This window comes from Arthrobacter sp. Soil782, from assembly GCF_001428435.1.
GTDB lineage: Bacteria > Actinomycetota > Actinomycetes > Actinomycetales > Micrococcaceae > Arthrobacter_D > Arthrobacter_D parietis.
The window spans coordinates 401,864-515,387 of record NZ_LMSO01000009.1; the positions used below are offsets into that span (position 1 = coordinate 401,864).

General features: G+C 63.3%; 113 protein-coding genes, 1 tRNA gene and 2 pseudogenes (1 of these 116 only partly in view). 54 read left to right on the forward strand and 62 right to left on the reverse strand.

Annotation, left to right across the window (positions count from 1 at the left end):
• The first annotated feature begins 28 nt into the window (after positions 1-28).
• Positions 29-104: transfer RNA gene (locus ASH00_RS12475), tRNA-Leu, on the forward strand.
• Positions 105-121: 17 nt separating this feature from the next.
• Here ASH00_RS12475 and ASH00_RS16475 read toward each other — a convergent pair.
• From ASH00_RS16475 to ASH00_RS12565, 19 genes are all read right to left on the reverse strand, one after another.
• Positions 122-445: a CHY zinc finger protein gene (locus ASH00_RS16475; RefSeq protein ID WP_327019695.1), complete on the reverse strand. Its 324-nt coding sequence runs from the start codon at positions 443-445 to the stop codon at positions 122-124.
• 73 nt (positions 446-518) lie between these two features.
• Positions 519-1,955, reverse strand: a complete 1,437-nt coding sequence (locus ASH00_RS12480) for an NAD(P)/FAD-dependent oxidoreductase (RefSeq protein WP_056548889.1) — start codon at positions 1,953-1,955, stop codon at positions 519-521.
• A 34-nt stretch (positions 1,956-1,989) separates the two neighbouring features.
• Complete coding sequence (locus ASH00_RS12485; RefSeq protein WP_082566106.1) at positions 1,990-3,468, reverse strand: S8 family serine peptidase; 1,479 nt, start codon at positions 3,466-3,468, stop codon at positions 1,990-1,992.
• Entirely contained in the window at positions 3,465-4,418 is a 954-nt protein-coding gene (locus ASH00_RS12490) for a Ppx/GppA phosphatase family protein (protein ID WP_056548890.1), read from the reverse strand. The genes ASH00_RS12485 and ASH00_RS12490 overlap by 4 nt, the downstream gene beginning before the upstream one ends.
• 1 nt (position 4,419) lies before the next feature.
• Entirely contained in the window at positions 4,420-5,070 is a 651-nt protein-coding gene (locus ASH00_RS12495) for a DUF501 domain-containing protein (protein ID WP_056548892.1), read from the reverse strand.
• Between the two features lie 107 nt (positions 5,071-5,177).
• Positions 5,178-5,882, reverse strand: coding sequence for an FtsB family cell division protein (locus tag ASH00_RS17050; protein WP_235563288.1), 705 nt, complete (start codon positions 5,880-5,882; stop codon positions 5,178-5,180).
• Between the two features lie 101 nt (positions 5,883-5,983).
• Positions 5,984-7,264, reverse strand: a complete 1,281-nt coding sequence (gene eno, locus ASH00_RS12505) for a phosphopyruvate hydratase (protein WP_056548894.1) — start codon at positions 7,262-7,264, stop codon at positions 5,984-5,986.
• Positions 7,265-7,409: 145 nt separating this feature from the next.
• The gene (locus ASH00_RS12510) at positions 7,410-8,117 is read right to left on the reverse strand and encodes a MazG nucleotide pyrophosphohydrolase domain-containing protein (protein WP_056548896.1); all 708 of its coding nucleotides are present in this window, start codon (positions 8,115-8,117) and stop codon (positions 7,410-7,412) included.
• On the reverse strand, positions 8,114-9,256 hold the full coding sequence (locus tag ASH00_RS12515) for an adenosine deaminase (protein ID WP_056548898.1): 1,143 nt from the start codon (positions 9,254-9,256) through the stop codon (positions 8,114-8,116). The genes ASH00_RS12510 and ASH00_RS12515 overlap by 4 nt, the downstream gene beginning before the upstream one ends.
• Complete coding sequence (locus tag ASH00_RS12520; RefSeq protein ID WP_082566107.1) at positions 9,253-9,972, reverse strand: DedA family protein; 720 nt, start codon at positions 9,970-9,972, stop codon at positions 9,253-9,255. The genes ASH00_RS12515 and ASH00_RS12520 overlap by 4 nt, the downstream gene beginning before the upstream one ends.
• 280 nt (positions 9,973-10,252) lie before the next feature.
• Positions 10,253-11,539, reverse strand: a complete 1,287-nt coding sequence (locus tag ASH00_RS12525; protein WP_056548900.1) for a thymidine phosphorylase — start codon at positions 11,537-11,539, stop codon at positions 10,253-10,255.
• Positions 11,536-12,003, reverse strand: coding sequence for a cytidine deaminase (locus ASH00_RS12530; RefSeq protein ID WP_056549303.1), 468 nt, complete (start codon positions 12,001-12,003; stop codon positions 11,536-11,538). The genes ASH00_RS12525 and ASH00_RS12530 overlap by 4 nt, the downstream gene beginning before the upstream one ends.
• A gap of 13 nt (positions 12,004-12,016) precedes the next feature.
• Positions 12,017-13,300 carry an ABC transporter permease gene (locus ASH00_RS12535; RefSeq protein ID WP_056548901.1) on the reverse strand — a complete coding sequence of 428 codons (1,284 nt, stop codon included), beginning with the start codon at positions 13,298-13,300 and terminating at the stop codon, positions 12,017-12,019.
• Positions 13,297-14,598, reverse strand: a complete 1,302-nt coding sequence (locus tag ASH00_RS12540; protein ID WP_056548903.1) for an ABC transporter permease — start codon at positions 14,596-14,598, stop codon at positions 13,297-13,299. The genes ASH00_RS12535 and ASH00_RS12540 overlap by 4 nt, the downstream gene beginning before the upstream one ends.
• On the reverse strand, positions 14,595-16,145 hold the full coding sequence (locus tag ASH00_RS12545; RefSeq protein ID WP_056548905.1) for an ABC transporter ATP-binding protein: 1,551 nt from the start codon (positions 16,143-16,145) through the stop codon (positions 14,595-14,597). Before ASH00_RS12545 ends, ASH00_RS12540 begins: the two co-directional genes overlap by 4 nt.
• Positions 16,146-16,320: 175 nt before the next feature.
• Positions 16,321-17,394, reverse strand: coding sequence for a BMP family ABC transporter substrate-binding protein (locus ASH00_RS12550; RefSeq protein WP_157359137.1), 1,074 nt, complete (start codon positions 17,392-17,394; stop codon positions 16,321-16,323).
• 270 nt (positions 17,395-17,664) lie between these two features.
• The gene (locus tag ASH00_RS12555; RefSeq protein ID WP_235563289.1) at positions 17,665-18,687 is read right to left on the reverse strand and encodes an LLM class flavin-dependent oxidoreductase; all 1,023 of its coding nucleotides are present in this window, start codon (positions 18,685-18,687) and stop codon (positions 17,665-17,667) included.
• Between the two features lie 87 nt (positions 18,688-18,774).
• The gene (locus ASH00_RS12560; RefSeq protein WP_157359138.1) at positions 18,775-19,920 is read right to left on the reverse strand and encodes an amidohydrolase; all 1,146 of its coding nucleotides are present in this window, start codon (positions 19,918-19,920) and stop codon (positions 18,775-18,777) included.
• A 154-nt stretch (positions 19,921-20,074) separates the two neighbouring features.
• Complete coding sequence (locus ASH00_RS12565; protein WP_056548912.1) at positions 20,075-21,196, reverse strand: mannose-1-phosphate guanylyltransferase; 1,122 nt, start codon at positions 21,194-21,196, stop codon at positions 20,075-20,077.
• A gap of 215 nt (positions 21,197-21,411) precedes the next feature.
• On the opposite strand from ASH00_RS12565, the gene sdhC reads away from it, so the two are divergent.
• The 4 genes from sdhC to ASH00_RS12585 all read left to right on the forward strand — a co-directional run bounded on the left by sdhC (position 21,412) and on the right by ASH00_RS12585 (position 24,902).
• The gene (gene sdhC, locus ASH00_RS12570; RefSeq protein WP_056548914.1) at positions 21,412-21,792 is read left to right on the forward strand and encodes a succinate dehydrogenase, cytochrome b556 subunit; all 381 of its coding nucleotides are present in this window, start codon (positions 21,412-21,414) and stop codon (positions 21,790-21,792) included.
• Between the two features lie 3 nt (positions 21,793-21,795).
• A complete protein-coding gene (locus ASH00_RS12575) occupies positions 21,796-22,263 on the forward strand; it encodes a succinate dehydrogenase hydrophobic membrane anchor subunit (RefSeq protein ID WP_056548916.1) in 468 nt (155 codons plus the stop codon).
• Positions 22,264-22,335: 72 nt separating this feature from the next.
• Positions 22,336-24,114, forward strand: coding sequence for a succinate dehydrogenase flavoprotein subunit (sdhA, locus tag ASH00_RS12580; protein WP_056548918.1), 1,779 nt, complete (start codon positions 22,336-22,338; stop codon positions 24,112-24,114).
• Positions 24,114-24,902: a succinate dehydrogenase iron-sulfur subunit gene (locus ASH00_RS12585; protein ID WP_056548921.1), complete on the forward strand. Its 789-nt coding sequence runs from the start codon at positions 24,114-24,116 to the stop codon at positions 24,900-24,902. Before sdhA ends, ASH00_RS12585 begins: the two co-directional genes overlap by 1 nt.
• Positions 24,903-25,012: 110 nt before the next feature.
• Here the strand turns inward: ASH00_RS12585 and ASH00_RS12590 are convergent, their stop codons facing one another.
• Genes ASH00_RS12590 through ASH00_RS12610 form a run of 5 tightly spaced genes read right to left on the reverse strand, consistent with a single transcriptional unit; the run spans position 25,013 to position 29,110 of the window.
• On the reverse strand, positions 25,013-26,068 hold the full coding sequence (locus tag ASH00_RS12590) for a YihY/virulence factor BrkB family protein (RefSeq protein ID WP_056548923.1): 1,056 nt from the start codon (positions 26,066-26,068) through the stop codon (positions 25,013-25,015).
• A 22-nt stretch (positions 26,069-26,090) separates the two neighbouring features.
• Positions 26,091-26,696: a 2'-5' RNA ligase family protein gene (locus ASH00_RS12595; RefSeq protein WP_082566108.1), complete on the reverse strand. Its 606-nt coding sequence runs from the start codon at positions 26,694-26,696 to the stop codon at positions 26,091-26,093.
• Positions 26,697-26,700: 4 nt separating this feature from the next.
• On the reverse strand, positions 26,701-27,744 hold the full coding sequence (gene trpS / locus ASH00_RS12600) for a tryptophan--tRNA ligase (protein ID WP_200954804.1): 1,044 nt from the start codon (positions 27,742-27,744) through the stop codon (positions 26,701-26,703).
• 1 nt (position 27,745) lies between these two features.
• Positions 27,746-28,597, reverse strand: coding sequence for an exodeoxyribonuclease III (locus ASH00_RS12605; RefSeq protein WP_235563291.1), 852 nt, complete (start codon positions 28,595-28,597; stop codon positions 27,746-27,748).
• Between the two features lie 21 nt (positions 28,598-28,618).
• Positions 28,619-29,110, reverse strand: a complete 492-nt coding sequence (locus ASH00_RS12610) for a hypothetical protein (RefSeq protein ID WP_056548927.1) — start codon at positions 29,108-29,110, stop codon at positions 28,619-28,621.
• A gap of 190 nt (positions 29,111-29,300) precedes the next feature.
• Between ASH00_RS12610 and ASH00_RS12615 the strand changes: the two genes are divergently transcribed.
• Together ASH00_RS12615 and ASH00_RS12620 are read left to right on the forward strand one after the other, a co-directional pair.
• On the forward strand, positions 29,301-30,074 hold the full coding sequence (locus ASH00_RS12615) for a CHRD domain-containing protein (RefSeq protein WP_056548929.1): 774 nt from the start codon (positions 29,301-29,303) through the stop codon (positions 30,072-30,074).
• A 17-nt stretch (positions 30,075-30,091) separates the two neighbouring features.
• Positions 30,092-30,772 (forward strand): class F sortase, encoded by a 681-nt coding sequence (locus ASH00_RS12620; protein WP_056548931.1) that lies wholly within the window; start codon positions 30,092-30,094, stop codon positions 30,770-30,772.
• A 56-nt stretch (positions 30,773-30,828) separates the two neighbouring features.
• On the opposite strand, the gene ASH00_RS12625 is transcribed toward ASH00_RS12620, so the two are convergent.
• The 7 genes from ASH00_RS12625 to glyA all read right to left on the reverse strand — a co-directional run bounded on the left by ASH00_RS12625 (position 30,829) and on the right by glyA (position 36,307).
• Positions 30,829-31,188, reverse strand: a complete 360-nt coding sequence (locus ASH00_RS12625) for a VOC family protein (protein WP_056549309.1) — start codon at positions 31,186-31,188, stop codon at positions 30,829-30,831.
• 69 nt (positions 31,189-31,257) lie between these two features.
• The gene (locus tag ASH00_RS12630) at positions 31,258-32,082 is read right to left on the reverse strand and encodes an ABC transporter permease (RefSeq protein ID WP_056549311.1); all 825 of its coding nucleotides are present in this window, start codon (positions 32,080-32,082) and stop codon (positions 31,258-31,260) included.
• A gap of 5 nt (positions 32,083-32,087) precedes the next feature.
• Positions 32,088-32,891: an ABC transporter permease gene (locus ASH00_RS12635; RefSeq protein WP_056549313.1), complete on the reverse strand. Its 804-nt coding sequence runs from the start codon at positions 32,889-32,891 to the stop codon at positions 32,088-32,090.
• Positions 32,892-32,988: 97 nt separating this feature from the next.
• Positions 32,989-33,930, reverse strand: a complete 942-nt coding sequence (locus tag ASH00_RS12640; RefSeq protein WP_056548933.1) for an ABC transporter ATP-binding protein — start codon at positions 33,928-33,930, stop codon at positions 32,989-32,991.
• Between the two features lie 29 nt (positions 33,931-33,959).
• Positions 33,960-34,853: a bifunctional methylenetetrahydrofolate dehydrogenase/methenyltetrahydrofolate cyclohydrolase gene (locus ASH00_RS12645; protein ID WP_056548935.1), complete on the reverse strand. Its 894-nt coding sequence runs from the start codon at positions 34,851-34,853 to the stop codon at positions 33,960-33,962.
• Positions 34,854-35,018: a hypothetical protein gene (locus tag ASH00_RS16725; RefSeq protein ID WP_157359111.1), complete on the reverse strand. Its 165-nt coding sequence runs from the start codon at positions 35,016-35,018 to the stop codon at positions 34,854-34,856.
• Entirely contained in the window at positions 35,012-36,307 is a 1,296-nt protein-coding gene (gene glyA / locus ASH00_RS12650) for a serine hydroxymethyltransferase (RefSeq protein ID WP_056548937.1), read from the reverse strand. Before glyA ends, ASH00_RS16725 begins: the two co-directional genes overlap by 7 nt.
• Before the next feature lie 149 nt (positions 36,308-36,456).
• Here glyA and purU point away from each other — a divergent pair, with 149 nt between their 5' ends.
• The 8 genes and pseudogenes from purU (at position 36,457) to ASH00_RS12685 (ending at position 44,731) form a co-directional block, all read left to right on the forward strand.
• On the forward strand, positions 36,457-37,338 hold the full coding sequence (purU, locus tag ASH00_RS12655; protein WP_056548939.1) for a formyltetrahydrofolate deformylase: 882 nt from the start codon (positions 36,457-36,459) through the stop codon (positions 37,336-37,338).
• Positions 37,339-37,356: 18 nt separating this feature from the next.
• Positions 37,357-37,521: pseudogene (locus ASH00_RS16480) on the forward strand (DUF1737 domain-containing protein); the annotation flags it as partial.
• Positions 37,522-37,592: 71 nt separating this feature from the next.
• Positions 37,593-38,114: a gamma carbonic anhydrase family protein gene (locus ASH00_RS12660; RefSeq protein ID WP_056548941.1), complete on the forward strand. Its 522-nt coding sequence runs from the start codon at positions 37,593-37,595 to the stop codon at positions 38,112-38,114.
• Between the two features lie 32 nt (positions 38,115-38,146).
• Positions 38,147-39,355, forward strand: coding sequence for an ROK family transcriptional regulator (locus ASH00_RS12665; protein WP_056548942.1), 1,209 nt, complete (start codon positions 38,147-38,149; stop codon positions 39,353-39,355).
• Positions 39,356-39,483: 128 nt separating this feature from the next.
• Positions 39,484-41,022 carry a multiple monosaccharide ABC transporter ATP-binding protein gene (gene mmsA, locus ASH00_RS12670; protein ID WP_056548944.1) on the forward strand — a complete coding sequence of 513 codons (1,539 nt, stop codon included), beginning with the start codon at positions 39,484-39,486 and terminating at the stop codon, positions 41,020-41,022.
• A 20-nt stretch (positions 41,023-41,042) separates the two neighbouring features.
• The gene (gene mmsB / locus ASH00_RS12675; protein ID WP_056548945.1) at positions 41,043-42,332 is read left to right on the forward strand and encodes a multiple monosaccharide ABC transporter permease; all 1,290 of its coding nucleotides are present in this window, start codon (positions 41,043-41,045) and stop codon (positions 42,330-42,332) included.
• Between the two features lie 72 nt (positions 42,333-42,404).
• Entirely contained in the window at positions 42,405-43,511 is a 1,107-nt protein-coding gene (locus tag ASH00_RS12680) for a substrate-binding domain-containing protein (protein ID WP_056548946.1), read from the forward strand.
• Between the two features lie 143 nt (positions 43,512-43,654).
• The gene (locus ASH00_RS12685) at positions 43,655-44,731 is read left to right on the forward strand and encodes a Gfo/Idh/MocA family protein (protein ID WP_056548947.1); all 1,077 of its coding nucleotides are present in this window, start codon (positions 43,655-43,657) and stop codon (positions 44,729-44,731) included.
• Positions 44,732-44,812: 81 nt separating this feature from the next.
• On the opposite strand, the gene ASH00_RS12690 is transcribed toward ASH00_RS12685, so the two are convergent.
• The 3 genes from ASH00_RS12690 to purH all read right to left on the reverse strand — a co-directional run bounded on the left by ASH00_RS12690 (position 44,813) and on the right by purH (position 49,940).
• The gene (locus ASH00_RS12690; RefSeq protein WP_056548948.1) at positions 44,813-45,805 is read right to left on the reverse strand and encodes a bile acid:sodium symporter family protein; all 993 of its coding nucleotides are present in this window, start codon (positions 45,803-45,805) and stop codon (positions 44,813-44,815) included.
• 227 nt (positions 45,806-46,032) lie between these two features.
• Positions 46,033-48,252, reverse strand: coding sequence for an NADP-dependent isocitrate dehydrogenase (locus ASH00_RS12695; RefSeq protein WP_056548954.1), 2,220 nt, complete (start codon positions 48,250-48,252; stop codon positions 46,033-46,035).
• Positions 48,253-48,323: 71 nt separating this feature from the next.
• Positions 48,324-49,940: a bifunctional phosphoribosylaminoimidazolecarboxamide formyltransferase/IMP cyclohydrolase gene (gene purH, locus ASH00_RS12700; protein ID WP_200954805.1), complete on the reverse strand. Its 1,617-nt coding sequence runs from the start codon at positions 49,938-49,940 to the stop codon at positions 48,324-48,326.
• 311 nt (positions 49,941-50,251) lie between these two features.
• Between purH and ASH00_RS12705 the strand changes: the two genes are divergently transcribed.
• The 13 genes from ASH00_RS12705 to ASH00_RS12765 all read left to right on the forward strand — a co-directional run bounded on the left by ASH00_RS12705 (position 50,252) and on the right by ASH00_RS12765 (position 65,740).
• The gene (locus tag ASH00_RS12705) at positions 50,252-51,349 is read left to right on the forward strand and encodes a hypothetical protein (protein WP_056548959.1); all 1,098 of its coding nucleotides are present in this window, start codon (positions 50,252-50,254) and stop codon (positions 51,347-51,349) included.
• Positions 51,350-51,423: 74 nt separating this feature from the next.
• A complete protein-coding gene (locus ASH00_RS12710) occupies positions 51,424-52,173 on the forward strand; it encodes a YsnF/AvaK domain-containing protein (protein ID WP_056548961.1) in 750 nt (249 codons plus the stop codon).
• 412 nt (positions 52,174-52,585) lie between these two features.
• A complete protein-coding gene (locus ASH00_RS12715; RefSeq protein WP_157359112.1) occupies positions 52,586-53,608 on the forward strand; it encodes a hypothetical protein in 1,023 nt (340 codons plus the stop codon).
• A 324-nt stretch (positions 53,609-53,932) separates the two neighbouring features.
• The gene (locus tag ASH00_RS12720) at positions 53,933-54,460 is read left to right on the forward strand and encodes a hypothetical protein (RefSeq protein WP_056548965.1); all 528 of its coding nucleotides are present in this window, start codon (positions 53,933-53,935) and stop codon (positions 54,458-54,460) included.
• A 365-nt stretch (positions 54,461-54,825) separates the two neighbouring features.
• On the forward strand, positions 54,826-55,272 hold the full coding sequence (locus ASH00_RS12725) for a hypothetical protein (protein ID WP_157359113.1): 447 nt from the start codon (positions 54,826-54,828) through the stop codon (positions 55,270-55,272).
• 62 nt (positions 55,273-55,334) lie between these two features.
• Positions 55,335-55,886: a hypothetical protein gene (locus ASH00_RS16730; protein ID WP_235563292.1), complete on the forward strand. Its 552-nt coding sequence runs from the start codon at positions 55,335-55,337 to the stop codon at positions 55,884-55,886.
• A 2-nt stretch (positions 55,887-55,888) separates the two neighbouring features.
• Positions 55,889-57,415: a cardiolipin synthase gene (gene cls, locus ASH00_RS12735; RefSeq protein WP_157359115.1), complete on the forward strand. Its 1,527-nt coding sequence runs from the start codon at positions 55,889-55,891 to the stop codon at positions 57,413-57,415.
• 23 nt (positions 57,416-57,438) lie between these two features.
• On the forward strand, positions 57,439-58,041 hold the full coding sequence (locus ASH00_RS16820) for a hypothetical protein (RefSeq protein WP_056548971.1): 603 nt from the start codon (positions 57,439-57,441) through the stop codon (positions 58,039-58,041).
• Positions 57,996-59,114 (forward strand): AI-2E family transporter, encoded by a 1,119-nt coding sequence (locus ASH00_RS12745; RefSeq protein WP_162252856.1) that lies wholly within the window; start codon positions 57,996-57,998, stop codon positions 59,112-59,114. Before ASH00_RS16820 ends, ASH00_RS12745 begins: the two co-directional genes overlap by 46 nt.
• Entirely contained in the window at positions 59,099-60,502 is a 1,404-nt protein-coding gene (locus ASH00_RS12750; RefSeq protein ID WP_056548975.1) for a phosphatase PAP2 family protein, read from the forward strand. Before ASH00_RS12745 ends, ASH00_RS12750 begins: the two co-directional genes overlap by 16 nt.
• A gap of 20 nt (positions 60,503-60,522) precedes the next feature.
• Entirely contained in the window at positions 60,523-61,533 is a 1,011-nt protein-coding gene (locus ASH00_RS12755; RefSeq protein WP_162252857.1) for an alpha/beta fold hydrolase, read from the forward strand.
• A 71-nt stretch (positions 61,534-61,604) separates the two neighbouring features.
• A complete protein-coding gene (locus tag ASH00_RS12760; RefSeq protein WP_056548978.1) occupies positions 61,605-62,954 on the forward strand; it encodes an MFS transporter in 1,350 nt (449 codons plus the stop codon).
• Between the two features lie 62 nt (positions 62,955-63,016).
• On the forward strand, positions 63,017-65,740 hold the full coding sequence (locus ASH00_RS12765; RefSeq protein ID WP_056548979.1) for an alpha-amylase family glycosyl hydrolase: 2,724 nt from the start codon (positions 63,017-63,019) through the stop codon (positions 65,738-65,740).
• Between the two features lie 124 nt (positions 65,741-65,864).
• On the opposite strand, the gene purN is transcribed toward ASH00_RS12765, so the two are convergent.
• On the reverse strand, positions 65,865-66,431 hold the full coding sequence (purN, locus tag ASH00_RS12770) for a phosphoribosylglycinamide formyltransferase (RefSeq protein WP_056548981.1): 567 nt from the start codon (positions 66,429-66,431) through the stop codon (positions 65,865-65,867).
• Between the two features lie 63 nt (positions 66,432-66,494).
• Between purN and ASH00_RS12775 the strand changes: the two genes are divergently transcribed.
• Positions 66,495-66,938 carry a hypothetical protein gene (locus ASH00_RS12775; protein ID WP_056548983.1) on the forward strand — a complete coding sequence of 148 codons (444 nt, stop codon included), beginning with the start codon at positions 66,495-66,497 and terminating at the stop codon, positions 66,936-66,938.
• 2 nt (positions 66,939-66,940) lie between these two features.
• On the opposite strand, the gene ASH00_RS12780 is transcribed toward ASH00_RS12775, so the two are convergent.
• The gene (locus tag ASH00_RS12780) at positions 66,941-68,197 is read right to left on the reverse strand and encodes a cell division protein PerM (protein ID WP_056548985.1); all 1,257 of its coding nucleotides are present in this window, start codon (positions 68,195-68,197) and stop codon (positions 66,941-66,943) included.
• 92 nt (positions 68,198-68,289) lie between these two features.
• Positions 68,290-69,042 carry a sulfite exporter TauE/SafE family protein gene (locus ASH00_RS12785; protein WP_056548987.1) on the reverse strand — a complete coding sequence of 251 codons (753 nt, stop codon included), beginning with the start codon at positions 69,040-69,042 and terminating at the stop codon, positions 68,290-68,292.
• A 51-nt stretch (positions 69,043-69,093) separates the two neighbouring features.
• Here ASH00_RS12785 and ASH00_RS12790 point away from each other — a divergent pair, with 51 nt between their 5' ends.
• The 5 genes and pseudogenes from ASH00_RS12790 (at position 69,094) to ASH00_RS12810 (ending at position 73,665) form a co-directional block, all read left to right on the forward strand.
• Entirely contained in the window at positions 69,094-69,738 is a 645-nt protein-coding gene (locus ASH00_RS12790) for a DUF1684 domain-containing protein (protein WP_056548988.1), read from the forward strand.
• Between the two features lie 105 nt (positions 69,739-69,843).
• Positions 69,844-71,010, forward strand: a complete 1,167-nt coding sequence (locus ASH00_RS12795; protein WP_056548990.1) for a glycosyltransferase family 4 protein — start codon at positions 69,844-69,846, stop codon at positions 71,008-71,010.
• Between the two features lie 111 nt (positions 71,011-71,121).
• The gene (locus tag ASH00_RS12800) at positions 71,122-71,370 is read left to right on the forward strand and encodes a hypothetical protein (RefSeq protein WP_056548992.1); all 249 of its coding nucleotides are present in this window, start codon (positions 71,122-71,124) and stop codon (positions 71,368-71,370) included.
• A gap of 12 nt (positions 71,371-71,382) precedes the next feature.
• A pseudogene (locus ASH00_RS12805) lies at positions 71,383-72,687 on the forward strand (alpha/beta hydrolase domain-containing protein); the annotation flags it as partial.
• 123 nt (positions 72,688-72,810) lie between these two features.
• On the forward strand, positions 72,811-73,665 hold the full coding sequence (locus tag ASH00_RS12810) for an MSMEG_6728 family protein (RefSeq protein WP_082566146.1): 855 nt from the start codon (positions 72,811-72,813) through the stop codon (positions 73,663-73,665).
• A 54-nt stretch (positions 73,666-73,719) separates the two neighbouring features.
• Here ASH00_RS12810 and ASH00_RS12815 read toward each other — a convergent pair whose 3' ends face one another.
• Entirely contained in the window at positions 73,720-74,430 is a 711-nt protein-coding gene (locus tag ASH00_RS12815) for a PIG-L deacetylase family protein (RefSeq protein WP_235563293.1), read from the reverse strand.
• Positions 74,427-74,957 (reverse strand): ferritin, encoded by a 531-nt coding sequence (locus ASH00_RS12820; protein WP_056548999.1) that lies wholly within the window; start codon positions 74,955-74,957, stop codon positions 74,427-74,429. The genes ASH00_RS12815 and ASH00_RS12820 overlap by 4 nt, the downstream gene beginning before the upstream one ends.
• Before the next feature lie 107 nt (positions 74,958-75,064).
• Here ASH00_RS12820 and ASH00_RS12825 point away from each other — a divergent pair, with 107 nt between their 5' ends.
• Positions 75,065-76,705 (forward strand): stealth conserved region 3 domain-containing protein, encoded by a 1,641-nt coding sequence (locus ASH00_RS12825; protein WP_056549000.1) that lies wholly within the window; start codon positions 75,065-75,067, stop codon positions 76,703-76,705.
• A gap of 27 nt (positions 76,706-76,732) precedes the next feature.
• Here the strand turns inward: ASH00_RS12825 and ASH00_RS12830 are convergent, their stop codons facing one another.
• Positions 76,733-77,644 (reverse strand): phosphodiesterase, encoded by a 912-nt coding sequence (locus tag ASH00_RS12830; RefSeq protein ID WP_056549002.1) that lies wholly within the window; start codon positions 77,642-77,644, stop codon positions 76,733-76,735.
• Positions 77,645-77,860: 216 nt separating this feature from the next.
• On the opposite strand from ASH00_RS12830, the gene ASH00_RS12835 reads away from it, so the two are divergent.
• Positions 77,861-78,607 carry a M50 family metallopeptidase gene (locus ASH00_RS12835; RefSeq protein WP_056549004.1) on the forward strand — a complete coding sequence of 249 codons (747 nt, stop codon included), beginning with the start codon at positions 77,861-77,863 and terminating at the stop codon, positions 78,605-78,607.
• On the opposite strand, the gene ASH00_RS12840 is transcribed toward ASH00_RS12835, so the two are convergent.
• Genes ASH00_RS12840 through ASH00_RS12855 form a run of 4 tightly spaced genes read right to left on the reverse strand, consistent with a single transcriptional unit; the run spans position 78,604 to position 82,310 of the window.
• The gene (locus ASH00_RS12840) at positions 78,604-79,629 is read right to left on the reverse strand and encodes a glycine betaine ABC transporter substrate-binding protein (protein WP_056549006.1); all 1,026 of its coding nucleotides are present in this window, start codon (positions 79,627-79,629) and stop codon (positions 78,604-78,606) included. The two genes, ASH00_RS12835 and ASH00_RS12840, sit on opposite strands and share 4 nt — an antisense overlap.
• Positions 79,630-80,391: an ABC transporter permease gene (locus tag ASH00_RS12845; protein ID WP_157359140.1), complete on the reverse strand. Its 762-nt coding sequence runs from the start codon at positions 80,389-80,391 to the stop codon at positions 79,630-79,632. It abuts the gene before it with no gap.
• Positions 80,392-80,425: 34 nt separating this feature from the next.
• Complete coding sequence (locus ASH00_RS12850; RefSeq protein ID WP_056549009.1) at positions 80,426-81,733, reverse strand: ATP-binding cassette domain-containing protein; 1,308 nt, start codon at positions 81,731-81,733, stop codon at positions 80,426-80,428.
• The gene (locus ASH00_RS12855) at positions 81,726-82,310 is read right to left on the reverse strand and encodes an ABC transporter permease (RefSeq protein ID WP_428831039.1); all 585 of its coding nucleotides are present in this window, start codon (positions 82,308-82,310) and stop codon (positions 81,726-81,728) included. Before ASH00_RS12855 ends, ASH00_RS12850 begins: the two co-directional genes overlap by 8 nt.
• 259 nt (positions 82,311-82,569) lie before the next feature.
• On the opposite strand from ASH00_RS12855, the gene ASH00_RS12860 reads away from it, so the two are divergent.
• Positions 82,570-82,977: a hypothetical protein gene (locus ASH00_RS12860; RefSeq protein ID WP_056549012.1), complete on the forward strand. Its 408-nt coding sequence runs from the start codon at positions 82,570-82,572 to the stop codon at positions 82,975-82,977.
• 51 nt (positions 82,978-83,028) lie between these two features.
• Positions 83,029-84,843: a glutaminase A gene (gene glsA / locus ASH00_RS12865; RefSeq protein WP_056549014.1), complete on the forward strand. Its 1,815-nt coding sequence runs from the start codon at positions 83,029-83,031 to the stop codon at positions 84,841-84,843.
• 117 nt (positions 84,844-84,960) lie between these two features.
• Here the strand turns inward: glsA and ASH00_RS12870 are convergent, their stop codons facing one another.
• Together ASH00_RS12870 and ASH00_RS12875 are read right to left on the reverse strand one after the other, a co-directional pair.
• Positions 84,961-85,509, reverse strand: coding sequence for a GNAT family N-acetyltransferase (locus tag ASH00_RS12870; RefSeq protein WP_056549016.1), 549 nt, complete (start codon positions 85,507-85,509; stop codon positions 84,961-84,963).
• 26 nt (positions 85,510-85,535) lie between these two features.
• Positions 85,536-87,014 carry an MDR family MFS transporter gene (locus ASH00_RS12875; RefSeq protein ID WP_056549322.1) on the reverse strand — a complete coding sequence of 493 codons (1,479 nt, stop codon included), beginning with the start codon at positions 87,012-87,014 and terminating at the stop codon, positions 85,536-85,538.
• A gap of 498 nt (positions 87,015-87,512) precedes the next feature.
• On the opposite strand from ASH00_RS12875, the gene ASH00_RS12880 reads away from it, so the two are divergent.
• From ASH00_RS12880 to ASH00_RS12895, 4 genes are all read left to right on the forward strand, one after another.
• Entirely contained in the window at positions 87,513-87,740 is a 228-nt protein-coding gene (locus ASH00_RS12880) for a hypothetical protein (RefSeq protein ID WP_056549018.1), read from the forward strand.
• A 137-nt stretch (positions 87,741-87,877) separates the two neighbouring features.
• The gene (locus tag ASH00_RS12885) at positions 87,878-88,771 is read left to right on the forward strand and encodes a hypothetical protein (RefSeq protein ID WP_056549020.1); all 894 of its coding nucleotides are present in this window, start codon (positions 87,878-87,880) and stop codon (positions 88,769-88,771) included.
• Between the two features lie 256 nt (positions 88,772-89,027).
• Complete coding sequence (locus ASH00_RS12890; protein ID WP_056549021.1) at positions 89,028-89,528, forward strand: hypothetical protein; 501 nt, start codon at positions 89,028-89,030, stop codon at positions 89,526-89,528.
• A 69-nt stretch (positions 89,529-89,597) separates the two neighbouring features.
• Positions 89,598-90,176: a hypothetical protein gene (locus ASH00_RS12895; RefSeq protein WP_157359117.1), complete on the forward strand. Its 579-nt coding sequence runs from the start codon at positions 89,598-89,600 to the stop codon at positions 90,174-90,176.
• A gap of 1 nt (position 90,177) precedes the next feature.
• Here ASH00_RS12895 and ASH00_RS12900 read toward each other — a convergent pair whose 3' ends face one another.
• Together ASH00_RS12900 and ASH00_RS12905 are read right to left on the reverse strand one after the other, a co-directional pair.
• A complete protein-coding gene (locus tag ASH00_RS12900) occupies positions 90,178-91,281 on the reverse strand; it encodes a S1C family serine protease (RefSeq protein ID WP_056549324.1) in 1,104 nt (367 codons plus the stop codon).
• A gap of 76 nt (positions 91,282-91,357) precedes the next feature.
• Positions 91,358-91,879, reverse strand: coding sequence for a metallophosphoesterase family protein (locus ASH00_RS12905; protein ID WP_056549024.1), 522 nt, complete (start codon positions 91,877-91,879; stop codon positions 91,358-91,360).
• A 55-nt stretch (positions 91,880-91,934) separates the two neighbouring features.
• Between ASH00_RS12905 and ASH00_RS12910 the strand changes: the two genes are divergently transcribed.
• The 7 genes from ASH00_RS12910 to ASH00_RS12940 all read left to right on the forward strand — a co-directional run bounded on the left by ASH00_RS12910 (position 91,935) and on the right by ASH00_RS12940 (position 97,910).
• Complete coding sequence (locus ASH00_RS12910; protein WP_056549025.1) at positions 91,935-92,780, forward strand: NAD-dependent epimerase/dehydratase family protein; 846 nt, start codon at positions 91,935-91,937, stop codon at positions 92,778-92,780.
• 155 nt (positions 92,781-92,935) lie between these two features.
• A complete protein-coding gene (locus tag ASH00_RS12915) occupies positions 92,936-93,724 on the forward strand; it encodes a mechanosensitive ion channel family protein (RefSeq protein WP_235563294.1) in 789 nt (262 codons plus the stop codon).
• A 58-nt stretch (positions 93,725-93,782) separates the two neighbouring features.
• Positions 93,783-93,983 (forward strand): hypothetical protein, encoded by a 201-nt coding sequence (locus ASH00_RS12920; RefSeq protein ID WP_056549029.1) that lies wholly within the window; start codon positions 93,783-93,785, stop codon positions 93,981-93,983.
• Between the two features lie 178 nt (positions 93,984-94,161).
• Entirely contained in the window at positions 94,162-95,439 is a 1,278-nt protein-coding gene (locus tag ASH00_RS12925; RefSeq protein ID WP_056549030.1) for a serine/threonine-protein kinase, read from the forward strand.
• On the forward strand, positions 95,436-95,960 hold the full coding sequence (locus ASH00_RS12930; RefSeq protein ID WP_157359118.1) for a hypothetical protein: 525 nt from the start codon (positions 95,436-95,438) through the stop codon (positions 95,958-95,960). The genes ASH00_RS12925 and ASH00_RS12930 overlap by 4 nt, the downstream gene beginning before the upstream one ends.
• Position 95,961: 1 nt before the next feature.
• Entirely contained in the window at positions 95,962-96,603 is a 642-nt protein-coding gene (locus tag ASH00_RS12935; protein WP_056549033.1) for an MBL fold metallo-hydrolase, read from the forward strand.
• Between the two features lie 50 nt (positions 96,604-96,653).
• The gene (locus ASH00_RS12940) at positions 96,654-97,910 is read left to right on the forward strand and encodes a phospholipase D-like domain-containing protein (RefSeq protein WP_235563295.1); all 1,257 of its coding nucleotides are present in this window, start codon (positions 96,654-96,656) and stop codon (positions 97,908-97,910) included.
• A 6-nt stretch (positions 97,911-97,916) separates the two neighbouring features.
• On the opposite strand, the gene ASH00_RS12945 is transcribed toward ASH00_RS12940, so the two are convergent.
• From ASH00_RS12945 to ASH00_RS12955, 3 genes are all read right to left on the reverse strand, one after another.
• Positions 97,917-98,645: a GntR family transcriptional regulator gene (locus tag ASH00_RS12945; protein ID WP_056549035.1), complete on the reverse strand. Its 729-nt coding sequence runs from the start codon at positions 98,643-98,645 to the stop codon at positions 97,917-97,919.
• Positions 98,629-100,377 (reverse strand): gamma-glutamyltransferase family protein, encoded by a 1,749-nt coding sequence (locus ASH00_RS12950; RefSeq protein ID WP_235563296.1) that lies wholly within the window; start codon positions 100,375-100,377, stop codon positions 98,629-98,631. The genes ASH00_RS12945 and ASH00_RS12950 overlap by 17 nt, the downstream gene beginning before the upstream one ends.
• A 239-nt stretch (positions 100,378-100,616) precedes the next feature.
• Positions 100,617-101,354 carry a GAF and ANTAR domain-containing protein gene (locus tag ASH00_RS12955; RefSeq protein ID WP_056549039.1) on the reverse strand — a complete coding sequence of 246 codons (738 nt, stop codon included), beginning with the start codon at positions 101,352-101,354 and terminating at the stop codon, positions 100,617-100,619.
• A gap of 129 nt (positions 101,355-101,483) precedes the next feature.
• Between ASH00_RS12955 and ASH00_RS12960 the strand changes: the two genes are divergently transcribed.
• Both ASH00_RS12960 and ASH00_RS12965 read left to right on the forward strand, forming a co-directional pair.
• Positions 101,484-101,723, forward strand: coding sequence for a hypothetical protein (locus ASH00_RS12960; protein ID WP_056549040.1), 240 nt, complete (start codon positions 101,484-101,486; stop codon positions 101,721-101,723).
• 3 nt (positions 101,724-101,726) lie between these two features.
• The gene (locus tag ASH00_RS12965) at positions 101,727-102,014 is read left to right on the forward strand and encodes a GNAT family N-acetyltransferase (RefSeq protein ID WP_056549041.1); all 288 of its coding nucleotides are present in this window, start codon (positions 101,727-101,729) and stop codon (positions 102,012-102,014) included.
• A gap of 4 nt (positions 102,015-102,018) precedes the next feature.
• On the opposite strand, the gene ASH00_RS12970 is transcribed toward ASH00_RS12965, so the two are convergent.
• From ASH00_RS12970 to ASH00_RS12990, 5 genes are all read right to left on the reverse strand, one after another.
• The gene (locus ASH00_RS12970; RefSeq protein ID WP_235563297.1) at positions 102,019-102,636 is read right to left on the reverse strand and encodes a J-domain-containing protein; all 618 of its coding nucleotides are present in this window, start codon (positions 102,634-102,636) and stop codon (positions 102,019-102,021) included.
• A gap of 130 nt (positions 102,637-102,766) precedes the next feature.
• Positions 102,767-103,780 carry a GTP pyrophosphokinase gene (locus tag ASH00_RS12975; RefSeq protein ID WP_056549042.1) on the reverse strand — a complete coding sequence of 338 codons (1,014 nt, stop codon included), beginning with the start codon at positions 103,778-103,780 and terminating at the stop codon, positions 102,767-102,769.
• 61 nt (positions 103,781-103,841) lie between these two features.
• Entirely contained in the window at positions 103,842-104,255 is a 414-nt protein-coding gene (locus ASH00_RS12980; RefSeq protein ID WP_157359119.1) for a hypothetical protein, read from the reverse strand.
• A gap of 55 nt (positions 104,256-104,310) precedes the next feature.
• Complete coding sequence (locus ASH00_RS12985; RefSeq protein WP_056549044.1) at positions 104,311-105,081, reverse strand: plasmid pRiA4b ORF-3 family protein; 771 nt, start codon at positions 105,079-105,081, stop codon at positions 104,311-104,313.
• A 194-nt stretch (positions 105,082-105,275) separates the two neighbouring features.
• Entirely contained in the window at positions 105,276-106,718 is a 1,443-nt protein-coding gene (locus ASH00_RS12990; protein ID WP_082566119.1) for an excalibur calcium-binding domain-containing protein, read from the reverse strand.
• A gap of 240 nt (positions 106,719-106,958) precedes the next feature.
• On the opposite strand from ASH00_RS12990, the gene ASH00_RS16895 reads away from it, so the two are divergent.
• From ASH00_RS16895 to ASH00_RS13005, 3 genes are all read left to right on the forward strand, one after another.
• Complete coding sequence (locus tag ASH00_RS16895; protein ID WP_082566120.1) at positions 106,959-107,396, forward strand: excalibur calcium-binding domain-containing protein; 438 nt, start codon at positions 106,959-106,961, stop codon at positions 107,394-107,396.
• A 46-nt stretch (positions 107,397-107,442) separates the two neighbouring features.
• Positions 107,443-108,201, forward strand: a complete 759-nt coding sequence (locus tag ASH00_RS13000; protein WP_056549045.1) for a class F sortase — start codon at positions 107,443-107,445, stop codon at positions 108,199-108,201.
• 80 nt (positions 108,202-108,281) lie between these two features.
• The gene (locus tag ASH00_RS13005) at positions 108,282-108,932 is read left to right on the forward strand and encodes an NADPH-dependent F420 reductase (RefSeq protein WP_056549330.1); all 651 of its coding nucleotides are present in this window, start codon (positions 108,282-108,284) and stop codon (positions 108,930-108,932) included.
• 15 nt (positions 108,933-108,947) lie between these two features.
• On the opposite strand, the gene manD is transcribed toward ASH00_RS13005, so the two are convergent.
• The 6 genes in view from manD to ASH00_RS13035 are tightly spaced (at most 37 nt apart) and all read right to left on the reverse strand, a layout consistent with a single transcriptional unit that may run on beyond the window.
• Complete coding sequence (gene manD / locus ASH00_RS13010) at positions 108,948-110,177, reverse strand: D-mannonate dehydratase ManD (protein WP_056549047.1); 1,230 nt, start codon at positions 110,175-110,177, stop codon at positions 108,948-108,950.
• Positions 110,178-110,214: 37 nt separating this feature from the next.
• The gene (locus ASH00_RS13015) at positions 110,215-111,183 is read right to left on the reverse strand and encodes a sugar kinase (protein ID WP_082566121.1); all 969 of its coding nucleotides are present in this window, start codon (positions 111,181-111,183) and stop codon (positions 110,215-110,217) included.
• A complete protein-coding gene (locus ASH00_RS13020) occupies positions 111,183-111,809 on the reverse strand; it encodes a bifunctional 4-hydroxy-2-oxoglutarate aldolase/2-dehydro-3-deoxy-phosphogluconate aldolase (protein ID WP_056549334.1) in 627 nt (208 codons plus the stop codon). The genes ASH00_RS13015 and ASH00_RS13020 overlap by 1 nt, the downstream gene beginning before the upstream one ends.
• A gap of 32 nt (positions 111,810-111,841) precedes the next feature.
• On the reverse strand, positions 111,842-112,987 hold the full coding sequence (gene dgoD, locus ASH00_RS13025; RefSeq protein WP_056549048.1) for a galactonate dehydratase: 1,146 nt from the start codon (positions 112,985-112,987) through the stop codon (positions 111,842-111,844).
• On the reverse strand, positions 112,977-113,501 hold the full coding sequence (locus tag ASH00_RS13030) for a gluconokinase (protein ID WP_056549050.1): 525 nt from the start codon (positions 113,499-113,501) through the stop codon (positions 112,977-112,979). Before ASH00_RS13030 ends, dgoD begins: the two co-directional genes overlap by 11 nt.
• Positions 113,502-113,504: 3 nt before the next feature.
• Positions 113,505-113,524 carry the final stretch of a carbohydrate ABC transporter permease gene (locus ASH00_RS13035; RefSeq protein WP_056549052.1) on the reverse strand. 880 nt of this gene lie beyond the right edge of the window, so the window shows 20 of its 900 coding nt (coding positions 881-900); the start codon falls outside the window, past its right edge — the gene reads right to left on this strand; the stop codon is at positions 113,505-113,507.

Here is a 113,524-nt window from a genome sequence, read left to right on the forward strand (position 1 = left end):
CCCTGCCGGGACGTCCGTCGGAAGTTACGCCCCAGTAGCCCAATGGCAGAGGCAGGAGACTTAAAATCTTCACAGTGTGGGTTCGAGTCCCACCTGGGGCACCATTGGCGATGCCGCGCAGTCAGCTTCCTTCAGTCCCGAAGTACAGGTGTTTGTGCAGCCGGCAACCAGGGTTGAACGGTGCACTGCACGAGGAACATCCGTCAGCCTCCAGGTAATCCCGAATGGACATGGTGCACCGGCACACACCGCACAAGATTGCATCCGTGCCGTACTCCCCTGGTGGCCAGACCTCGGCGGCGTGGTCTGCCGTCTCCGCATGGCACAGATGGCAGGGGTAAAACTCGCCGCAGCACCTGAACCGGATGGCAACGATGTCCAGGTCCGTCCGGTAATGCACGCAGCGCGTTTGATCATCAACCGCATGCCCCAGCACCTTCCTCACGATCGTGAACTATAGCTGCTTAAACGACGGCGGCGGCACCCGTGAAGGGTGCCGCCGCCGCCTTGAGGAGGTACTAGGCCTTGGCCTTCGTCTTCTCTGTATCCTCGGAGCGGTTCTTGTCCAGCGAGGGAGTCTCCTGCTTCTTCGGCGGAGGAGTGGCAGCCTCACGGAATTGGCGGCGTGGAGTCTGCAGATCCATCAGCTGGGTGGTGTCACGCCCGAAGACGAAACCGAGCACCCAGTTGCCCACTACGCGGGCCTTGCGCTCGAACATGGGCATTGCCATGCCGTGGTAGCCGCGGTGTGCAAGCCAAGCGGGCAGTCCGCGCATGCCGAAGCCCATGATGTTGGCTACGCCCTTGTACTGGCCGAACCCGGCAACCGCACCGAGGTTCTTGTGCCTGTACTCGCGGACGCGGCCCACGCCGTAGCGCTCAGCGTAGATGTTGTCGGCGAGAAGCTTGGCCTGCCGCACAGCGTGCTGCGCGTTAGGGACGCAGAAACCGCCCACGCCGCCGCCGGAGAGATCGGGCACGGCTGAGACGTCGCCGGCCGCCCAGGCGCCGTCCAGCGGGCCGTCGTCGCCGGTGATGCGCAATTCAGCGCTGGCGCGGACGCGGCCGCGCTCGTCAATCGGGAAGTCGGTGTTGCGGACTACGGGGTTGGCCTGCACGCCGGCAGTCCATACGAGGGTGTCTGTCTCGAATTCATCCGCCGGGGATTTGTCCGGCATATTGATGAGCTTCAGCTTGCCGTCCTTGGCGCTGGCCAGCGAGGTGTTCAGCTTGACCTGCACGCCGCGGGCCTGCAGGTGCTGCACAACCCATTTGGCCTGCTCTTCCGTGACCTCGGGCATGATGCGTCCCATGGCCTCCACCAGCACGAAGCGGATGTCAGAACGCTGAAGGCGCTTGTTCTTCTTGACGGCAGCGCGCGCGAGGTCTTCCATCTCTGCAAGCGCCTCGATGCCGGCGAACCCGCCGCCGACGACGACGAAGGTCAGCGCGCGGTCACGCTCCGCACCCGGCTCCATCAGGGATCCGGTCTCGATGCGCTCGAGGAGCTGGTTGCGCAGGGCGACAGCCTCTTCGATGGTCTTGAGGCCGATCCCCTCCTCCGCCAGACCCTCGATCGGGAACGTGCGGGTGATGGCGCCGGCCGCGATGACGATGTCACGGTAGTTCAGCTCAAAAGGCTCACTGTCGTCCGCCGGTTCAACGGTTGCCGTGCGCGAGGAGTGGTTGACGCCCGTGACCTTGCCCGAGATGAGCTCGGTGTCAGTCAGGTGCATGCGGTGGGAGACGACAGCGTGACGCGCCTCAATGTTGCCACCGGCCACCTCGGGGAGGAACGGCTGGTAGGTCATGTAGGGCAAAGGATCAACGAGCGTGACAATGCCACCGTGATCCTTCACCTTCTTCTGCAGCTTGTGGGCTACGTACAGACCGACGTAGCCACCGCCGACAACAAGGATCCGGGGACGATCAGAAAAGTTGGAGGTTTGAGCCATGAAGCCAGCGTACCGGACTTTGTGAAAATCTTCACTAACTGTTGTCGCCGTCCGTTTCCGCCCCACCCTTCCGGTATACCCGGATGACCTGATACGTTCCGCCGAGCAGGATACAGAGGATCAGCCCGCCGAATCCGAACACGATGAAAGCGGGCACCGACGTGGCAGCTGACGCACGCTCAGCGGCAGCCGGCACGGTCGGTTCGGGGATGTCGGGCAGCGGCTCTTCGGCCGGTGCCGGTTCCGGCGGAGGAGGCGGCGCCACCTCGCCGCGCCGGTACGTCTCGATGTACTGCGCCATGCTCACCACACCGCCCGCACCCAGCAACCGTTCCTCAGGAACGGTGAGGTCGGCATTCACGGCCGCGGCGGCGTCGAGGATTCCGTGACCGTAGATGGTGTCCTTACCGGGTATGCCGGCATCGCGTGCGGTCATGATGATCCGGTTGATGACCTGCGGAGCTGTCAGGTCCGGGTACTTGGCACGGATCAGTGCCGCGACGCCGGAGACCAGCGGCGCAGCACCGGAGGTTCCGGACCACTTGCTTGCGTACAGCCCACCCGGCAGCGCCCCGACGAGGTTCTCGGCCGGCGCCGCAATGCCGATGCTGATGCCCTCGGATGATGACTCCCGACTCGCCGCACCCTCCGCATCCAGCCCGCCCACAGCGAGAACACCAGGCATGGTGGCCGGCGCACCTACCTGCACGGACCCGCCGGCGCGGTTGCCGGCGGCGGCGACAATGACGACGTCGTTCTGTTCGGCATAGAGGAACGCCTCGTCCCAGCTCTCCGGCCAGGTGGGAGACGTGCTGCCCAGCGACATGTTGATCACGGACGCCCCGTTGTCCACCGCCCACCGCACAGCGTTCGGGATCTGTTCGTCAATGCTCACCCCCGCGGGATTGGCGCCCGTGGACTCGCCGCCGATCCAGAGCGAGACGGCAAGCAGCTCTGATTCCGGTGCAACCCCGACGACGCCGTCCGGCCCCCGCCCGGCGGCCGTGACTGCAGATTCCTCTGCTTCTGCGGACGCCTCTGCTTCTGCAGACGACGGCGGGGCGGAGCCCGAGGGTGCGACCGACGGCGATGGCGTGCCGGAAGGCGAGGCGGAAGGACTTGGATCAGGGCCTTCGGGCTCGTGCCCACGCCCGGCAATCAAACTGGCCACCAGTGTGCCGTGTTCAGGCACCTCGCCGATACCGCGCTGTCCGTTGGGCGCTCCTGCTCCGGAAACATCGGTTCCGCCGGTGACAACGCCTTCCAGGTCCGGGTGGCTTCCGTCCACCCCGCTGTCTATCACCGCGACCGTCACTCCGGCACCCTTGGTGTCCTCCCATGCCTCGGTGATGCCGTAATCTTCCAACCAGTATTCACGCTCGCGGATCTCCCCACCGTGGGCCGCAGCGCTTCCCACCGGGATGATGACGCCGGCGGCAAGACCCGCTGCAAGCACGACGGCGGCAATCGACCGTGAAACGAGGGCACCGGACGGCACGGGACGCACTGTCATCCGTGTTCCCTTCGGGAGACGGCGCTGAGGGCGATTCCGTCCAGAATGTCATGCTCACTCGCCACTGCGCTCTGCACGAGGCCTTCCGTAGCGTCCGCAACCCTCCGGACGATTGTGCGCCAGATCAGGGCGCCGGCTCCGATCACGTCCACGCGGCCGGGGTGCATGTAAGGGAGGGCCGCGCGTTCGGAACGCGACAGGTGGAGCAGCGAGGTGGTGGCGGCATCGACCTCGTGAACCGTCAGGGACGTGCCATGGATCCGCTCCGACTGGTACTCCGGAAGTTTCAACGCGTGCGCTGTCACGGTGGTGATGCTCCCTGCAACGCCGATGACGCCGTGGACGGAGGCAAGGTTGACGTCCGAGTTCGCCTCATCGATCATCCTGCCGATCTCTTCCTCGGCAGCGGCGATTTCCCGCTCCGTCGGCGGGTCCGAGCGCAGGAACCGCTCAGTGAAACGGACGCAGCCCATATCCGTGCTGTGCGCCGCAAGAACCTGGTTTCCGGTGCCGACGACAAACTCTGTGCTCCCGCCGCCGAGATCGACCACGAGGACCGGGGCGTCGTTCTCCCCTGCCAGCACGCTCGCGGCCCCGGAGAACGACAGCTCCGCTTCCTCACCGCCGCTGACGACCTCCGGTTCGATGCCGAGCCGGTCCCGTACGCCGGAGACGAAGACGTCGCGGTTGCCCGCATCACGGGTAGCCGACGTCGCCACGAACCGGACGCTCCCGGCGTCGTGCTGCTTGATCAGTGCCGCGTACTCATCCACGGCCTCGAACGTCCGCTCCAGCGCTGCTTCGGAAATCATGCCGGTGGCGTCAACTCCCTCGCCCAGGCGCACCACCCGCATCAGGCGGACGACGTCCGTCAGCCCGGTACCGCCGTCGGCATCCGCGATCAGCAGGCGAATCGAGTTGGTTCCGCAATCAATGGCCGCAGTACGCATGTCAGCCCTTCCCTTCACTCGTTCGACGTTCGGCACGTTTGGCATCCAGCTCTGCAGGGCTGAGGCCCTGGGTCTTCACATGCCGGCTGAGATCGCGGTTCGGCGCGTGTCCACTGGTGTCCCATGCGCCCACGCAGCGGCACTGATCCGCAGTCCACCATTCCGCGATGGCAGCCAGCGCCTCATCTCCCAACGGATTCACACCCGGACCGGCCGCGAGGGAATGACCGACCAACACATGAAGGCACTTGACGCGTGAGGGCATGCCGCCGGCGGACACGCCGTCGATCTCCGGCACAGGACCGATGCCGCTGCGCTCCCCGATCTCGGACCGCGCGCGGAGGTACGCCTCGTGGGCCTGCCGGTAGCGGGCTGCGAGCGCGGTGTCCTGTTCGAGCCGCTCCGTCATTTCGGTCATGGTCCCGCCGGCTTCCAGACGGGACACCGCCGCGGTGATGACCGGATGCGTGAGGTAGTAGGTCGTGGGAAAGGGGATGCCGTTACTGAGTCGCGGGGCGGTCGTCGCCACCAGCGGATTGCCGCAGACGCACCGGGCACCGATCTCGACGACGTCCCGCACCGGGCGGCCCAACTGCCGGCTGAGGGTCTCGAGATCAGCCGGTGTGGGGGCAAGCGGATTCGATTCCGTCACTGCGGTCCTTTCTGAACCTTGTCTACCTCCGGCGTTTTTGTCGCCTAGTTGCGGTTTCGGAATGCCTTTGACAACAGATAGGCGACAAAAACTTCCGCATACCAAGGTTAGTCGGTGGCAGCCCGCTCCACAGATTCCCAGAGGGCGTCCGCCCACGGCAGATCCTCCGGCGCCGCGGCGGACTGCTGTTCCGCCGACGTCTCCACGTCTGTTCCGCCCTTGACCAGGTAGCGGGTTTCTCCGGGCATTACCAGGAAGAGGCGGTCGCGGGCCTGCTGCTTGATGTACGCGGGATCCTCCCAGCGGGCGATCTGCGTTTCGAGGACGCCCTGCTCCTGCTGCAGCGCCGCGATGCGATCCTGCAGGGCTTCGGTTTCCGACTGCTGCTGCAGGTAGGTACGCACCGAGGGCGCCAGCAGCACGATGATGGTCACCAGCACGACGGCGAGCGCCAGCAGGCGGCCGGAGAAGGCTTTGGCGGGGATCGGTTCCGCGTCCTCCGCCGGCACAATCACGCGATCCGAGGGCTTGCGGAAAGGTGCGCTCGCGGTCCGGATGGCTCCCGCCAGTTGGGAGCGTTCCGCGGCCCTGGCTTCGGACGGGGAGGACTTTTTGCGCGGTTCCGGTGATGCCGGAGTACGCACTGCCCTCTGCGGTGCCGGCGGCGTCTCCGTCTTGCGGCCCGCGCCCGACGGCGCTGAACGCACTGAAGCGCCCTGGTTGCCAGGGCGCTTCAGTTGCGGCGTCTGCTGCCTCTGCCCGTCAGTGCGCGCTCGCGTTGTACGCGGAACGCTGGGGCGTCGGGTGGACATCGGACTCCTCGCTCACGCTGTGTTCTGCCGTCAGGTCAGGGGAAATGCCCCGACAAAGACGGTTACCTGCTTAACGAGGGTAACGCCCCATGATGGACCAATCAGGCAGTGAAACGCGGGAAGGCCGAACGTCCCGCGTAGCGCGCGGCGTCGTCCAGTTCTTCCTCGATGCGCAGCAGCTGGTTGTACTTGGCTACGCGCTCCGAACGGGCCGGTGCACCCGTCTTGATCTGCCCGGCGTTGGTTGCCACGCAGATGTCAGCGATGGTGGTGTCTTCGGTCTCACCCGAGCGGTGGGAGGTGATCGTGGTGTACCCGGAACGCTGGGCCAGGGAAATGGCGTCCAGTGTTTCGGTGAGCGTGCCGATCTGGTTCACCTTCACGAGCAGCGAGTTGGCGGTGTCAGCCTTGATGCCGCGCTCTAGCCGGACCGGGTTGGTGACGAAGAGATCGTCGCCGACGAGCTGGACCTTGTCACCGATGGACTCGGTGAGTGCCTTCCAGCCGTCCCAGTCTTCCTCGTCCAGCGGGTCCTCGATCGAGACCAGCGGATAGTCACGTACCAGCTCCTCGTAGTAGGCGCGCATCGCCGCGGAATCGAGCGTCTTGCCCTCGAAGGTGTAGCTGCCGTCCTTGAAGAACTCGGACGCGGCAACGTCCAGCGCGAACGCGATGTCCGTGCCCGGGGTGTAGCCGGCGCGCTCGACCGCTGTGGTGATGAGGTCGAGGGCATCCCGGTTGGAGGGAAGATTGGGAGCGAAGCCGCCCTCGTCGCCGAGGCCGGTTGCCAGGCCCTTCTCGTTCAGGACCTTCTTGAGCTCGTGGTACACCTCGACGCCCCAGCGGAGGCCCTCGGAGTAGGACTCGGCACCCAGGGGAACAATCATGAATTCCTGGATGTCGACGTCGGAATCGGCGTGCGATCCACCGTTGAGGATGTTCATCAGCGGAACCGGCAGCACATGCGCGTTGGGGCCGCCCAAGTAACGGTAGAGCGGAAGCGCGGAAGATTCAGCCGCTGCGCGGGCAATCGCCAGGGAGACGCCGAGCATGGCGTTGGCGCCCAGGTTCGACTTGTTCTCGGTGCCGTCGAGGTCGATCATGGCCTGGTCGATGGCGCGCTGGTCTCCTGCATCGAAGCCGAGTAGTGCCGGCTGGATCTGCTCGATGACAGCTTCCACTGCCTGGAGTACACCCTTGCCGAGGTAGCGGTCCTTGTCGCCGTCGCGGCGCTCGTTTGCCTCGAAGGCTCCGGTGGAGGCACCGGAGGGAACGGCTGCGCGGCCGAAAGTGTCGTCGTCGAGCAGTACCTCGACCTCAACCGTGGGGTTGCCGCGGGAGTCGAGGATTTCACGTGCATGGATGGCGTCAATGATTGCCATGGAAATGCTCCTGTTCGTGTCAATGGAGTTTCTTCGGACGGACAGCGCAACGTGCTCAACTCTAAAAAGCTGATGCGTCTGCGCGGGGATTCGTACTCAGCCTAATTGAAAGCGGCCGTCGATGGCCGACCGTGACGGGCTCTTTTCACTTGGGGACGACGGGCACGGCCGAGCCAGACCGCGCGAGATGTTCATCCTGGTATCTGCGCACGGCGACGCGCAGCGCTCGCTCCGGATCCAGCCCAGCGTCGACCGCACGCCCGACGACGGCGAGCAGCACCTCGCCGAGCTCTTCCTCCGATGCGAGGCCCGCCTCAACGGACGGCACGACGACGCCGCCATCCTCCTGCGCGGAGGCTCCGTTGCGACGTGCACGCTTGAGCGTCTTCGCCGCCGCCGCGAGCGCCGGAAGCCCCGACGGGATGCTGGCAAACGGCGTGGAGTCCGGCTGTTCCTGCGCCTTGATGCTGTGCCACGACGCTTCGATCTCCGCGATCGAGGAGGCCGGTACGTCCCGGAGACCGCCGTCGGGAGTGAACACGTGGGCGTTGCGCCGGATCATCTTCGCAGTAAGTCCGTCGATGACCTCTGCCAGAGCAAAGGAGCCGCTTTCCTCCTGCAGGCGTGCGTGAAGCACCACCTGCAGGAGAACGTCACCAAGTTCGGAGCGCAGTTCGTCAGCGTTGGCCGGCCCCTCGAGCACCTCCAAAAGCTCGTAGCACTCCTCAACCAGGTACTCGGCGAGCGATTCGTGGGTCAACGTACCCATCCAGGGGCAGCGCTCCCGGAGCTGCCCGATGACGTCGACCAACCGATCGAGGGCCGCTCCCGCCCGCTGGGCGCTTTGGGTCATGCGCCGTTGGCGCCGTCATACCCCTGCGCAATGAGCTCCGCGAGAGCGGTGCGGCTGTCGAGGGGGATGAACGCGGCTTCCACGGCGTTGAGGGTCAACTCAAGCAGGTCATCGAGGTCGTAGTCGAAGGTTTCAACGAGGAGCTCGAACTCCTCGGTGAGCGTGACACCGCTCATCAGGCGGTTGTCCGTGTTGACGGTGACGTTGAAACCGAGCTGATACAGGAGGTCGATCGGGTGGCTCGTGATGTCCTTGCCGAAGGCTTCGATCGCTCCGGTCTGCAGGTTCGACGACGGGCAGACCTCGAGGGGAATCCCGCGGTCGCGGACCCACGCGGCCACCTGGCCCAGGCTGGCCATGCCGACCGGGGCGTCCGAACCGCCGTCGTCATCGAATTCCACCGTAATGTCCTCAGCGATGCGCACGCCATGGCCCAGCCGCTGCGCGCGTCCGCTGACCAGCGCGTCGACGATGCTGTCCACTCCGGCAGCCTCACCGGCGTGCACCGTTGCGGGGAACTGGTGCTGCGCGAGGTAGGTGAAGGCGTCCGCGAAGCGGGCGGCGGGGAAGCCGTCCTCGGCGCCGGCAATGTCGAAGCCCACGGCGCCGCGCTCGCGGTGGCGGACCGCCAGTTCGGCGATCTCCTGACCGCGGTCCGCGTGCCGCATGGCGGTGATCAGCTGTCCAACCTGAATGGTGCGGCCGCGGGCGGCAACTGCCTCCACACCGGCGTCGAGACCTTCCTGGACCGCCTCGACAACCTCATCGAGGGACAATCCCCCGGTGAGGTGCTGCTCCGGTGCCCAGCGCACTTCTCCGTAGACAACGCCGTCGTCCGCCAGGTCTTCCACGAACTCCTGCGCCACGCGGGAAAGACCGTCGCGGGTCTGCATGACCGCGATGGTGTGGTCAAACGTCTCCAGGTAGCGCACCAGGGAACCGGAATCTGCGGAGTCACGGAACCACTGGCCCAGTGCAACCGGATCGGTCGAAGGAAGCTGGTGGCCGACCGCTTCGGCGAGTTCGATGATCGTCGCGGGCCGGAGGCCGCCGTCCAAGTGATCGTGCAGCGAAACTTTCGGCAGGGCACGGATGTCGAAGGTGAGGTCAGGAGCAAGGGAAGTCATTGGTTCAGTCACAGGCCAAGACTACGCGAGGCCAGTGATTTCGCTGCGGGTTCCTCCAGGCTGTCCGGTTCAGGGGTGCGTGGGTGCAGCGGCTCCGGGCGCGGCCTCGTGGGGGTCGAGCCGCGCACAGCGCTGATGATGCGGTCAACGATGAAGCCGAGGACCACGGCGATCGCTATCGCAACAGTGACGCCCAGGAGGTGGTTGTCTTCGAACCACGCGCCGGCAAGGGCGCCGATCCCCACCGAGTAGCTCCCCCAGGCCAGGGCGGAAATACCCGTCAGCGCAACGAAGCGCCGTCGTGAGTAGCCGGTTACGCCGGCCGTGAGATTGACCGCCACGCGTCCAAAGGGAATGAAGCGTGCAACCAGGAGCAATGATGCCGCCCGCTTCTCAAGTTCGTAGCCGGCCCATTCGAACGCCTTCTGCGAGCGTGGACGGCGCATCCACCGGAAGCGCCGGGTACCGACGCCCCTGCCCATCAGGTAGGCGATATTGTCACCGGCAAACGCCCCGAGGGCAGAGACGAGGATCAGGAGCCAGGCGTTGGGCACGCCCTCGGTGATAATCAGCGATGCGAGACCCACCACCACTGACTCGCTGGGGAACGGCGGGAAGAACCCGTCAACCGTGCAGCAGATGAACACGAGCAGGTAGACCCAGGGCTGCTCGGCGGTGCTGAGAATGAAATCACTCAGTCCATTCGTGACAGCATTAATCGCGTCCACTACCTGCGCTCCTTGGATTGTGCGGATCGGCTCCGGTCGCCGCCGCCCCAGGTGGGTCAGTGACCTTCTATAAGAACCATGCCAGCCGTGGATCAGGAGGGTCCATGGGGTATGCCCCTGTAGAACCCCTGATCCAGCCTTTTTCCAAGGTTATGATTTGATGCGCTGCCGCCGCGTCGCCCAATGGGGTGATGTTCCCGGCACGGGACTCGTCCCCAGGTAGTAGGTGAGTACCCTGACAGGGGCCCCTGAGAGGGCCCCTGATGTCAGGCGGTTCGGCTCAGGCGATGCGGTCGATGATGAGCTGCTGCGCCGGGCGCGCACCGTCAGGTGCAATCACGACGGCGGTTTCCAGCGCCTCACGCGCGCGATCGAACTTCTCGGGGGTGTCAGTCAGGAGGGTCATCAGCGGCTCTCCCGCGCGGACCATAGCGCCGGGCTTGGCATGCAGCCGGATACCCGCTCCGGCCTGGACCGTATCTTCCTTGCGTGCGCGTCCGGCACCCAGGCGCCAGGCAGCAACACCGACGGCCAGGGCATCGAGCCCGACGAGGACTCCGTCGGCCGGTGCGTAGACGGTCTCGGACTCCCGGGCCACCGGAAGCGCTGCACGAGGATCTCCGCCCTGCGCCTCAATCATGCGGTTCCAGACGTCCATCGCACGGCCGTCCCTGAGTGCCTGAGCGGGATCAGCATCGCGTACGCCGGCAGCAGTTAACATTTCCTCTGCCAGCCGGACCGTCAGTTCGACGACGTCCTGCGGCCCGCCGCCGGCAAGCACCTCAACGGACTCCTCAACCTCGATGGCGTTGCCCGCCGTCAATCCGAGCGGGGTGGACATGTTGGTGAGGAGGGCCACGGTCTTTACACCGGCATCCGTTCCGAGAGCCACCATGGTCTCGGCAAGCTCGCGGGCCTGTGCCTCGTCCTTCATGAACGCGCCGCTGCCTACCTTCACGTCGAGGACCAGCGAACCTGTTCCCTCAGCGATCTTCTTACTCATGATCGACGACGCAATCAGCGGAATGGCTTCCACCGTTCCGGTGACATCGCGCAGCGCGTACAGCTTCTTGTCCGCAGGAGCAAGCCCGGCGCCCGCCGCGCAGATAACGGCTCCCACGTCAGCCAGCTGGGCCATCATCTCGTCATTTGACAGCTGGGCGCGCCAGCCCGGAATGGACTCGAGCTTGTCCAGGGTCCCTCCGGTGTGGCCGAGGCCGCGTCCGGAAAGCTGCGGCACGGCTACGCCGAAGACGGCGACCAGCGGCGCGAGCGGGAGGGTGATCTTGTCTCCGACACCGCCTGTGGAGTGCTTGTCACTGGTCGGTTTGCCCAGCACTGAGAAATCCATCCGCTCGCCGCTGGCGATCATCGCTGCCGTCCAGCGCGAGATTTCCGTGCGGTCCATGCCGTTGAGCAGGATCGCCATATTGAGCGCGGCCATCTGCTCGTCCGCGATCGCACCGCGGGTGTAGGCGTCAATGGTCCAGTCGATCTGGGCCGGGCTGAGAGTGCCCCTGTCACGCTTGGTGCGGATGATGTCAACGGCGTCGAACTGTTCGCTCATTCGAAGCTTCCTGTCTCTGTAGTGCCGGCGGCTGACCTGCCTGCGTCTGCGAGGTGCTGCGGGCCGAACGCGTCGGGCAGCACCTCGTCCATGGTCCGGATTCCGCTCACGGTCATCAGCTGCATGTCCGGCGCCCGGAATTCATAGAGCAACTGGCGGCAGCGGCCGCACGGCATCAGTGCGTTGCCGTCCCCGTCCACGCAACTGAAGGCGACGAGGCTGCCGCCGCCGGTCATCTGCAGCTGGCTGACCAGCGAGCACTCCGCGCAGAGGGTGAGCCCGTATGACGCGTTTTCTACGTTGCAGCCGGAAACAATCCGCCCGTCGTCCGTCAGGGCAGCAGCCCCCACCGGGAAGTTGGAGTACGGGACATATGCCTTCCGCATTGCAGCGGTTGCCGCTTCGGCGAGAGCCTCCCATGGGAGGTCAGCGGCAGAGCCGGCCGTCGTCGTGCTTTCATCCATGGTTCCCATGGCTCTACTCCTTGACGTAGGGAATGCCGCCGGCTGCCGGCGGGCGGGACCGCCCCACCAGTCCTGCAACCGCCAGGATGGTCACGATATACGGCAGCATGGCCAGGAACTGGCTCGGGACATCCGTCCCGATGATGGACAGGACAAAGCGCAGGTTGGTCGCGAAACCGAACAGCAGCGCCGCGAAGAACGCGCCGATCGGGTTCCAGCGTCCGAAAATGAGCGCGGCGAGGGCAATATAGCCCTGACCGGCGGTCATGTCCCGGGTGAACGTACTCACCGACACGAGCGTGAAGAACGCACCTCCGAACCCGGCAACAGCACCGCCCAGAAGGACATTCCAGAACCGCGTGGAGTTGACCTTGATGCCCATGGTGTCCGCGGCTTGCGGGTGCTCGCCCACGGCCCGCACGCGCAGGCCCCACTTGGTCCGGTACAGCCCGAGCCAGATGACAATCACGGCGGCGTACATGAAGTAACCGACGATGGTCTGCTGGAACAGGATCGGGCCAATGACCGGGATGTCCGCAAGCAGCGGGATGCGGATGTCCGGCAGACTCGGCGGCGAGTTGAACGTTGCCGAGTCACGGCTCAGGAGCGTGGATGCGAGGAAGCCGGTCAATCCGGAGACCAGCACGTTCAGCACCACGCCGACAATGATCTGGTTCACCAGGTACTTGATGCTGAAGATCGCAAGGATCAGCGAGACAAGGACGCCGGCGAAGGCGGCGGCGATCAGTCCCACGTAGACACTGCCCGAGACCGATGCGGCAACGGCTGCGGCAAACGCTCCGGAGAGCAGCTGGCCCTCGATCGCGATGTTGACGACACCGACCCGCTCGCACAGTACGCCGGAGAGCGAGCCGAAGATCAGCGGGATGGCCAGCGTCACTGATCCGGCCACCAGGCCCGCAAGGGAGATGGTTGGGCGGTCGGCTATTCCCACCACCCAGGTAAGGAATCCGACCACGAAGAGGAACGCGTAGGCAATGCCCGCCCACTGGTTGATGCCTGCGCCGCGGCGCACCTGCAGGTAGGAGTAGACCGTGATCGCGATGAGCGCGATGGCCACAACCCAGCCGACCACGTTCGCGGGCAGTGCGATATCCGCAAGGCGGAAGCGGTCGGAATCATCCGAGACCCGGAAGACAGCGGTGGTCGCCGGTCCGCCGAGTGCGAAGACGAACAGTGCCAGAAGGGCTCCGACACCGAATCCGATCGGGGCCTTCCAGCTCCTGGTTGATGATCCTGTGACCCGTGAGTCATTCACCGATGCTGCGATGCTCATGCTGCACCTCCGGATGTGGTCGCCTTCTGGTTCTTGCGGGACGGTTTTTCCTTCCGGTCAATCCGGAAGATGGCCTTGACCAGAGGCGGCGCGGCGATGAAGAGGACGATGAGTGACTGCACCACGAGGACAATGTCGATCGGCGTGCCGGTGAGGGTCTGCATCTGCACGCCACCCGCACGGAACGCACCGAACAACACGCCCGCGAAGAACACGCCCCACGGATGGGATCTGCCCAGCAGCGCGACGGTGATCGCGTCGAACCCGAAGCTCGCCGCAATACCGCTGGTCAGCACCTGCTCGGTTCCGGCCACCTGCGCAACGCCGGCCAGACCGGCGAGACCGCCGGCAAGCATCATGACGACGACGTAGCCTTTGGTCACGCTGATGCCCGCGGTGCGTGCAGCGGAAGGATTGGCGCCGACGGCGCGGAGTTCGAAGCCGACGGTGGACCGGTTCAGCAGCCACCAGACGCCGTAGGTCGCAGCAATCGCCACCAGGAAGCCGAGGTGCAGGCGGAACTGCGGACCGAGGATCTGTGGGAACAGCGCCGTTTCGTCCAGCCGCGGGCTGATCGGGTTGGCCGATCCCGGATTCTGGAAGGACGGGGTGGTCAGCAGGTATCCGACCAGGTAGATGGCGATGTAGTTGAGCATGATGGTCACGATGACCTCGTGCGCACCGGTGCGTGCCTTGAGGATGCCGGGGATGAATCCCCACAGCGCGCCGCCCACGAAACCCGCAAGGACGACGAAGACCAGGTGCAGGCCGAAGGGCAGGTGCCAGGAGAATCCGATCCAGCCGGCAAACATGGCACCGAGGATGATCTGCCCCTGTGCGCCGATGTTGAACAGTCCGGCACGGAAAGCGACCGCCACGCCAAGTCCGGCGAGAATGAGCGGCGTGGCCACGGTGAAGGTCTCCGTGAGCGGGCGGAACATCAGGGCGAGGGAATCGGCACGCGGGTTGAACACCGCGCCCTGGAACAGCGCCACGTACGCGCTGCTCGCCGCCTCCCAGGCTGCCAGGAAGGTGTCCGTCGGACGGGTGAAGAAATACGACGCGGCTGCGGCGACGTCCTCATCGGTCAGCGCGATGAGGATCCCGCCGAGGACGATCGACAGCACGACGGCGAGAATCGCCACGAGCGAGGAGCCGGTGACAATGCTCTTCAGGATTCCGGGGCCGCGATCCTCGGAGTCCTGGGGTGCCGGCGTTGTGTCACCGGTCCCCGGAGCCGGCGGCGGCGCGGCTGTTTCCTCAGCTCCGGCTTCGGTCCCCCTGTTCGCGGCGCTCATCGGTCTGTCTCCCCGGTGTCCCGGTGCTGACCCTGTCCCAGGGCCTCCTCGGCCGTCATCCCCGCCATCATGAGTCCGAGCACGTCGCGTGACGTGTCGCCGGGCACCACGCCCATAAGTTCTCCTCCGTGCAGGACCGCGATGCGGTCCGCAAGTTCACTGATTTCATCGAGTTCGGTGGATACGATCATCACCGGTGTGCCGCCGTCGCGCTCGGTGACGATGCGTTTGTGCAGGAACTCGATCGAGCCGACATCGACGCCGCGTGTGGGCTGGGAGGCAATGAAGAGGTTCAGCGGCCGCGACAGTTCCCTGGCCAGGACCACCTTCTGCTGGTTGCCGCCGGAAAGTGTGCTGACGGGTGCTTCTGCACTTTGGGTCCGCACGTCGAACTCCGCGACCTTTTCCCGGGCATTCTTGAGGACCACCGACGGTTTCATCGCCATTCCCTTGGCGAAGGGCGGCTCGTTGTACCAGTTCAGGATCATGTTCTCGGCGATCGAGAAGCTGCCTACCAGGCCGTCCACCTTGCGGTCTTCAGGAACAAAACCCACGCCTTCGCGGATGATGTCCTTGACCTTCATCCCGAGCAGCTCCTTGCCGTTGAGCCGGACTGATCCGGAAGCGTGGGGATGCAGACCGAGGATAGCTTCCGTGAGTTCGGTCTGACCGTTTCCCTGCACACCGGCGACTGCCAGGATCTCGCCCTTGGAGATCTCAAAGCTGACGTTGTCGAGCAGCTTCTGTCCACCGGGCCCCGGAACAGTGAGATCGCGGACGGTGAAAGTGGTGTCACCGGGCGTGGCGGGCGCTTTGTTGAGGCTGAGGCTGACCTGCCTGCCCACCATCATGGAGGCAAGCTCTCCGGTGCTGGCGGTGGGTTCAACCGTTCCGACGACGGCGCCCCTGCGGATCACCGTAATGACATCGGACACTGCCTTCACTTCGCGCAGCTTGTGGGAAATGAACACGATGGCGGTGCCGCCCGCCTTCAGCTCCTCGATGATCTGTATCAGCTCGTCGGTTTCCTGGGGAGTGAGCACGGCGGTGGGCTCGTCCAGAATCAACACCTCCGCCTTGCGGACCAGTGCCTTGATGATCTCCACCCGCTGCTGCACGCCGACGGGAAGGTCTTCAACGAGGGCGTCGGGATCAACGTCGAATCCGTAGCGGTCGGAGATTTCGCGGATGCGTGCCCGGGTCTTGTCGAGGTCGAGGATCCCGCCGGCCTTGGTGTGTTCATCGCCCAGCGCCACATTCTCGGCGACGGTGAAGACGGGGATGAGCATGAAGTGCTGGTGCACCATGCCGATCCCGGCGGCCATGGCGTCCCCGGGGCCGCGGAAGGTGACCGGTTTTCCGTCAACCAGGATGTGCCCGTCGCTCGGCTCATACAGTCCGTAAAGGACGTTCATGAGGGTCGACTTGCCGGCACCGTTCTCGCCGAGGAGGCAATGCACCTGGCCGGGGTTCACCACCAGATCGATATTGTCATTGGCAACAAGGGAGCCAAACCGTTTGGTGATTCCCTGCAGTTCGAGCTTCACAACCCCAACCAACCTGTCCTTTGTGGGAGCTGGTCAGCGACGGTGAGGTAACACCTCGGCCCGCCCGCCGGCGCCAGCATGCAGAATCAATTCAACCGTAACGCGAACGCGCCGCCCGCTCCTTGCAGGACCACAAGAACCATCCTGGGAGCGGGCGGCGCGTTTTCGAGCGGTGTTACTGAGGGCTTGCCTCAGACTCGACCGTGATCTCGCCGGAGATGATGCCTGCCTTGATCTCCTCAAGTTCGGCCTTCATCTCGTCGGAGACTGCTTCCTCCTGGTCGTGGAACGGGGCAAGTGCGACGCCGCCGTTCTCCAGGGTGCCGACGTACGGCTCGTTGCTGAAGTTGCCGTTGACGTCTTCGGTGATGACCTGCTCCACTGCTTCGCCCATGAGCTTCATGACAGAGCTGAGGATGTACTCGGTGCCGCTTTCAACGGTCTCGAAGCCGTCCGAGTCGACCCAGATCACCTTGTTGCTGCCGCCGTCTGCGTTGGCTTCCTCCACGGCCTCAATAGTGCCCAGGCCCACGGGTCCGGCCACCGGCATGATGATGTCAGCGCCCTCGTTGATGAAGTTCTGCGTGTTGGTCTTGCCCGCAGCCTGGTTGGAGAAGTCACCGATGAAGGTGCCGGTCTGTGCTTCCTTGTCCCAGCCGAGGAGCTGGACGTCGGCGTCCTTCTGCTCGTTGTAGTAGGCAACACCCTCAGCGAATCCGTCCATGAAAATGGTCACGGTGGGGATCTGGATACCGCCGTAGGTGGCAACCTTGCCGGTCTCGGAGGTACCCGCGGCCAGATAGCCCGCCATGAACGCGGCCTGCGCCGTGTCGTAGATGATCGGCTTGACGTTCGGCAGGTCGATCTGGTTGTCGTCGACGATCGCGAAGTTGGTCTCCGGGTTGGCTTCAGCTGCCTCGGCAGTGGTAGCGGACAACAGGAAGCCGACCGTGACGATCATGTCGCAACCCGAGGTGACCATGGAGTTCACATTGGGGGTGAAGTCGGTTTCAGCCTGCGACTCTGCCTGCTGAACCTCGATACCGAGCGACTCTTCGGCGGCCTTGATGCCCTCGTAGCTGGACTGGTTGAACGACTGATCGTCGAATCCGCCCGAGTCGGAAACGATGCAGCCTGTGTAGTCGGTTGCCTCGGCCGCGGGATCGGATCCGCCGCCTTCGGTCTCGGCCGGCGGCGCGCCGCAGCCGGCCAGGAGAAGGGCCGCAGCCCCCAGTGCTGCAACGGACATGCCGGTGCGGCGCTGAATCAAGCTCCGTGAATTCTTCAATGTTCCTCCGATAAGAAGTAAGCCCACGAACGAGAGATCAATGAGTGTCCGTCTGCACTGCCCTGAAGCGGGTACAAGCTCTGTTTTCATTGATGTTCGTGGCGCCGGTCCCGCCTCAAATTCGGGACTCGATGATGAAGCTTACTCTAACGCCGGAGTGACCGGGCACACTACCAAAGCGCCGCCCGGTTCTTACATTGTTCAAGTTTTGTTACCAACGGGTAGGTGGACCTATCCGGCGGTTGGAGCTTGAGCCGGCACTTGGCCCCACACCTCCGCAAGGGAAGTGAGGGAATCAATGCGGGAGTCGACGTCATAGGTGGTGCCCGTGATCATCAGTTCTTGGACTCCGGTGAGCTCCACCAGCTCCTCCAGGCGCGCGGTCACCTGTTGGACAGTCCCGACGGCCTTGATTGCGGGCAGGTGATCGAGCATCAGCTGCTCCTGGTCCGTGAAGGTGCGCTCGGCGGCCTCCTGGGGCGGCACGATCGGCGCCGGCCGGCCGGAACGCAGCGACAGGGCCATCACCCGGGCCGGTCCTGCAAGGTACTCGGCTTTTTCCACTGTGGCCGCCGTCAGCGCCGACGTGGCCAGCATTGCGTACGGCTCCGCGAGGGCAGGCGAGGGTTGGAAGTTGGAGCGGTAGAGGCGCATGACCGCCGCCGGATCCTCGTTGCCGAAGTGGTGCGCGTAGCTGTACCGCAGGCCCAGCATCCCGGCCAACTGGGCGGAGTAACCGCTTGAGCCGAGCAGCCACACATCAGGGAAGGACGACGGCGCCGGCGTGGCTGCCAGCCGCATCACGCGGTCAGGCGTCCGGTTGTCGCCCAGGAGCGCGAGAACCTCCAGGACGTGTTGCGGGAACTCTTCAACGCCGAGCCCGTCGGTCTGCCGGCGCAGGGCCATCGCGGTCATCTGGTCCGTACCGGGCGCCCGGCCGATTCCAAGGTCGATCCTGCCCGGGTGCAGTGCCTCCAGCAGGGCGAACTGCTCTGCGACCACGAAGGGCGCATGGTTGGGGAGCATCACACCGCCCGACCCCAGCCGGATCTGCGACGTCTTCGCCGCAAGGTGCGCAATCAGCACCGAAGGGCTGGTCGAGGCCACAGAGGGCATGTTGTGGTGCTCGGCCACCCAGAAACGGGTCAGTCCCAGACGGTCTGCGGCCTGCGCAAGCTTCGTGCTGTCGGCAAGGGCATCGGAACTGGAACGACCGGCTCCGACGGTAGCGAGGTCGAGGACGGACAAGGGCACGCGGGGACTGTTGGAGCTGCTCACGCTACGTGGCAACCGCCGCGGGCCCGTGTGAATTCCCGCGCCCGGCTCCCGGGCTTTCGCGAACTAGTGCCGGAGTCCGAGGACTGCCCGCAGTGCGGCAGCTGCCATGACGCGCACGCCGCACCCGATTGCCTGTTCATCAGGGCGGTAATCACCGCGGTGCAGATCATAGGTTTCACCGCCCGGGGTGCGGGTGCCGAGGCGCATCATGGCCCCGGGCACCTTCTGGGTCATCCAGGCGAAATCCTCCCCGCCCATGGACTGCGGCGTGAGGACCACTGAATCGGGGCCCAGCTCCGAACGGGCGGCTGCCTCGATCAGCCCGGTCTCCGCCTCCGTGTTCACCACGGGCGGCACTCCCCTGGTGTGTTCAATCCTGACGTCCACGCCGAACGGAGCAGCGAGTTGCCGCACAGTCTCGTCCATGAGGTCACCCGCCGCTTCCCAGGCCTCACCGTCAAGGCACCGCATGGTGCCGGACATGAAACCGTGCGCCGGGATGGCGTTGGGAGCGGAGCCGGCGTGCATCTGGCCCCACACCACCGAGACGGCGCTGCGCACGTCGATGCGCCGGGACAGTACGGCCGGGACGTTGGCTGCGATATGGGCGAGGGCAAAGACGAGGTCCTCCGTGAGGTGCGGCCGGGACGTGTGCCCGCCGCGTCCGCTCAGCTCGACACGGACTGTGTCCGACGCCGAGGTGATGGCACCGATGCGCGTTCCCACCAGGCCGACGTCGATACGTGGATCGCAGTGCAGGGCAAGAATCCGGGGAACCTCGGAGAGGACTCCCTGGGCGATCACGTCCAGCGCTCCGCCCGGCATGGTCTCTTCAGCGGGTTGGAAGATCACGCGGACGCGGCCGCCCAGCGGAGTCTCCGCGTCGATTTTCGCCAGCACCAGCGCGACCCCCAGCATCACGGTGGTGTGGATGTCATGACCGCAGGCGTGAGCGATGCCCGTCGAGGATGAGGCGTAGGGCAGACCCGTCTCCTCGAGGATGGGCAGGGCGTCGATGTCTGCCCGCAGGCCGATCCTGATGTCACCTTCGCCGATGTCAACGAACAGGCCGGTATCCTCGAGGCGTTGCGGCCTCAGTCCGGCCGCCTCCAGCCGCTCAACGAGCCGGTCGGTGGTGCGGTACTCCTTGTGGGACAGTTCCGGATGATTGTGGAGATCGCGCCGAAACCCCGTCAGCTCATCCAGCATCGGAGCGGTCCACACACCGATGTGTGGGACTACGGGAGCTTCAGTGGAAGTTTTCTGCACTTCACCAGCGTAACGAACCTGCGGACAGCCGCTTCAACCCCGCGTCATTGAGCGACTCGCAGCTCCGTTGACCGCGACCATCCGAAGCGTGCAGTCAGAGAACGTCGACGTCACCGCTGGCGCGCAGCGACTCCACTGCCTTCTTAACTTCCTGCGCATGTTCCTTGGTTGTCACCAGAAGTGCGTCAGGAGTGTCCACAATAACGACGTCGTCAATTCCGATCAGCGCGATCACACGCTTGGTATCCGACACCACAATTCCCGACGCGTTCTCAGAGAAGACACGTGCACCCTCTCCCATGACGGTGAGCTCACTGTTCTCCATGGCCGGATTGAGGCGGCCGATCGCAGCGAAATCGCCGACGTCATCCCAGCTGAAGTTGCCGGGAATCATCGCTACATCTCCGGCAGCTGCGGCGGGTTCGGCAACGGCGTAATCGATCGCGATCTTCGGCAGGGTGGGCCAGACGCGGCCGGCAACCTCGTTGCGGGAGCGGGTATCCCACGCGGCGGCGATTTCCATGAGGCCCGCATAGAGAACGGGCTCATTAGCCTCCAGGTGCTTGAGCATGAGCGCCACCGGCGCCACGAACATGCCCGCGTTCCAGCTGTACTTGCCGCTGTCGATGTATTCGCGGGCAACCGCCACCGACGGCTTCTCCACGAACTCGATCACCGAATGGGCACTCGGCGCCCCGTCGATGTCCAGCGGCTCGCCCGCCCGGATATACCCGAACCCGGTGGACGGATGGGTGGGCAGAATGCCGATGGTCACGATGTAACCCTCGGCGGCGGTATGAACGGCTTCGCGGACCGCTGCCTGAAAATCTTCGGCGGGCGCGATCACCGCATCCGCTGCGAACGAGCCCATGATGATCTCCGGATCGCGGTGATAAAGAATCGCCGCGGCCAGACCGATAGCGGCGGCCGAATCCTTCGGTTCACTCTCCAGGACGAGGTCCGCGTCCTTCAGCTCCGGTAGTTGCGCGCGCACAGCCCTGCGGTGCGCCTTGCCCGTGACAACCATGATCCGCTTGCCGCTGAGCGGCTGCAGCCTCTCGTAGGTCGCACGGATCAGGGTGCTGCCGGAGCCGGTCAGGTCATGCAGGAATTTGGGTGCGGCCGCACGGGACAGCGGCCACAGCCGCGTACCGGTTCCGCCTGCCGGTATCACACCGTGGAAGCGGTCCAGGGGGCTGTGCTCATGAGTACTCATCGCTCCCACATTAACCCAGCGGGAACGCAGCGCATCAACCGTCCCGCATAGACCTTGTAACAACCCTCTGTTAACAAGGTCACAACGTAGGGCTGCCTAAATTGAACACCCCATCGGCCGGGCCTAGATTAGGCTTGTGGAAAGAGTGCTCTCGCGGGGCGACATTCCAGCGTTGAAGACGCGCTAACGCCCCTGCGACACAGGGAGGTTTTTCAGTGTCGAAGACACCAGCAGGCACCCTCTACCGCGGCCGTGAAGGCCAGTGGTCCTGGGTTGCGCATCGTATTACCGGCGTCGTGATCTTTTTCTTCCTACTCGTGCATGTGCTGGACACCTCTTTGGTGCGGGTGTCACCCGAGGCCTATGACGCCGTGATCGAGTCCTACAAGAATCCCATCATGGGTCTCGGAGAGCTGGGACTGGTAGGCGCCATTGTCTTCCACGCGTTCAATGGCCTCCGCGTTGTCCTCGTGGATTTCTGGAAGAAGGGCCCCAGGTACCAGCGCCAGATGCTGTGGGCCGTCGTCGGGCTCTGGGCAGTCACCATGATCGCCTTCTCCATCCGCCATCTCGCCGTTGTTTTCGGAGGTCACTAAGCCATGGCTGCTCCCATCGTTGAATCTCCCCGTTCCGGACGCATTTCACCGCAGTACCGGCGCAGCGGCAGTTCCAAGGGCAACTTCGAGATGTTCGCGTGGCTGTTCATGCGGCTGTCCGGCGTGGTTCTCGTGGTGCTCATCTTCGTCCACCTCTGGACGAGCCTGATCGCCGGAGACGGCATCGAGGGCGTTGACTTCGGCTTTGTCGCCGGCAAGTGGGCGGATCCGCTGTGGCAGGTCTGGGACCTCGTCATGCTCTGGCTCGCCATGCTCCACGGCACCAACGGTGTCCGCGTCATCATCAATGACTACGCGGAGAAGGACTCCACCCGGTTCTGGCTGAAGAACGTGCTGTACGTCTCCACGGTCGTCATCGTTGTGCTCGGCACCCTCGTGATCTTCACCTTCGATCCGTGCCCTGTGGTCAACGGAGTACCGCACGTCGCCGACTACTGCCCGGCACCGTAATTTTCCGGCCGCTGGTAGCTGAGTCATCAGGGCGGCCCTCTTCACCACCAGTTCCAACAGAAAGAGCACAGTATGCAGGTCCATAAGTACGACGTCGTTATTGTGGGCGCAGGTGGCGCCGGCATGCGCGCCGCGATTGAATCCGGCCAGCGCGCAAGGACGGCTGTACTGACCAAGCTCTACCCCACCCGTTCCCACACGGGTGCGGCGCAGGGCGGCATGTGCGCCGCCCTCGCCAACGTCGAGGAAGACAACTGGGAATGGCACACCTTCGACACCGTGAAGGGCGGCGACTACCTGGTCGACCAGGACGCCGCCGAGGTCATGGCGAAGGAAGCGATCGACGCAGTGCTGGACCTGGAAAAGATGGGTCTGCCGTTCAACCGCACCCCCGAAGGCCGCATTGACCAGCGCCGCTTCGGAGGCCATACCCGGGATCACGGGAAGGCCCCCGTCCGGCGCTCCTGCTATGCCGCCGACCGCACGGGTCACATGATCCTGCAGACGCTGTACCAAAACTGCGTCAAGCACAACGTCGAGTTCTTCAACGAGTACTACGTACTGGACATGCTGACGGTGGACGAGGAGTTCACCGTAGATGGCGTAACACGCATCCGGAAGCGGGTTGCCGGGGTCGTTTCCTATGACCTCGCCACCGGTGAGCTTCACGTATTCCAGGCCAAGTCGGTTGTATTCGCGACCGGCGGCGTCGGCAAGGTCTACAAGACCACCTCCAACGCGCACACGCTGACCGGCGACGGCATGGGCATCGCCTTCCGCCGCGGTATCCCGCTGGAGGACATGGAGTTCTTCCAGTTCCACCCCACCGGCCTGGCAGGGCTCGGAATCCTGCTCTCCGAGGCTGCCCGCGGCGAGGGCGCCATCCTTCGCAACTCCGAGGGTGAGCGTTTCATGGAGCGGTACGCCCCCACCATCAAGGACCTCGCGCCCCGTGACATCGTGGCGCGTTCCATGGCCAACGAGGTGCGGGAGGGTCGCGGCGCCGGGCCCAACAAGGACTACGTCCTTCTGGACCTGACGCACCTCGAACCTGCGCACATCGACGCAAAACTGCCGGACATTACGGAGTTCGCCCGCACCTACCTGGGGGTGGAACCGTACACCGAACCGGTGCCCGTGTTCCCGACCGCGCACTATGCAATGGGCGGCATCCCCACCAACATCAAGGCTGAGGTTCTGCAGGACAATGACACCGTTGTCCCCGGCCTCTACGCCGCGGGTGAGGTTGCCTGCGTTTCCGTTCACGGCTCCAACCGCCTCGGGACCAACTCGCTGCTGGATATCAACGTCTTCGGCAAGCGTGCGGGAATCGCCGCGGCTGAGTACGCCGTCACAGCCGAGTTCGTCGAGATCCCGGACAACCCGCTGGTCGAGACCGAGCGTCTGCTGGACACCATGCGCAGCTCGGAGGGCGGCGAGCGCGTTGCTCAGATCCGCCAGGAACTGCAGGACATCATGGACGCCAACGTCCAGGTGTTCCGAACCGAGCAGACCCTCAAGGAAGCCCTCGAGGTCATTGACAAGCTTGAGGAGCGCTACACCCGCGTCACTGTCCAAGACAAGGGCAAGCGGTTCAACCTTGACCTGTTGGAAGCCGTTGAGCTCGGATTCCTGCTCGATATGGCAAAGGTCATGACGGCAGCTGCCCTGCATCGGCAGGAATCCCGCGGCGGCCACTTCCGCGAGGACTACCCCGAGCGTGATGATGAGAACTTCATGACCCATTCCATGGCCTACAAGGATCCTTCCGCCACTGAAACCAGCGGGGTGCGCCTTGAGACCAAACCGGTAGTCTTCACCCGTTACCAGCCCATGGAGCGTAAGTACTGATGAGCACCGAAACAGTCGAAAAAGAACCGGCCTCGAAGGTTGACCTGGCACCCGGAGTAGGCGGCGGCGGTGAAATTCCCACCTTCGACATCACCCTCAAGGTGCGGCGCTACAACCCCGAGGTCTCTGATGACGCGCACTGGGACGAGTGGAAGCTCACCATGTACGGCACGGACCGCGTCCTGGATGCCCTGCACAAGGTCAAGTGGGAGCATGACGGCACCGTTTCGTTCCGCCGTTCCTGCGCGCACGGCGTCTGTGGCTCCGATGCCATGCGCATCAACGGCCGTAACAGGCTGGCGTGCAAAACCCTGCTGAAGGACCTGGACACCTCCAAACCCATCCTGGTCGAACCGATCAAGGGCCTGCCGGTGGAGAAGGACCTCATTGTTGACATGGAACCGTTCTTCCAGTCGTACCGCGAGATCATGCCCTTCCTCATCAACCGCGGCCACGAGCCAACCCGGGAGCGCCTGCAGTCGTCGGAGGAGCGCGAGCGGTTCGATGACACCACCAAGTGCATCCTGTGCGCAGCGTGCACTTCATCCTGCCCGGTCTTCTGGACAGACGGCCAGTACTTCGGGCCGGCGGCCATCGTCAACGCGCACCGCTTCATCTTCGACTCACGCGATGACGCCGGTGACATGCGTCTGGAGATCCTCAATGACAAGGAAGGTGTGTGGCGTTGCCGCACTACCTTCAACTGCACCGAGGCGTGCCCGCGCGGCATTCAGGTGACGCAGGCAATCGCCGAGGTCAAGCAGGCCATCCTGTCCCGCAAGGTCTAAGAGCGCCTCTCCTGCGGACGAAACGGCGCGGCTACCGAAAGGTGGCCGCGCCGTCGTCGTTCCCGGAAGTTTTGCGCAGATCAGGTGACTCCGCAGCCGTCCAAGCCGCTTTAGGTGCCCGAAAGTTCCGAGGTTTTGGCAGCGGCCGCCCTGCTGCGCTGGCGCAGGGACCGTGCGCGGCCGCCGCGTGCCCGGGAGCGGGCCGACTGGGCATCTGCCGCACCGATGGCGCCCCAGGCGGTTGCCAGCAGGTAGACCTGGCTCAGCAGGAAGAACCAGACGAATAGCCCGATGATGACGGCGAAGGGAGCGAGCAACGGGTTGCGGTCTACTCCAGCCAGCAGGAGGGTGCTGAACGTCCGCAGAACGGTGCTGCCCACTCCCGCGATAAGGGCAGACTGAAACAGAACGGCTCTTGGCATCTGGATGGCCGACGCCGAGTGGAACAGGATGACTGCGACGAGGGTGTCCAGCAGGAGCGTGACCGCAGTTCCTGCGACCTGCGTCAACGGTTTCGCAGCACTATCCAGACCCAGCCATTGAAGAACCAGATCCAGGACGGTATTGGCAACCAGCCCGACAACGGTGGTGACGATGAGCGCCACCGCAAGCACAAGCAGAATCCCGAGGTCCTTAAGCTTGACCAGGATGGGATTCGACTGGACCGCGGGGAGGTCGAAAATCCCGCGCATCCCCTCGCGTACGCCCCCGATCCAACGCAGCGATGTAAAGAGCATGACAACCGTTGAGATGAGCAGGGCGAGGCTGAGCCCGGACTCCAGGTCGAAGAGCTCTTCGGTTGTGGCGAACCCGGTGCTGCTGGTGCCGTCCCCGTCAGTGTCGATGAGCCCGGGCGTGGTTCGGTCCACTGCACGGACGATCATCTGTTGTAATTCGGTATTTCCGGCGACCACCAGCCCTGCGATTGAGAAACCGACAACCAGCAGGGCAGCAATGGCGAAGAACATGTTGTAGGCGATCCCCGCGGCCATCAGCGGCCCGTGGCGGCTGGTGTAGAGCTGAAAAGCCCGCATTGGGCGAAAAGCGTTCAGCCTGGCCATCAGATATTGGAAGGTGGCCAGAAGAACGGGTGCTCCCCCGCCCTTTTCCCGCCGGGTCCGGCCGAGATCGCGGCGCGCTTGCAGAACCTTTAGTTTGAGCTTCATTCGCTCCGTGGGGAACGGGTTATCAGGTGCCCGGTTTTTCGCCGGCGGTAGCGTTCTGGCCAAAAGCGAGCTCTTCCCGTAGTTTCCACACGCCCGTGACGTCGTGCTCGTACAGTCCCATGGTACGTACGGTGAAGGATGCCTCGAAGTCGTCGAGCTGTACCTCGGCAGAATCCATGTTGGCTTCGCTGACGTCATGGGCCACGGTGACGTGCGGATGGAAAGGGTACTCAAGGTCGCGGGCGAGCGGCCCGGCCTGTAAGCGCCGGTGCAGGTCAACGCAGGATTCGAATCCCTCGGTGACATTGATGAAGACCACGGGGGTGAGCGGACGGAACGTGCCGGTGCTTTTCAGCGTCACCGTAAAGGAACTTTGTGCAGAGGCCACCTCACGCACATGGGCGATGGTCGACGGCCAGTCCGCAGCTGGAGTGGTGGTGATCAGCGTGATGTGCGGCGGGACGAGAGCAGCCATCGGATCGCCGAAGGAAGCCCGCCAGCGTTCGAGTTCGCCAGCAATGGGCTCCGGAATGGCGATGACCACTCCCACCAGCTTGCCCTCCACAGCACGCCGGCCCACTACGTAGGTCGGTTGGCGCTGCTCGGTGTCGCTGAGGGGGTGGCTCATGATCCTAGAAGGCACCCGCCGGTCCGCGGCCGCGCGCAGGGAGGAAACCTACTTTGGAGAACACATCTGCCAGCGTAACCGACGCAATTTCCCGCGCCTTTTCCGCGCCTACCGCGAGCAGCCGGTCAAGCTCTCCCGGATCGCCGAGCAGCTCGAGCGCGCGTGCCCGTACCGGCTCAAGGCGATCAACCACCACGCCCGCAAGCTCCACCTTCAGGTGCCCGTACATGCGGCCCTCAAAATGCCCGACCACGTCCTCCAGGCTCTTCCCAGTCATCAGCGAATAGATCGAAAGCAGGTTGGATACACCCGGCTTTTCCTCGCGGTCGAAACGGATTTCCGCGCCGTCATCCGTCACTGCGGATTTGATGCGCTTCGCGGTGACTTTCGGCTCATCCATGATGTTGATCAGGCCCGCCGCCGAGCTTGCGGACTTGGACATTTTGGCCGTGGGGTTCTGCAGGTCATAGATCTTGGCCGACTCCTTCTGGATGAACGGCTTGGGAACCACGAACGTCTCTCCGAATCGCGTATTGAAGCGCTGCGCGAGGTCCCGGCTCAGCTCAATATGCTGGCGCTGGTCCTCACCGACGGGAACGCCTTCCGGCTGGTACAGCAGGATGTCCGCTGCCTGCAGGATTGGATAGGTGAACAGGCCGACCGAGGTGGAGTCGGTGCCCTGCTTGAGCGACTTGTCCTTGAACTGGGTCATGCGGGAAGCCTCACCGAACCCGGTGATGCAGTTCAGCACCCAGGCCAGCTGCGCGTGTTCAGGCACGTGTGACTGCACGAAGAGCGTGCACTTGTCCACGTCCACACCGCCGGCGATGTATTGCGCGGCGGTCAGCCTGGTGCGCTCCGCGAGCTCCGCCGGATCCTGCGGCACGGTGATGGCGTGGAGGTCGGGAATGAAGTAGATGGCGTCATAGGAGTCCTGCATCTGGACCCACTGCACGAGGGCTCCGAGGTAATTCCCCAGGTGGAGGGAACTGCCCGAGGGCTGCATACCGGACAGAACCCGCTGACGTGTCGCTGTGGAGGAAGTCATATCAGTCCTGTGGTTGTAAGAGCTTGTAGTCGACGACGAGCGGCGCATGATCCGAAAAACGCGCTTCCCAGGAGTGGGCACGATCGACGACGGCGGTGGTGGCGGCAGTTGCCAGTTCTGGCGTGGCGAGATGGTAGTCGATGCGCCAGCCGGCGTCATTGTCGAAGGCCTTGCCGCGCCAGGACCACCAGGTGTAGGGGCCGTCAACGTCCCCGGCAAGGTCACGGTGGACATCAACCCAGCCGACCGCATCGCTGAAGAAATGATCGAAGTAGGCGCGTTCCTCCGGCAGGAAGCCTGCCTTCTTCAGGTTGCCCTTCCAGTTCCGGATGTCCCGGGTGGTGTGTCCGACGTTGAGGTCTCCAACCACCAGGGCGTGGTCTCGGGTGCGGCGCAGCTCGGTGAGCCGCGCCGACATCAGGTCGAGGAACCGGTACTTGTCCTGCTGCTGCGGCGAGTCCGCCTCCCCCGAGTGCACGTAGGCGCTGACCACGCTGAGGGTGGTTCCGTCCAGGTCGAAATCAGCTTCCACCCAGCGACCAGCGGAGGCGAAGTACTCGTCACCGATGTGCTCGCGGGTCTCCGTGGGCTCCAGACGGGAAGCGACGGCGACGCCGGCACGGCCCTTGGCCGCGGCCTCAGCATGCAGAATGTGCCAGGAGTCCCCAAGGAGCTCCCGCACCACCTTGTCCGGTGCACGCACCTCCTGAAGGCACAGGATGTCGATGTCCCTGTCCTCGAGCCACTCCTGCATTCCCCGCCGGTATGCTGCGCGGATTCCGTTCACGTTCACGGTGGCAATACGAAGGGCTTCTGGGTGCTTGCTGCTTATCAGGGTTTGTGCCGAACTCACCCAATCAACCTTACCGGAGCGCTAGTCGACGACAGTGCCCTCAACCGGGCCGTCGTCGTCGTTTTTCATCATGCTGCGGGCATTGTGGGAAGTGATCTCGATGGTTTCCAGCGCACGGTCCACCATGCCCTGGTCCGAGCCGAGATGATCACGGATCACGCGGGCCTGGACCTGGACGATCTTGAAGCTGTGATCGAGCTTCTGATCCCGCATTGCGCCGCTTGTACCGGCCGGGCCTCCGCCCGCCGTGCCCCCGCCGGCGGCCCTGTTGAACTCCTCGATCCGGGCGCTCGCCTTGCGTGCGGCAGAGCGCACCGTAAACACCACGAAGCTGAAAATCAGCAGCCACCCAAGGGAGATGATGACCACCAGCCAGCCAACGACGTCGTTCTCATTGGCTGCGAAGACCACAGCCACCAAAAACACCACCAACATGATGGCCATTCCTACGCCGCCCATACGCAGGCTCAGTCCCTTGCCCGCGGTTTTTCCAGAGGTTCCCAGTGGTTGCATGCCTCTATTGTCGCAAACCGGCAGCGCGGGCATGGTTGCTTCCACCACCGGCGAAAAGACGGTTCGAGCATCCGAAGAAGGCGCGCGGGAAATTTAATTCAGATCACACCCATCCGTGATACACCCCACGCCGAACTAAGGTCATGCGCATCCTTTCCGGTGCGCGTCCCATTCGCACCATGGAGGAACCATGAACAAGAAAGCACTTTTCGCAGTCCCGACCCTCGCTATGGGTCTGCTCGCAATGGGCGGCGCACCCGCCATGGCTGACAACCATGTGGAGTCCTACTCCTCGACCCTCGGCCAACTGAACGGCACCACGGGCACGGGTACCATCACGGTCGATGTCGAAGGAACCCAGGCAACTGTCAACCTTCAGGTGTCCGGCTTGGCTGAGACCTTCATGGACGGACCCTACCCGCACGTCCAGCACATCCACGGTGGAGCCGAGGGCACCTGCCCCACGCCTGCTGCGGACACTGACGGAGACGGCCTCGTCAGCGTAACCGAGGGTGCTCCGTTCTACGGCGGCATCGTCACCACCCTGTCCACCAGCGGCGACACCAGCCCTGCTGCAGGTCTTGACCTTGCACTGGGCGGCCAGGGCGGCACCTACAGCATCGAGCGCACCTTCGAGCTGAACGCTGAAACGCAGGCAGCACTTGAAGCCGGCACGGCGGTCGTTGTCGTCCACGGTCTCGATCCCGCCACCGCAGGTGTCAGCGAAGAGGTATTCAGCGCACCCAGCGATCTGAACCCGGACCTGCCGATCGGTGCAACCTCGCCTGCTCTGTGTGGCACCCTGGTTGCTTCACAGATGGGCGCAATGCCTGAGGGCGGCGCTGACACCGGCGTTGCTCAGGAGACCGGCTCCAACCTGGGCATGATCGCCCTCGGTGGCGGCCTGGTTCTGGCAGCAGCAGCCGGCGGCACCTACGCCGTCCGTCGCTCAACCACCAAGTAAAGGACTGATCTGATCTCATGATCAGCTCCAACTCCGGCCGCCGCAGAAGCTTTGCAGTTTCTGCGGCGGCCGCCCTTTTGATACTCACCGGTTGCGGCACAGGCACCGGCAGCGAGGATGCTCAGGCCCCAACGACGACGGCGGCGCCGGCTACCTCCGTGCCGGCAACACTGGCCCCTTCCGCGAGCCCCGAAACGTCCCCCTCCGCGGAGCCTTCCCAGACACCCGCCCTTCCGCCGGTGCTGGAAGCCTCCAAACCGGTCTCCTTCTCGATACCCACCATCGAAGCGGGCTCCGAACTGCTCTCGCTTGGACTACGGGAAAACGGCTCCCTGGAGGTGCCGCCGGACGGACCCGGAGCACCAGCCAGTTGGTACAACCAGTCCCCCACGCCCGGCGAGCGCGGACCGGCCGTCTTGCTGGGCCATGTCAACGCCACCGGCGGCGGCCCCGGCGTCTTTGCGGACCTCAGGGCGCTGAAGGCCGGCGACCTCATCGAGGTCAAGCGCGAGGATGGGTCGATCGCCACCTTCGCAGTCACCAAAGGCGAGCAGTACCCGAAGGACGACTTCCCCACCCAGAAGGTGTACGGGAACACCGAGGGCGCCGAACTCCGGCTCATCACCTGCGACGGCTACGATCCGGAAACCGGGCTCTTTGACGACAACTACGTGGTGTACGCCGAACTGGTCATCTGAGGTTCCAAACAACAAGCCTTTGGTACCAGCAGGCCCTCACTACCAGAAGTCGCTGCCTACCAGCACACGAGACAGAACGGGTGGCCTGCCGGGTCCAGATAGACCCGGTAGGTGCCCGTCCCCGACTCCAGACTGGTAGCCCCTAGCGCGAGCACCTTCTGCTCCGCTACGTCGAGGTCCTCCACCCGGATATCGAGATGCACCTGCTGCGGGATCTCCTGGCCCGGCCACCTCGGCGGCATGTATCCCTCAACCTGCTGGAAGGCCAGTGCCGGACGGTCCGGGGCATCACCGATGGTGATCCACCCGTTGTCATCATGCTGGACGCGGATCATGCCCAACAGGTCCTCGTAGAAGGACGCCAGCTGGTCCGTGTTTGAGCAGTCGAAGACGGTTGCGTGCCATTTCCCAATCATGGTCCCAGTATCTGCCGTCCCCACCCAAGATGGTAGACAATCGCGGACATCTTCCGTCCTTGCACATTCCTACTTCAGGAACAGCTTCCGGAGGCGCGCGGTGGTCAGCACCATTCCGACGAGGATCATCACCAGGTAGTAGGTAATGTGGACCGCCGTTGCGGGGGTGAAGATGCCGACACTGAGTTGACGCAGCAATTCAACGCCGTGCCAGAGCGGCAGAGCCTGGATGAACCACTGGATGCCCTGCGGGTAAACACTCAATGGATAGAACGTCGCCGAGAACAGGAACATCGGCAGCATCACGAAATTGATCCAATCCATCTGCTGGAAGGTCTTCATGTAGCTGGTGATGCCCATGCCGAACGAGGCGAAGCCAAAAGCAATCAGCACGGACGCCGGAACCATCAGCAGTGCCCACGGCGTGGTGATCAGCCCCATCAGCCCCATGACCGCGGTGAAGCCCGTGGCGTACAGGGCGCCCCGCAGGAGCGCGAGGAAAATCTCGCCGATCGCAACATCCAGCGGCCCCAGCGAGGTGTACAGCATGCCCTGGTAAAGCTTTGCGAAATTCATCTTGAAAAACACGTTCCAGGTGGAGTCATAGACCGCGCCGTTCATCGCGGAGACTGCAAGGAGCGCCGGGGCGATGTAGGCGGCGTAGCTGATTTCCTCTCCGCCGGGCCCGACGACGGTGCCCACCAGTGCGCCCAGGCCCACCCCCATGGAGATGAGGTAGAGCACGGGCTCAAAGAACCCGGACACCATGATCAGCCAGTTGCTGCTCTTGGTGGCCATGAGTCCGCGCGCGATCACTGCTTTGGCATTTCGTGCGTACAGCGCACTGAACGGGCGGTCCTTGACCTGGACCCGGTAGTCCTCTTCTGTGAGAATGTTGCTCACTTGCCCAGCCTCCGTTCATACATGCGGCGGGCCAGGACCCAGCCGAGCAGTGCCAGCGCCACCAGATAGAGGATGTGGATGGCCGAGAGCCAGAGCGGCTCGTCATACCCATAGGTCAGCACCCGTCCCAGTTCCGTGCCGTGCCACAGCGGGGAGATCCACCCGATCCAGCGTAGGAAAATGGGCAGCGTTTCGAGCGGGAAGAAGGTGCCGGAAAACAGGAACAACGGAGTCACGATGAAGCGCATGACCAGCGCGAACTGGCCCTTGTCCTCGGTGACGCTGGCCGAGTACGCCATGAGCGGGAGCCCGAACGAAAGCCCGCAGACAACGGCGACGATGATTGCCACCGAACCCCAGGCAGATGGCGATGCACCGAAGGCAGCAACGATCGCGAAGTAGATCGCGGACATCAGGAAGAGCCTCAGCGAGATCGCGATGATGTATCCGTTGACGATCTGGTGCACTGCCAGCGGCGAGGCATGCGGACCGTAGTAGACGCGCCGCCACTTGAAGCCGTCCATGACTGGATAGGTGAACTCCGTGGCGGCCGTCATGATCGTGGCGGAGGACAGGAGCGCCGGCGCAATGAACGCAAGATAGCTAACGCCGCCGAAAGCGCTCTCGGCGCTGTTGCTGTCCACGAGCGTGGCGAGGCCGACTCCCATTGCGAAGAGATACATCACGGGATTGCCCACGCTGTAGGCGAGCAGCGTCCAGCGGTAGCCGTTCATCACCTTAAGGGCGTGTTCGGCGTAATACCAGGAGCCGAACTTCCGGGCGCGTTCCGCCGCGACCATCGGGGAATGGGCAGCGCGGACGGCCTGCTCATTCTTCGTATTTCCCGTTTCCCGGTGGCCGCCCGGTGCGGGCTGATCCGGGGTGCCGGTGTGCTGGCTAGTCAACGAGGCTCCTACCGGTCAGCCGCAGGAAAACATCCTCAAGGGAGGACCGGCGCACAAGGGAGGTAATGGGATGAAGACCGCGGGCGGTGACCTGCTCAAGGGCAGACTCGCCGTCGTGCGTGTAGATCAGCACGCGGTCCGGCAGGGACTCGAGCCGTTCACCGATGCCGGCCAGATCCGCTGCCACCGTTGTGTTCCTTTCCGAGCCGAAGCGGAGCTCGAGCACCTCACGGGTGGAGTGCTCGCGGATGAGTGTGGCGGGAGATCCCTCAGCCATGATCTGCCCCTTGTCCACCACGACGAGGCGGTCGCAGAGCTGCTCGGCCTCATCCATGTAGTGGGTTGTGAGGATCAGGGTAACGCCGGACTCCTTCAGACGGAACAGCCGGTCCCAGAGAATATGCCGGGCCTGTGGATCGAGGCCGGTGGTGGGTTCGTCCAGCAGGAGGATCTTCGGTTCGTTGATGAGAGACCGGGCGATGGTCAGGCGCCGTTTCATGCCGCCGGACAGCGAGTCCACCTTCGCCTTCGCCTTGTCCGTCAGTTGGGCGAATTCCAGGAGCTCATCCGCTTTGGGTTTGAGGTAGCTCATGGGAAGGCCGAAGTAGCGGCCGTAAACCAGCAAATTGTCCCGGACGCGCAGTTCCTCGTCCAGATTGTCCTGCTGCGGCACGACGCCGAGGTGCGCCCGAACCTCCGGACCATGCTGCTCAGGGTCCAGACCCATGATGGTCAGCTTCCCGGAGGTGCGCTGCGAGACGCCGCCGATCATCCTCATGGTGGTCGACTTGCCGGCGCCGTTGGGACCGAGCAGGCCGAAGGACTCCCCCGCTGGTACGTCGAATGAGATGCCGTCGACGGCAGCGAAATTCCCGTAGTGCTTGGTCAGCCGGTCAGCGGAGATGACGTAGTTCGGATTAGTTTGGTTGGGCACCAGAACAGCCTAGAGGAACAACGGACGAACTACCCGGTGGTGATGGCCGCCTGACGTTCCGCAGCCTCCACGACGTTGGCCAGGAGCATCGCGCGCGTCATGGGGCCCACTCCCCCGGGATTGGGCGAAAGCCAGCCTGCGACGCCGGATGCGTCCTTTGCGACATCGCCGCGCAGTGTGGCCTTGCCAGTCTCAGGATCGGTCACCCGGCTCACGCCGACGTCCAGGACGATGGCACCAGGCTTTAGATGTTCAGCCGTGATCATGCCGGGCAGGCCCGCGGCCGCCACGACGACGTCGGCCTCGCTGAGGTGCCGCGGCAGGTCCACCGTGCCGGTATGCGCCAGTGTGACCGTCGCATTGATTGCACGCCGGGTCAGCAGCAGGCCAAGCGGCCTACCTACAGTCACCCCACGTCCCACGACGAGCACGTTCTTGCCCTTGAGCTCGATGTCATGGCGCAGAAGCAGCTCGACGATGCCATGCGGGGTACACGGCAGGGGCGAGTCCATAGGTCCGTTGACATTGAGGACGAGCTTCCCGAGATTGGTCGGGTGCAGTCCGTCGGCGTCCTTGCCCGGTGCCATCCGCTCAAGAATGGCATGTGCGTCGATGTGCGCAGGCAGAGGCAACTGGACGATGTAGCCGGTGGTGGCGTCGTCGTCGTTCAGTTCGTCAATAACCTTTTCGAGGTCCTCCTGGCTGATGTCGCCCGGGAGGTCCCGGCGGATCGAGTTGATGCCCACCTGCTCACAGTCACGGTGCTTTCCGGCGACGTAGGAGTGGCTCCCGGGATCATCTCCGACCAGCACCGTTCCCAGGCCGGGCTTAACGCCCTGGCCCTTCAGAGTGGTGACCCGCTCTGTGAGTTCGCTGCGGATTGCGGCCGCTGTTGCCTTGCCGTCAAGAATTTTTGCGCTCATCTACGCCGCTCCTTTGTTGAGCTGTTCCCTGTCCAATTCCTCGAGCAGGTACGCCTTGCCACGTTCGCAGCAGCCCGTGAAACAGCACTCCTCCGTGGGGATCTCGTACTCGTCCGAGCGGGCGGCTGCCGATTCCAACGCACCCGGAGGCAGGTCTTCTACCATTCCTCGTGCCCGGGGTAGAGCGGGAAATCGGCAGCGAGGCGGGACACGCGTGCGCGCAGGGCCTCGAGGTCGGCACCGGGCTTCAGGACTGCGGCGATGATTTCGCCCACCTCGGTGAATTCAGCGGAGCCGAATCCGCGGGTGGCCAACGCCGGGGTGCCGATGCGGAGACCGGAGGTAACCATGGGCGGGCGTGGATCGTTGGGGACAGCGTTGCGGTTGACCGTGATACCGACCGAGTGCAGGAGGTCCTCCGCTTGTTGACCGTCCAGCTCGGAGTTGCGGAGGTCCACCAGGACCAGGTGAACGTCGGTGCCGCCGGTGAGGACCGACACGCCGTGTTCGGTGACGTCGGCGCCCATGAGCCGCTCGGCGATGATGCGGGCGCCCTCGAGGACGCGCTCCTGGCGCTCCTTGAATTCTTCCGTGCCGGCAATCTTGAAGGCCGTGGCTTTGGCTGCGATGACGTGCATGAGCGGGCCGCCCTGCTGGCCCGGGAAAACGTTGGAGTTCAACTTCTTGGCCCACTCCTGCTTGGCCAGGATCACGCCTGAGCGAGGGCCGGAGAGGGTCTTGTGCACGGTGGAGGTGACCACGTCCGAGTGGGGAACGGGGCTCGGGTGCAGGCCGGCTGCCACGAGGCCTGCGAAGTGGGCCATGTCAGTCCAGAGCAGGGCGCCGACCTCATCAGCGATGGACCGGAATGCTGCGAAATCGAGGTGGCGGGGGTAGGCGGACCAGCCGGCGATGATGACCTGGGGCTTCTCCGCCAGAGCCTGCTCGCGGACGCGCTCCATGTCGAGGCGGTGCGTGTCATTCTCGACGCCATATGCTGCGACTTCATAAAGCTTGCCGGAGAAGTTCAGCTTCATGCCGTGGGTCAGGTGGCCGCCATGCGCCAGGGACAGGCCCATGATCTTCTCGCCGGGCTTGATCATCGCAGCGAGCGCGGCGGCGTTGGCCTGCGCTCCTGAGTGCGGCTGGACGTTGGCGTACTCCGCACCGAAGAGCGCCTTTACGCGCTCGATGGCCAGGCTTTCTGCGACGTCAACATGCTCGCAGCCGCCGTAGTAGCGGCGGCCCGGGTAGCCCTCCGCGTACTTGTTGGTCAGGACCGAGCCCTGGGCTTCGAGGACCGATCGCGGCGCGAAGTTCTCGGAGGCGATCATCTCGAGGGTGTCGCGCTGGCGTGCGAGCTCATTGTTGAGGACCGCGGCGATTTCCGGGTCCACCTCGGACAGCGGCGCATTGGTCACGGACTGGGTCACAGAGGGAGAGGATGAAGTCACGGAAGGCTCCTGGTGAGATGAGGGTTCTACAGGTCAGGCTACCTGTAGACCGCGGTGCGCCCGAAAGTTCCAGCCAAACTGGCTCGAAGTGTTTCGGATGGTGACTCGCAGCGCTGCTGTGCCACGGCCGTGCCCGGTAGCCTTGGAGCGTGACTGAAGCTGTACAGGCCGGTGTTCCCGGCAGCGCGCCGTCGTCGTTCATTCTGACGCTCTCCTGTGATGACCGGCCGGGAATTGTCCATGCCGTTTCCGGGGCGTTGGTGGCTGCTGACTGCAATATCACCGAGTCCCAGCAGTACGGCAGCCCGGACTCGGGGACGTTCTTCATGCGGGTGGCGATCACCACCCGATCGGAGCGGGGCGCCGTCGAAGCGCACCTGGCGCCGGTAGCCCAGGCGTTCGGGATGGCGTGGGGGCTGCACGCCGAAGGCACACCGGCGCGCACGCTCATCATGGCCTCCAAATCCGCCCACTGCCTCAACGACCTGCTCTTCCAGCAGCGCGCAGGGATTCTGCCGATCGAGGTGCCCGTGATTGTTTCGAACCACACGGACCTGGCTGACCTTGCCGCATTCTATGGCGTGCCTTTTCACCATGTTCCCGTCACTGCTGACGGTAAGGCTTCGGCGGAGGAACGGCTTTTGGAGCTCGTGGCCGAGCACCGGATTGAACTCGTGGTTCTTGCACGGTACATGCAGGTGCTCAGCGACTCCCTGTGCTCGCAGCTGGTGGGGCGTGCAATCAATATCCACCACTCGTTTCTGCCGTCGTTCAAGGGTGCGCGTCCCTACCACCAGGCGCACGCCCGCGGCGTGAAGCTGATCGGTGCAACTGCCCACTATGTGACCCCGGCTCTTGACGAGGGCCCCATCATCGAGCAGGAAGTCATCCGCGTCGATCACGCGCGGACGGCACCACAGCTGGCCGCGATGGGTGCGGACGTCGAAAGCCGGACGCTGGCACAGGCCGTGCAGTGGCATGCCGAGCACCGTGTGCTGCTCGATGGCACGCGGACTGTCGTCTTCAACTAGGTTCGTTCAGGAGTAAACATGGGTGATGAGACGCCACTGCGCTACCGCGTGCTGACCGGCCCCGACGACCGCGCGTTCTGCGCGCGAGTCAGCGAGGCTCTGGAGAGTGGCTACCGGCTGCATGGCTCCCCCGCCGTGACGTTCAACGGCGAGCGCGTGATCGTTGCACAGGCGGTAGTTCTGGAGGACTGAGCCGGCCTGCAGTTCCCCATTGAGAAGCTCGGCCTGAGATCCCGCGGGGATAGGCTTGGCAAATGGGACACATCATTGAATTCGGCGGTAACACTCCCTCGATCCCGGAGACCGTGTTCGTAGCGCCGACTGCTTCCGTCATCGGCAAGGCAACCTTCGGGGATAACGCCAGCGCGTTCTACGGCGCCAGTGTGCGCGCAGACACTGAGACCATCATCATCGGCGAGGGTACAAACCTGCAGGACAACGTCGTCGTGCATGCCGATCCGGGCTTCCCCGCCAGCGTGGGAGACCGCGTGAGCGTGGGGCACAGCGCCGTCGTGCATGGGTGCACGATCGGGAACGACTGCCTGATCGGCATGAGCGCCACCATCATGAACGGCGCAACCATCGGAGAGGGATCCCTGGTTGCGGCCGGCGCCGTGGTGCTCGAAGGCATGCAGGTTCCGCCGCGTTCGCTAGTGGCCGGTGTCCCGGCGAAGGTCCGCCGGGAGCTGACCGACAACGAACTGCAGGACGTCCGGGAGAACGCTTCCCGCTATCAGGAGTTGGCTGCTCTCCATCGAGTTGCGTTTACTTCTTGACGGCAACAACCTTCGTGTAGGAATCTGTAGGCATGTCCGTTGAGTCTGCCGCGCCGTCGAGGCCTGCCCCCAAGCCGAGCCTTCATAAGCCAGGTTCCCAGTCGGCTCTCCGGCAGCTCAATGAGCAAAGAATCATCCAGGCGCTTGCGACCGGTGGTCCTCAGACCCAGGCTGAACTGGCCCGCCAGACCGGGCTTTCCACGGCGACGGTCTCCAACATCGTTCGCGGTATGGCGGACTCAGGCACAGTAACAACGAGTCCCACCACCAGCTCCGGGCGCAGGGCCCTGTCCGTTGCGCTCAATGACAACGGGTCAATTGCTGTCGGCATCGACATCGGCCGAAGGCACGTGAGGGTAGTCCTTGCCGGCCCGGACTACCGTGTTCTTTGCGAGGAAGCCATCCCACTGACAGCCGGCCACACCGCGGAGGAAGGGCTCGACGCCGCCGCGGAACTCCTTGGACGGCTACTGACGGAATCGGGTACTCCCCGAAGCGCGCTACTCGGCGCCGGCATCGGAATCCCCGGCCCCATTGACCGTCGCACAGGAACCGTTGTGCAGGGCGCCATCCTGCCTGAATGGGTGGGAATCAACATCCTCGAGACGTTCAGTGAACGCCTCAGAATCCCTGTGTTCATTGACAATGACGCCAACCTCGGAGCGCTGGCGCAGGTCACCTGGGGGCCGCACAGTTCGGTGGAGAACCTGATCTTCGTGAAGATCGGCTCAGGCATCGGCGCCGGCCTGATCCTCAACGGTGCGCTGTACTACGGCAACGTCGGGATCACGGGAGAACTAGGCCACACCACCATCGACGAGCACGGCCTCATCTGTCGGTGCGGCAACCGCGGCTGCCTCGAAACCGTCGCCTCGACGGCAACCATGATCAGCCTGCTCGAGCGCACCAGCCACCGGCCGCTCACGGCGCCCGACATTGTGCAGCTCGCCCTCGGCGGAGACACCGCAACACTTCGCGTGCTTGACGATGCCGGCCTCGCGATCGGCCGCGCCATTGCCCATGTCGCCAACCTGATCAACCCCGAACTGATAGTTCTCGGCGGGTCCCTGACCGGCCTCGGCGACATCCTTCTTGACCCCGTCCGGCGCGGATTGCATCGGCATGCAGTGCCGGTTGTCGGAGAATCGACAACTGTCAGCATGGGCTCCCTCGGGGACCGCGCCGAAGCACTCGGGGGCGTCGCCGTCGTCTTGTCCCAGCCCAGCCTTAGCTCAAGCTAAGTTCTGGTTTTCCAACAGTTCGACATTATTTGCGTTCAAGACTTGACGCCAACACCCTACTCAGAGTTTACTTTTTTGGCGGACCTTTTCGGTCCAAGGACAGCGCAGTCAGTTGCGGGAAGGCCTCTATGGACAACCACACCATCCTCGAGATGCAGTCGATCACCAAGGAATTTCCCGGTGTGAAAGCACTCGATAATGTTTCCCTTTCCGTTACGGCCGGCGAGATTCACGCGATCTGCGGTGAAAACGGTGCTGGAAAATCCACGCTGATGAAAGTGCTCTCCGGGCTCTATCCTTACGGCGACTACCAGGGTCAGATTGTCTTCCAGGGCAAGGAGATGCAGTTCAGGGACATTCGTTCCAGCGAAGCCGCCGGAATCGTGATCATCCACCAGGAACTCGCGCTGATCCCCGAGCTGTCCATCGCCGAGAATATTTTCCTCGGCAATGAGCCCACACGCTTCGGGGTGATCGACTGGGACAAGGTCAACCTCTCCGCCGTCGAACTCCTGGCCCGCGTCGGGCTGAGCGAGGACCCGACTACCAAGATCAAGGACATCGGGGTCGGCAAGCAGCAGCTGGTCGAAATCGCCAAGGCCCTCAGCAAGTCCGTTAAGCTGCTCATCCTCGATGAGCCCACAGCCGCACTCAACGAAGCTGACTCCCAGCATCTGCTGGATCTGATGTCCGGACTGCGCTCCAAGGGCATCTCGTGCATCATGATCTCCCACAAGCTCAACGAGATCGAGCAGATTGCGGACTCCATCACAATCATCCGTGACGGCAAGGCAATCGAAACCCTGCATATCAAGAACGACGGCGTGGACGAGGACCGCATCATCCGCGGCATGGTCGGACGCTCTCTCGAGTCCCGTTTCCCTGACCACACCCCGAAGATCGGCGAAACGTTTTTCGAGGTGCGCAACTGGACGGTGGGCCACCCCAACGTTGCCGACCGCCTGGTCTGCAAGAACTCCAGCTTCAAGGTGCGGCGCGGGGAGATCGTCGGCTTCGCCGGCCTGATGGGCGCCGGGCGCACGGAACTGGCCCGTTCCGTGTTTGGCCGCTCCTACGGCAACTTCAAGTCCGGCCAGATTTTCAAGGACGGCAAGGAAGTCACCTACAAGTCCGTCCCCCAGGCAATCGAAGCGGGCCTCGCTTATGTCACCGAGGACCGCAAATCGCTTGGACTGAACCTCCTGGATGACATCAAGACCACCACCGTCTCCGCAAACCTCAAAAAGATCACGCACAACTTCGTGGTGGACAACGATGAGGAGTACCGCGTGGCGGAGGAATACCGGAAGTCGCTGCGGACCAAGACACCGAGCGTCAACGAGGGTGTGGCCAAATTATCCGGCGGCAACCAGCAGAAGGTGGTGCTGTCGAAATGGATGTTCACCGATCCGGATTTGCTCATTCTTGACGAGCCGACCCGCGGCATCGACGTAGGCGCCAAGTACGAGATCTACGGCATCATCCAGAAGCTCGCAGACCAGGGCAAGGGCGTGATCGTCATTTCCTCAGAGCTCCCGGAACTCCTCGGTCTCTCAGACCGCATCTACACCATTTTCGAAGGCTCCATCACCGGCGAGGTGACCCGTGAGCAAGCCAGCCAGGAATCCCTGATGAAACTCATGACCGCCAGCAGAAAATCTGCCTGACCGAATCCCTAGGACGCACCATGAATTCCCTCAAGCGAATGTTCGGCGGCAACACCCGGCAGTTCGGGATGATTTTCGCCCTGATCGCCCTGATTCTGTTCTTCCAATGGCAGACCGGCGGCAACACACTCACACCGACCAACGTCATCAACCTTTTCAACGGCAACGCGTACATCCTGATCCTGGCAATCGGCATGGTGCTGGTCATCATCGCGGGCCACATCGACCTCTCGGTCGGGTCCGTGGCAGCCTTCGCCGGCGTCGTCGTCGCCATCTCCATCCGCGACTGGGGCATCCCCTGGTACCTCGGGATCGTGCTCGGGCTTGTCCTCGGTGCACTGATCGGAGCGTGGCAGGGATTCTGGGTTGCCTACGTGGGCATACCGGCGTTCATCGTGACCCTGGCGGGCATGCTCCTGTTCCGTGGAGCGAACCAGTACGTGGGCGAATCAAACACCATTCCCGTACCTGAGGCGTTCCAGTTCATCGGGGCCGGCTACCTCCCCGAGGTGGGACCCGTCACGGGATATAACAACCTCACGGTGCTCCTGGGTCTGCTCGCTGTGGGCTTCTTCGTGTACCAGGAGTTCAGCAACCGCCGCCGCACCGCGCAGATCGGCTCAGAGGTGCAGCCGCTGTGGATCTCCGTGGCGAAACTCGTCCTCCTCGCCGCCGCCATCCTGTATGTCACGTCCCTGTTCGCCACCGGCCGCCCGGGAACGTCCTTCCCTATTCCCGGGCTCATCCTCGCTGTCCTGGTAATCATCTTTGCGTTCATCTCGAACAAGACCGTGGTCGGTCGCCATGTGTATGCCGTCGGTGGCAACCGCCACGCGGCCGAGCTCTCCGGTGTGCAGAGCAAGCGCGTGAACTTCCTGGTGATGATGAACATGTCCATCCTTGCGGCCCTCGCCGGAATGATCTTCGTGGGCCGTTCCACAGCATCGGGCCCCTTCGATGGCGTGGGCTGGGAACTCGATGCGATCGCGGCAGTGTTCATTGGCGGCGCAGCAGTGACCGGTGGCGTGGGAACGGTGATCGGCTCCGTGATCGGCGGCCTCGTCATGGCCGTCCTGAACAACGGCCTGCAGCTGATGGGCATCGGCGCCGACATGACACAGATCATCAAGGGTCTCGTGCTGCTGATCGCAGTCGCGTTTGATGTGTACAACAAGAGCCAGGGGAAACCCTCCATCATTGGGCTGCTCACCCGAAACTTCGGCGGCGGGCGAAACAAGCCCGATGCGCCGTCAGCGCCCGAGGAAAACCCCGCAGCCCGGGAGGCAGTGGGCACAAAGCAGGTCCTCTAGAACCGATCCGCCGGTTCTGGCCAAAACCTTTCACTGACAACCAAAGCAAGATGCTAAAGAAAGAGAAATCGAATGCGTAACTTCGCAAAATCACTTGCAGCACTCACTGCAATTTCAGCATTGGCGCTGACATCCTGTGGCCGCGAGGATCCCGGTACGGCAACCGGGACCGCCGGCGGCACCGAGACCGCCTGCGAAGGGTTCGAGGAAGGCGCCGCCATCGGTGTAGCGCTGCCCCAGAAGACCTCGGAGAACTGGGTCCTGGCCGAGCAGCTGTTTAACGATGGCCTGACCGAAGCTGGGTACGAGCCGTCCGTCCAGTTTGCCAATGGCGGCGTGGCGGAGCAGCAAGCCCAGATCAGCTCAATGATCACCAACGGCGTGGAGGTCCTCGTGGTCGGTGCGATCGACGGCGCACAACTGGGCAACCAGCTGCAGCAAGCCAAGGACGCCGGGATCACGGTCCTCGCCTATGACCGTCTGCTCACCAACACCGAAAACGTGGACTACTACGTGGCCTATGACAACTTCAAGGTCGGTGAGCTGCAGGGCCAGGCACTCCTGGACGGGTTGGCTGAGCGCAAGGGTGAAGGTCCTTACAACATCGAACTGTTTGCGGGCTCTCCCGATGACGCAAATGCGCAGGTCTTCTTCGACGGCGCCATGAGCGTCCTTCAGCCGAAGATCGACGACGGCACGCTCAATGTCGTCTCAGGCCAGACCTCCTTTGACCAGGCAGTGACCCAGGGCTGGAAGGCCGAGAACGCGCAGCGTCGCATGGATACCCTCCTCAGCGGTAACTACGCCTCCGAGGAATTGCATGGCGTGCTCTCACCGAATGACACGCTGGCACGCGCCGTCCTCACCTCGGTTGCGGCTGCAGGAAAGGATACGCCGGTTGTCACCGGCCAGGACTCCGAGGTGGAATCGGTCAAGTCGATCATGGCAGGTGAGCAGTACTCCACCATCAACAAGGACACCAGCAATCTGGTGGAGCAGACCATCACGATGGTTGAAGCCATCGGCGCCTGTGAAGAGGTCGAGGTCAATGACACCGAGTCCTACGACAACGGCGTGAAGGTTGTCCCTGCATACCTGCTGGAACCGCAGATCGTCACCCAGGAAAACGCGGCAGAAGCGTACGCCGATGACCCCGCGCTCGCTGAGCTGGTCAAGTAGCCAACTCCAGGAAGATCCCCGGCCGCATCTTCGCGGTCGGGGATCTTTTTTCTTGGCGCCGCTGGTTCTTTCAAAGGGGCACCGCGGACGTACCTCTGCCGTAACGGGTGGACGGGCCCTCTTGCATTCGGAAGTATGAAGGAATGACGACAAACCTCCGCTTCCCTGTGCCCCCGTGCGTCGCGCCGGACGCGCCCTCGCCTTTCGTCGCTACCGGCGCGCCGCTGCGCTGGGGCGTGGTTGCCACGGGCGGGATCGCGCGCAAAGTAACCGAGGACATCGCCCGCCTCGATGACGCCGTGCTGCAGGCGGTGAGCTCACGGACGGAGGATCGGGCGCGCAGCTTCGCCGACACGCACGGCTTCGCAACCGTCCATTACGACGACTGCGGCTCCCGCGGTTTCGAGCTGTTGGCTGAGGATCCGGACGTAGACGTCGTCTATGTGGCGACTCCGCATGGCCAGCACTACGAGGTATGCAAGGCACTGCTTTCCGCCGGCAAACACGTCCTGTGCGAGAAAGCCTTCACCGTCAACGCGCGTGAGGCGGAAGAGCTCATCAACCTCGCCCACGAGAAGCGGGTGTTCCTCATGGAGGCGGTATGGACCCGCTTCCTTCCCAGCGTGAACCGAGCGTGGGACATCATTCACTCAGGCGAACTCGGCGACATCCGCTGGGTGCAGGCGGACCTCGGCTTCCCCGCTGCCTATAGCCCCGAAGCCCGTCTGTGGGACCCGCTCGCCGGGGGCGGAGCGCTGCTGGATCTCACGGTTTACCCATCCACGTGGGCGCTGGGCTCGCTGGGCTTCCCCACCTCGGTTGCGGCCGAAGGCACACTCAACGACGACGGCGTGGACGCGCAGAACGCGCTGACCCTCACCTACGCACGCGGCGCGCAGGCCCAGCTGTCGTCGTCGTTGTTGGCTTCGGGCCCCAGCCAGGCCACCGTCGCCGGAAGCAAAGGGTGGCTGCGCACGTCCGCTCCGCTTCACAACCCGCGGGAACTGTACGTGCATCCGCACGGCGGTGAAGCGCGGGTCGAGAAGTTCGAACAGGCAGGGAACGGGTACGCGTACGAGCTGCGCGAAACAACGCGCTGCATTCAGGAGGGTCTTCTTGAAAGTCCCACCATGCCGCTGCAGCACACGCTCGACACCATGCGGATGTTCGACGGCGTCCGGGCTCAGCTGGGCCTCCGGTATGCCAACGACGACCGGTAGCGGCCACCATCACCGTGAATAGGCAGGACACGCCCCTTATCCCGCGGGAAAAGGGCGTGTCCTGCCTATTCAACGAGGGACTTAGCTCGCGAGGTTCGTTTCCGGTGCCGGCTGCTGTGCAGCGTCGCCCACACCGCGGCGCCGCCAGTACGCTGCCAGGAGTGCCCCGGATACGTTATGCCAGACCGAGAATATTGCTGCAGGCAGGGCTGACTCGGGCGTCATGTGGGTCCGGGCGAGACCCGCTGCGAGTCCCGAGTTCTGCATTCCAACCTCGATTGCAGTGGTGCGTCTGGCTGGAATCGGCAGCTTGAAGGCCCGTGCGGCTGCATAGCCGAGCGCATACCCGAGGCCGTTGTGCAGTACTACTGCGAGCAGCACCAGCAGGCCCGCCGAGAAGATTGCTTCGGCGCTCAGACCGACTACAGCCATGACCACCAATGTGATTGCGGCGACCGAGATCCAGGGCAGCACGGGAAGCGCGGCGACCACAAGACGTGGCAGGAACAGCCGTGCAGCCAGGCCGAGTGCCACCGGAATCAGCACGATCTGCACAATGGACCACGCCATGGCACCGGCATCGACCGGTAGGTATTGTCCTGCCAGCCAGAGGGTCAGCAGCGGGGTCAGCAGCGGAGCAAGCAGCGTCGACACGGTTGTCATGGCGACAGACAGTGCCACATCACCCTTGGCGAGGTAGGACACCACATTGGACGCCGTGCCGCCCGGGCAGCAACCAACGAGGATCACTCCGGCGGCCAGTGCGGCGGGAAGTCCCAGCACGGAGACCACCAGGAGTCCCAGCAGCGGCATCACCACGAACTGCGCAACCACGCCGATAACCACCGGAATCGGTCGTCTGGCGATCATTGCGAAATCCGGCGGCGTCAGGGTCAGGCCCATACCGAACATGATCACCCCGAGAAGAGGGTTGATCGCCGGCGCAAGACCGGTGAACGCCGTCGGTATCATCAGTGCGACGGCACCGCCGCCCAGCACCAGCAACGGAAAAATGGTAACTGCGATGCGCGCGTTGCGTTCCTCAGCGGACGCAGCCGGATGTAGCGATTTCATGCTTCAAGAAGTAACACGAGCATTTCACCGTCGTCGTATCCGGCCCAGAATTGTTACGAAAGGCACCTAATGTAGGCTCCGCACAGGTTCCGACAGAACAGTTCTTCTGAGGCTTCTTGAGCAGCGGCTGGCGCATCGCCGGTCAGGCGGGACGGCCGGATTTTCTACACGCAAAAAGCCCCGCACCTGCGAGCGAATCGCGGGTGCGGGGCGTTCTGCATATGGTCTTAGCCGAGGGTCGAGAGGACTTCAGTGAACTTCTGCGACGGCCGCATCGCGGCCACCACCTTGGTGATGTCCGGGTGGTAGTAGCCGCCGATATCCACCGGTGTTCCCTGGACTGCGAGCAGTTCCGACAGGATGGTGTCTTCGCTGGACGTCAGCTGTTCCGCCACTGCCGAGAATGCCGCTGCGAGCTCGGCGTCCTCGTTCTGGCTTGCGAGCTCTTTGGCCCAGAACTGGGCAAGGTAGAAGTGGCTTCCACGGTTGTCGAGTTCGCCGACCTTGCGGCTCGGTGATTTGTTCTCCAGGAGGAAGGTAGCCGTTGCACGGTCGAGTGTGTCCGCCAGGATCTGGGCACGCGCATTTCCTGCTGTGGTGGCAAGGTGCTCGAAGCTGACCGCAAGCGCAAGGAACTCGCCGAGGCTGTCCCAGCGCAGGTGATTCTCGCGGACGAGTTGCTGGACATGCTTGGGAGCAGAACCACCCGCACCCGTCTCGAAGAGGCCGCCGCCGTTGATCAGGGGAACGATGGAGAGCATCTTGGCGCTGGTGCCCAGTTCAAGAATGGGGAACAGGTCGGTGAGGTAGTCCCGCAGTACGTTTCCTGTGACGGAAATGGTGTCTTCGCCCTTGCGGATTCGTTCGAGGGTGAATGCGGTTGCCTTCACCGGCGAGAGGATCTCCAACTGGAGACCCTCGGTGTCGTGCTCCTCGAGGTACTCGTTCACCTTGGCGATCAGGTTGGCGTCATGCGCGCGCTCCTCATCAAGCCAGAACACGGCCGGCGTTGCTGACGCACGGGCTCTCGTGACCGCGAGCTTGACCCAGTCGCGGATGGCGACGTCCTTGGTCTGGCACGCACGCCAGATGTCACCCGGCTCGACCTCGTGCTCGATCAGGATGTCACCGGAATTATCCACAATCTGGACCTTGCCCGGCGTCTCAATTTCGAAAGTCTTGTTGTGGCTGCCGTATTCCTCGGCGGCCTGGGCCATCAGGCCGACGTTCGGCACGGTGCCCATGGTGGTGGGATCGAACGCACCGTTGGCGCGGCAGTCGTCAAGCACTACCTGGTAGATGCCCGCGTACGAGCTGTCCGGCAGCACTGCGAGAGTGTCTGCTTCTTCTCCATCCGGGCCCCACATGTGACCGGAGGTTCGGATCATCGCGGGCATGGAAGCGTCGACGATGACGTCGCTCGGAACGTGCAGGTTGGTGATCCCCTTGTCCGAATCCACCATCGCCAGCTTCGGTCCGTTCTCGATGCCCTTGCGGACGGCAGCTTCCACCTCTTCGCGGGTGCCGGACGGCAGCTTCTCGAGGCCGCTCAGGATGGAGCCGAGCCCGTTATTGGGGCTGAGGCCTGCTGCTTGGAGCTGGTCGCCGTAGGCCTCGAAGACCTCGGGCAGGAAAGCCCGGACAATGTGGCCGAAGATGATTGGGTCTGAGACTTTCATCATGGTGGCCTTGAGGTGTGCGGAGAACAGCACACCGTCATTCTTTGCGCGCTCAACCTGAGCTGCAAGGAACTCGTCCAGGGCGGCCGCACGCATGACGGTTCCGTCGATAACCTCGCCGGCGAGGACCGGGAACGCCTTTTTCAGAACGTTCACCGTGCCGTCCTGTGTAACGTGCTGAATGGTCAGCGAGTCGTCGGAGGACATGACGACTGACTTCTCATTGGACCGGAAGTCGCCCTCGCTCATGGTAGCGACGTTGGTCTTGGAATCGGCTGACCACGCGCCCATGGTGTGCGGGTTCTTGCGGGCGTAGTTCTTCACCGACTGGGGCGCGCGGCGGTCTGAGTTGCCCTCGCGAAGCACCGGGTTGACGGCCGAGCCCTTGATTTTGTCATACCGGGCTCGGACGTCGGATTCCTCATCGCTGGAGGGGCTGTCCGGGTAGTCCGGCAGTGCGTAACCCTGGCCTTGAAGCTCCGCGATAGCTGCCTTCAGCTGCGGCACTGAAGCGCTGATGTTCGGGAGTTTGATGATGTTTGCTTCGGGCTTGGTGGCCAGTTCTCCCAGCTCGCTGAGCGCGTCACCGATGCGCTGTTCCTCGGTCAGGTAGTCGCCGAACGTCGCAATGATGCGCCCGGCCAGCGAAATGTCGCGGGTCTCCACCTCTACCCCGGCGGTCGACGCGAAAGCCTCGATGATCGGCAGGAACGAGTACGTGGCCAGCATCGGCGCTTCGTCGGTGTGGGTATAGATGATTTTAGCCATGGTGAGGCGTCTCCTGAGGGCTCTTTTTGTACTGAGTCTGTTGGTGCTTCAACTGTGTCTAACGTACCGGTTTAGTGGAAGAAGTGGCGTGCTCCGGTGAAGTACATGGTGATGCCCGCCGCATTCGCCGCATCGATGACTTCCTGGTCGCGTACCGATCCTCCGGGCTGAACGACCGCGCGCACACCGGCGTCGACGAGGATCTGCAGACCGTCCGCGAACGGGAAGAACGCGTCCGACGCCGCTACCGCACCACGCGCGCGTTCGTTACCCTCACCCGCGAGCGAGTTTGCCCGCTCCACCGCAAGCTTGCAGGAATCCAGCCGGTTTACCTGTCCCATTCCGACGCCGACGGCGGCACCATCGCGGGCGAGCAGGATTGCGTTGGACTTCGCGGCACGGCAGGCAGTCCAGGCGAAAGCGAGGTCCGCCAAAGTTGCGGTGTCCGCTGCCTCGCCCGCCGCGAGTGTCCAGTTCCCGGGGTCATCTCCGTCGGCGTTCACGGTGTCCGTGACCTGGATCAGGACGCCGCCGGAAACCTGACGGATCTCGGTCGGGTAGCGATCGTAGCCCTCGGGCAGGGCGAGCAGGCGGATGTTTTTCTTCTGGGAAAGTATCTCAACCGCTTCGGGCTCGAATCCGGGGGCGATGACAACCTCGGTGAAAATGTCCTTCACCGTCCTTGCCATTCCGGCCGTCACAGTACGGTTAGCTGCGATCACGCCGCCGAACGCGGATACGGGATCGCAGGCGTGCGCCTTGGCGTGGGCATCCGCGATGGGATCTGTTGCGGTTGATGAGCCGACTGCAACACCACAAGGGTTGGCGTGTTTGATGATGGCCACGGCCGGCTCACGGAAGTCGTAGGCCGCACGCAACGCGGCATCGGCGTCGACGAAGTTGTTGTAGCTCATTGCCTTGCCGTGCAACTGGTCCGCCTGCGCAATTCCCACAGGAGCGGCCTTGTCCACGTAGAGCGCTGCCTGCTGATGCGGGTTTTCGCCGTAGCGCAGTACCTCCGAGCGCTCCAGCGCCAGACCGGCGTAGGCAGGCCAGTCAATCAGGCCGTCGTCGTCCTCGTCCTGGAACTGCGTTGCCGTCCAGGTGGCGACCGCATTGTCATAGGCGGCGGTGTGAGCGAAGGCGCGTGCGGCCAGCTGCCGGCGGGTTTTCAGATCAAAGCCGCCTTCGCCGGCGGCGCGAACAACACTGCCGTAGAACGTCGGATCCACCACGATGCTGACGGCGGCATGATTCTTGGCTGCCGAGCGCACCATAGCGGGGCCGCCGATGTCGATCTGCTCGACGACGTCGTCCGCTGAGGCGCCGGAACGCACTGTTTCAACGAACGGATAGAGGTTGACCACTACCAGGTCGAAGGCTTCGATCTCCATTTCGGCGAGGGTGTCCATGTGGGCCGGGACACGTCGGTCAGCCAGAATCCCGCCATGCACGCGCGGGTGAAGCGTCTTCACCCGGCCGTCGAGCATTTCCGGTGAACCTGTGACTTCCTCGACCTGCTGCACGGGGATGCCTGCCGCCGCGATGGTCTTGGCAGTAGACCCGGTGGACACAATGCGGACGCCGGCGTTGTGCAGCCCCTGAGCAAGTTCCTCCAGACCGGTCTTGTCATAGACGGAAATCAGCGCTCGGCGGATGGGAACACGGTCAAGGTTGGTCAAGGTCACGCAGGTCTCCAAGGGGAATGAGTGCGGTGGAATCATCTCCAGTCTAAAAGGGCGGGAGTCCGGGCAGGAAATAACGCGCAAATAACGATCAGCGGCGTGAAACCTTAATGTTCGAAACCGTGCTTTCCCAATTGGACCTGCTCGCAGGCCTGCCATGGCGCCTGTGTGGCAACCTTCCCCCGTTGCACAGCGTCCGCGGACGGTTGATAACAGACAGGTCTCATCGGTTGGAGTGAAGTACTAAGCACGCTTACGTAGATAGGGATCCGGCGCTTCGGCGCCACAATCCACCGATAGAGGAGGAATACCCAATGACTACGCACAAGCAGATGAGCCGAACCCGCAAGCTTGCCATGGCAGGCATCCTGCCGATTGCCGCCCTGAGCCTCGCAGGCTGCAACAGCACCTCGGGCACCGAAGAGGGCGCTGACGTCGAAGACGTGGTCGAGGAAGAAGACGCTGTAGACGCCGAATCAGGACCATACGACGGCGTCTATGACACAGACTTCTACGAAGCCTACGACAGCTACGTCGGTGAGGAAGTGACCCTCTCAGCTGACGTGAACGAGATCGTCTCCGAGAAGTCCTTCACCATTGCCGGAACCGATGACACGACAGTCGAGGCGCTTCTCGTCATTGCCGAGGGCGAGATGGAGGAAGTGACACCCGGCCTGACGGTTTCCGTCACCGGCACCGTGATGGAGTCCTTCGACCTGCCGACCGTTGAGGAAGAAACCGGCCTTGACCTCGACGAGCGTCGACACCTCGGTGGACGCAGACAGCTAGCAACACCGCCCGCCGGCCAATCACACGGGTTGGCCGGCGGGCCCCACAGAGAAGAATCCCGATCCACAAAAGGAGGAGTCATGGGCACGATGAGTAAGCAGAATTGGATGAAGAAAGCAGCGGCGCTGTCGATCCTTCCTATCACCGCACTTGGCGTGGCAGGCTGCAACAGCACCTCCGGGCCTGAGACAGGCACGGATGTCGAGGACATCGTCGAAGAAGATGAACTGATCGATGAGGAAGACGTCGCTGAGGAAGCGGATCCCGCCCTTGAACCGTACGACGGCGCCTACGATCAGGACTTCTACGACGATGCTGAGAATTACGTGGGCCAGGAAGTAACCGTCTCAGCGGACGTAACGGCGACGCTCACGGATGATTCCTTCGTGATCGCGGGCGGTCCGGACACCACCGTCGATCCGCTGCTGGTGATCGAGGAACAGGAAATTCCTCCCCTCGACCTGGGCCAGGCCGTCAAGCTTACCGGAACCGTCGAGCAGGCCTTCGACGTCGCTGCCGTCGAGGAGGAGTTCGGAATCGACCTGGAGGATGAACTGTACGCCGACTACGTCGGCGATCCCTACCTCGCCGTCACGAGCGCCGAAATCCTCGAAGAGGAGTAATCAGCTACACAGACCTCTCCAGACAAGACGCTTTCCGCAGTGAAGGCACCCTCTACTGAGTGAAGGAGAACATCATGATCACCCAGAACGATATTTCCCGCATCCTCGATTCCAAAGGCAACGTCCTCGACTTCGACGGCAACAAGGTCGGCTCGGTCGGAGAAATTTACGTCGATGACCGTACCGGCAACCCGAGCTGGGTCACGGCCAACACGGGGCTCTTCGGATCGAAGGAGTCTTTTGCACCGCTTGACGGCGCAACGCTCGAGGGCGACGACGTGCGGGTGGGCTACACCAAGGCCACCATCAAGGACGCCCCGCAGGTAGCTCCCGACGCGCACTTGAGCGAGCTGGAGGAAGCCGAGCTATACCGCTATTACGGCATAGCGGACGGGGACTACGTTTCGGATCCCAACTCCGTCGGTCGCGACACCTCGGGGCGGGTGACGGATGACTCAATGACCCGTTCTGAGGAGCAGCTCCACGTAGGCACGGAGCGGCAGGAGACCGGACGGGCTCGTCTGCGCAAGTTCGTCGTTACGGAGAATGTCACTAAAACGGTCCCGGTCCAGCGTGAAGAGGTGCGCGTCGAGCGAGAGCCGATCACCGAAGCCAACCGCGGTGATGCCCTCAGCGGCCAGGGCGTAAGTGAGGACGAGCATGAGGTGGTCCTCCACGAGGAGCGACCCGTCGTAGATAAGGAAGCTGTGCCGGTGGAGCGCGTCCGTCTGAACAAGGACACGGTCACCGAAGAGCAGACCGTGAATGAGGAAGTCCGAAAGGAACAAATCGACACCGACGACATCGACCGTAACCGCCGCTAACCGGCGGTCGGTGACGCTGGCGCATATCAATCCATAACCCGCGCATCGGGCCGTCCTGCCAGTGTCGGTTCTTGCACACGAAGGAGGAGTCATGAACAACGCACCGATGAATTCCTGGTGGAGGAAGATTGCAGTTGCGGCACTGTTGCCACTTGCCGCGGTGGGAGTCGTCGGCTGCGATGATCGGCCGTTGAGGAAGAGGTAGTCGACGAGGAAGTTGTTGAAGAGGACGATTAGAACCTCTTACGCGAATCTTCCCTCAGAGAACATCATGAAAACGGCCGGCCGGAAACTACTCCCGGCCGGCCGCTTTCGCATCTGAACCCGGATCCGGGTCGGAGCTTCGATTGGAAACATTGTGGGCCAAGTCACGGTTGGATTGATAGCAGACCCAGGTCTGCCTGAAAAGATCATGCACCAGCTCAAGAGCAAACTCGCCAACGAACTGCGGCATGGGACGGATGATGCCGAAGTTTGGAAGGTACATACGAAGCGCGAGAAGCTGCCGCTTAATTCCGAGGGAGAAATTCCATTCTTCTCCCTGACGAAAAGGCTGAAGAACGAGAACGGCTGGGACTACCTCTTCTATCTGACTGACTTGCCAAGGGCCGCAGACGGAGAACCGATGCTTGTGGAGATAGACCACGAGATGAGCGGCGCACTGATCTCCCTTCCGGTGCTGGGCGCCGTTGGCGTTCAAGCTAAAGCGCGCAGACTCATCCTGGCGCTGGTCCATGCCCTGAGGGCAGAGCCATTGGCGACCGCTTTCCACCAACTCGATGGGGTGGGCCTGGGCAGGACTTCCTACCACCCCGGAGAGGAGCGGGACAAGCCGAGCTACCTCACGACGTCGGGCAGGTCCGGCCGCTTTCGATTACTGGTGGGGATGGTCCGCAACAATCGGCCGGGGCGGCTACTGCCGGCCCTGTCGAGTTGCATCGCAGCGGCGGCAGCTTCGGGAGCCTTCGGCATCTTCTATGCAGCCATCTGGAACATGGCCGACGCACTTTCCCCGCTCCGGTTGTTCATGATCAGCGTCTTGAGCATCGGCGCGCTGAGTGCCTGGCTGATCATGCACAACGGACTGTGGAGCAAGACGAAGCGGCACAGCAAATGGGACATCAACGAGGCCAGACGTGACAACGCAGCCACCATCATCACCGTGTACCTGAGCGTGACGATAATGTACCTGGTCCTGTATGGAATGCTCCTGGCCGGCTCCATAGCAGTCATCTCCACGAGCTACCTCCAGTCCCAATTGGGGCATCCAGTGGGCTTCCTCGACTACGCCACCTTGTCCTGGTTGGCGGCATCGCTTGGCACGATCGCCGGAGCATTGGGGTCGAATTTCGATCAGGACGAAGCAATCCGCGAAGCGACGTACAGCCGGCGGCAGCACGAACGCAGAAAGCTCGCCGAGTCATACGAGGACTGAGATGGCGCGAGCCGTGCACCCGTAGTGAACGTCAAAGACAGTACAACACCTGAAGTAACGCCGGAATAACGATGCCTGTTGCCGTTCCTTGATGTTCTTCGCCGTCCTCGGGCGTCGACTTCCCAGACACGCCCGCGATAGAGCTGATCAGCTTCGGGCTTACCGGTGAAGCAGTCTCGAAAGTCTTAGTTACAGAACAGTCACGCTGGTTGAGGGCAAACTACTAAGCATGCTTACGTAGCAATTGAACGGGCAGCAAGGACCTTCCCACCAGGCATTGCACTGGAGTCCGAGCGCCGTCCACCAATAGAGGAGGAATACCCAATGACTACGCACAAGCAGATGAGCCGCACCCGCAAGCTTGCCATGGCAGGCATCCTGCCGATCGCCGCCTTGAGCCTCGCAGGGTGTAACAGCACCTCAGGTACAGAAGCGGGCGCTGACGTCGAAGATGTGGTCGAGGAGGAAGAAGCCGTTGACGCCGGCGCAGCCGTAGAACCCTACGAGGGTGCCTACGACACCGGGTTCTATGAGGACTACGAGAGCTACGTCGGTGAGGAAGTGACCCTTTCGGCGGACGTGAACGAGATCGTCTCGGAGAAGTCCTTCACCATTGCCGGAACCGATGACACGACAGTCGAGGCGCTTCTCGTCATTGCCGAGGGCGAGATGGAAGAAGTGACACCCGGCCTGACGGTTTCCGTCACCGGCACCGTGATGGAGTCCTTCGACCTGCCGACCGTTGAGGAAGAAACCGGCCTTGACCTCGACGACGAAGCGTTCGTTGACTTCGACGGCGAGAACTACGTCGTTGCCGAGAGCGTCGACACCTCGGTGGACGCAGACAGCTAGCAACACCGCCCGCCGGCCAATCACACGGGTTGGCCGGCGGGCCCCACAGAGAAGAATCCCGATCNGACACCCGGCCTGACGGTTTCCGTCACCGGCACCGTGATGGAGTCCTTCGACCTGCCGACCGTTGAGGAAGAAACCGGCCTTGACCTCGACGACGAAGTATTCGTTGACTTCGACGGCGAGAACTACGTCGTCGCCGAGACAGTCGACACCTCCGTGGACGCCGACAGCTAACCACATCACCCGGCCGGCCAGCTGCACTTCTGCTGACCGGCCGGCAACGAATTGTCAGGTGGTCCGGCCCCGGGGGTGGGCCACCTGACTTTTCTCCACCTCTACTCTCGGAAGGAGGAAGACAGGTCATGAGAACACCGATGAAACGGATCTGCCTCAAGAAGGTGATCGCGCTGTCGATAGCGACTGCTGCCGGTACAGGTCTATCCGGGTGTGCACTCGAGCCGGAGCCGTATGACGGGGACTTCGACCCGAACTTCTACGATTCGATCGAAACTTATGCAGGTGAGGAAGTGAGCCTTTCCGCGGAGGTGCTCGATGTCCTCTCCCCCACTTCCTTCACGATCATCAGCGGGGATGATCCCACTGCGAATCCGCTGCTCGTCTTGAATGAGGCCGATGCAGAAGACGTCCTACCCGGCATGCCCGTCCAGGTCACCGGAGCCGTCAAGGAAGCATTCGACCCGAGCACCGCCGAAGAAGATCTAGGTGTCAACCTCGACGATGCGCTCTATGAGGACTGGATCGGCGACTTCTATCTGGAAGTCACCGCCATCGACGCACCCGCCGAATAGGGCACGGAGAAACAACCGGCCGGAACGACCGGTGAGCCGGACCCGACCTACAGATTCCACCAATGGAGGAAATGATGGGCTCGACAACAAGAAAGACATGGGCAAAGAAGGCAGCGACGCTTGCGGTACTGCCAGCTGCGGTGCTTGGAGTGACCGGCTGCGGAGAGCAGAGCGTCTACGAAGCCGGGGTGGATCTTGAGGATCCGGACGCGGGTTTCATTGCCGGTGACGAGGAGTCCGACAACTCCCTCGATTCCGGACCCTACGACGAAGTGTATGACCAGAGTTTCTGGGACGAGCTGACAATCTACTTCGGCGAGGAAGTGACACTGTCCGCGCAAGTCAAGGAACCACTCGACCCGCGGGCGTTCACCATCGCGGGAATGGATGACACCACGGTGAACCCGCTGCTGGTGATTCATGAAGGGGAGGTTGAGCAACTGGAGCCAGGCCAGGCGCTGATCATCAACGGCACGGTCCATGAGTACCTGGACATCGAGATGGTCGAGGAAGAACTGGGCGTGGACCTGGACAACACGGTGTATGAGCAGTGGGAGAACGATCCCTATCTCCTGGCCACCTCTGTGAAGGCCGACGCCGCGTCAGCGCCCTGAGCGTGGACTTCCTCTCATGGTGGGGCTCCCCCGCCGGCCAGACACTGACATGGCTTGTCGTGGTGGACTTCGTAATCCGCGTCGTCGCCCTGGGCACTGTCCCCCACAATCGGCGCCCTTCCTCTGCCCTTGCCTGGCTCGCCCTGATCTTCTTTTTCCCGATCGCCGGTCTGGTGATCTTCCTGCTTTTTGGCAGGCTCCGGCTGCGTGGCAGCCGTGCAGCCTTCGAGCACCGCCTGGCCGATGAGTTACGGCGGAACGATGATCATCCTGCCCGGAAGGAGGCGGAACCCGATGTGCGGCTCGCACGGATCCCACCGGCGGTCTCTGCTGCGGTCACGCTCAACCGGAATAACGGCGCGACCCCGCTGACGGCAGGCAACGAGCTGACCCTGCACACCGCCTACGACGAGAGTCTTGAGGCGATGACGCGGTGCGTGAAGCAGGCGGTGTCCTTTGTTCATGTGCAGTTCTACATCGTCGCCGCCGATTCCACGACCGACTGTTTTTTTGCCGCTCTGGTAGAAGCACATGCCCGAGGCGTACAGGTGCGCGTTCTGCTCGACCACCTGGGCAGCAAAGGTTTTCCTGGTTACCGGGCAGCCACGTCGCGGCTGGATGCCGCTGGGATCAGCTGGCGGAAGATGCTACCCGTTGCACCGCCGCGCTTCCAATACCAGCGCCCGGACCTAAGGAATCACCGGAAGATCGTGGTCGTGGACAACCGGGTGGGTTTCACCGGTTCACAGAACATCATCGATGCGAGCTACAACAAGAAGCGGAACCGGCGAAAGAACTTCGAGTGGATCGACCTGATGGTCGAGGTCGAAGGCCCGACTGTTCCCCAGTTGAATACCGTTTTCCTCGCGGACTGGTCAGCGGAAACGCATGAGACAGAAACGCGCGAGGATATCGAAGTTCAGGCGGCAGCCCCATCGACAGGACCCGTCAGGAACGCGCTGGGCTCCCAACTCCTGCCCAGTTACAGCCAACTGATTCCCAGCGGTCCGGGACTGGGTAACTCGAATAATCTACGTCTGTTCAATCACCTCATCTACGGGGCAGAGCAGCGCGTGGTCATCTGCAGCCCTTACCTGGTTCCGGACGAGTCGCTACTGATTGCGTTGACATCGGCTGCTCAGCGCGGAATTGACGTGGATGTGCACCTGGGTGCTACCTCTGATCATGTACTGACCCATCACGCACAGCGTTCCTACTACGAAGAACTCCTGCGGGCGGGGGTCAACATTCACCTCTATCGACAGCCGTTTGTGCTTCATTCCAAGTTCGTCATCATTGACAGTTACACCTCCGTCATCGCCTCCTCGAACATGGACGTACGTTCCTTCGAGCTCAATCAGGAGATCAGCCTTCTGGTGCTGGACCGGCGCATTGTGGGCGAACTGGGTGAACTGGCCGCGCGCTACGCCGGTGAAAGCAGCACACTGGACCTATCCTCCTGGCGCGAGCGTCCAGCGCACCAGAAGTTTCTCGACAACGCATGCCGGCTCACGGCAAACCTGCAATAAGACCGAAAAGAAAGGCGCATCAAGTGCATACTCGCAAGCACAACAACGACGCCCACGTCCGAGGCCGACTCATCGGTGATGCGATCAGGGTCGCCGCAGTCATCAGCATCGGGATGGCCGTGTTGTGGTACGGAATTCCGGAAATTCTCGGCTTCACCGTCGTTGCGCTGGGGCTGATTGGCATACGGGTCGCCCACCTCGCCGGGCCCTTCGACGCGGCATTCGGCGCTACCATTCTCCTGGCTACATGGAGCGGCGTAGCGGGTCTCTACGAGGCGATCACCTGGTGGGACATTATGGTGCACTTCGTCACGGCCGGTTCTTCGGCAGCAGTGCTGTACCTGGTGCTTGCCAGCACCGAGGTCACCCCGGGCAGCCCTGTCAGCAAAGCCCTGCCGTCACGTTCGATCGTGGTGCTGACGTTCGCGTTCGGTATAACTGTGGCGGTGCTCTGGGAATTCGCGGAATGGGCAGGCAACGCGTTCATCTCCAAGGGTATCCACGTCGGCTACGTCGACACCCTCCTCGATATCGCCGTGGGCGGGGTGGGTGCGATCATCGCCGGGATACTCCTTTCGTTATGGAAAGACCAGACCTCAGCCCTCCAGAGCTCAGCACGACAATGAGCGCCCACCAGCCCACGGGGAGGAACGTCTGGAGCACGGCCCTCGGTCACGCCGCCGTCAAACTGCACCTGGTGATCTTCGGGACCTTCGCAGTGGTCATGGTCTGCATTGGGCTCAGCGCGGTGAAACTGGTCCTCATCCCAATACTGATCGCCTTGCTACTCACCGCCGCGATCAGTCCTCTCGTGCACTTCCTGCAACGCCGACGAATACCCAAATCTGCAGCCACTTTCATTTCCCTCCTGACCTGCCTGACAGTCTTGCTCGGCACCGGCGCCGCAGTGGCATACTCCATCTACACGCAGTGGAATGAGCTGAGAGCCAACTCAGAAGCCGGCCTGGCCAGACTTGCAGAAACTATCGCCCAAAGCCCGCTGCCCTTCTCGGAACAGCAACTACGGCAGGCCCGCGACAACGCGTTCAGGTCCATCACTGACGGCATGTCTGTCAGCGACGCGTTCGCCGCCCTCAACACGGTCGCAACGTTCCTGACCGCCTTGCTTCTGATGATCGTGGTCCTGTTTTTCTTCCTCAAGGACGGCCAGTCCATGTGGGCATTCCTCATCCGCCCCCTGAAGGGTGACCGCTCAGCCAGGGCTGCGCGTGCCGGACGGGAGGCTGTGGAAACCATGGGCGCCTATGTCCGCGGCATCTCGATCATCGCCTTCATCGACGCCGCAGGGATCGGGCTTGCCATGGTACTGCTCGGAGTCCCCTTGGCCCTGCCGTTGACGGCGATCATCTTCCTCGGAGGATTCATCCCGGTCATCGGCGCAACCGTGACCGGACTTCTCGCCGTTCTTGTGGCTTTCGTCACTAACGGTGCCGGTACCGCGCTCGCCCTCGCAGTCGCCGTCGTCCTTGTCCAGCAACTGGAAGGTAACCTCCTGCAACCAGTCATTATGGGCAAGAGCGTCAAACTTCATCCGCTGGTGGTGCTGCTCGCGCTGGCCGTGGGAGCGATCCTCGCCGGCATCATCGGAGCGATCCTCGCCGTACCCGTTGCCGCCGTTATCTGGACCGTCGTCAAGTCATGGAACACCGAAAGGGACCCCACATGGCAGAAAAGTTGAGCACCGGGTTGGGACGGTTTTTCCTGCACACCGTACTGAGCCTCGTAGGGCTGATCGGGCTTGGTCTGGCGTTTGAGGCACTTGCGCCGCACACGGGAACGAGCGGTTCAACCGGTAGCGGATTCCTGGTAGTGCTCGGCGGCGCTGTTAATTTCGTTGCTGAGATCGCTGCCCAGACCGGATGGCTGATCCTGCCTGTAGTAGTTGTGTGCTTGCTGATCCGCCGTCTCTACCCGTTGGCGGTTTATCTGGGCGTTGTGACGGCAGGTGCGGCGATTCTGGTCAGCGCAGGAATTCTCTTGACGAACGCCCTCGCCGTGTCCAAGGGCGGAAGTACCTTGTTCTCGGTTGGATCCGTTCACCTGGTTGTGACGTGCGGGGCGCTGCTACTGGTGTTCCTGCCGGTAATCCCAGCCCGGGGCAGAACCTGGACGATCATCGGAATCGTGGTGGCGGCGGCTGCCGTGGAAGCTATCCGAGCCATCACAGATGCGGTGTCCCTGTGGGCGGTTCTCGGTGGCTGGCTGATCGGCCTGACCTGGCTGTGGGTGAGCGCATGGGCCTTCCGACGCTGGCGCAGGCGGGACGGGCCATGGCCGGTTCTTCATTCCGGTTTGCCGGTTGAGGACCGGCGCGCGTTAGTGCCGGTTCCAGTTCGGGAACCGCTCCTGCCTGGCGGGGGTCGCAGCGTCCTCATACTTTGCGGTACATGGCTGCTGCTCGCGTGCGCGGTCATCGGGTTGGGACTGCTCATTACAGGGGTGCTTTCTCCTGTCCGCTCCTTCGACCAGGCGGTGGTGGAGTGGTTCGCCGAGAATCGCACCGACACGTGGAATGCTCTTGCCACCATGGCCGGATCGTTCGGAACGACCGGGGGAATCATTGGAGCGCTGATTGTTACCGGGGCAATTTTCTCCGCAGCCACCCGGCGAGGCGCTCCAACGATCTTCCTGATCACTGCCGTGGTGGGAGAAACCGCCCTGTATCTGATCACCGGGATGATCGTGGGACGACCCAGACCTGACGTTGACCACCTCTCCGAAGGAGTTCCACCCACCTCCTCATTCCCGTCCGGGCACGTTGCCGCGGCAGTTGTGTTTTACGGCGGGTTGGCTCTGTTGCTGCGGGTCTGGACCCGGTCCCGCCTGCGCGACCTCGGGCTGATCCTCGCGCCGCTCATCGTGCTCGGAGTGTTGCTGTCGCGGCTGTACTGGGGCGTGCACTACCCCTCCGACACGATCGTTAGCCTGCTCTTCGCCACCGTCTGGGTTTGGGCTTGCTGGCGCTGCTTCGAACCGGCGCGCGGTGCATCGCGTGAAGAGTCCCAACCTGCACCCGACACACTGCGGAATCATTCACAGCCAACCAGTCTCCAAGACCAGAAATGAAAGGTGACGCACAAAGCGCCATGCCCACAACTTTCCTCAGTTATGCCCGCCGCTTTCTGGCTACCGCAGTGCTTGCCACCGGAGCAGCCGTGCTCGCCCGCGGTTCATACGCGCGACATCTCAGGCAGGGCACCGTTGCAGGGCCCGGCAGTACCGTCACGGTCGACGACGGAATTCAACTCCATACCGACGTTGAAGACCATGCCGACGCCCGGCTTACCATCGTCTTCGTGCATGGCTTCGCTGCCAGTTCCCAGGAATTCCATGAGCAGCGTGCTGCCCTCCGGGGTGCAGGGCGTCTGGTGCTTTTTGATCACCGCGGGCACGGCTCCAGTGGATGGGGTCGTTACCGAAGGGCCACCATCGATCAGCTCGGTCATGACCTCGGGCAGGTCATCGATGCGCAGCCGGCCACCATCCCGATAGTCCTCGTTTCGCACTCCATGGGCGGCATGGCCACTCTTGCGCTGGCGAAACAACGTCCGGAACTCTTTACCGAGAGAATCGCCGCCGTAGCGCTTCTGTCGACTGCAGCAGGGCGCCTCCCGGCGACCAACATGCCCCGCCAGACGGCGCAGGCGATGGTCAGGACACACCTGGCTACCGTCGCTGCCTGGGCGCTTTGGCTGACCGCACCACTCATCGACGTGATCGCGCCGTTCCGGAGACAGTGGGGGCAGCGCTGGCTGCTCCACAAACTCTTCGGCGAGCAGGGCCCGCCGGAGAAAGCGGCCGGCCTGGTGGAGGACATGTGGATCGGCACTCCCATGTCGATGGCTTCCGCGTTCTACCCCGCCTTTGTCAGCTACAACGTTCCCGCAGCATTGGATGTTCTGGATGACATTCCGGTTCTCGTCCTGGCCGGAACGAATGATCGCGTCATTCCGTCTGAACGCAGCGAAAACCTCGCACAGCAGATCGACTCTGCCGAGCTGGTCCTGGTGGAAGGAGCCGGCCACATGGTGAACCTCACCCATCCCGGAAAAGTGAATAAGGCTCTGCGTGAACTGGTAGACCGAGCCCAGCCCTGACGGCAGCGGTATGGTGTTCCAGACAGTCGCAGTGAGCGAGGAGCGCCGGGCGGCGCCGTCAGGACGGAACCGTGAGCACTTCAACCGAGCTTCCCACCGGCGACCAGGTGGTTCAGGACCTGCCATGGCGGTGGCGCGTACAGGGCAAGATCTTCCTCATCGGCGGTCTTGGGTTCATGTTCGACGCCTGGGACGTGACGCTCAACGGGTACCTCATCCCGCTGTTGTCCGACGAATGGGGACTGACGCCGGGCCAGGCCGCCTGGGTTGGCACGTCCAACCTGATTGGAATGGCGGTCGGGGCGTTTGCCTGGGGGTCGATCGCCGACATCATCGGACGGAAAAAAGCGTTCACCGCGACCCTGCTGATCTTCTCGCTCTTCACGGTCTTCGGAGCGCTGTCCGGTGACCTGGTCTGGTTCTGCATCTTCCGGTTCCTCGCCGGTTTCGGCCTGGGCGGCTGCATCCCCGTGGATTACGCGCTGGTCGGCGAGTTCACTCCACGGAAGCACCGCGGCCGGGTGCTCACCGCCATGGACGGGTGGTGGCCTATTGGCGCTGCGCTGTGCGGTGTGGTGTCCGCGATCCTGATTGCCGCGTTTGGAGATTGGCGCTACCTGATGCTGGTCATGGTGCTGCCGGCACTTCTGGTCTTCTGGGTGCGCCGCTCAGTTCCGGAATCGCCGCTCTTCCTCGTGCAGCGGGGGCGCACCGGCGAGGCGAAAGCCGTCATCGACCAGCTGGTCAAGAGCACCGGTGGGGCTGTGCGCGAGTGGCGCCTACCACCGGCTGGAGACGATCCGCGCCTCACGCTCGGCGGCCTGACCGGCCAGTTCACTGCGCTCTGGCGCTTCAATTGGCGCATCACCCTCGCCGCCTGGGGTCTCTTCCTGTCGATCCTTTTGGTCTACTACGGTGCCCTCACCTGGATGCCGCAGATCCTCATCGCCTCCGGGTACCGTCAGTCAGTGGCCTTCCTGACCACGGCGGGCATGACCGGTATCGGGTTCCTCGGTGTGGTTGCGGCCGCACTCCTGGTTGAGCGGGTGGGCAGGAAATGGATACTCGCGGTATCAGGCCCGCTATCCGCCGTCGTGCTGGTGATTCTTGCGCTCAACCTTGACCTGCCGGCTGCGGCGACCGCCTGGCTACTCGCGTTCGGTTTCACCATCCAGGTGGCGATTCCGGTCCTCTACACCTATGTATCCGAGCTGTACCCAACTGAGCTGCGGGGGTCCGGGTTCGGCTGGGCGTCAACGGTTTCGCGGGTCGGCGCAGGGTTGGTTCCGCTGATCTTCGGATCCCTGCTGTGGCCGTACTTGGGGCTGCCGCTGACCTTTGCGGTGACGGGGCTGCTGGTCCTGCTCGCTGTGTTGTGGATGGCATTCAACGCTCCGGAAACCCGTGGAACCCGTATTTGATTTGACACCTAAATGTGATCTGAGACACGCTATGAGGGTTCTTTCTACTCTCCGGAGGTCTCATGATTGCCCGCAACGCCACTGTTGTCGTGCTTGCATCCCTGCTCGCAGCGACCGGCACCGCCCTACCCGCGCAGGCCAAACCGGCCGGCCCCAACAGCTCAACTCCCACAACCACTGCTGAAGCGCAGCACTCGCTGCGCGCGCCGGTGACAGATGAGAATTTCTACTTCGTCATGGCTGACCGCTTCGCGAACGGAACTACAGCGAACGACGACGGCGGCCTCGGTCCTGATCCGATGGTGTCCGGTTTCGATCCCACGAAGAAGGGCTTTTACAACGGCGGTGACCTCAAGGGCCTGCTGGACAAGCTCGACTACATCGAGGGCCTGGGCACCACGTCCATCTGGCTGACCCCGAGCTTCAAGAACAAGGCCGTGCAGCCGGCAGACAACTCGGCCGGCTACCACGGCTACTGGATCACCGACTTCACGCAGATCGACCCGCACCTCGGATCGAATGATGATCTGAAAGCGCTCATCGACGAGGCGCATTCCCGTGGCATGAAGGTCTACTTCGACATCATCACCAACCACACCGCGGACGTCATCGGGTACAAGGACGCTACCCGGATGCCTTACGTTTCCAAGGATGAGGTGCCGTACCGAACCGCTGACGGCGTCCCGTTCGATGACCGCGATGTAGCGGGCAGCGAGGACTTCCCCGAGCTCGATGCGGAGACCTCATTCCCTTACGCACCGGTGCTCGAGGAGGGCGAGGAAACCCTCAAGGTTCCGGCCTGGCTCAACGATCCGACGCTCTACCACAACCGCGGCGACACGACCTTCGCCGGGGAGGACTCCTACTACGGCGACTTCTTCGGCCTGGATGACCTCTTCACCGAGCACCCCAGAGTAGTTGACGGCATGAAGGAGATCTACCAGACCTGGATTGCCGACTTCGGTGTGGACGGATTTCGCATCGACACCATGAAGCACGTCGATGACGGGTTCTGGCAGGAGTTCGGCCCGGACGTTCTGAAATTCGCCCATGACCAGGGCAAGGACGAGTTCTTCATGTTCGGCGAGGTCTTCGACACCACGAAGGACTTCACCTCGCAGTACACCACCCGCAACTCCATGCAGGCCGTTTTGGACTTCCCGTTCCAGGAGGCAGCCCGCAGCTTCGCTTCCCGGGGTGCGGACGCACAGCAGCTTGAGCAGTTCTTCATCGGCGACGACTGGTACACCGACGCCGATTCCAACGCCTACAGCCTGCCCACCTTCCTGGGCAATCACGACATGGGCCGCATCGGTGGGTTCGTGGCCGCTGACAACCCGGACGCCGGCGAGGGCGAGCTGCTTGCCCGCGACGAACTGGCGCACGAACTGATGTACTTCTCGCGCGGTAACCCTGTCATTTACTACGGCGACGAGCAGGGCTTCACCGGCCCGGGCGGCGATCAGGATGCCCGTCAGACCCTCTTCGCGAGCCAGGTGTCTGACTACCTCGATGATGACCTTCTCGGTACCGAAGCAACCCACGCCGAGGACAACTTCAACCCGGAACACCCGCTGTACAAGACCATCGGCTCGCTCGCAGAAGTGACCGAAGAACACCCGGCTCTGCGCAACGGAGCCCACCAGCACCGTTACGCCTCCGAGGGGGCCGGGATCTACGCCTTCTCGCGGATCGACACGGAGCGTCAGCGCGAGTACGTCGTGGCACTGAACAACAGCGAGGAAGCGCAGACCGCCGAGATCCCGACGTACATGCCGTCCCGGACCTTCAAGTCCATCTACGGCGAGGGGGAAGACCGCGTGAAGTCAGCGCGCAACGGCACCATCACCATCACGGTGCCGCCGCTTGCCGCCGTCGTCTATGAGGCTTCCGGGCGCATTCCGGCTTCCAAGACCGCTCCGGCCGTTCGTCTCACCCAGCCGACCCCGGCAGAAGGCGACAACGGGCGCATGCTCGTGGAGGCCGCCGTCGACGGTTCCTCCTTCTATGAGGTGTCCTTCGAAGCGCGCACGGATGGCGGCGAGTGGACTCCGATCGGTACGGATGACAACGCGCCCTACCGCGTCTTCCATGATGTTGCCGCGCTCGATCCCGGTACACCGCTGGAGTACCGTGCGGTGGTGTTGGACAACAAGGGTCACACCGCCGGCAGCGGTGTGGTGAACGCGGAGGCGCCTGCGCCGATCGTGACGCTTCAGGCTCCTGCGGAAAACGCCTGGGTACGGGACGCCGTCAAGCTCAGCGCCGTGGCGGACCCGGAGAAGGCAACCAATGTGGTTTCCTTTGAGCGCAGTGTGAACGGCGGCGACTGGGAGCAGATCGGCACGGATAGCTCCTCACCGGCGTACACCCTGACCGACGACATCGCCGCCCTTGATCTGCCTGACAACACGCAGCTGCAGTATCGGGCGGTGCTTGGAGAGTCAGTGAGCAACGTGCGCACGGTGATCATCGGCGACCCGGTGGTAGTCCAGCCGAATGCGGTATCAGTGCCGGGAAGCCTCAACTCGGAAATGGGCTGCCCGGGCGATTGGGACCCAGCGTGCGACCAGGCGCAGATGACGCTTGGCGACGACGGTCTCTGGCGGCTCACGGTTGACCTTCCGGCCGGTGGTTACGAGTACAAGGTGGCCATCAACAAGAGCTGGGATGAGAACTACGGCGTGGGCGGCGGTCCCAACGGGAGCAACCTCGCGCTGGCGCACGACGGCGGTTCGGTAACCTTCACGTACGACCACCGGACACACATCATCACCGCGGAGTGATTCCCGGGTAAAAGGCCGGGCCACTCATACCGAGCGGGCGGAAGGATCGGGGTTGCGACAGCGCCCCGCTCTTTCCGCCCGCTCGCTGTGGTTAGGACGACGGGTTATTGCGACGAGCTGTTTGCTACGGGGTCAGGGCAAGGCCGCGCAGTGTCTCAATGAGCAGGGCGCGCTCCTGCACCTTGATGCGTTCGTGGAGGGTCTCCTCGGTGTCACCCTCCAGGACCGGCACCGCGGCCTGGGCGAGGATGGGGCCGGTGTCAATCCCGGCGTCGGCAATCATCACGGTGCAGCCGGTGACCTTGACCCCGTAGGCGAGTGCATCGCGCACCCCGTGCGCACCCGGGAAGCTGGGCAGCAGCGCGGGGTGCGTGTTGAGGTACCGGTTGGGGAACGTGTCGAGAAAGCGTTGATCGACAATGCGCATGAAGCCGGATGAAATGACAAAGTCGGGCTCATAGGAGGCAGTCCGGGCTGTCAGTTCCGCGTTCCAGTCAGCGCGGTTGCCATACTGCTTGAAGTCCGCCACGAACGTGGGAATACCGGCAGCAGCGGCACGCTCAACCCCGTACGTGCCAGGCCGGTCTGCGCCGACGGCAGCAATTTCCACCGGCAGTTCACCGGCCTCCACCGCGTCGATCACCGCCTGCAGATTGGAGCCTGTACCGGACACAAGGACAACGATGCGCATGGGTTCAAGCGTAGTAGGTGGCGGCCCGCGCTGATGTGCCGCGGTGTGTCCTAGGGTTGAAGCATGAACAAACCCGCGCCCTCCGACCCGGCAGCCCGGCCTGCAAAGCCGTCGGGCCAGCCTTCGCCGCCGTCGGACAAGGACATTGCATCAACCCGCGGCCTCCTGCGCGTCTTCATGCTGCTCCTGCTCGGGACCCTCCTTGGCACCAACTTCCCCCTCCCGTGGAAGGTGCTGGGCCTTGTTTTCGGGCTGGCTGCGGTGACCGTCGGCATCCTCGCGCTGGTTGGCCTGGTCCGCCAGAAAGCCCCGACGCTGCTACGGATTTCGACGACGATAGGTCTGGTCGCGTCGCTCTTCCTCACCCTCGGTGCAGGCGCCGCCATTCTGCTATGGCCGGTCACCGCGCAGTACGAGGAGTGCATGGCAACCGCACTCACGTCGAAGGCCCAACGGGAGTGTGACGAGGATCTACGCAACCTCGGCGGGCTGCTGGGATCCCGCTGAAGCTACCGCGAGTCCCGCTCCAGCAGCGGGCTGACTGCGTAGCCGATGACGACGCCGACTCCCACCTCCGCTGCGATCAAGAGCGCCGTCCACCAGGGATCGGGGCCGATCTCGACGAACCGGCCAACTCCGACCGATGCACGGGAGAGAAACGCGACGACCGCCGTGCCGGCTCCGGCCAACACACCGATGAACAACCCGAGCGTGACGGTGGATGCCGTGGCGGTGAACCAGCGGGCCTCCACTTTCAGTTGCAGCCACTCGTCGAAGTGATTTTCTCCCTCGCGGAAGAACCACCAGCCGGCCAGAATACCCGCAACAACCGGCAGGGCGAGGGCAGCCATCCCGTACTCGAGCTGTCCCGAGGGCACCGCGCCGAGAACGGGCAGCGCAGGCAGCGGCCCCGCCGTGGTTGCCAGCGGGCTGATGGAACTCCCGGTTCCCAGGGCGAACCCGGCGCCCGAGGACCAGGCAAGGGTCCAGACTGCGAGGTTGGGAATGAAGCCGAGCTGGCCGATGGTGACGACGGCGCCGCCCAGTATCCCGGCGTCGAGCCTCTCGTAGATGGTGGCGATGGCCGCCCAGTGAATCGCTAGCGTCACGGCGAGCAACAGCGCCGACAGTCCGAGCGCGGAAAGAACCGCAAGGAACGCAGCACGCACCGCGGACCACACGTAGGACCCGGCCCAGCGGGAATGTTGGCTAGTGGTGGCAATCCACTCCGCAAGGTCCACACCGATCAGGCGCCCCCACGAGCCGGCCTCGCGGTACGCGCCGATGATCAGGCCCGCACCGGCTGCGATGAGCGGCACACACGCACCGGCCGCAAGCGGTGCCGAGGTAACGCCGTCGTCAGCCAGGTAGGCGGCGCCGAGACCGAAGAGTGCATACACCGCGAGGGCACCGAGCAGCGCCTGCCACAGCTGGTCGGTGTAGGAGGCGCGCGCCAACCGCCGCCCTGCGCGCCAGGCGAGGAGGAACGGGACGAGCGTCAGCGCAAGGGGAACTGCCCACAGCAGGCCGGTGCCGCCGTCGGGCCGTGCAAGTTCAAGGGGCGCACCATGCAGTACCAGCCAGGCCTGCGCGCCGAGGTGGAGTGTTCCGAGCGCGTCGCGCCCGCCAAAACCGCCCGTCAACCACACGGCACCGAGGGGAACCAGGACGATCAAAGCGGAGATCACCGCAGCCTGTCCCAGTTCAAAGGCGCCCTGCAGCCAGAGGGGCATCGGCAGCGCACGGGGCTTGGTAGGGAGTTTCATCCCTTCCATGGTGCCACCGGCGCGTGCATCAGCCCCTGAACGACTCGGCGGTGTAGGTCACGGTGACGCCGGTCTCTGACTCTACTGGAGCGTCAGGCGAGCAGGTCCGCGATGCCCTTGATGAGCGCTGTTGCAGCACCGAGGAAGGCGATAACGATGACGGCGAAGCGCGCCTGGCGGTCGTGGATATACCGCGAGAGCCGCTCCCCCGTGAAAATCCCGAGGATGATCGAGACCGGGATCAGCGCCCACATCCAGGTGTCCAGCGGCGGCACCTGCCCTGGGTCGATGAGGAGCTTGACGATGACGGTGACGGATCCGATAACGGCGAAGAACGGCTGCAGCGTGGCGGCGAACGGTCGCTGCGGCCACCGGGAGAGCAACGCGTAGGCGCTCACCGCCGGCCCGCCGACGCCTGCCATGGAATTAGTCAGTCCCGCCGAAAACCCGGCGACCGCCTTGGACCGGTTTCCCGTGACCATCACCGACGAACGCTGCAGCACCAGCGACGCCGTCAGCCCTGCCAGCACGACGGCGGCAACGGTCACCGCCAGCGGCGCACTGGGCAGGTTCACCGCAGCAAAGGAGCCGGCAACCGAACCGAAAACGGCAGGGAACGTCAGCCACCGGAACATGCTCCAGTCGATGTCCTTCCACACCCGGGGCACGATGAGCGTTGAGGACACCACGCCGCAGATATTGATCAGGAGCACGCCCTCATGCGGGCCGAGGATCAGCACGAGGAACGGTGAAACCAGCAGCGCAAATCCTAGCCCGGCAATGCGCTGGGCTACTGCGCCCAGCACAATGAGGCCGAGGACCAGGATGAACAGCGCTATTGTCACGCTGAATACAGTACGCGCAGGCAACAGTTAAGCTGGAGTTAGGCTGGCAGTATGACTCTCGCAGCGACGGCACTGAACACAGCGGACTGGCGTCGGGAAGTCTTCGCGCTGTATGCCGAAGTCCGTGATGCGGCAACTGCCGGCTCCCCCGCGCTGGCTCATGCTCACTGGCGCACCGGACGCGACCGGCTGTTTGCCGGGCACCCGGCGTCACCGCTTTCACCGGCAGCCCGGCAGGCCTTCGCCGGTCTGAACATCGCACCATATGACCCTGCCTTCCGTTTCGAAGCGGAGATTGACGACGACGGCGCGGGCCAGCTGATGGAGGTTCCCACCGGTACGGACGGCGTGGTCCCGTTCGAACGGCTCGGTACAGTTGCCCTTGACGGCGCGGCCTCCGGCGGTGTTGGCCGCCTCGCGCTGTGGCGGCTGAAGTCCTACGGCGGCGGGCTCTTCCTGCCGCTGAGGGACGGGTCCTCCGGGAAAGACGGCGGGAGCTACGGCGGCGGACGGTACGTGCTGGATACCGTCAAGGGCGCACACCTCGGCGAGCGCGGCGGGCGGCTGATCGTCGACCTGAATTTCGCCTACAACCCCTCCTGCGCCTATGACGAGGAGTGGGCGTGTCCGCTGCCCGGCCCGGACAACCGGCTGGACGTTGAGTTGCCGGTCGGCGAGCTGTACGCCGCCTACTGAGTTGTACACTGCCTCTCAGTTGTACACCGCCTCCTGAGGCAGAGTTCATTCGAGCGCAACCTTCCGCTCGCCGGGTGCACAGAACCCGCTGCCAGTATCGGGAGCGTGAGAGTTGCAGTGGTTGCCGAATCGTTCCTTCCACACATGAACGGGGTGACCCACTCCCTGCTGAAGGTGCTGGCCCACCTTCGTAGCCGGGGTGATGACGTGCTGGTGATCGCGCCGTCGTCGTCGTGGTTGGACAGGCCTTCCCGCGCCGTTTCCAAGGCGCCCGCCTCGGTGGAGGGCTATCCGGTGATCACGTTGCCGTCGGTGCCGCTGACCGGGTACGCCAACGTGCGGCTGGCGGCCGGTACGGTGTCCAGGGTGCGGCGAATCCTTGCTGCCTTTGCGCCGGACGTGGTCCATGTGGCCTCGCCGTTTGTGCTGGGATGGCGTGCGGTTCAGGCAGCGGAGCAGCTAGGGCTTCCCACCGTTTCCGTTTATCAGACCGAGATTCCCGCCTATGCGGCCCGGTACGGCGTTCCCTGGGCCGAGAACCTGTTGTGGCAGCGGGTCGAGAACATTCATCAGGCGTCGACGCTCACGCTTGCGCCGTCGTCGTTCGCGCTGGAGCAGCTCGACTTCCACGGTATCGCGAGGTTGCGGCTGTGGCGCCGCGGAGTCGATACCGCCCGATTCAACCCCGTGAAGCGCGACGGCGGCTGGCGGCATTCCGTGGCCCCGCCCGGTTCGAAGATCATCGGCTACGTTGGACGCCTCGCCGCCGAGAAACAGGTTGAGGACCTCGCGGGGCTTGACGCTGTCCCGGGGACCAAACTGGTGATTGTCGGCTCCGGACCGGCGAAGGAGTCCCTACAACAGACGCTGCCCGGCGCACATTTCGCGGGGTTCCAGTCCGGCGAGGACCTGGCAAGGATGGTGGCGTCATTCGATGTCTTTGTGCATCCGGGTGAATCGGAGACGTTCTGCCAGACCATCCAGGAGGCTATGGCATCGGGAGTTCCGGTGGTTGCAGTAGGCCGCGGCGGTCCGCTGGATCTGGTTGATTCCTCCCGGACCGGCTGGCTGTACCGACCGGGTGGGCTGGACCAGCTCCACGCGGGTGTGATGGACCTGCTCGGGGACGACACGAAGCGCCGGGCTTTCGGGCGTGCAGCGTATTCCGCGGTGCAGGGCCGCACCTGGCCCGTGTTGTGTGAGCAGCTCACGTCCTACTACACGGAGGCGGTTGAGGCGCAGCGCCGGGCGCCGGTCAATACCTTTTCTTAAGAACGCACGTATGTTCAGTTGTCTTGTTCACTCCAGACCACTTCATTACGTTACAGACACTGCTGACTCTCAGCCGTATGAACCAAACTCGACGATCACAAGGGAGTAATCGTGCAAAAGTTCACTCGCGCCTCCATCGTGCTTTCGCTATCTCTGGCCGCAACAACTTTCGGGGCAGGGGGTATGCCCGCTGCTGCGTCCGAAGATCGGGAAAATCGAGCGGCAAGTCCTGCACTCGAACGGCGCACTCCGATCCCGGAGGTCACCCTTCTGCCGACAACCGCGGACTCCTATCCGTTCGGCGGCGCCGAGCATCAACTGGTACCCGAGGATCTGTCGAAGCAGGGCTATGTGGAATAGGAATTCCTCGCGAGCGGAAAGGCCAACGTCTACGGCTGGCCGGCTCCGGGGCCAGCCGTCGTACAAACGACGGATGCGCCCTACACGACGCGGGTCCTGGTGAGGAAACCGGCTGACGACAAGCAATTCAGTGGCAACGTCGTCGTAGAGATGCTTAATCCTTCCAATCTCTTCGATCTCAACATCGGCTGGGCGATGACGAGCAGGCAAATCGTCGACAATGGGGATGCCTGGGTTGGCATCACCGCCAAACCGATCTCTGTTGAAGCCCTCAAGAATTTCGATGCTGAGCGATACGGCTCTCTGTCTTTCGCCAATCCTCTTCCGCTGAGCGATCCGCGCAACTGTCAACAGGTGGCTGCCGACAGCTCGAGAACGACCGAAAACGGCCTGGTGTGGGACATTTACAGCCAGGTCGGCGCGTGGTTGCGCAGTGATGCCCCCACTAATCCCCTGGCTTATGGCGGTGAAGCCACGCTCGTCGACAAAGCGTATGGGTTCGGCTATTCACAGACCGGCGGATATCTGGCCAACTACATCAACGGAGTACAGCCGCACGTAGTCGAACAAGACGGTGCACCCATCTACGACGGCTACATCGTGGGCGTGGCCGGCGGCGCCTTTGCCGGCGCCTACCCCATGAACCAATGCGAGAGTGCACCGCCGGCAGCTGATCCGCGCAGACAGTTCAACGACGTCGGTGTTCCGATCATCCGAATGATGTCCCAGTCGGACTACCTGTTCGGGATCGGTTCACGCAGGCCGGACAGCGATCTTCCCGGCGACAAATACCGCCACTACGAGATGGCCGGGGCCGGACATGCCACACCGGACGAGTTGTACTTCTCCGCTCAGCCGGACGACATCATCGCGGCTGGACGCACTGTTCCGCCGATGAATTGCAACGAAGGTCCACGCAGCCGTTTCCCGAGCTCGATCTTCTTCAACGCTGCGCTGAAGAACCTCGATCTGTGGGTACGCGAAGACATCGCGCCTCCCAGCGCAGATCCCATCCTCGTCGAGAACGGGTCTCCTGTCCTGGACCAATTCGGAAATGTTCAGGGCGGCCTGAGGTCTCCGTTCCTGGATGTCCCTACCAGTACGTGGTTCGGCACAGCGACCGGTGCATCGTTCTGCTTCATAGCCGGCTATGAGCGCCCCTTCGATGAGGACACGCTCAACAGCCTCTATCCAACTCACGGATCCTATGTGAAAGCGGTGAAGCAAAATGTGCGTGAACTGGAATCACAACGCTTCCTGACCAAGGACGATGCGCGGTCCCTTCACCGGGAAGCCGCCCGGGCAGAAATCCCATAGGCAGGAAGTGCGATCAAGGGATCGGGTAGGCAACTGAGGGACGCTTCCAACGATGGTGGTGCCTGATGTTTGCCCGATCCCTTTGATAGTCAGCTGGCTGAGCAAATGTGGCACACTGGCCGCATGCAGACGTTCCTGCCCTACCCGGACTTCGCAGCCAGCGCCGCCGTGCTCGACCAGGCTCGGCTCGGCAAGCAGCGGGTTGAGACACTGCAGATCCTGCGCGCGCTGGTTCTGCCCGACTACGGTTGGCGCAGCCACCCGGTCACGAGGATGTGGATGGGCTATGTGCCTGCACTCACCGTGTATGGCCTGGCGATGGTCCGCGAATGGGTTTCGCGCGGCCACGCGGACAGCACTGCGCCGCTGATCAGCGAGTTCGCCCCTGATTCTGCCGCAGCCTTCGAAGCGGGCACTGGCCCGGAACCTGTTATGCCGCCGTGGCTGGGCAGGCCGGAGATTCACGTCAGCCACCAGTCCAACCTGATCCAGAAGGCACCCGAGTTCTACCGCGAGCGCTTTCCCGACGCGCCGGAGGAACTGCCGTACTCGTGGCCGGAACCGGAGCTGGAACTTCTACCGGTCGAGCCGCTTGGTGAGCGCCTCTGGATCTGGCACGGCCCGATCGATACCGTGGACGGCGATGCGCTCCTGCTTCCCGGCCACCCGCCGGCTGGCCGGGCGGTACCCAAATGGTCCCGGCAGTACGCCGCGTTCACTGAGCTGGCGCGTGAGGGTGATGCTGCCGCCGTCGTAATGGAGGGCGGCGCCCGGCTACAGCGAGGCACACTGGGCCCGTTGACCATTAACCGGGAGGACAACAAAGACAACGACGACGGCGCGCCGGGCACCGCGCGGCGCCCCATCTCCCTGTCGGGTTGGCTTCGACGCAGCGACTTCGAGTATCCGGCGCTGCTGCAGGACCCGCGGCGGTTCTATGCGGTGGAAGCGTCAGCCGCATCAGCCGCTCCCGAATAACGCCGTCTTCGGGAGCGCTGCTGTATCCGCCCGGTCGTTGGTGAATCGATCTGCCTACAGCCCGTACAGCTCGAACCCGACCGCAGGGGTGCCGCTGTCCCCGGAGTTCCGGCTGGTGGCCCAGCGAACCTGTTCGGTTGCCTGCTCCTCAACCGGTTTGCTGTCCAGTGCCTGCAGGTACCTTGAGTGCGCGGCGAGGGAAAGAATGGCCTTCTCAATGCTTTCCTCGCTGACCTGCATGGCGTGTGTGGGGTTCATGCTCAGGATCGCGGTCCATTTCACCTCGTGGCGGGGGCCTTCAAGGTCAGGGAAGATCCACTCGTTGGCGGCATCGGCTACCGCGTTGAGCACTGACCGGCCGAGCGCCCGGTGATCCTCAGAGTTCCACTTGCCCGGGCCCCAGGTATCCCCGTGATTGAGTGTGACGATGCCGTCCGGCCGATGTCTGCGGATTGCTGCAGCCAGGTCGCGTCGAAGGTCGAGGGATTCCGTCAGGCGGCCGTCCGGGTGATCGAGAAATTCCAGCACGTCTACGCCGACCCGGCTGCATGCCGTGCGCTGTTCACCCTCACGCAGCGGGCCGCTTTCCTGCGGCGGGAGACCGGCGATCCCAGCCTCGCCCCGCGTTGCCAGCACGTAGCTGACCTCTTTGCCCTGCGTGATCCATTCGGCCACCGCGGCGGAGGTGCCGTACTCGGGGTCATCCGGGTGAGCCATCAGCACCAGCGCGCGCTTCCAGTCGGTCGGGAACGGTTCCAGGGTCACAGTGCTCCTCCGGCTGTGGGCGGCATATTGGGGTCGGTGCCGGCGTCACCGACACCCTCGCGGGCGAGGAAATTCTCGACGTCGAACAGATTGTCTGCACGCTCAACGATGGTCAGCAGCGTGGACATCGATGCGACCTCCTCCACCTGTTCCTTCAGGAACCACAGCATGAACTGTTCACCAAGGGCGTCGTTCTCTGCCCGGGCGCGGGCGAACATCGCCTCAATATCAGCAGTGACCTGCTTCTCCTGGGCGAGGGCCAGGGCAACCGGCTCGACGACGGACGTGAAGTTGTTCCGCACCGGTTCAACGCCCGGAATCTGCACGTCATGGCCCCGGTCAAGCATGTACTGGACCATCATGAGCGAATGGTTCCGTTCCTCGAGCGACTGCCTGTAGAAGTGCGCGGCGAGGCGCGGCAAATCCTGACCGTCGAACCACACCGCAATGGCCAGATACTGCTGCGACGCTGCGAGTTCGTTTCCGACCTGCCGGGCCAGCAGGGTTGAGAAGCTTGTGTCCGCCATGGTGTCCTTCCATTTGCAGTGCATCCCTTCAGGGATTGCCGCGGGCAAGCCGGGCTGCTTGTAGGCAGGCTTATCATTGGAGCAGCAGCCGTGCAACCAATCTGCGTATGCACCGGCACCACCGCACTTTGTTGAAACCGTTGGAGGATCCCATTACAGATACCGCCGCCCAGCATGATGTGTACTTTGGCGCCCCCGAAGTCGAGAATGACACCGAGCTGCTTGAGTCTGCCTCCAGCGCCGCCGTTGCCAGGCTGAACGACCGCGATGACATCACCACGGTCAAGCGACGGTTTGCGCTCATCAATACGGAGACAACACCGCACCAGGCAATGGTGGAGGACCTACTGTTCATCCGCGAGGCGCTGGAACGCGCCGGCATTGAGTATCTGCTGGTGCGCGGCAATGATGAGCGGCCTGTCGTCGCCGTCGACCTCAAGCACCGCGAACGCCTAAGGGCGGCGCTCGTCGAGGCCTGCCGCAACGAGCCGTTCTACTCGCGCACGGTGGACACGAAGCGGCGCACCACTCTGCTGGTGGCGGACGGCGCCCTGTCCCCGAGTGAGAAAGCCCGGATCTTCCGGCTGTTCCGCCCTCGCATCGAGCCGATCGGCGGGCTCACGTTCGGCCCTTCGGCAGGCGTGCAGATAGAGCTGTGGTCCCTGGACGGAGACCGCATCGAACTCCCAATGGAGAACTCACTGACCCGGCGCACCCTGCCGTCGAATGAAGTGGTGCGCGGCTCTGTCACCCGTCACGGCCTGGTCTGGCCGACCATCGACAACATGTTTGCGGACCACGCGACGGACATCGACTTCGAAATTGATCTCGTCTTCACCTGGGTGGACGGCAGTTCGCCGGAGTACCTCGCCGCACGTGCTGCCCGTATGCAGAACGTTGTAGTAGGTGAAGGTGATGATCATGAGGCACGCTACCGCCAGATCGACGAGCTGAAGTACGCGCTGCGCTCCGTCTACATGTTCGCTCCGTGGATCCGCCGCATCTTCATTGCCACGGATTCAGCGCGTCCCGAGTGGCTCGCTGACCACCCGTCGGTCACACTGGTTCCCTCCGTGGAGCATTTCAAGGATCCGTCCGTGCTTCCGACCTACAATTCGCAGGCCGTCGAGTGCCAGCTGCACCATATTCCGGACCTGTCCGAGCATTTTCTCTACTCGAATGACGACATGTTCTTTGGCCGCCCGGTGGGACCGGATATGTTCTTCTCCCCCGGCGGGGTCACCAAGTTCATCCAGGCGGACACGCGCATCGGCCTGGGTGAGAATGACGCCGAACGCAGCGGCTTCGAGAACGCGGCACGCGTGAACCGCCGGCTTCTTCACGAGCGCTTCGGCCGCATCACCACCCGGCACCTGGAGCACACCGCGGCGCCCCTGCGCAAGAGCGTCATGGAAGAGATGGAGAACGAGTTCGCAGAGGAGTTCGCTGCCACGGCGGCGTCGAAGTTCCGCGCGAAAGACAACATCTCGGTCACCAATTCGCTGTACCACTACTACGCACTGCTGACCGGCCGTGCTGTGACGCAGGAATCAGCGAGGGTGAAGTACATCGACACCACCATGCGCTCCGGACTGCGGAAGCTTCACAAGCTGCTGGACAAGCGCAACATGGACTTGTTCTGCCTCAACGACGGCAGCTTCCCGGAAATCCCGGCGGAAGAACGAGCCCGCGCCGTGACCGACTTCCTCGAGAAGTACTTCCCGGTGAAGGCCCCCTGGGAGAAATAAGCCTGGGAGAAGTAGGTCGGTGCGCCTTTAGACTCCGGTCAGCGTCCTGGCGGGTGTTGCCTCGGCGATCTGGACTCCGGCTGCTTCCAGGCGCCTACGGGTCTCCTCGCGGGGAACGGTCTCGCCGACCGCGGTATGGGTGCCGATAGGCACCACGGAGTGCACCACCGTGTCCTCGTACACGTGAACCAGGTTGTAAGCCTGGGCTCCGTCGCGACCGCGGGTGCCGCCGTCGTCGTACGTGAGGTCCTGGGTGTAGCAGGTGGCGGACGCCACCGACACCGGGATGCCCGCGAACAGCGCGTTGGTTGAGTAGTGCAGGTGCCCGGCCAGGATGGCGCGGACGTCCGTGCCGCGCACGACGTCGGCAAGCCGGCTCTGGTCGCGGAGTTCCACGAGGACCGAAAGGTCCTGGATGGAGGGAACCGGGGGGTGGTGAAGGGCCAGGATGGTGCCATAGGGGGCCGGGGTGAGGAGTTTGTTGGCCAGCCAGACAAGCTGCTCATGGCTGATCTCGCCGTAGTGGTGGCCCGGCACCGTGGAGTCCAGGGTGATGATCCGCAGGCCGTTGATCATATAGCTGCGGTCAAGCGGGGTGGTGTCGGCCGGCTCGCTGAGCAGTTCGCTGCGGAGGGTGGCGCGGTCGTCGTGGTTTCCCATCGCCCAGATGACCTCGGCGCCAAGCTTGCGGGCCGCCGGTTCGACGATGTTGCGGAGCTTCACATAGGCCTCGGCCTCGCCCTTGTCCGCCAGGTCTCCGGTGAAGACAATTGCCTCCGGCCGGGATCCGGACGCCTCCAGATCGGCGAAGATCTGGCGTAGCCTCGCTTCGCTGTCCACCGACCCGTAAAGGGGTTCCGGACCACCCACCAGATGGGTGTCGCTCATGTGCAGGATGAAATGTTGCGGCCGTGGATGCTCGGCCGTCCGGAAGTTCATGATCGCCTTCTCGATAGAGCTCGACTAGCTTTCACTTCATTTAACCTTTATCAAAGCAGAGGCATTCCTACCTTGGGATGAACGTCACACGGCGAGTCCGTTAATACTTTCCCGTCCTGTGGTGAGAGGTATTCGGACCCGGTGCCTCGACGGATTGCTGCTTCCTTTCGTGATCCTCGCACTACCCTCCCAGCGCCGTCACGTAGCATCGCGCAGGTGGAATTCTTGGCGCAGTGGTGGGATCAGATCGTCGCAGGCTTCAGCAGGAGCCAGCCACCCGAACTGACGTTGACCGAACTGCTGATCATTCTGCTGGCCGCCGCAGCCCTCTCCATTCCCAAGGCAACGTGGCGCTACTTCGGGCTGTTCAGCACCGTGGTGCATGAACTGGGGCATGCGTTCGCCGCCCTGATGACCGGGAGCCGCGTGACCGGAATCCGGCTCAATTTCGACCATTCCGGACTGACCACGTCGCTCGGCCGTCCTGGCTGGCGCACAGCGTGGGCAACTTTTTGGGGGTACCCGGTTCCCGCCGTCGTCGGCGCAGTTCTGGTGTGGGCAGGCTTTGCAGGCTGGGCACCGGCCGCGCTCTCGGTAGGTGCCCTGGTGCTGCTGCTGTCACTACTGTTCATCCGCAATGCCGGCGGCGTACTCATCCTGCTCGGAGCAGTGGCGGTGTCCACCGTGCTGGTGGTGGCCGTTCCCGCCGAGTTCAGCGGGCATGCGGTGGTTGCGCTCGGAGTGGCGCTGCTGGTCGGCGCGGTCCGTGACCTCGGCAAAGTGGTCTCAGTCCATGCACGACGACGGCGGGACCGCGGACAGTCCGATGCCTACCTTTTGTACCGCTCAACCGGAATCCCCAGCGCGGTGTGGCTCGCGCTGTTCGCCGCAGTCATCGCAGGATCAGTCGCGTGGGTATGGCTGGTGGTCAGCGCAGTCGAAAGCCTGGCCAGCTCGCTCTAACCCTCTCCGAGCGGCCCCTCCGGCTCGGTGATGAAGCCCTGCTCCACCATGAAGTCAAAGGCAACGTCAGCGGGTTCTTCGCCCTCAACGTCCACGCGCAGGTTCATTGTCCGCAGTGCTTCGTCGGTGAGCGTGGGAGCAACCTGCGCGAACACCTCGGCGAGCTCCGGGTGCTCCTCGAGCGTTTCGGTGTAGTAGACAGGAGCAGCGTTATAGGCCGGGAAGAACCCTCGGTCGTCTTCGAGGATGGTCAGGTCGAGGGCATCGATCCGGCCGTCCGTGGAGAACACCTCTCCGAAATTGCACGCCCCGTTATCGGTTGCGGCATAGATGGCGCCGGTGTCGTAGATGTCAATGTTGTCCTCTGGCACGCCGGTCGGAGTACCTCGGGCCATGCCGTAGTGCGCAAGCATCGGAGTGAGGCCGTCCGGACGCGAGTTGAACTCTGCCTCAACGCAGAACGTGCGTTCCTCGACCGGAAGCTCGGCGATCTCCGAGATTGTACTGATGCCGCCGAGTTCCTCGACCGCTTCGGAACGGATAGCCATCGCATAAGTGTTGTTCAGCGGCGCCGGCTTCCCCCAGGTGAGTCCGTTCTTCAGATCCGCCTCATACACGGCCTGCCACTGCTCCTGCTGGTCGGGGATTCCCCGGTCCTTGCCGAGGTAGGTCAGCCAGGCGGTGCCGGTGTACTCCCACGTGACATCGGCCTGCCCTGACAACATCAGTTCCCGGACCGGCTGGCTGCCCGGCACGTTGGTCAGGTCAGTCACGTCGAAGCCGGCGGCCTGCGCGGCGAGAACGCCGATCTTGCCGAGAATCAGCTGCTCCGTGAAGTTCTTGGACGTCACGGTGAGCGGTGCCCCGTCAACCACTTCGGTGATGCTGCCCGGTCCGGCCGCCGGTACATAGGACGTGGCCGGCTGCAGACCGCACCCCGTTGCCAATAACCCCGCAGAAAGTACGACGGCGGTCACCGCGCTTTTGCGCGCAGCGGCCGGGAAAGACAATGTTTTCAACATCTAGAGTCCCTTCGGACGGGCGACATGTTCCACAACACGCCCGATCCAGTCGACAAGAAGTGCAAGCAGCGCCACCAGGATCGATCCTGCGACCAGCACATTGGTAAGGCTCAGGTTCACGCCGGTCACGATGAGTATGCCCATGCCTCCTCCGTTGATGAAGGCGGCCAGGGCTGCGCTACCGACCAGCAGCACAAGCGCCGTTCGGATTCCTGCGAGCATCACCGGCACCGCCAATGGGAGCTCCACTTTAAACAGCACAGCCACGGCGCTCATACCCATCCCTTTGCCTGCTTCCACAAGTCGTGCATCCACTTGCGTGATGCCCACCATCGTGTTCCGCAGAACGGGCAGGATCGCGTAGAGCACCAGCGCGATAACCGCTGCCGTGAAACCGAACCCGACGGCGATTGCCAACAGCACAACGAGGCCGATGGCCGGCGCTGCCTGACCAATGTTTGCGACAGCGAGCACCGGCCCCGTAAATTTCTTCAGCGGCGCTCGTGTGAGCAGGATGCCGAGCGGGATGGCGATCAGCAAAGTGATGACCGCGGACACGGCGGTCAACGCCAGATGGTCGATCGCGTATCCGAAGAGCGCATCCGGCGCGAGAGTGATCAGCTCCGTTTCCGAAAGATCCGCAGTCAACAACCAAATGACCACCGCGGCAAACACTGCGGCGATACCTGCGAGCTGCAGGATCAACGGCCGCCAGGATGGGCGCTTCACCTCGGAGTGAACGTTGGGGGCTTCCTCCGAAATAGGTTCCTGCGGCGCCTCAGGCTGTGCCGTCGTGCTACTCAACGGGGCGCTCCCCCGCAGTGGATGACGACGCCGTGGATGGCGCCGTGTTCGATGGCGCCGCAACACTAACGGTGTCCAGTGTTCCCGTGTTGATCCCTACCGGCCGGCCATCCGAATGTGCAGTCATCGCGTGTTTGTGCGCCCGGGTAATAGCGTCCATCACCGTTTCGACGTCGATGACCCCGAGGAACGTATCCCGCCTCCCGGTCACCAGTGCCGCGCCGGCACTGGAGACCAGCATGGTGTCCAGCGCGTCATTGAGCGTGGCACGGTCACCGACCACGGGAAGCTTGGCGTCGACGTCGTCACTCACGGTTTCCAGCCGCGAAAGCTGGCGGCGCGTGAGCCACTGGATGGGCCGGCGTCGTCCGTCAACAACCACAGCGTGATTGTGGCCGGCTTCGTCCAGCCGCGACAGGACATCACTGCCGAGATCACCGACAGTAGCGATGACGGCGTCAGCCAGTTCCACTTCGTTGACGCGGGTCAGCGTGAGCTGCTTCAGACCGGCACCCGAGCCGATGAAGTTTTCGACGAAGTCGTTGGCCGGGTCTGCGAGGATCCGCTCAGGTGTGTCGTACTGGACGAGCTGCGCTCCCTCGGTGAAAATGGCGATCCAGTCGCCGAGCTTCACTGCCTCATCGAAGTCGTGGGTGACGCAGACAATGGTCTTCTGCAGTTCTTCCTGAATGTTCAGGAGCTCATCCTGGAGACGCTGGCGGGTGATGGGGTCCACAGCCCCGAACGGCTCGTCCATGAGGAGGACCGGCGGATCGGCGGCGAGCGCGCGTGCTACACCAATGCGTTGCTGCTGCCCACCGGATAGCTCTTTGGGGAAGCGGTCGCGGTAGGTTGCCGGATCGAGGGATACAAGCTCCAGGAGTTCGTCGACGCGGGCAGCGATCTTCTCCTTGCTCCATCCAAGCATCTTCGGCACAATCCCGATGTTGGTGGCGACCGTCATGTGGGGGAAGAGCCCGCCGGCCTGGATGACATAGCCGATCCGCCGTCGAAGTGCGTCGCCATCGATGTCTGTGACGTCGTCGTCGTCCAGGACGATCCGGCCCTCGGTAGGTTCGATGAGCCGGTTGACCATCTTCAGGGTGGTGGTCTTGCCGCAGCCGGATGGGCCCACCAGCATGACAATTTTGCCGGCCGGGATCTCCATGGTGAGTCCGTCAACGGCCGGCTTGGCCTGCCCGGGGTAACGCTTGGTCACCTTGTCGAGCAGAATGCTTGCACCGGTAACTGCATTTCCGTTTGCGGCGGTATTTTTGGGCTTTTCGATGGTGTCAGACACGGATACCTCGCGGGGTTGTGATGCGGCCAAGGCCGACGAGTAGAAGGTCAAGGATGAGGGCCAGAATGATGACGGCTACAACGCCGGTGATGACCGACTCGAGCGAGTTGGCGCCGCCCAGACGGGACAGACCGGAAAAGATGAACCCGCCGAGGCCTGGCCCGAGGGCGTACGCGGTGATGGCGGCGATGCCCATCACCATCTGCGCGGAAACCCGGATACCAGCAAGGATGACCGGCCAGGCCATGGGCAACTCCACCTGAACCAGTGTGCGGAACCTGCTCATCCCGATTCCGCGGGCGGATTCGATGACGGCTTTATCGATTCCCGTCAGTCCCACGACGGCGTTGCGCAGGATGGGCAGTGCGGCGAAGAAGGTGACCACGATGACGGCCGGCGTGACTCCGAAACCGAACGGCGCGATCAACAGGCCGATCAGCGCGAAGGACGGGATAGTGAGCCCGACGGCGGAAACGCTGTTGGCCAGTGACGTGAGCGCACCGCTGCGGTACACAAGCGCCGCGATGACCACCGACAGTATGGTTGCGAGGATGAGGCACTGAACCACAAGGCTCATGTGTTGCCATCCCGAGAACAGGATCTGATTGAACCTGTCACCTAGAAATTCCAACACATCAAGACCTTCTTCACCGTAGTTACGTAGCATTTATCCGCTGTTCGCAAGGGAACCGTCGACCACCATAAGCACGTGAAGATCAAGATAACGTCACGCTGAGATCACGGAGCCATCACTATTGGAGGTGCAAACACTGGCGGCCGGTACCGCCCGGACGTAGGCTCAAAGGCAGTCAACCCAGTTCTTCGAAGGAGTTCCGATGAATCTCAGTCACATCCCCCTGCGACTCAGCACGGGGGCGTTTATCCTCAATTCCGGCATCACCAAGAGGGAACTCGATCGGGACACCGCAGCTTACTTGCAGGGCATGGCCGCGAACGCTTTTCCGCAGGTCAAGCAGCTGGAAACGGAGAAGTTCGGCAAGGTGATTTCCGCCGTCGAAATCGGTCTAGGCGCCGCGCTTCTGGTGCCGTTCGTTCCCAGCCGCCTGGTGGGGCTGGGTTTGGCCGCGTTCTCCGGCGGTCTGCTCGCGATGTACTTCCGCACTCCGGGAATGACCCAGGATGATGCCGTTCGTCCCAGCCAGGAGGGGACGCCCGTCGCGAAGGACGTGTGGATGTTCGGAATCGCGCTTTCCCTGATCATCGACGGCGGGCGGAAACGCTAGTCCCGGCGCCACCGTTGGGCGCCGCTGACGCATCGCCATAGTCTTGCAGCTATGGAATCTCCAATTGAAAGCTACCTTGCGCGGATTCACCGGGAGATTGCGGATCTGAAGGACGGCAAGCCGTACAGCACCATTCCGGCGATGGCCAACGTCAATCCGGACAACTTTGGGATTTGCCTCACCACCGTGGACGGGTACATCTACGAGGTCGGTGATACGCGCGAAGAGTTCAGCATCCAGTCGATCTCAAAGCCTTTCACCTATGGTTTGGCGTTGGCGGATCTCGGGCTGGACGCGGTGGACGAGAAAGTTGACGTTGAGCCCTCCGGTGATTCGTTCAACGAGATTTCGCTTGCCGAAGGTACCGGTCGCCCGGCAAACGCCATGATCAATGCCGGCGCGCTGACTGCCACCTCGCTGGTCAAGGGAGCGGGCGGCAATACCCGGATCAAGCGGATCGTCAACACGTATTCGGCATTTGCGGGGCGGCAGCTTTCCATTGATGAGGAAATTTTCGCATCGGAGCTCGAACATGGTCACCGGAACCGCGCGTTGGCCTATCTGTTGAGGTCCTTCAACATCATCGAGGATGATCCGACGCCGGTAATCGAGGACTACTTCCGCCAGTGTTCGGTGCTGGTGAACTGCCTGGACCTTTCGCTCATGGCGGCGACCCTGGCCAACAGCGGGCGGAATCCCATGACCGGGAATCAGGTCATGGACATTGTGCCGGTGGAGCGCGTGCTGTCCGTCATGACCACCTGCGGAATGTATGACGACGCCGGCTCGTGGATCAGTACCGTCGGAATGCCGGCCAAGAGCGGTGTGGGCGGTGGAACGATCTCTGTACTGCCGGGACAGGTTGGGCTGGCGGTCTATTCACCGCCGCTCGATGAGCACGGCAGCAGCGTGCGCGGCATGGCGACAAGCCAGCGGCTCTCGCAGGACATGGAGTTGCACTTTGTCCGGGCAGCGCGTGTGGGCAAGTCCGCTATTCGCTCGACCTACGACATCACTGCCGCGCCATCAGGCATCCGACGCGACGATGAGGCAATGGACCTCATTCGCGATCATGGGCATCGTGCACGCCTTGTCGAGCTGAATGGTGACCTGCTGTTTGCCGGTACCGAGTCGATGGTCCGCGAACTGAGCAACCTCCCGAACGAGGTGGAGCTTGTCATTCTGGACCTGCGTCGCGTCGATGAAGTTGCAGATGTTTCCCTCCGGCTCCTGGCTGAGGTCCGGGAGAACCTGGTCGATGAGGGCCGGGAGCTCGTGTTGATAGATGCGGAGGGAACGCTTGCCCATGCTTTCCGCGATGTCGACCGTGAGGTTCCGACTTTTGACACGCGGACCGCAGCGGTTGAGTGGTGCGAGAACCGGCTGATTGCAACATACGGGAGCGATCTCGATCTGCCGAGCAAAGTCGACATTTTTCAGTGTCCGGCTCTTGGTCCGCTCAGCGCTGAAGACGTGCAGAAACTCGCAGACCGGATGGAAGATCAAAGTTACGACGACGGCGATGTCATCCGTCGTATCGGTCAGTCGTTCGGTGGAGTGTTTTTCATTCTGTCTGGAGCGGTCACGACGTCGGTGGTCGGTCCCACCGGCGATCGAGTGAAACTGACCACGCTCAGTGCCGGGATGACTTTTGGGGAACTTGCGCTCGGCAGTGACGACCGGCAGGAAACCACCGTCAAGGCGTCCGGAAACGTTGTCATCAAGCTCCTCACGGCGGACGCCATATCTCGCTTGGAGTCGGAGGATGAGCGGCTCGCTCTTGAGCTGTGGAAAGCCCTGACCCGGGACGCATATACCCGAGTGGATCTCTATCTCAGGGAAACTGCTGTCAGGATCCGCGACTGACCGGGCGAGGTTCTCCAGCGACGTTTCGCCGCCATGTGCCCAAGGAGTGATGTGGTCGATTCCGCAGGACCACGACGACCGGTTAACCCCGGATGAACACGGGCAACATAACCGAGCTCAGGGCCGCGGATCAGTCGCCAACATCCCCATCACTACGGCGTCAATCCACTCGCCGTTCCACCGCAGCGCATCCCGCAGCCGCCCCTCGACCCGGAATCCACACTTCTCGTAAGCCCGTTGTGCCCGCGGATTGAACGCGTACACCTCCAGGCTGATGCGGTGCACGCCGATAACATCGAACGCATGCCCGACGACGGCTCGCGTCGCCTCGGTGCCATAACCTAGACCGAACCTTGAATCAGCATTGAGTGCAATCCGGAACCCGAGCGATGAATTGTCCGCGTCGTAATCATTCAGCACTACTTCACCGATGTGGGACCCATCCGACGTAAGGATGATCGCCCAATCCGCCCGTCCGTCAGTCGCTGCAAGCCCCGCAAGCCACGACTCGATCTGCGGCCGCGTGAACTGCCCGTGGGTTCCGGTCAGACGCATCGACTCGGGGTTCTGCAGCCCAATCCAGGTTCCTTCCACATGCTCCGGGCCCAGCGGTTCGAGACGCAACCTTGCTGTGGTCAGGACCGGCGGCGGGGTGAAATGAACCATCAGTTGGGTTTAATGTGCGGCCGAGCCTAATGTGCCAGCGGAGCGGCAGGTGCCTCCTCGCCGTCGTGCATTGACGACGACGGCGGCGGGCCGGCCGGCGCTGCCGGCTTACGGACGAACAGCGCTGCGACCACCGCAAACAGGAAGATGACCGCTCCGCACAGGAAGGCCATCCGGATGCCGCCTGCCAGAGCAGGCACCTCCGCGGTGCCGGCGGCCATGAGCGCGCCTGTCTGCAGCGTCATGACGGATACGAAAAGCGCGATGCCCGTAGCCCCTGCCAGTTGCTGAACGGTGCCGACAACCGCACTCGCGTGAGAGTACAGCTGCGGCCGCACTGAGCCCAGAGCAGAAGTGAACAGAGGAGTGAACATACCGGCAAGCCCGATGCTCAAAGTCACGTGGCAGGCCAGCACCCACGGGATCGGGGTCGAAGCATCAATCAGGGTCAGCGCCCAGAACGCCGATGCGACAAGCAGCGCGCCCGGAACTACCAGAACGCGAGGCCCGTGTTTGTCGAAGACACGCCCGACAACCGGTCCGAGAAGACCCATGGCGAGCCCGCCCGGCAGCAGCATCAGGCCGGCAGCCGCTGGTTCGAGACCGAGTACATCCTGCAGGTAGATGGGCAGCAGGATGACTGTTCCGAACAGCGCCATCATGCTGATGGCCAGCACGAGGATCGACACTGTGAAGGTACGCGATTGGAAGGTCCGCAGGTCAAGTAGCGCACGGTCGCGACGCTGCAGCACCAGTTGGCGTGCGATGAAGCACGCCAGCCCGACGAATCCGACGGCGAGCGGCACCCAACCCGGAATACCCGATCCGGCTGCAGCCTCGCCGAATTGGCTCAATCCATAGACGATCCCGCCGAACGCGAAGGCGGAGAGAATGACGGAGAGGACGTCGATCGGCGTGCGTCGCGGCGTGGTCACGTTCTGGATGCGGATGCCGCCAAGGACCAGCGAACCGAGGGCGATGGGAAGCACCAGCCAGAACATCCAGCGCCAGTCCAGCACACTGAGAATGATCCCGGAAATGGTGGGGCCGATGGCGGGCGCCACTGAGATGACGATCGAGATGTTACCCATCGTCTTGCCGCGCGACGACGGCGGCACGAGAGTCATGACGGTGGTCATCAGTAGCGGCATCATGATCGCGGTTCCGCCGGCCTGGATCACCCGGCCGACGAGCAGCATCTCGAAACCGGGCGCCATCGCAGAGACCAGGGTGCCCAGGCTGAAGAGCGTCATGGCCGCGAGGAAGACCGGCCGAGTGTTGAAACGCTGGATTAGGAAGCCCGTGATGGGGATGACAACCGCCATGGTGAGCATGAACGCCGTCGTCAGCCATTGTCCGGCCGAGGCGGTGATTCCCAGATCATCCATAAGGCGCGGCAGCGCCACTCCCATGATGGTCTCGTTCAGGATGACAACGAAGGCCGAGACGAGGAGCAGGGAGATGACCAGCCGGTCACGAGGAGAGACCTCGCTGACCTCGTCGATCTGGTTCGTGCCGCCGTCGGCCTGCGTGCGTTTGTTGGTCGTTTGCGACACGGAAGGGTCCCCCTGAAGATACTGAACGGCGCGCAGGAGTGTGCGCAGCCAGAAGTAACAAGCGCGGCCGGCCGCCGCTTATTCCCGGCGTACGTTCTCCGGCGTACTGTTATTTCTGAGCGCACCGCTGACGGAGAGAAGGTCCTTTTGATGTCCATCCCACCGCCTCATGAGCCGCATCCCGATCCGTCCCAGCCACGGCCGCCGGGCGAACCCGCGCCGGAGCCGCAGCCCGCTCCTTCCCCGTACCCCTTTCCTGATCCGGCACCCGACACTCCTGGCGTGCCGCCGGAGCCCGGGCCCGGCCCCTCACCGGACAGGCCTATTCCGGAACCGGGGCCGTCAATACCCCCGCTGCCTTGACCCGCGATTGATCAGCTACCTGATTGTTGCTACCATTCCATCAGCTTGAGCAATGGGCACAGTGACAACTCCTGTGGAGATCCCGTGGAAGACAAGCTTCGCATCCTGGACCTACCGGCCGAGGAACTCCCATCGGCTCGATTTGATGCATCCTTGCTCAGCACCAGCGAACTGAAACTCAGATGCAACGAGTACTTTGCCCTGCTTGACCAGCTCAACCCTCCCGAGTGCCTGCTGGCCGACTATGAAGCGGCGTGCGACGAGCTGAGGCAGCGCCTTGCTGCCGCATCCCCCTCGCTGGAGACGGTCTGATCCGCGCACAGCACCGGATGGAAACAAGGTCCGGCGCGTTGAGCTGGCAGGACACGCCGTAAATGGTGAGCCTGAAGGGTTGTGTCCTGCACACTCAACGGTAGAAACACAGCCAACCGTTTGGAGACCGTTCCGCAGTGACTGACCTCGCCGACATCGCGTCCGAGCTCTACTCGCAACCCCTGGACGAGTTCACCGCTGCCCGGAATACCCGCGCGAAGGCCCTCGATGACAAGTCGCTCGCCAAGGAAGTCCGCGCGCTGCGCAAGCCGTCAGCGTCAGCCTGGCTGCTGAACATGATGGCTATCCACCGCGAGAAGCAGTTGCGGGAGGCGCTGACGCTCGGTGCGGCGATGCGCGAGGCACAGGAACAGCTGGACCGGAGTGAGTTGAAGAAACTCGGCGCTCAACGCCAGCAACTGATTTCAGCGCTGGTCAAGGACGGCGTCGCCCTGTCTGAGGAATTGGGGCATCCGGCAAGTTCAGCTGCGGCCCTCGAAGTAGAGCAGACCCTGCGGGCAGCAATGGCCGACGCCGGTGCTGCCGCTGCCGTTGCTACCGGCCGCCTGGTCCGGCCGCTGGAGGCGACGGGCTGGGAAGCGGTGGATCTCGCCGGAGCAGTGGGCGGGCCCTTCGACGCAGGCGGCGCGGTGAACCGCGGCGACGCGAGCGCTGATGCAGCTGATTCCGCAGACGCGACGAAGGCCGATGCGGCGAAGAAGGCGGAAGACGACCGCGCTGCCGACGCACGCGCTGACCTTGAGGACGCAGAAGATCACTTTGAGGAAGCCGGGTCTGCGTTGAAGCGTGCACACGAGCGAGTCGATCAACTCGACCGCGACCGTGACGCGCTAGTCGCTCAGGTAAAGGACCTGAGAAAGCGGATTCGCGCCCTGGAACAGGACATCGACGTCATTGATGATGCCGCCGATGATGCGGTCCGCGAACGCACAGAGGCTGATCGTGCAGCAAAGGAGTCAGCCCGCGAGCTGGAGCGCGCCCGCAAAGCGCTCGAGAAGCTCACCCGGTAACGTCGGAATAACGATCGCCGCCGCCCACAAGGTGACGCTCTTCACCTCGTAGGCTCCGCCGTCGCTCGCGTTTCCCGAACCTACGCCGTTCGGGTAGAAGTTCTGTCTGAGCACTAGCGGGTCACGCCTCAGAGCGTACGGTCACGAACCGGTCAAGACCGGTTGAATACGTTAGCAAGCGTGCTTAGTGTCATAGATGGCGCTGGCAGCTACGGCTGCCAGGCGCCGCCACCCTCACCAGAAAAAGGAGAACGATATGAACACGCGCAAGCCCATGTCACGGACCCGAACTCTGGCTCTTGCAGGAATCCTCCCGCTGGCCGCACTCGGCCTGACGGGTTGCAACGGCACATCCGGTTCGGAAGAAGGTGCCGACGTTGAGGATGTGGTGGAGGAAGACAACGAAACTGCTCCCTACAACGGCGCCCTCGATTCCGAATTCTACGATGCCTACCAGAGCTACATCGGCGAGGAAGTAACTGTCTCCGCCGACGTCAACGAGATCGTGTCCGACACGTCCTTCACGATTGCAGGGACGGATGACACCACCGTCGAGGCGCTGCTGGTGGTTCTGGAGGAAGGCACGGTCGAAGTTGAGCCGGGCGCGGCAGTGTCGGTGACCGGAACCGTCATGGAATCCTTCGACCTGCCCACCGTCGAGGATGACACCGGATTGGACCTCGAAGAGGACGCCTATGCCGACTACGACGGGGAAAATTACATCGTGGCCAGCGAAGTGGATGTCGAGGAGAGCTGACGCGCGGCAGGAGTATCGTAACGGGATCGTGAGGTCAGTCAGCACACTGAGAAGTCAAGAATGGGAGACATGGCAGAGATGAGAGCAGACAAGCGCAGGTATCTGAAAGCAACCGAGCACGACGACGCCCCATCCCGGCGGCGCAGTGCCTGGCTGATCATCGCCGCGGCTGTCATTTCGGTGGTCTCGCTCGCACTGGGCGCGCTGCAGTTGCAGTCTGTGCAGCGCGCCATTGGTATCCCACTTCCGGAAATGATGGTCGGTGGGTACGACGCCGACTACGTCGAGGCAGTCCGTGACCTTCTGGACGCTGCGGTCATCGAGCGCTACCAGAGCGTGCATTACCTCTGGTTCCTGCTGTTTCCCGTAGCGTTCGCCGCGCTGATCATCCTGCTGGTCCGCCGGTTCAGCCGCTCACCGCTCCGCTGGCTCTTCTACGCCGTCGCCGTGCTCTATGCCGCTGTGCATATCGCCGAGAACCTTGTGCTCGAAGCTGCCCTCGCCTCCGTAGAAATCACATCCTCCGAAGTGGCCTTCGCGAGTTTCTTGACGACGGCGAAGTTCATACTCTTCGCCGCCGCCATCCTTGCTTTTGCCCTGTCCTTCACCCTGAACCGGACGACCAGCCGGCGGCAAACCCGCCGCTAGGTCAGCCGTTCTCGACGGGCCGCTCACCGAGCGTAATCTCCACCTCCGAGGTTTCGCCTTCGCGCATCAGCTCCGCTGTCACCGTCTCCCCCGGATTCAAAGAGCGCAGTGCCGCCAGGACCTGTTCCGAGCTGGCGAGCGGCTCACCGTTGAGGGACACCAGAATGTCTCCCGCTTGGATTCCGGCCTCGCCGGCCGGTCCGCCTTCTTCCACCGCCAGCACCGCAACGCCCTGTTCAACGCTGACGCCGAGCTGCTGGGCAATCTGCGGCGTGACGGTGCGCGGAGCCAGGCCGAGGAACGCGTGTTCAGCCGAACCGTCCTCGAGGAGTTCCTCCACCACTTCGACGGCGGTGCCGGCCGGGATCGCAAACCCCAGCGAGACCGCGCCCGCCTGCGGCGGAATATAGGCTTCGCTGATTCCCACCACCTGGCCCTGACCGTTGACCAGCGCTCCCCCGGAATTGCCCGGACTGATGGCCGCGTCTGTCTGCACCAGGTCCACAAGTGACTGGCTGTTGGTTGCCGAGCCCGGAATTTCCCGATGCAACCCGGAGATTATTCCTGCGGTTGCCGTGTTCTCAAAGCCCAACGGGCTGCCGATGACAACGGCCAGCTCTCCCACCTCCGGCAGCTCCGTCTGGAACTCGGCGGGCGGAAGTCCAGTGCGGTCAGCCTGCACAAGTGCGAGGTCAGTGACGGCATCGATGGCAACCACAGTGCCGGTGACGCGCTGTCCGTCGGCGAAGGCAACCTGCACTTCCTCCGCACCGCGCACCACGTGTTCGTTGGTGAGGATCAGCCCGTCCTCGGTGTAGATCACACCGCTGCCCAGCCCTCCGTTGTCCAGGAAAATGGTCACCACGGATGGCTGGACGTCATCGATGATTTCCGGAATGTCCGCCACCGTGGCGGCCGGCGAATCAGCGGCGTCGCCGCTTCCCCCCGCCGATTCACCCGATGTTGCACCCGCCGTTTCACCTGCCGTCCCGGATTCCGTCTCCGGTTCATCCGTGGCCGTGCACCCCGCCAGGGCAAGGGAAGCAACAACAGCGACGGCGGCGAGGCGCTTCACTCTCGGGGGCTGATTCTGTGCATTGTTCACGGCAGACTCCTTGCAGTTGGCGATTTTGTCTACCTTCATTCCTACCAACTATGGGAAGTCACTGAAAGACAAGACTCTAGCGGCGGCCGGATGCCCGGGCCGGAATGGACCGCAGGCGCACCTCCCTGAGGACGCCGCCGTCCGCCTGGGCAGTAAGGAAAGTGCAGGTGGGCAGCCGCCGCCGGTCAGTCGGTGATCCGGGATTGAGCAGCCGCATACCGTTCGGTGTGGTGGTGTCCCAGGGAATGTGACTGTGGCCGAAGACCAGCACGTCAACATCGCTGAACATGGCATCCATGCGCTTCTCCCGGTTAGTTGCCGCTCCGGTTTCGTGGATCACTGCGAACCGGATGCCCTCGATGTCCGCCCGGGCAATTTCGGGCAGCCGCGCGCGAAGATCAGCACCGTCATTGTTCCCGTAAACACCGATGAGGCGCTGCGTGCGGTGCTCCAGTTCATCGAGCAGCTCCATATTCACCCAGTCACCGGCATGGACGACGACGTCGGCAACCTCCGCCTCCTCCCACACCTCCGGTGGGAGCCGGCGGGCGCGCTTGGGCACATGGGTATCGGCGATGATGAGCAACCGGGAAGCCATATGCCCAGTCTGGCACGTGCGTCCGACGGTCCAGCCCGTGTGGGAAGCTCAGGGGATGACTGTATTGATTGCCGGATGCGGCGACCTGGGTACGCAGGCGGGACTCTATTTTGCGGAAGCAGGGCAACGGGTTGTCGGGTGGCGGCGGTCCGCAGACAAGCTGCCGGCCCAGATTGAGGGCACCTCGGTTGACCTCACAGGCGAGCTGCCGGCCATCCCGGCGGACACCGACGTCGTGGTCATCGCACTGACTGCGGACGGGCGGACCGAAGCTGCCTACCGCGCTACCTACTATGAGGGCACCGCAAACCTGCTCGGGGCACTCGCCCGCGACGGGGTTGAGCCGCGGCGGATCATTTTCGTTTCCTCGACCGCCGTATACGGCAATGACGACGGCGGCTGGATCGGGGAGAGCACGCCGCCTGCGCCGTCCACCGCCACTGGCGCGGTACTGCGTGAAACGGAGGAACTGCTCACCGAACGTGCGCCCCAGTCGGTACTGTTGCGGCTTTCGGGTATCTACGGACCGGGACGCACCCGGTTGATCGACCAGGTGCGGAACGGCACGGCGCACGCGGGCGGCGCTCCGCACTGGACCAACAGGATCCACCGCGACGACGCCGCGGCGGTCATTGTGCACCTCGCAGGACTCGAGGCGCCGGCCACGGCGTATCTTGGCACCGACCAGGAACCGGCACTGCTGGCTGAGGTCCGGCAGTTCATTTCGGAGGAGCTGGGCCTGGCCCTGACTTCCGCCGAGGCGCCGGATGGCGGAGGCGAGCTCACCGGCAAGCGCTGCAGCAACGCGCTGCTCGCGTCAACCGGTTTCACCTTTACGTATCCGACCTACCGGGAGGGGTACCGGGCAGTTCTGCAGGGCGTAGGCGTTCGACACCCCTAACACCAGTAGCCTGGTCCCCAAAAACAATAATAAGTACCCTTTCTATTTCACCTGAGTGTGCCTACTCTTGGAAACGTGTACACCGGTGGGGCAGCCGTTCCACCGATCTGGAAGCTCCATGAAGCCAAAAAGAGAAGGTTCCGATGGAAGAAACCTTGAGAAGCGGTCTCGCGACCGTGGTCGAGTTCGTGCCAAAGCTGTTGCTGTTCCTCGTCATCCTGATCGTCGGGCTGCTGATCGCCAAAGCGATTTCCAAGGCGCTGGACAAACTGCTCGAACGTGTGGGGTTTGACCGCATCGTAGAACGCGGAGGTGTCAAGAAGGCGCTCGCGAAGTCGTCACTGGATGCCAGCGACATCATCGCCAAGATTGTCTACTACGCGCTGGTGCTGTTTGTACTTCAGTTTGCTTTTGGAGTCTTCGGGCCGAATCCGGTCAGCGATCTGCTTGAAGGCGTCATTGCCTTCCTGCCGAAGATCATCGTCGCAATCATCATCGTCATCGTCGCAGCCGCCATTGCCGCGGCGGTCAAGAACCTCATCCAGGGCACCCTGGGAGGGCTTTCCTACGGGAAGGTCCTGGCGAATATCGCAAGCGTCTTCATTCTCGGCATCGGCATCATCGCGGCTCTCAACCAGGTTGAAATTGCCACCACGGTGACCACACCGATCCTGATTGCCGTACTGGCCGCAATTGTCGGCGTCATTGTGGTCGGCGTTGGCGGCGGGCTCATCAAACCCATGTCGCAGCGCTGGGAGCACTACCTCAACCGGGCTGAGGAGGAAGCACCGCGGGTGAAAGCTGAGGCCCAGTCAACGCCGCCGGCCTCCCAGCAGCTCAAGGGCCAGGCACAGAAAGCCAAGGCACAAAGCCAGACCGCGGACACCTCCGGTAGCCACCAGGTGAACCAGACGGATGACCCGAACGCTCCTCGATTCCGTTAGGTTCCGGCTCCTCCGAAGCACTTCCCGTTCCAGAAACCCAGAGAGATAAGGAAAAATAATGAACATCGACAAGCAGCAGATCATTGACCTTCTGAAGAATCAGGGCAACCAGGACAAGGCGCAGCAGGCTGACCAGGAACTGCCCGATCAGGTGGACACCGAGCGTGATTCCGGCCTTCTGGAAAAGCTCGGCATCAACCCACAGGACCTGCTCGGGAAGCTCGGCGGCGGCGGTGGAATCGGCGGCCTGCTCGGCTAGTCACCAGGCAAGGAAGCAGTCCACGAGGGGGAGGGTGCGCAGTGCGTACCCTCCCCCTCCTCTTGTACTGACTACCACATGAGAGTGTCATGAGAACCGGAGGAAGAACCTTGAGCTCCTCCCAACTCTGCGCTTTCATGGAAGGACGACGACGGCGGACAATGAGGAGGTGCCTGACATGCAGCTCCCACCTCCGCCCGGCAGAACGCCCGCGGCCGCGCCTTCCGCACGGTCGGAGCCACGGAGGCGCATCGGTGACCCGACCGGCGAAGTGCTGGATGGCCGCTACACCGTCGGTGCACTGCTTGGCAGCGGTGGGATGGCCGAGGTCCACAGAGGCCACGATCAGGTGCTGGACCGGGACGTCGCTATCAAGCTCTTCCATGGTCAGCCGGACGCGCAGCTCTCCGACCGTGAGCGTGTGGAGGCGCAGTTGCTGGCCGGGCTGGATCACCCGGGCCTGGTCAAGGTGCATGATGTCGGAAACTCCCCCATAGCCGGGTGGGTGGTCATGGACCTGATCGATGGCCCGGACCTGCACCGGCTCCTGCGCGACGGCCCGCTGGGACCGGAACAAACGTGGGCTATCGGCCACGACGTTGCCCGGGCACTCGCGTATGTGCACGCGAAAGGAATTACCCACCGGGACGTCAAACCTTCCAATGTGCTGACCCGCGACGCTGAACCGTCCTCCGGGCGCTTCGGATACGTCCTGACGGACTTCGGCATAGCCCGCAGGGTGGATAGCGACCGCCTCACCGCGACCGGTGAGACAATCGGCACTGCAGCGTATTTCAGTCCCGAACAGGCCCGCGGTGAAGCGGTTGACGGTTCCACCGACATCTACGCGCTGGGCCTTGTGCTGCTCGAATGCCTCACCGGCGAACCTGCCTTCGAAGGCCGTGGACTGGAGACTGCGCTTGCCCGCCTGCACCGCTCTCCGGAGATCCCGACGGCGGTGAATCCTGCGTGGCGCGGGCTTATTTCACGCATGACGGCGGGAACCGGAAGCGAGCGGCCAGCGGCGGCCGAGGTCGCTAATACCCTGGCCGCTCAGCGGAACGCTTTCCTAGCTGACGCGCGCGCCGCCGCTGCTGATACCGCGGTCGAAGATGCCGGGCCTGCAACCAGAGCTATTCCCGGCGCAACCCACGGTTCTCAGACCGCGCAGAATTCGAACTCCACGCGCAGGGCCTTTGTCCTTGGACTGAACGAGCACTCAACACAGCCCCCGGAATCCAGCGAAGGACCCAGCACTTCGGGTAACCGGAAGCCAACCCCGCGGAACCGGCGCTGGTGGGTGGCGGGCGCCGTCGTCGTCGTTCTGGTTCTGGTGGTGCTGGGCGCTGTGCTGGCGGGGCTACTCAATCAGACGCCCGCCGTGGAACCTTTGCCGTCAGTTCCCGGCGTTCCCGGCGAGAGACTGTCTGAACTCTACGAAAGTGTGCAGCCATGAGGTCGAAGCGATACATGATTGTCCTCGCGTTGGCCTTGCCGGTGCTTGGAGGATGCGGAGGCGCTGAAGCTCTTGACCCGGGTGCAGCGCAGTCGCTTCAGCAGCAGGTGAGGGAACTTGCCGTTGTTACGCAGGAAGGCAACCTTGAACTTGCGGTGGACCGTGCGGAGGCCCTCAAAGCCGCGGTTCAGCAAGCAGAGGATTCCGGCGCCGTGACTCCGGGACGGGCGGAGCGGATCCAACAGAACATCGAGGCCTTCATCAACTCGGTGCAACCAGCCGAGGTCCCTGCGCCAACCGCACCGGCCGTACCTTCCACTGAACCGGCCCCCGTTCCCCCGCCCCCAACTTTTACAGCGCCGGCCAAGGGCCTGTTGGAAGACAGCAGGGATCCCGGAGAGACCCAGACGGACCGCGACAGGGAGCGGGCGGAGGAGGTCGCCGAGGAACTCCAGGAACAAGCCGAGAAGCAGGAGAAGGAAAGACAGAAGCAGGAAGAAGAGAACAGCGGGGAAGACTAGCATGCGCACCATCTCAGGAAGCTGCTACCAACTGCAGCGTTCGAAAGGAGCCAACGGCTACCTTGTGCGCACGCCCAGCCACACCGCCCTCGTTGATCCTGGAATGGCCAGCGGGTATGACGCCCTGCTCGGTGAGTTGCGCGATGCTGCACCCATTGTTGGGCAGGTGACCGACATTCTGCTCACCCATTACGACGCCGATCACGCCCAGACCGCCCGGCGCCTTCAGCATGAACTGGACGCAACGGTATGGCTGGGCGCAGCGGATGCCGCCATTCTGCGCCGGGAAATTGCGCCTCCCACCCGCGTGCGCCGAGTGCTTTTCCGCCTGGCTCCGGTTGGACTGCCTGAAACGGTGACTGAGCTCGACGGCGAGCGTGAACTTTTCGAGGGTCTCACCACCTTCCCGATTCCCGGCCACACACCCGGTCAGATGGCCTTTCAGCTCGACGACGTCCTGTTCACGGGCGACGCAGTCCGGGTTGAGCGCAACGGAACCATCAAACGCTTTTATAGCGCCCTGAACAGTGATAATCCGCTCGCTGCACGCACTACAGCGGACCTTCAGCGCAGAATCAACGCCGGCGGTGTCGGCTGGGTGTGCCCCGGACATAACCCTCCGGCACGGGTGAACGTTTCCTAGCCTAGGGAAGGTCAGTGTGTGCTGCTCCCCCGGCCACTAGGCTTGAACCCATGCGTACTTTCCGCCGCCTTCACCTGTTTGCCCTGACCCGTTCGCTGCTTGCGCGGGCAGCCATGGCGTTCGCCGCCGTGCAGGCGCTGGTCATCGCCACCATCGTGATTATTGATGCAGTGGAAAAGAAGCTGCGCAGCAAGCGTCCGGGCTTTCCGCACCCCGGAACATTTGAATCAGAAGTGGCGGGATCGAAAACCGCCGTTATTACCTACGGGCATGACCTGTACGAGGACATGCTGGCCTCTATCCGGAACGCCCGGCACACCATCATGCTGGAGACCTACATCTGGAAGGGCGACGCCATTGGACGCCAGTTCAAGGACGCGCTGAATGAGGCGGCGGCCCGTGGTGTGAAGGTGTACGTAATCTATGACGGGTTCGCGAACCTCGTTGTTCCGTTCACGTTTTACCGGTTCCACCCGAATGTGCAGGTCTTCCGGTTCCCGGTACTGCGCCCGTCGATCGTCTTCACGAATATCCGGGGTACAGGCTTCGATCACCGCAAAATCATGGTGGTGGATGATTCCATCGGGTACGTCGGAGGCTACAACATCGGGTCGCTGTACGCCTCGAAGTGGCGTGACACGCACCTGAGGATCGAAGGAAGGTCCGTCTGGGAGTTGCGCCAGGCGTTTGTTGCGTTCTGGAATTCCGCTCCGACACAGCGCCATCGCGCGTTGGAGGAAACCAGTGCGGAGTTCTGGGAACCGCGTCTGCGCGCGGTCAACAACATTCCGGCCAACCTCGTTTTCCCGATCCGCGGGGTCTATCTGGACGCCATCAATCGCGCCCACAGCCACATCTACATGACCACGGCCTACTTCATCCCTGACCAGCAGATCCTTGAGGCGCTCCTGCGCGCCAGCAAACGCGGGGTGGATGTCCGGGTCATTCTGCCGGAGGACTCCAACCATGTGGTCTCCGACTGGCTGTCCCGCGGGTTCTACTCGGCACTGCTGCGCGACGGCGTGAAGATCCTTCTGTACCAGAACGCGATGATTCACGCGAAGACCGCAACTGTGGACGGCGAATGGACCACGGTCGGAACCGCCAACATCGACCGGTTGAGCCTGACCGGGAACTACGAGATCAACATTGAACTGTTCGATGAGAAGCTCGCCGCCACCATGGAGCGCATCTTCGAGATTGACAGCAGCAACTGCCGGGAACTCTCACTCGAAGAATGGGAAGGCCGCCATATCGTGGCACGCGTCAGCGAAGCGATCCTCGCTCCCCTGCGGCCATTCCTCTAACCTGCATCAGGGAGCAAAGGTGGGCTCGGGAGATAGAGCCGAGTTTTTGTCGACGGAGAAGCGGTCCAGATACCCGACTTTGGACTGATGGACGTGATCGGCCATCAGCTGCTCTGCATTCGCGGAGTTGCCGGAGTCGATCGCCGCAAGAATGCTCCTGTGCTCGCTCCAGGACTCCTTGCCGCGGCGGTCGACGTCCGTTGCGTAGAGCCATTCGATCTTGCCTGCGATCTGGCGCAGCAGCGCCGTCAGCGAGGCGCTGCCGCTTAATTCCGCCACACCCAGGTGGAACCGGATGTTGAGTTCGGGCAGGAGATCGAGCCGGTTCTGCGCGACAGCGGCATCTCCCTCATCGAGCACTGCTGCCAGCACTTTCCGGGCCTGCCACCACTCAACGCTGGGCGCGCCTGAATCGAACTGCGCAGCAGCCCGGTGCGCTGCGCGCCGGGCCGTTGCCGATTCCAGGGCTTCGCGGACGAAAAACAGGTCCTCGGCGTCGTCAACAGGGATCTTCGACACCGTTGATCCGGCATAGGGCTTGGACTCGACGAAACCCTCGGCCTCCAACATGCGGAGAGCTTCCCGGACAGGAACCCGCGAGATTCCGTACTTGGCTGCGAGCGCTGCCTCGGTCACGCGGGTGCCCGGCGGCAACGCACCGAAGATGATGTCCCTCCGGATTTCGTCCTGGACGCGTTGCCTCGGTGCAGCGTCTTCGCTATCGGCCGGCTGCATAGCCCTGCGCTCCGCGCGGGTTGGCCGCAGCCATCAAAACTCCTGTCGCCGGGTCGCTGACAACAGCCGACAGCCGGCCGAGCGCCCAGTCTCCCGCCCTCGTGACGACGTGACCGCGTTGTTCCAGGTCGGCGATGACCTCCTCACCCAGCCGGTCTTCGACCACGGCGCCGCCAGGCTCCCAGGTGCGTGGAAAGAAAGAGCCGGGTATCGACGTCGTGTGCAGGGACGGCGCGTCGATGGCCTGCTGCGGTGAGTAGCCGCCGACAATCGTGCGAAGGATATAGACCAGCTGCCACTGGTCCTGCTGGTCACCGCCGGGAGAGCCGAGCGCAACAACTGGCTTGCCGTCTTTGAGGATCAAGGTCGGTGTCAGAGTGGTGCGAGGCCGCTTTCCCGGCTCCAACGAGGATGGTGCGCCCTCCTCGAGCCAGGTCATCTGTAGGCGGGAGCCCAGGCAGAACCCGAGTTCGGGGATGGTGGGAGATGACTGCAGCCAGCCGCCCGACGGCGTCGCGGAAATCATGTTCCCCCACTGGTCAACCACGTCGATGTGGCAGGTATCGCCGCGTGTCTCGCCGTCGCGGGAGACGGTGGGCTCCCCTACCCCCGCGAAGCCGTCCTTACCCGTCAGCGCCGGCGGTGTGTATTCCGTCCGCAGCGGCGGTGTGAACGGCGTATGCCCGGGGGCAGTCCCGGGGCGGAACTCGGTGGAAGCCTGATCGGTGATAAGCGCCCTGCGCTCGGCTGCATATTCTTCGGATAGCAGGTATTCCATCGGCACGTCGGAATCACCGTAGTATGCCTCGCGGTCTGCGATGGCCAGCTTCTGCGCTTCCAGGATGGTGTGCGCGCCGAGGGCTGTGGACGGGTCCATGTGATCGTCCCCGAATCCGTTCAGGATGGCGAGGGTCTGCAGCAGGGCCGGGCCCTGACCCCACGGGCCGGTCTTGGCAATGGTGTAGCCGCGGAAGTCGAGAGTGGTGGCCTCCTCGTAGCCGGCCTGGAAGTTCGCGAAGTCCTGAAGGCTCATCACTCCCGCGTGATCCTGACCCGACGAGTGGCGGTGCGGTGTACTGATGAAGTCGACTGCAGCCCGGGCGACGAAACCTTCGCTCCACTCGCGCCGGGCGGCGTCGATGCGTTCCTCGCGGGAGCCTGCGCCGCTCCCTGCGGCAACGAGTCGGTCGAGCACTGAGGCGTAAGCCTCGTTTTTCACGATGTCGCCTTCTGCCGGGATTTTCCCGTCCGGCATCCAGAGCGCTGCGGAAGTGGGCCAGTGTTCGGTGAACAGCTCCTTGACGGCGTTGATCGTTGCACCGACCCGGGCCAGCACCGGGTGCCCGTGACGGGCGTAGCGGCAGGCGAAAGCCAGGACGTCGGCAAGTTCCCAGCTGCCGTGGTCCCGGAGCAGCAGGAACCAGGCGTCGACGGCGGCCGGGACGGCGGCTGCGAGCGCTCCGGCGCCTGGAACCAGCTCGAGTCCTTCGGAGAGGTAGTGCTCCCGGGTTGCACCGGCGGGAGCCGGTCCCTGTCCCATCAGGACCACGGGCTTTGAGGGGTTTTCCGCGGTGGCGAAGACGCCGGTCATGTCGCCGCCGGGACCGTTGAGGTGCGGTTCAACGACATGGAGCACGAAGGCTCCGGCGACGGCAGCATCGAAAGCATTGCCGCCGCGTTCCAGGACGGCCTGCGCAGATGCCGTTGCCAGCCAATGCGTTGAGGCGCTCATGCCGAAGTTGCCTTGGAGCGTGGGGCGGGTGGTGAAGGAACCCGGGGCGACAAAAGCGGGCATCGTTGTCCGTTCGGGGAGGCGTTGTTGTGTAGTTTCGTATACAAACTATCGTGTCGACCGACCTTCGTATACCTTTTTGGGGAACCGTATGACAGCTACCCGTCTTTCCACCGATCGCCTGCACCTGACGCTGATGCTGGTGTTGTTCAGGACAATGAGTTGGCTGAGGTGTCCGGCTAGGCCTCAAAGTGCGTGGTTGCGCTCGCGTTGTTCACCGACTCGACAACAGCCGCAGCAACCGCATGAAGCTTCACGTTCCGTGCGTTCGAGGCGGCCTTCAGGATATTGACCGCTTCATCCTGGCTGCAGCGGTTCTGGCCCATGATGATGCCCACTGCAAGGTCTATGGTGGTGCGGTTCTCCATTGCGACACTCATGTGCTCGTTGTGCTCCATGAGAGTGGCCACGCGGACAGCTATCTGCAGTGAACGGGAAGCCCTGCGCGCGAACTGCTCAGCGGCGTCGATGCTTTCGGCATTGAACGCGAGCGGTTCTCGGCAGTACAGATCCAGGCCTGCATTTGCGTCTCCCTCGAGGAGAATCGGCACGCCGAGCGCTGAGCGGATGCCATGCCCCGCGACAGCTCCCGTGTACTCGCCGAAACGCTCCTCCTCCTGGAAGTCCTGCACTACTACCGTGGTGTACTCACGTGCCGCGCGCAGGCAGGGGCCGTCATCGAATGCGTATTGAACCTCGTCCATGTTGCGGGCTTCCGGGCTGCTGCTGGCAACCGTCGCGGCACGCTTTGGACGCAGGAGGGTTACGGCCGAGTACATCGTCTTACCGGTAATCTCACCGAGTTCACGAGCGGCGATCTTCACCATCCCATCAAGAAATTCGTCGATCTGCGCGCTCTCGAGCACGAGGTCCTGCAGCTCGCCGCGGATCGAATTTCCCTCGACTTCACCCGTCACGTTCAAACCCGCCTCTACTCAATGGTGATGCACCTGCACGATAGCAGGACGGCTCGGGGGGTTGTGGGGCTGAATGGACACCCGTAGCCTGAATCCGATAAACAGTCTACTTACTATTGGAGGCCGGTTGTGAAGATCAGCGACGTCACCTGGAACGAACAGGCCCGGGAGAAGATTCTTGTCGATGCAGACAAAGCTCTGCAGGAAGCGGTGAAAGAGGCGGCGGCTGCGCACTCCGGCGGTGACCGGGATCAGGTGTACAAGTTCCTGTTCGAGAAGCTGCAGCCCCAGTTCGTCGACTTCGAGCCGGGCCCGGACCTCAGCGAGTACGCGGACGCAATCGCCAACGGCGAGTTCTCCGGAGAGTAGCTCATGGCTGCTGACGTACAGGTAACAAACAACACCGGCGCCGGGCGGTACGAGATCACTCTCGATGGGAACCCGGCCGGCTTCGCGGCGTACCGCCTCAAGGACCAGCAGGTCACCTTCACCCACACTGAGGTGGATTCGGCCTTCGAGGGTCACGGACTCGGAAGCGCCCTCGCACGGTTTGCCCTGGACGATGTCCGGGAACGTGGGTTACACGCCGTGCCCCGCTGCCCGTTCATCGCCGCGTACATCGAGCGGCACCCCGAGTATCAGGACCTGGTAGCCAGCTGAAAAGCTAACGACGACGGCGCCACCACGGTGAGCGTTTCGCTGCCTTCTGTTGGGCTGCTTCCCGATCGGCCTCCTGTGCGGCCGTTTCGTCCTGCTCAACCTGCGCATGGCGTGCTGCTCGACGTTCACGCCATCGTTCAATTTCCTGCTCAACGTCCCGCGTCTTGGTCACCACGGGCGGTCCACCCAGGAGCTGTCTGCGGGCATCAACGACCTGCCGGTTGAAGTCCTCGAGTAGCTCGCGGACCTTGCTCTCCATGTACTGCTGATCCAGCTTTCCGTCGAGTTCAGCGTCCTCTGTGCGCAGGCGAAACGGCGCGGGTGCAAGGCCGGAGAGCTGCTCCCTTTCGATCAGTCCTTTGACCCACCAGTCTGGGTCAAGGGTTGCGCCGAGGCCTGGAATCGGCTTGCCGGCGTACTTCAGGTTGTCGAAATCACCTCGGGCGGTTGCCTGCCGGATCTCGAAATCTGCCTTGGCAGCGAAGTCCGTGATCGGCGCTTGCTCTTCTTCGTCGTCGTCGACCTGCTCGATGGCCTCCGCGCCGCTGCTTCCGGAGCGGCGCGCGGCCCGATATTCCGAAACGCGCTGCATGCGTCTGGTGCGTTCATTTCTGTCGTTCATCGTCACCCGCTTCCGCTGCTTCCCTTCAAGTATTCCGGCAGTGCGGAATGCGGGGCAAGCCGCCGGAGCTCCTGCCCTTAGTACGGACTGGGCTGGCGCGGCGCAGGGAACTTCATCCGGCTTCGGCCCCTCAGTCTCGGAGTTTTCTGAGGCGGTAGGTCAGCTTGGCGCGTCTGTTGCGGTCGTGACCCAGGGCGTGCGTCTTGTCGATGTGCTCCTGGCCGTAGTGGACAAGCAGCAGATCATCGGCGGCGCGGACGTGGCCGGGAGCGAACTTGTACTGCACTTTGCGGGAGATGGCATCCCAATCGGCGGAAGCGACCAGTTCGGAGGCTTGCGCTACCGTGGTGACGCCGTGCATTTCGAGCAGTTCGCGTAACCACTCGTACTGTTCGACGCGGCTGCGCGGGTTGCTTGGCAGCGCCTGTTCGAGAATGCTTTCGAGGGCCTCACCCGTGAGGGCAACCGGAAGGAGCGTGACCGCTTCGCCGGGGTTGGCTTTTTCGGCGGCGACCACACTGCTGATGGTGCTGAACTGGTTATCGGCCAGTTCGATTAGCCCGGACGCCAGAGTGAACGCCCGGTTGACCTCCGGCGGCACTGGGCCTGCGCTCTTGTAGCGGATGTCATGCTCAAACTCCGCCCAGGCGTGCTGCAGGATGGTCCGGAACTGCACCTCAAAGCGTTCGCCGATGTGATTGCGGCACCCGTTCGGTGCGGTTGCCTCACTGACTCTGAGCACGAGGTGCTGACCCGAGTAGCCGAACTCCCCCTTTTCCCGCTGTTCGGCGGTCTTGTCGACGTGGGCAATAACGTCGAAGGAGTTGCGAAGGGCCGTCATTGCCCGCTCTACGTCGAGCTGAAGGAAGGTGATGACCCGGATGCCGATGATGTCATCGATGCCGCGCAGCCCGTCCGCGTACTTCAGGTTTCCATCCGGATTGCAGCGCCTCAATTTCTGCTCCAGGGACTGGTGGTCCTTCACCCGGTATTCGATCGCGTGATAGTTGAGGCCGTCGTCGTCGAGGCGGGCGGCGATGGCATCCTGGATAGCGTTGGCGGCTGCGCGCTTCTCGTGCTGGGACGCAGCATATTCCTCGAGCCACTGTTCGATGAGCCGGTCATGGGTGAGATCCGGGTCCATACGCCTCCCTACGCTGCGCCGGGTGAACCCAAGCTACTCCCTTTACCGGCTCACCATCACGTCAGGACGGGCGACCATGTTGCTTTCGCTGAATTTCGATCAGGAATTCCCGGCCGGAATCGGTCACCTTCTTGTCCTCGGATAGAACGTCTTCGGACTTCGCCAGAACGTTTAGGCACTCCAGCGTCCGAATGACATCACGCACCAGAGCCCGCCCTTCCCTTTCAGTGATGGGACCGTCGTCGTAAGCGAAGCCGCGGGCTGTCAGGATTTCGGCCATTATTTTGCCACGCAGGTCATAGGACGGGAGGGCGTCCTTCACCAGCCACCGCACGACGACGGCATTCACCAGCCCGATCGCAGCAGCCGGCGGGTGCGCAAGACGGTCGGAGAGGTACTCCCACAGCGCGGCATCGCTGTTCACCAGCCGTCTGCCGTTGGGCGTGAGTACAAGTTTTCCCTTGTACTTGCGCACCAGCTTCCACTCCTGCACCTGGTGGCGAAGATCCAGGATAGGGAGTGTCTGCGCCTCACGATTGAACTTGCCGTACCAGCGGTCGGTCCATCCCAGCCTGCATGGCTTCCTGCACAACTGACGGTTTCAGATACCCGTCCTTGGTGAGTTCAATGCCTTCGGCGCCAACCCGCTGCAGCAGCCACTGGACAGGATGGACGACGGCGGCAATCACCTCGGACGGCAACGCCGCGCGCCAGAAGAACCTTGCGAGCTCCGTGAGCTGCTGATTAATCGCCTTCACGTCGACGTGTGCCGGATCAAACGCGGTTGCGGACTCCCCCGACACTGACTCGAACCAATCGACGGCATCGGCGGAGTCCTGCTGCTGACCCTTCAGCGCCTCGATCAGCTTGTAGTAGCCATGGATGCCGCCGCAATCCTCTACCGGACCTCTCCTACTGGCGGCGATGCATTCGAGGTGGGCAGGCAGCACCGGATCGTTGCCGACGACGGTGACGAGATGGTCCCAGGCATCACCGAAGTCGTACTCGTATGCCAACTTGGCGCCCGTCCATCCTGCAATCGCAGCGAGCTCTGTCCGGGATGCGTCTTCAGTGCCGAGCTCATCGGCCGATTCTGCCGGGGTGAAGTCTGGTTGTCCCCGGAAGGTGTCACTCACAGAGAACTGGTAGAGGTGAAGATCCTGCCAGCCGAAAGCTCTCTGAATTACTTGGTGCAGGTCGCTCAGGAGGATGCTGGCGGAGACGGACAGGGTTCGTTCGATCGGTGGCGACGATTCATCAATCACAATATGCAGTTGCACACCGGGTACGCGGTCGATCATAGCTGTGATCCTCTCATCCGCTCCGGAGGTCTTCCCGCTTCCGGACGACGCGTGGCTTCACTCTTCACGAACGACGACGACGGCAATTACGCGTGAGTTGTGCGCGGCGCAGCGACGGGGTGCTTTCCAGAACGTGCACGTTTTGAGAGACACTTAGCTCTCCGGAAACCGCGACTGGCGAACGGGCAGGCCGCTTACTCGCAGCCGACGCCGTCGCCGTTTCCATCCAGGTGAGCAGCGTACCCCGGCTGCCCCGCGTAGACGGGCGCAGCGCCAGCAGCCCGGGCTGCATCACAGTTCTTGTAGTACACATTCGCCGGGGCTGGCGCGGGTACCGGTGCCGGCGCGGGTGCTGGGGCTGGGGCTGGGGCTGGGGCTGGGGCTGGGGCTGACGCAGCCTCGCAGGCAACGCCGTCTGAATCGCCGTCGAGATCAGGACTGTACCCCGGCCCACCGATGTAGAGGGGCCCGGCACCGGCAAGGAAAGCCTCCTCGCAGCTTGCGAAAGCCGCCTGCTCGACAGCCGGTTCCGGCTCACGTGTTGGGGTAGGTGTCGGTGTGGGCGAAGCCTGGTTGGTAGGCGCCAATGTGTCTGCGCAATCCGACAGAACCCGTGCCATTGCGTCATGCTCAGCCTGTGTAACCCACAGATTGTAGGTTGCCTTCACGGAGATCTGCCGGGCGACGTATTCGCAGCGGTATCCGCGGTTCGGCGGAAGCCAGGTTGCGGCGTCGCCCGCACCCTTCTGTGCGTTGGTCGGACCGTCCGTGGACTGCAGATTCAGCGGGTCGTTGGCGAAGGCTACCCGTTGTTCGTAGGTGAGTTGCTGGGCGCCCTTCTGCCACGCGTCGGCGAGCGCAACCATGTGATCGATCTGCACGTCAATGCTGGTCTCCTGCCCGCGGAGGAACGGGATAGTGGTTCCGGTATAGGGGTCATCCAGAGTACCGGAACGGACTTTGCAGGGAACGGAGTTCGCGTGCACGATGTCGCGAAGGTCCCGGTTGAGCATGTCGTTGCGGGTGTCGCAGCCATTGCGGTCGACGTCGAGCCAGGCTTGACCGAACTCGTCCCGGTCATAGCCCGTCTTCGGTGCGCGACCCTTGATCGGCAGCGTCTCCAGCAGCGCGAGCGCCTTGACGCCATATTCGGGTTGATCGCTGGGAGCATTCGGGTCTCCCTCAGCGTCGACAACGGTGTCCCCGTCTATCGGCGCAGCGTCGGTACTCGGGGTAGGTGAGGGCTTCGGCGTAGGAGACGTTGTTGGCGCCGCTGTCGCAGTCCGTGACGGTTCAACAGCGGCGGTCTCGGTTTGCTCGGCTGAGGCCGCGGGGACGGTGTCCTCCGCGGAGGGCGTGATGGACCCGCCGACCAGGAGCGCAACAACGCTTGCCGCCGCGACGATGGATCCTGCCTTGCGGCCAGCGAGCCGCGCCCAGGAGCCGCGGCCGGTAAGCACCGTATAGAGGCCGGTGAGGAGCGCAAGGAGGCCCGCCATGACGAGAGCTCCGCCAATTCCGCCCGAGATGAGACCAACGACCAGAAGAAACAGACCAAACCCAGCAACAATGAGCGTCGATGCCTTTGCCTTGCTCCTTGTCCGCGTCTGTGTCTGTGTCTGTGTCTGTGTCTGCATAGGGTCCCGATTTTGAGCGGGAGGTAGCGAAGGGAGATTCAAAGGTGCCCCAAAAGTACGAGTAATGGTTGAACTACGAGCGACGGTTCAACCATCGTATCGGCGACCGGCTATCACACCGGGCTGAATTAGCGCAGTACCAGGATAAAAATGTGGATAACCTTGACGACTCATAAGCTGGCTGTCTAATCTCGTGTGATCCGCGTCTCATCACTCGCGGCATCAACATGAGGGGAAATAATGAAGAAAACAACAGCAGGTTTTGCAGTTGCAGCAGCGGCAGGGTTCGTGGCGCTGTCAGCGACGCCGGCCGCGGCGGTGTCTCTCCCGTTCCAGAATTGCTCCGAGGCAGCGTCCGTCGGGGTCTACAACATTCCGATCGGCACTCCAGGCTATGCTCCGCGGTTGGACGCTGACGGCGACGGATTCGGTTGCGACGCAGCTGGTACGCCAGCTTACGACGCCAGCATCGTCGTCGGGCTGATGGGCACCACGCAGCCTACGCCGCCGCCCGCACCTCCGATGGGTAATCAGGTCACTCAAATGCCTGTGGGCGGCGCAGCCACCGGTGTCGAGGTGACGCAAACCGACAACACGGCGGCTCTTGCGCTGGGGGGCGGACTTGTCCTCGCCCTGGCAGCGGGGGGAACGTACGTGGTCCGTCGTCGCGCGGCATAGGGAGCGAGTCGTCGAAAGCGTCGAGTGATCGGATACTTTCATACAGATGACTAGCCGCCTCCGGGACCGTTGCGGGAGCCTCCTGGCTGCTGCAACGGTCCCACTGCTGCTCCTCACGGGTTGTGCTCCACCGAGCTCGTCTGACGCCGTCGGAGCCCAGCCAACTTTCACGGTAGCGGCGCCGTCGTCCCTTCCGGCGGAAGGGACGACAACCGCGCCCGGGCCTCCCCCAACAAATTCGGAGGCGTCCGCCGAACCGGCGCCGGCGAGTCCCGCCGCATCGGGTGCGCCCGCGGAGAATGCATCACCCGCGCCTGCACCAGCGCCCGTCGATGCAACTCCACAGGTATTCGGCCGTTCGTTGCCGGTGTCACTCTCGATGCCCACGCACGGAGTCAAGTCAGGCCTGCTGTACCTGGGGCTTCAACCGAACGGGTCTCTCGAGGTACCTCCGGGCCATCCTGGGGCGCCCGCATCGTGGTACCGGAACTCTCCCACACCGGGCGAAACCGGGCCATCAATCTTTCTCGGGCACGTGAACGCCAGCGATGGCGGGCCCGGAGTCTTCGCCTGGATCAAGCAGCTGAATCCGGGCGACACCATTGAGATTGCACGCGAGGACGGCACCGTGGCGACATTCGCCGTCGAACGCGGTGAGCAGTATTCGAAGGACGCTTTCCCAACACAGGCCGTCTACGGAAACACCGAAGGTCCTGAACTCCGCCTCATCACGTGTGACGGGTACGATCCCGCTACCGGCACGTTCAATGACAACTACGTCGTGTACGCGAAACTCCTTCCCTAGCGCTTCTCCTGAAGGTCCATGGAAGACCCCCAAGGGAATACTCGCCTCCCAGATCGGTTGTACTCGCCATGGAAAATAACCTGACAACCATCGGCTTCATCGGCAGCGGCAACATCGGCTCACAACTTGCCCGTCTTGCCATCCAAAACGGATACGGCGTCGTCATGAGCAACTCGCGGGGGCCGGAAACGCTGATCGATCTCATCGACGAGCTGGGCGACCGCGCCCGGGCGGCAACGCCGGAAGAGGCAGCGGAAGCAGGGGACGTCGTCGTCGTCAGCGTGCCGCTCAAGGCGATCGATGCGGTGCCGGCTGTCCAGCTCAAGGACAAAGCGGTGATCGACACCAACAACTACTACCCCGAGCGCGACGGGAACATCCCGGAGCTCGACGACGAATCGACCACCACCAGCGAACTCCTTGCCGATCGCCTACCGGACGCGCACATCGTCAAGGCGTTCAACAACATTTATGCCGATCACCTGACCAGCAAGGCGACCGCGCCCGGCACGCCGGGCCGCCGAGCGCTTCCTATTGCCGGAGACGACGACGACGCCAAGAAGACAGTTGCGTCGCTGATCGACCAGTTCGGGTTTGATGTAGTCGACGCCGGTCCCCTCGCTGAAGGGTGGCGGTTCCAGCGGGACACGCCGGTGTACGGGCCGGAATTCGACGCCGACCAGGTACGCGAAGGACTCCCCCAGGCGAAGCGTTACGCGGAGATGGGCTGACGCCGGGGCGTTCCGTCACCAGTCGTGGATTGTGCCGTCCTTCAACCGGTTGAAGGGCAGGTATGCGGGTTCGTAGGGGTGGGCAGCCGCGGCCTCGAGGTTCAGTTCGACACCGAGGCCCGGCTTATCCCCCGGGTGCAGGTAGCCGTCCACGAAGGTGAAGGACTGCTCGAATACCTCGTTGGTGAGGTCCCCATGCCGCATGTACTCCTGAATGCCGAAGTTGTGAATGGCAAGGTCGAGGTGCAGCGCGGCCGCCATGCCCACCGGTGAGATATCGGTGGGCCCATGGATGCCGGACTTGATCTGGTACTGCGCCGCGTAGTCGAGGATCTTCTTCATGGCGCTGATGCCGCCGGTATGCGTCACTGCGGAACGCACGTAGTCGATCAGCTGTTCGCGGATCAGCGTCTGGTAATCCCACACAGTATTGAACACTTCGCCGATGGCCAGCGGCGTGGTGGTGTGCTGGCGCACCAGGCGCAGAGCGTCCTGGTTCTCGGCAGGGGTGCAGTCCTCGAGCCAGAACAGGTCATACGGTTCCAGGGACTTCCCGAGGCGGGCCGCCTGGATCGGCGTCATCCGGTGGTGCCCGTCGTGGAGCAGCGGCAATTCGGGGCCGAACTCGTTACGGACGGCTTCGAAAACTGTAGGAATGTGGCGCAGGTAGGCCCGGGAATCCCAGTCCTCCTCCGCAGGCAGCGCCGCCCTCTGCGCGGGCTCGTAGTCGTAGCGGACGCCGCCGGCTGTGGGCTGGGCGGCCACACCGTAGACCGCGTTGATGCCCGGCACCGCGGTCTGGATGCGGATGGATTTGTAGCCCAGTTCCAGGTGTTCGCGGACGGAGTCCAGAATCTCGGGGATGTCCCGGCCGCTTGCGTGGCCATAGGCGCGCACGGCCGTGCGGCTTGCACCGCCCAGCAACTGGTAGAGCGGCATACCGGCCGCCTTCGCCTTGATATCCCAGAGCGCGACGTCGACGGCGGCAATAGCGGCCATGGTCACCGGTCCGCGCCGCCAGTAGGCTCCGCGGTAGAGGAACTGCCACGTATCCTCAATCCGGTGGGCATCCCGCCCGATCAGCAGCGGGACCACGTGGTGCTCGAGGTACGCCGAGACGGCGAGTTCGCGGCCGTTGAGCGTAGCGTCGCCAAGGCCGGTGATTCCCTCCTCGGTGGTGATCTTCAGCGTGACGAAATTGCGGTCGGGGCTGGAGACGATCACTTCTGCGCTACGGATCTTCACGGTGATTCCTTCTGCTGTGGAGCGGACGTTGGAGTGACTAGCGAATGGTGGTTCCGGCGGATCGGATCAGGGAGAGCTCGTCCCGCGCCGGCAGGTTCTCCCAGTCACCCGTTGCGGCGACGGCAAACGCACCGAGGGTGACGCCGCGGTGCAGGCGCTCTTCCAGGGTTTCCCAGTCGAGCAGTCCGGAGAGGTAGCCGGCCGTGAACGCATCGCCTGCACCGACGGTGTCGACCACCGGAACGTTGATCGCATCGCAGTGGCAGGTGCTGTCCAGCGTGTAGGCCGTAGCTCCCTCAGCTCCGCGCTTGATGATGACGTCCCGAACGCCGCGAGCGTGCAACCCGTCCACCAGCTCGGCCTCAGGCGCACGGGCGGAGGAACTACCCAGGAGATCGATCTCGTCCTCGGAAGCGATGACGATGTCCGCGATCCCGGCCAGCACGCTTAGAGCCTCCGCTGCATACTCCCGGTCCCACAGCTTGGCACGATAATTCACGTCAAAACTGACGGTGATTCCCCGTTCCCGCGCGGTTTCTGCAGCGCGCAGGGTTGCCTGTGCCGCACTTTCGGAGAGCGCCGGGGTGATGCCCGTGAAATGGAGGATCGACGGCTCTGCGTCCAGTGCCGGACCGAGGTCTTCGACGCTGAGCACAGATCCGGCCGAACCCGCACGGTAATAGGCGGCACGGGACACATCGGCAATCCGCTTTTCGAGCAGCATCAGTCCGGTGGGCCGGAGGGCATCATGAACGACGGCGTCGGTGAGCACTCCCTCTGCGCTCAGGGTGCGTAGAGCGAACTTCCCGACCTCGTCCTCGCCGAGCCTGCCGACCCAGCGCACGCTGTGGCCGAGGCGCGACAGCCCGATGGCGACGTTGGATTCCGCTCCGCCGAGGGACATGGACATCGCTCCGCCGTGACGCAGCAGGCCTGCGGCGCGGATCGACCCCATGGTCTCGCCGAATGTGAGGACCTGGGCCTTCGGGAGCGGTTCCCTGCTCATCAGGCTGCTCCGGCTGAGAGCCGAAGGAATTCCTGTGCGCGCCGCCGAAGGGCGTCCAGATCCCCACCACCGGCGGCGTCCCCGATCAGCGGCGATCCGACTCCGACCGCGACGGCGCCGCGAGCCAGATACTCTGCCGCCGCTTCGGCATTCACGCCGCCCACGGGAATGAACGGGATGTCCGGGAACGGATCCCTCAAGGCTGAAAGGTAGCCGGGACCACCGAGGGAAGCGGGGAACAGCTTGATCGCAGTGGCGCCCCGGTCCATTGCTGAAAACGCCTCTGTGGGAGTCATCGCGCCGGCCAGCACCGGCAAGCCGAGGAGGACGCCGGAATCCACGGCTGCCGTGACAGCGGGGGTGACGAGGAACTGCCCACCTGCGTCCGCAACGCGGGCCGCGTCATCGCCGGTGAGCACGGTTCCGGCACCGACTGCAGCCCGATCACCGACTTCGCGCCGGACCGCCGTGATGACCTCGATCGCCTCCGGTGTGTTCAGCGAAACCTCCAGATAGGTGACGCCCTCCTCCACCAGCGTGAGGGCGGTGCGCACCGAAGCGGAACGCTCACTCCCCCGGATGATCGCCAGGAGGCGTGCCCGCTTCAGTCCATCAAGAAAATCCATCGTGCTCTTCTCCTCTTCCAGCGCAGGCGTGCTCACCACTCGGCGTACGCGCCGTCGTCGTGCCTCCACACCGGCGAGCGCCAGCTGTGGCCGGTCTTGTCCGCAATCCGTACCGCCGACTCGTCGATCTCAATCCCGAGCCCCGGTGCGGTCAGCCGCTCCACGTACCCGTCAACGAACTTCAGCGGTGTCTTGTCCAGCACGTAATCGAGCACTTCGGCGCCCTGGTTGTAGTGAATGCCGATGCTCTGTTCCTGGATGAGGAAGTTCGGCGTCGCAAAGCCGACCTGCAGGCAGGCCGCGAGCGCCAGCGGCCCAAGCGGACAGTGCGGAGCGAGCTGCACATCGAAGACTTCGGCGAGCGAGGCGATCTTCCGCACCTCGGTAATCCCACCGGCATGGGAGAGGTCCGGCTGCGCAACCGCGATGCCCGCCTGCAGCACCGGAAGGAACTCCTGCCGGTTGTACAGCCGTTCCCCGGTAGCCACCGGGATGGTGGTCGAGCGGGTGAGCCCGCCAATCAGGTGTGAGTTCTCCGGCACCGTGGGTTCCTCGAGGAAGAACGGGTGCAACGGTTCCAGCAGCGGTGCAATCCGGCGGGTGTCCGCAAGGGTGAACCGGCCATGGAAGTCGACGGCGACGTCGCGGTGCGGACCAAGCACCTCACGTGCGGCAGCAACCCGCTCCACCACCTCGTTGATCGCGGCCACGCTTCCGAGCGCTTTCATCCGCCCGCTCGCGTTCATCTTCACTGCGGTGAGGCCCACGGAAAGCTGGGCTTCGACGGCGCCGGCAATTTCAGCCGGCTCATCCCCGCCGATCCACCCGTACATCCGGATCCGGTCGCGGACATGGCCGCCGAGCAGTTGGTGCACCGGAACGCCGAGCGACTTCCCGTGGATATCCCACAGCGCCTGGTCGAGACCGGCAACCGCGCTGGCGAGGATCGCGCCTCCCCGGTAGAACGAGCCCTTGGTCATGACCTGCCAGAGGTCTTCGATCCGCAGCGGATCCTGCCCGATCAGCAGCTCGGACAGCTGCTCGACGGCGGTGCGCACCGTTTCGGAGCGGCCCTCCACCACCGGCTCGCCCCACCCCACGATGCCGTCATCGGTTTCCACCCGGACAAAGAGCCAGCGCGGCGGCACGAGGAAGGTTTCGATTCTGCTAATGCGCATGGACGGTGCTTTCGGTGAGGTGGGCGCACACGCGGTCGACAATCGCGCCGGGCACCAGGGCGAGGTCGACGGTCAATCCGCGTTCGCCGTCGGACAGGGGTTCCAGGGTGTTGTACTGCGAGGCCAGCAGCGACGGCGGCATGTATTCGTGCTCGCGGGCGGTGAGCCGCGCCGCGACCAGTTCCCGTTCTCCGTAGGGATGCAGGACGAACAAGTTCGGCGCGTGCCCGCGCAGCAGGGCGCGGTAGGACCGCTTCAGTGCTGAACAGGCGACGACGACGCCGGCTTCCGTGCCGCGTGCCAGCTCCTCGCCGACATCGTGGAGCCAGGGCAGCCGGTTCTCGTCAGTCAGTGGAGTTCCCGCAGCCATAAGTTGCTTGTTCTTCTCCGAGTGGAGGTCATCGCCGTCGACAAAGCGCGCGCCGAGCCGCGCTGCGAGGAGGGCTCCGAGCGTACTCTTACCAGAACCCTGCACCCCCATGACCACAATCGGCGGGGTTGGTTGCTGCGCCATGGCCTAGCCCTTGGTGGCACCGG

What these genes read in the sequence shown, in the direction of transcription:
- ASH00_RS12480 (WP_056548889.1), bottom strand. Translation starts at nt 1,955, where the DNA reads ATGGCTCAAACCTCCAACTTTTCTGATCGTCCCCGGATCCTTGTTGTC.
- ASH00_RS12485 (WP_082566106.1), bottom strand. Translation starts at nt 3,468, where the DNA reads ATGACAGTGCGTCCCGTGCCGTCCGGTGCCCTCGTTTCACGGTCGATT.
- ASH00_RS12490 (WP_056548890.1), bottom strand. Translation starts at nt 4,418, where the DNA reads ATGCGTACTGCGGCCATTGATTGCGGAACCAACTCGATTCGCCTGCTG.
- ASH00_RS17050 (WP_235563288.1), bottom strand. Translation starts at nt 5,882, where the DNA reads ATGTCCACCCGACGCCCCAGCGTTCCGCGTACAACGCGAGCGCGCACT.
- eno (WP_056548894.1), bottom strand. Translation starts at nt 7,264, where the DNA reads ATGGCAATCATTGACGCCATCCATGCACGTGAAATCCTCGACTCCCGC.
- ASH00_RS12510 (WP_056548896.1), bottom strand. Translation starts at nt 8,117, where the DNA reads ATGACCCAAAGCGCCCAGCGGGCGGGAGCGGCCCTCGATCGGTTGGTC.
- ASH00_RS12525 (WP_056548900.1), bottom strand. Translation starts at nt 11,539, where the DNA reads ATGAGCGAACAGTTCGACGCCGTTGACATCATCCGCACCAAGCGTGAC.
- ASH00_RS12530 (WP_056549303.1), bottom strand. Translation starts at nt 12,003, where the DNA reads ATGGATGAAAGCACGACGACGGCCGGCTCTGCCGCTGACCTCCCATGG.
- ASH00_RS12535 (WP_056548901.1), bottom strand. Translation starts at nt 13,300, where the DNA reads ATGAGCATCGCAGCATCGGTGAATGACTCACGGGTCACAGGATCATCA.
- ASH00_RS12540 (WP_056548903.1), bottom strand. Translation starts at nt 14,598, where the DNA reads ATGAGCGCCGCGAACAGGGGGACCGAAGCCGGAGCTGAGGAAACAGCC.
- ASH00_RS12550 (WP_157359137.1), bottom strand. Translation starts at nt 17,394, where the DNA reads ATGTCCGTTGCAGCACTGGGGGCTGCGGCCCTTCTCCTGGCCGGCTGC.
- ASH00_RS12560 (WP_157359138.1), bottom strand. Translation starts at nt 19,920, where the DNA reads ATGCTGGATGAGCTGACGGGGTTTCGGCGCGATCTCCACAATCATCCG.
- ASH00_RS12565 (WP_056548912.1), bottom strand. Translation starts at nt 21,196, where the DNA reads ATGAGTACTCATGAGCACAGCCCCCTGGACCGCTTCCACGGTGTGATA.
- ASH00_RS12575 (WP_056548916.1), top strand. Translation starts at nt 21,796, where the DNA reads ATGGCTGCTCCCATCGTTGAATCTCCCCGTTCCGGACGCATTTCACCG.
- sdhA (WP_056548918.1), top strand. Translation starts at nt 22,336, where the DNA reads ATGCAGGTCCATAAGTACGACGTCGTTATTGTGGGCGCAGGTGGCGCC.
- ASH00_RS12585 (WP_056548921.1), top strand. Translation starts at nt 24,114, where the DNA reads ATGAGCACCGAAACAGTCGAAAAAGAACCGGCCTCGAAGGTTGACCTG.
- ASH00_RS12590 (WP_056548923.1), bottom strand. Translation starts at nt 26,068, where the DNA reads ATGAAGCTCAAACTAAAGGTTCTGCAAGCGCGCCGCGATCTCGGCCGG.
- ASH00_RS12595 (WP_082566108.1), bottom strand. Translation starts at nt 26,696, where the DNA reads ATGAGCCACCCCCTCAGCGACACCGAGCAGCGCCAACCGACCTACGTA.
- trpS (WP_200954804.1), bottom strand. Translation starts at nt 27,744, where the DNA reads ATGACTTCCTCCACAGCGACACGTCAGCGGGTTCTGTCCGGTATGCAG.
- ASH00_RS12610 (WP_056548927.1), bottom strand. Translation starts at nt 29,110, where the DNA reads ATGCAACCACTGGGAACCTCTGGAAAAACCGCGGGCAAGGGACTGAGC.
- ASH00_RS12615 (WP_056548929.1), top strand. Translation starts at nt 29,301, where the DNA reads ATGAACAAGAAAGCACTTTTCGCAGTCCCGACCCTCGCTATGGGTCTG.
- ASH00_RS12620 (WP_056548931.1), top strand. Translation starts at nt 30,092, where the DNA reads ATGATCAGCTCCAACTCCGGCCGCCGCAGAAGCTTTGCAGTTTCTGCG.
- ASH00_RS12625 (WP_056549309.1), bottom strand. Translation starts at nt 31,188, where the DNA reads ATGATTGGGAAATGGCACGCAACCGTCTTCGACTGCTCAAACACGGAC.
- ASH00_RS12635 (WP_056549313.1), bottom strand. Translation starts at nt 32,891, where the DNA reads ATGGTCGCGGCGGAACGCGCCCGGAAGTTCGGCTCCTGGTATTACGCC.
- ASH00_RS12645 (WP_056548935.1), bottom strand. Translation starts at nt 34,853, where the DNA reads ATGAGCGCAAAAATTCTTGACGGCAAGGCAACAGCGGCCGCAATCCGC.
- ASH00_RS16725 (WP_157359111.1), bottom strand. Translation starts at nt 35,018, where the DNA reads ATGGTAGAAGACCTGCCTCCGGGTGCGTTGGAATCGGCAGCCGCCCGC.
- ASH00_RS12660 (WP_056548941.1), top strand. Translation starts at nt 37,593, where the DNA reads ATGGGACACATCATTGAATTCGGCGGTAACACTCCCTCGATCCCGGAG.
- ASH00_RS12665 (WP_056548942.1), top strand. Translation starts at nt 38,147, where the DNA reads ATGTCCGTTGAGTCTGCCGCGCCGTCGAGGCCTGCCCCCAAGCCGAGC.
- mmsA (WP_056548944.1), top strand. Translation starts at nt 39,484, where the DNA reads ATGGACAACCACACCATCCTCGAGATGCAGTCGATCACCAAGGAATTT.
- mmsB (WP_056548945.1), top strand. Translation starts at nt 41,043, where the DNA reads ATGAATTCCCTCAAGCGAATGTTCGGCGGCAACACCCGGCAGTTCGGG.
- ASH00_RS12680 (WP_056548946.1), top strand. Translation starts at nt 42,405, where the DNA reads ATGCGTAACTTCGCAAAATCACTTGCAGCACTCACTGCAATTTCAGCA.
- ASH00_RS12685 (WP_056548947.1), top strand. Translation starts at nt 43,655, where the DNA reads ATGACGACAAACCTCCGCTTCCCTGTGCCCCCGTGCGTCGCGCCGGAC.
- ASH00_RS12690 (WP_056548948.1), bottom strand. Translation starts at nt 45,805, where the DNA reads ATGAAATCGCTACATCCGGCTGCGTCCGCTGAGGAACGCAACGCGCGC.
- ASH00_RS12695 (WP_056548954.1), bottom strand. Translation starts at nt 48,252, where the DNA reads ATGGCTAAAATCATCTATACCCACACCGACGAAGCGCCGATGCTGGCC.
- ASH00_RS12705 (WP_056548959.1), top strand. Translation starts at nt 50,252, where the DNA reads ATGACTACGCACAAGCAGATGAGCCGAACCCGCAAGCTTGCCATGGCA.
- ASH00_RS12710 (WP_056548961.1), top strand. Translation starts at nt 51,424, where the DNA reads ATGATCACCCAGAACGATATTTCCCGCATCCTCGATTCCAAAGGCAAC.
- ASH00_RS12715 (WP_157359112.1), top strand. Translation starts at nt 52,586, where the DNA reads ATGCACCAGCTCAAGAGCAAACTCGCCAACGAACTGCGGCATGGGACG.
- ASH00_RS12720 (WP_056548965.1), top strand. Translation starts at nt 53,933, where the DNA reads ATGACTACGCACAAGCAGATGAGCCGCACCCGCAAGCTTGCCATGGCA.
- ASH00_RS12725 (WP_157359113.1), top strand. Translation starts at nt 54,826, where the DNA reads ATGAGAACACCGATGAAACGGATCTGCCTCAAGAAGGTGATCGCGCTG.
- ASH00_RS16730 (WP_235563292.1), top strand. Translation starts at nt 55,335, where the DNA reads ATGGAGGAAATGATGGGCTCGACAACAAGAAAGACATGGGCAAAGAAG.
- ASH00_RS12745 (WP_162252856.1), top strand. Translation starts at nt 57,996, where the DNA reads ATGGAAAGACCAGACCTCAGCCCTCCAGAGCTCAGCACGACAATGAGC.
- ASH00_RS12750 (WP_056548975.1), top strand. Translation starts at nt 59,099, where the DNA reads ATGGCAGAAAAGTTGAGCACCGGGTTGGGACGGTTTTTCCTGCACACC.
- ASH00_RS12755 (WP_162252857.1), top strand. Translation starts at nt 60,523, where the DNA reads ATGCCCACAACTTTCCTCAGTTATGCCCGCCGCTTTCTGGCTACCGCA.
- ASH00_RS12765 (WP_056548979.1), top strand. Translation starts at nt 63,017, where the DNA reads ATGATTGCCCGCAACGCCACTGTTGTCGTGCTTGCATCCCTGCTCGCA.
- purN (WP_056548981.1), bottom strand. Translation starts at nt 66,431, where the DNA reads ATGCGCATCGTTGTCCTTGTGTCCGGTACAGGCTCCAATCTGCAGGCG.
- ASH00_RS12775 (WP_056548983.1), top strand. Translation starts at nt 66,495, where the DNA reads ATGAACAAACCCGCGCCCTCCGACCCGGCAGCCCGGCCTGCAAAGCCG.
- ASH00_RS12780 (WP_056548985.1), bottom strand. Translation starts at nt 68,197, where the DNA reads ATGAAACTCCCTACCAAGCCCCGTGCGCTGCCGATGCCCCTCTGGCTG.
- ASH00_RS12790 (WP_056548988.1), top strand. Translation starts at nt 69,094, where the DNA reads ATGACTCTCGCAGCGACGGCACTGAACACAGCGGACTGGCGTCGGGAA.
- ASH00_RS12810 (WP_082566146.1), top strand. Translation starts at nt 72,811, where the DNA reads ATGCAGACGTTCCTGCCCTACCCGGACTTCGCAGCCAGCGCCGCCGTG.
- ASH00_RS12820 (WP_056548999.1), bottom strand. Translation starts at nt 74,957, where the DNA reads ATGGCGGACACAAGCTTCTCAACCCTGCTGGCCCGGCAGGTCGGAAAC.
- ASH00_RS12825 (WP_056549000.1), top strand. Translation starts at nt 75,065, where the DNA reads ATGCACCGGCACCACCGCACTTTGTTGAAACCGTTGGAGGATCCCATT.
- ASH00_RS12830 (WP_056549002.1), bottom strand. Translation starts at nt 77,644, where the DNA reads ATGAACTTCCGGACGGCCGAGCATCCACGGCCGCAACATTTCATCCTG.
- ASH00_RS12840 (WP_056549006.1), bottom strand. Translation starts at nt 79,629, where the DNA reads ATGTTGAAAACATTGTCTTTCCCGGCCGCTGCGCGCAAAAGCGCGGTG.
- ASH00_RS12855 (WP_428831039.1), bottom strand. Translation starts at nt 82,310, where the DNA reads ATGAGCCTTGTGGTTCAGTGCCTCATCCTCGCAACCATACTGTCGGTG.
- ASH00_RS12860 (WP_056549012.1), top strand. Translation starts at nt 82,570, where the DNA reads ATGAATCTCAGTCACATCCCCCTGCGACTCAGCACGGGGGCGTTTATC.
- glsA (WP_056549014.1), top strand. Translation starts at nt 83,029, where the DNA reads ATGGAATCTCCAATTGAAAGCTACCTTGCGCGGATTCACCGGGAGATT.
- ASH00_RS12870 (WP_056549016.1), bottom strand. Translation starts at nt 85,509, where the DNA reads ATGGTTCATTTCACCCCGCCGCCGGTCCTGACCACAGCAAGGTTGCGT.
- ASH00_RS12890 (WP_056549021.1), top strand. Translation starts at nt 89,028, where the DNA reads ATGAACACGCGCAAGCCCATGTCACGGACCCGAACTCTGGCTCTTGCA.
- ASH00_RS12895 (WP_157359117.1), top strand. Translation starts at nt 89,598, where the DNA reads ATGGCAGAGATGAGAGCAGACAAGCGCAGGTATCTGAAAGCAACCGAG.
- ASH00_RS12905 (WP_056549024.1), bottom strand. Translation starts at nt 91,879, where the DNA reads ATGGCTTCCCGGTTGCTCATCATCGCCGATACCCATGTGCCCAAGCGC.
- ASH00_RS12910 (WP_056549025.1), top strand. Translation starts at nt 91,935, where the DNA reads ATGACTGTATTGATTGCCGGATGCGGCGACCTGGGTACGCAGGCGGGA.
- ASH00_RS12920 (WP_056549029.1), top strand. Translation starts at nt 93,783, where the DNA reads ATGAACATCGACAAGCAGCAGATCATTGACCTTCTGAAGAATCAGGGC.
- ASH00_RS12925 (WP_056549030.1), top strand. Translation starts at nt 94,162, where the DNA reads ATGCAGCTCCCACCTCCGCCCGGCAGAACGCCCGCGGCCGCGCCTTCC.
- ASH00_RS12930 (WP_157359118.1), top strand. Translation starts at nt 95,436, where the DNA reads ATGAGGTCGAAGCGATACATGATTGTCCTCGCGTTGGCCTTGCCGGTG.
- ASH00_RS12935 (WP_056549033.1), top strand. Translation starts at nt 95,962, where the DNA reads ATGCGCACCATCTCAGGAAGCTGCTACCAACTGCAGCGTTCGAAAGGA.
- ASH00_RS12940 (WP_235563295.1), top strand. Translation starts at nt 96,654, where the DNA reads ATGCGTACTTTCCGCCGCCTTCACCTGTTTGCCCTGACCCGTTCGCTG.
- ASH00_RS12945 (WP_056549035.1), bottom strand. Translation starts at nt 98,645, where the DNA reads ATGCAGCCGGCCGATAGCGAAGACGCTGCACCGAGGCAACGCGTCCAG.
- ASH00_RS12950 (WP_235563296.1), bottom strand. Translation starts at nt 100,377, where the DNA reads ATGAGCGCCTCAACGCATTGGCTGGCAACGGCATCTGCGCAGGCCGTC.
- ASH00_RS12965 (WP_056549041.1), top strand. Translation starts at nt 101,727, where the DNA reads ATGGCTGCTGACGTACAGGTAACAAACAACACCGGCGCCGGGCGGTAC.
- ASH00_RS12970 (WP_235563297.1), bottom strand. Translation starts at nt 102,636, where the DNA reads ATGAACGACAGAAATGAACGCACCAGACGCATGCAGCGCGTTTCGGAA.
- ASH00_RS12975 (WP_056549042.1), bottom strand. Translation starts at nt 103,780, where the DNA reads ATGGACCCGGATCTCACCCATGACCGGCTCATCGAACAGTGGCTCGAG.
- ASH00_RS12985 (WP_056549044.1), bottom strand. Translation starts at nt 105,081, where the DNA reads ATGATCGACCGCGTACCCGGTGTGCAACTGCATATTGTGATTGATGAA.
- ASH00_RS12990 (WP_082566119.1), bottom strand. Translation starts at nt 106,718, where the DNA reads ATGCAGACACAGACACAGACACAGACACAGACGCGGACAAGGAGCAAG.
- ASH00_RS16895 (WP_082566120.1), top strand. Translation starts at nt 106,959, where the DNA reads ATGAAGAAAACAACAGCAGGTTTTGCAGTTGCAGCAGCGGCAGGGTTC.
- ASH00_RS13000 (WP_056549045.1), top strand. Translation starts at nt 107,443, where the DNA reads ATGACTAGCCGCCTCCGGGACCGTTGCGGGAGCCTCCTGGCTGCTGCA.
- ASH00_RS13015 (WP_082566121.1), bottom strand. Translation starts at nt 111,183, where the DNA reads ATGAGCAGGGAACCGCTCCCGAAGGCCCAGGTCCTCACATTCGGCGAG.
- ASH00_RS13020 (WP_056549334.1), bottom strand. Translation starts at nt 111,809, where the DNA reads ATGGATTTTCTTGATGGACTGAAGCGGGCACGCCTCCTGGCGATCATC.
- dgoD (WP_056549048.1), bottom strand. Translation starts at nt 112,987, where the DNA reads ATGCGCATTAGCAGAATCGAAACCTTCCTCGTGCCGCCGCGCTGGCTC.
- ASH00_RS13030 (WP_056549050.1), bottom strand. Translation starts at nt 113,501, where the DNA reads ATGGCGCAGCAACCAACCCCGCCGATTGTGGTCATGGGGGTGCAGGGT.